Below are 87472 nucleotides of genomic sequence, written 5' to 3'. Positions count from 1 at the left end.
CCAGGAACGCCGCATGGGCTAATGCCCATGCAAGGGCCTGGGTGGCTCAATCGCCCGATTTCACCCCAACCCGGAGGGCAAGCGCCTTCTCGGGCGGTCTGCGGCGTTGCGGCGCTAACCCATAGCTGCACTATGGGCGTCGCACCGCGCCTTGCATCCCATCCCGAGAAGGGGCTTGCGCGGCCCCGTTTAGGCCGTGAACAGGTTCTGGGATGTTCAAAAACGCCACCGGGCTGTTCATGGTCCATATTCCCTACCGCGGCAGCGCGCCGGCCTTTACCGACCTGATGGCCGGCCAGGTGCAGTTCATGGGCGAATCCATTCCGCAGGCCGCCAACTACCACAAGCAGGGCAAGGTGCGCGCCCTGGCCGTGACCAGCAAGGAGCGCAACCCGGCCCTGCCGGACATCCCCACCGTCATCGAATCGGGCATCAAAGGTTTTGAAGTGGTCGGGTTTTACGGCTTCCTCGCACCGGCCGGCCTGCCCAGGGACGTGACCGCCAAGCTGAGCGACGCCTTCAAGCAGGTCATGAACAACCCGGACATCCGCAACCGCATGGTGACCCAGGGCGCCGACCCGGCCTTTATGGGCAGCGAGGAGTTCACGCAGTTCCTGGCCGCTGAAATGCCGCGCTGGGCCCAGGCCGTCAAGGCTTCCGGCGCCAAGATGGACTGAGGGGCTGCGGGACGGGTAATCCCCTTTCTGGTGCGGGCGGTTACCTCAAAAGCCGCATGCCGGTGCACAGGCACGCCAGACGAGTGCACATATCTTGTATACCAAATAGTGACAAATTCAACGAAACCATCCCCAAAAAGGGTAAATGCCGGGCCCAAAAAATAAGAAGAAGGTATAGGCTGACAAGGTCAACGGTTCAGGCCGGATACGCCCATCAGGAAACCGTGCAGGCCCGCCAGCCCTTGTTTTTGCGCCGGAAATTGGACTCCCGTTTTTCTGGCCAAAGATTGGCACAAGACTTGCACGCAAGATTCCGGATTCAGGTCGCATCGGCGCAAATCGGTATGACTTTTTCAACCCACGGAGCGTGCCATGACCTCAAGTAAATTCCTGCTTTCGCTGACCCTGACGGTTCTTTCACTCCTGTCGAGCTTTGGCGTCCACGCGCAAAGCGCCCTGGACACCATTCTCAAGAACAAAAAAATCACCATCGCGGTTCCACCCGACTTTCCGCCTTATGGCTCCATGGGGGCGGACTTCAAGATCCAGGGCCTGGACGTCGACATGGCCAACTACATTGGCGCCAAACTGGGCGTGGCTGTCGATGTGATTCCCGTCAGCAGCGCCAACCGCATTCCCTACCTGCAGACGAAAAAAGCATCGCTGGTGATCGCGACCCTGGGGAAAAATCCCGACCGCGAAAAGCAAATTGACTTTGCCGGCGCGTATTCGCCTTTCTTCCAGGCGGTCTTTGGTCCCAGATCACTCAATATCAAGAGCTTCACCGACCTGGCGGGAAAAACCATTGGGGTGACGCGCGGCTCGGTCGAGGACGAGGAACTCAACAAGCTGGCCCCCTCGGGCACCGATATCCGGCGCTTTGACGACAACTTCAAGACGGTGAACGCCTTCACCGCCGGCCAGGTGCAGCTCATCGCCACGGGCGCTTCCGTGGCGGGCAACATCATGAGCAAGAGCCCGCAGCTGCGCACCGAGTACAAACTGCTGCTCAAGGAAAGCCCCAACTTTATCGGCGTGCCCAAAGGGGAAGACACGCTTCGCCTGACCGTCAACGGCATCCTTGCGGAAGCCAAGAAAAACGGCGATCTGGACAAGATTTCGCTCAAATGGCTGGGACGCCCCGCAGGCGATTTGCCGCAATAAATGGATGCCGCCGGGAGGGCAGCCCTCCTCCCGAGAAAAACCCGATGTGACACAGCAATCTTGTATACAAATATTGAGTTAACTCCTCTACATTTGCACCATGGCCACCGCCCCCGACATCAGCAACCGCATCATCGAAGCCGTGATGGCGCAAAAGCTCGCCCCTGGCTCGCGCCTGGGCGAGCAGCAGCTGGCCTTGCTGTTTGACTGCAGCCGCACCATCGTCCGCGAAGCCCTGACCCGGCTGGCGGTGCGCGGCATCGTCACTGTCAGCAGCCGGCGCGGCTGGTATGTCATAGAACCCTCCCAGGAGGAAGCGCGCGAAGCCTTCGAGGCGCGCCGCGTGATCGAGATGGGCTTGATCCGTTGCACCACCGACGTCAGCAAGGCCGCCATCAAGCAGCTCAAGAGCCACTTGACCCGCGAAAAAGCCGCCATCAAGGGCGACGACGTGGGCCTGCGCAGTTTTTTGCTGGGAGACTTCCATGTCTGCCTGGCCGAATGCCTGGGCAACAACCTGCTGGCCGACACCCTGCGCGACTTCACCGCGCGCACCACGCTGATCGCCATGCTGTACCAGTCCTCGCACGACGCGGCGCAGTCCTGCGAGGAGCATGTGCTCATCGTGCAGGCGCTCGAAAAAGGCGACCTGGCCAAAGCCGAAAAACTCATGCAGGCGCATATCGGCAGCGTGCAGGCCGCGCTCAAGCTGCAGGCCGGCGCCGGCGATCCGCTGGCGCAATTGCGCAGCGCGCTGAGCCCGCTGGCCGCGCAAGACAGCAAACCGGCGTCTTCCGCGCCATCCCGTGTTCGCAAAACCGGCCGCACCGCGGCCAAACCCTCTGACGATTCCTCAACCTACCTTGGAGCCCTGCTATGAAGTCCAGCAAACGCGTTTTTTCTTTCGCCCTCGCCGCAGCCGCGGTGCTGGCCGTCACCGGCGCCCATGCGCAAACCGCGCTGGACGACATCATGAAGGCCAAGGAAATCAAGATTGCCATCCCGACCGACTTCCCGCCCTACGGCATGGTCGGCACCGACTTGAAGCCCCAGGGCCTGGATGTCGAGATGGCCGGCTACATCGCGCAAAAACTCGGCGTCAAGGTGGAACTCGTTCCCGTGACCAGCGCCAACCGCATCGCCTACCTGCAAACCAAGAAGGCCGACCTGGTGATCTCCACGCTGGGCAAAACCGCGGAGCGCGAAAAAGTCATCGACTTCACCGCCGCCTACACCCCCTTCTTCCAGGCCGTGTTCGGCCCCAAGAACGTGAACGTGAAGTCCTTCGCCGACCTCAGCGGAAAAACCATCAGCGTCACGCGCGCCGCCCTGGAAGACCAGGAACTGAGCAAGGTCGCCCCGGCCGGCACGGACATCAAGCGCTTTGAAGACAACAACACCACGGTCTCGGCCTACACCGCCGGCCAGGTGCAGCTGATCGCCACGGGCGCCTCGGTGGCCGGCAACATGATGGCCAAGAACCCGCAACTCAACACCGAGTACAAGCTGCTGCTCAAAGACTCCCCCAACTTCATCGGCGTGGCCAAAGGCGAAGACAAGCTGCGCGCCAAGGTCAATGAAGTGATTGCGGACGCCAAGAAAAACGGCGACCTCGACAAACTGGCCCTCAAGTGGCTGGGCCGTCCTGCCGGCGATTTGCCGCAGTAGATGCACACCCCCGTTGCGGTTCGCTTCGCGTAACCGCCTCCCCCCTTGCAGGGGGCGCCGCTTGTGGCCCGGCTAAGCCGGTTCCACTGCGGCTGCTGGTAGGGAATCGCAATCGTCTTTCAACAGGAAGTGAATCAGATGCGTGTCGAGCTTGATTTCATGGCCGTGCTGTCGCAGTGGCCGCTGCTGGCCACCGGCGTCGTCTGGACGCTGGGCCTGACGGCGATCTCGTCGGTGGCCGGCGTGTTTGTGGGCGTGGGCTTTGCCTGGGCGCGCGCCAGCGGCCCCAGCTGGCTGCGCTGGGTGGTGGGCACTTACGTCGAGCTGATACGCAACACGCCTTTTATCGTCCAGCTGTTTTTCATCTTTTTCGGCCTGCCGGCCCTGGGCTTCAAGCTCTCGCCCGAGATGGCCTCGGTACTGGCCATGGTGATCAACCTCGCGGCCTATGCCACCGAGATCATCCGTGCCGGCGTTGAAGCCACGCCGCGCGGGCAGATCGAAGCGGCCGAAAGCCTGGCGCTCAACCGCGTGCAGATCTACACCCGCGTGGTGCTGCCGCCCGCGCTCAAGAAAGTCTGGCCCGCCATGGTGAGCCAGATCATCATCGTCATGCTGGGCTCGGCCGTCTGCGGCCAGATCTCGACGCAGGAGCTGTCTTACGCCGCCAACCTGATCCAGGGCCGCAACTTCCGGGCCTTTGAGGCCTTCATCGTTGCCACGCTGATTTACCTGGTGCTGTCGGTGGCGGTGCGCAAGCTCCTCAATTGGGCGGGGCCGAAATTTCTCTTCGGCCGCTAACAGGAAAGGCCGGGCAACACCATGATTGAATTTTCCATCTGGGACATCTTCCGCAACCTGCTGCTCGCGGCGCGCTGGACCGTCGTGCTCTCGCTGGTCGCCTTCATAGGCGGCGGCCTGGTCGGCGCGCTGCTGCTGGTGGGCCGGCTGTCGGCTGCCCGCGCCACGCCGGGCGCGCAAAAAGCCGCCCGCATGGCGCGCCGGGCGCTGGACGGTTATGTGCTGCTGTTCCAGGGAACGCCGCTGCTGATGCAACTTTTCCTGGCCTACTTCGGCCTGGCGCTTTTCGGCATCAATGTGCCGGCCTGGGTGGCGGCCGGGGTGGCGCTCACGCTGTACACCAGCGCCTACCTGGCCGAGATCTGGCGCGGCTGCGTCGACGCGATCCCCAAGGGCCAGTGGGAGGCCGCTCAAAGCCTGGCGCTCAATTTCGGCGAACAGCTGCGCTACATCGTGCTGCCCCAGGCGGTGCGCATCGCCGTGCCGCCCACCGTGGGTTTCCTGGTGCAGGTCATCAAGGGCACGGCGCTGGCCTCGGTGATCGGCTTTATCGAGCTGACCAAGGCCGGCACCATGATCACCAACGCCACCTTCAAACCCTTTGTGGTCTACAGCTGTGTGGCGCTGATGTACTTCGCACTGTGTTTCCCCGTGTCCCTGTATGCCCGCAAGCTTGAGAGGAAAGCCCGCCATGGACGTTAACGTCACCCCATCCCCCGCCACGGCCGACAGGACTTTGGTCGAGATCAACCAGCTGCGCAAGAGCTTCGGGACCAACGAGGTGCTCAAAGGCATAGACCTCGAGGTCAAGGCCGGCGAAGTGATCGCCATCATCGGGAAAAGCGGTTCGGGCAAAAGCACGCTGCTGCGCTGCATCAACGGCCTGGAAGTGTTCCAGAGCGGCACGCTGCGCGTGGACGGCAAACACCTGCTGCACGACAACCCGCAGGTCATGCGCGAGCTGCGCCAGCGCGTAGGCATGATCTTCCAGAGCTTCAACCTGTTCCCGCACCTGACCGTCGGCAAGAACATCATGCTGGCGCCCACCCTGGTCAAGAAGACGGCCGGCGCGCCCGCGGCCGAGCATGCGCGCGCACTGCTGCAGCGCGTGGGCCTGGCCGAGAAATTCGATGCCTGGCCCGACCAGCTCTCGGGCGGGCAGCAGCAGCGCGTGGCGATCGCGCGCGCGCTGGCCATGCAGCCTTCGGTGCTGCTGTGCGATGAAATCACCTCGGCGCTGGACCCGGAACTGGTGGGCGAGGTGCTGCAGGTGGTGGAAAGCCTGGCCGCCGAAGGCATGACCTTGCTGATGGTCACGCACGAGATGAGCTTCGCCCGCAAGGTCTGCGACCGCGTGGTCTTTATGCACCAGGGCCGCGTGCACGAAATCGGCCCGCCCGACGAAGTGTTCTCGAATCCGCAGACCGCCGAGCTCAAGCAGTTCCTCGGCATGATCCAGTAAGCGCGGGCGGCAAGCGCGTTCCGGCCGGCCCGGGGATTGCGCAAAACGCACCAAAGCTGCGCATCCATAGGCTGTGGCTGGCCCGGGCCTGGCTTTTTTTGGCGCCGGCTTGCCCCCGGACCTGCAGGGGCGCACGGCTTCCCGCACAATGGCGGGGTTGAACCTGCCCCGCTCTTGATGGGACAGCCGCCGCCGCCCGCCCCCTGGGCGGCTTGCGCCGTCCCCGCTACCCGACGCCGCCTTCATGAACACCATGCCTCCCATCCTGTATTTCTTCGCCCTGTGCAACCTGGTCATTGGCAGCGGCGCCTTTGTGCTGGGCGGCATCCTGCAACCCATGAGCGCGTCGCTGGGCATCAGCGTGGCGGCGGCCGGCCAGGCCATGACGGCCTATGCGGTGGCCACCGCCGTGCTGGCGCCGCTGCTCATCATCCTCACGGCCCGCTGGCCGCGCAAGCGCGCCGTGCAGCTGGCGCTGGCGCTGTTCACCACGGGTTGCCTGGTGTGCGCCCTCGCGCCCAACCTGCCCCTGTTGCTGCTGGGCCGAGTGCTGATGGGCGCGGGCGCGATGTTCACCGCGGCGGCCTCGGCGCTGGCCGTCAGCATGGTGGCGCCCGCGCTGCGCGGCCGGGCGCTGTCCATCACCTTCCTGGGCATGAGCATCAGCTATGCCGTGGGCCTGCCCATAGGTGCCTGGCTGGGTTTTGAATTCGGCTGGCGCGTGCCGGTATGGCTGTCGGCGGCCGCCAGCGGCGCGGCGCTGGCCGCGGCCAGCTGGCTGATTCCCGCCAACATGGCCAGCGCCGGCACCAGCTTCGCGGGCTTTCAGGCGGCCGCGCGCCAGGGCGCGGTGCTGCGCGTATGGGGCCGCACCTTGCTGTATTTCATCGCCATCTTCAGCGTGTTTGCCTATGTCGGGCCGGTGCTGCACGCACTCAATCCCATGAACTCGGCGCAGCTTTCGGCCACGCTGGCCGTCTTCGGCCTGGCCGGCGTGGGCGGCACGCTGATGGGCGGCTGGGCCACTGACCGCTTCGGCGCCTTGCGCACCATGCGCGTGCAACTGGCCGTGCTGGTCGCCATGATGTGCTTGCTGCCGCTCACGCGCGGCAGTGTGCCGGCCACCATGGCCGTGCTGGTGCTGTGGGGCATCGCCGGCTTCGGCCTGATGGCGCCGCAGCAAAGCCGGCTGGCCAGCCTCTCGCCGGCACAGGCACCCTTGCTGCTGAGCCTCAATGGCTCCATGTTGTATGTGGGCACGGCACTGGGCGCGGTGATCAGCGGCGCGCTGCTGGACCAGGTGGGCTTCGCGCAACTGGGCTGGGTGGGTGTTCCCTTCGGACTGCTGGCCATGCTGACCCTGGTGTTTGACCGCAGGACCACGCGCATACCGGCTTCGGCCGCCGCATAAACTTGACACCACGCCATGACGACACAAGACCAGCTTGACAGCCTGCAAACCGCCTTGCAGCAATTGCGCAGCGGCGCGCTCGGCGTGGCGGCCTTTTCGCAAGCCGCGATGCAGCAGCAAAGCCTGGCGGCGGCCCTGCCCGAGCGATTTAACGAGGTGCTCTCGCAGCTGCTGAACCGGCTCGAATCCAGCGCGCTGTTCACCGAGGAAAGCTGCTCCTTCAGCCAACAGGATTTGCTGGACAGCCTGCAGCTGTGGCTGGACAAGGCGCGGCTGCAGCTTCAGAAAGCCTGACACCTGCCGCAAGCCCTCAACGGCCGTCGGTATGGCCATGGCGGTGGTGGGGCGTCCGGGCAGCGCGCATGGCTGTGGCGCCAGCAAGCCGACATCCATGGCAATCGCCGTTTGGCCCCCTGCCCGGCAGCAGCGCCCCCGCCATGCTAAGGTTGGCGTATGCCCAAAGCCATACGCTACACCCTGCTGTCGCTGCGCGACCTGGCCGCTTCGGCCGGGCCTTTTATCGTGCTGGCCCTTGCCTTGCTGGCGCTGGCCTACTGGTGGCTGGACCCGAACCCGCCCAAGCGCGTGACGCTGGCCACCGGCCCGGCGCAAAGCGCCTACGAGGAGTTCGGCAAACGCTACGCCAAGGCGCTGGCAGCCGAGGGCATAGAGGTGGTGCTGCAGCCCTCCGAAGGCTCGGCAGCCAACCTGCAGCTGCTGCGCGAAGGCAAGGTCGACGTGGGTTTTGTCCAGGGCGGCACCAGCGACTACACCGAACAGGACGAAGAGGACCTGGCTTCGCTCGGCAGCCTTTTTGTGGAGCCGCTCTGGCTGTTCTACCGTGAAGACGCCGCGCGCAAGGTGGCCGCGGCGGCACGGACCGCCAAAAAACCGGCCGGCAAGGCCGACCCTGCGCAAGACGCCAGCCTGGACTCGCTCACGCAGCTGCAGGGCCTGCGCGTCAACACCGGCACGCCCGGCAGCGGTGTTCCCAGCCTGATGGCAAAGCTGCTGGAAAGCAACCATGTTGACCCGGCGTCGCTGAAGATATCCCGGCTGGAGCAGACGCCCGCCACCGTGGCCTTCCTGGGCGGCGAGCTGGACGCCATCGTGTTCGCGTCCGCGCCCGAATCGCTGATGGTGCAGATGCTGCTGCAGACACCGGGCGTGAAGCTGATGAACTTCGCCCAGAGCGAGGCCTATTCCAGGCGTTTCGCCTTCCTGACGCCCACGCGCCTGCCGCGCGGCGTGGTGGACCTGGCCGCCAACGTCCCGCCCGACGACGTGCGGCTGGTGGCCTCCACCACCTCGCTGATCACACGCACCACCACCCACCCCGCCCTGCAGCAGTTGCTGGCCCAGGCCGGCAACGAGATCCACGGCGGGGCCGGCTGGTTCAAGAGCGCCCGCGAATACCCGAATCGCGACAACAGCGAGCTGCCCATCGCCAAGGAAGCCGAACGTGCCATCAAGAACGGCACGCCGGTGCTGCAGCGCTACCTGCGGTTCTGGGTGGCCAACCTGGTGGAGCGCATGTGGCTGGTGATGGGCATCATCATCGCCATCATGCTGCCGCTGTCGCGCATCATCCCGCCGCTGTACGCCTTTCGCGTGCGCTCGCGCATCTTCCGTTGGTATGGCCGGCTGCGCGACATCGAGAACCGCGTGGAAAGCAGCGGCGACGGCGACCGCGACAGCAGCAAAAACAAGGCCCTGCTGGAAGAGCTCAACGACCTGGAGAGCCGGGCCGAAAAAATCACGGTGCCGCTGTCCTATACCGACGAGCTGTACGCGCTGCGCGGCAATATTCACCTGGTCCGCAAGAAGCTGCAGCGGCTTTAGCCGCCGACCCTCCGTTTTGGGGCGGGCGGTCGGCACCTGAAAAGGGCGCGCCAGGGCCCTGTTTGGGGCGGAAACCGGGCCACGGAAAGCGTTTGCGGGCCCCGGGTTGTTTCTTTAACCCTAAAGTAAACCCCTGTGTCGGCATATCATTTGCTCTGCTAGTATCGCCCGATACTTTTTTCTTTGGCCGATGCTTGCTTTTATTCTGCGCCGCCTGATCCAGGCCGTGATCGTGATGGTCGTGGTCGCCCTGATCGCCTTCATGCTGTTCCAGTATGTCGGCGACCCGGTGGTGTTCCTGCTGGGGCAAGACGCCTCGCCCGCACAGATCACCCAGTTGCGCGCCGACCTGGGCCTGGACAAGCCCTTCATCGTGCAGTTCTGGCACTTCCTGGTGAATGCCGCGCAGGGTGAATTCGGCCTGAGCCTGCGCCAGGGCGCCAAGGTTTCGCGCCTGATCGCCGAGCGCTTTCCAGCCACGCTGGAGCTGGCCCTGGTGGCGGCTTTCATGGCGCTGCTGGTCGGCATCCCCATGGGCGTGTATTCGGCGCTGCGCCGCGGCACCTTCCTGAGCCAGGTGTTCATGACCCTCTCGTTGCTGGGCGTGTCGCTGCCGACCTTTTTGATCGGCATCCTGCTGATCCTGGTATTCGCCGTTGGCCTGGGCTGGTTCCCGAGCTTCGGCCGCGGCGAGACGGTGCAAATAGGCTGGTGGAGCACGGGCCTTTTCAAGGCCGACGGCTGGCACCATATCGTGCTGCCGGCCGTGACGCTGGCGGTGTTCCAGCTCACATTGATCATGCGGCTGGTGCGCGCCGAAATGCTGGAGGTGCTGCGCACCGACTACATCAAGTTCGCGCGCGCCCGCGGCCTGCCCGACCGCGCCATCCACTTCGGCCACGCGCTCAAGAACACGCTGGTGCCGGTGATGACCATCACCGGCCTGCAGCTGGGCGGGCTGATCGCCTTCGCCATCATCACCGAGACCGTGTTTCAGTGGCCCGGCATGGGCCTGCTGTTCATCCAGGCCGTGACCTTCGCCGACATCCCGGTCATGGCGGCCTACCTGTGCCTGATCGCGCTGATTTTTGTGGTGATCAACCTGGTCGTCGACCTGCTGTACTTCGCGGTGGATCCCAGGCTTCGCATAGGCAACCCCGCCGGCCACTGAGGCCGCGGGCCCGCGCAACCCCCAACGCCCCCTTCATTTTTCTTCCGTTTTTACCCGCAAGCCCTCATCCCTTCCACAAGGAGTCCCCGATGAATTTCAAGTCAACCCTGCTCTCGGCCAGTGTCCTGTGCGCCTTCGCGGCCACCTCTTTTGTCGCATCCGCGCAGACCCTGAGGGTCGCCAACCAGGGCGACTCGCTGTCCATGGACCCGCACTCGCTCAACGAATCGCTGCAGCTCAGCGTGACCGGCAACGCCTATGAGGGCCTGGTCATCCGCAACAAGGACCTGAGCCTGGCGCCCGGCCTGGCCACCTCGTGGAAACAGACTTCGCCGACCGTGTGGCGTTTCGAGCTGCGCAAGGGCGTGCAGTTCCATGACGGCACGCCGTTCACGGCCGACGATGTGGTCTTCAGCTTCAACCGCACGCAGGCCGAAGGCTCGGACATGAAGAGCTACACCAACGATTTCAAGGAAGTGCGCAAGATCAACGACCACGTGGTCGAGATCGAAACCAAGACGCCCTTCCCCATCCTGCCCGACGTGATCTCGCTGGTCTACATGATGAGCAAGAAGTGGTGCGAAACCAACCAGGCGACCCGGCCGGTGGACCGCCGCAAGGGCATAGAGAACGCGGCCTCCTTCCGCGCCAACGGCACCGGCCCCTACCGCGTGCGCGAGCGCCAGCCCAATGTGCGCACCACCTTCGTCCGCAACGGCAACTACTGGGGCAAGATCGAGGGCAACGTCCAGGAAGTGATTTACACGCCCATCGGCAACGACGCTACCCGTGTCGCGGCCTTGCTGTCGGGCGAGGTCGACGTGATGGAACCCGTGCCTGTGCAGGACATAGACCGCGTCAACGGCAACGCCGGCACCAAGGTGCTGGTCGGCGCCGAACTGCGCACCATCTTCCTGGGCATGGACCAGAAACGCGACGAGTTGCTGTACTCGAACGTCAAGGGCAAGAACCCCTTCAAGGACAAGCGCGTGCGCCAGGCCTTCTACCAGGCCATCGACATCGACGGCATCAAGAAAACCGTGATGCGCGGCGCTTCCAGCCCGACGGCGCTGCTGATAGGCCCCGGCATCAACGGCTTCCAGCAAGAGCAGAACAAGCGCCTGCCCTATGACCCGGAAGCCGCCAAAAAACTGATGGTCGAAGCCGGCTACCCGAACGGCTTTGAAGTGTCCATGAACTGCCCGAACGACCGCTACGTGAACGACAGCCGCATCTGCCAGGCCGTGGCCGCCAACCTGTCGCGCATCAACGTCAAGATCAACCTGCAGGCCGAAACCAAGGGAACCTACTTCCCCAAGGTGCTGCGCCGCGACACCAGCTTTTACATGCTGGGCTGGACGCCGGCCACCTATGACGCCCACAACGCGCTCAATGCACTGGTCGCCTGCGTGGACGACAAGGGCGCCGGCCAGTTCAATCTGGGCGCCTATTGCAACCCCAAAGTCGACGAGCTGACCAAAAAGATCCAGTCGGAAACCGACAAGACCAAGCGCAACGCGCTGATCAAGGAAGCCTTCGACATCCACGGCGCCGACATCGGCCACCTGCCGCTGCACCAGCAGTCGCTGGCCTGGGGCACGAGCAAGAAGGTCGAGCTGGTCCAGCTGGCCGACAACTTCATGTTCTTCAAGTGGATGACTATAAAAAAATAAGCACCCCCCTGTTGCCGTTCGCTTCGCGTAACGGCCTCTCCCCTACAGGGGACAACAGCTGCAGCCCGGCAAAGCCGGTTCTGCGCTGTTGCTGGCACAAGCTTTGCTGCGCTCGCTCTGGATAACACGGACTCCACTTTCTCCCGATGAAAAGAACTCTTGCGCGCTGGCTTGACAGTGATGTGGGCCACAGCTTTCGCACCTCACCGGTGGCGATGGTGGCGGCCGCGATTGCGCTGGTCTGCATTTTTTGCTCGGTGTTCGCCGGCTGGGTGGCGCCGCACGACCCCTTCAACCTGAGCACGCTGGAGCTAGGCGACGCGCGGCTGCCGCCGGCCTGGTATGCGCAGGGCAGTTCCAAATACCTGCTGGGTACCGACGACCAGGGGCGCGACATCCTGTCGGCGCTGATGTACGGCGCGCGCATCTCGCTGGTCGTCGGCCTGGCTTCGGTCATCCTGTCCATGCTGGCCGGTGTGTCGCTGGGCCTGATTGCGGGGTTCAGGGGCGGCTGGATAGACTCGGCCCTGATGCGGGTTTGCGACGTGATGTCCTCGTTTCCGCCCATCCTGGTCGCGCTGCTGATCGCGGGCGTGGGCCGCGCGGTGTTTCCCAATGCCAGCCAGCTGCTGGCCATGGGCGTGCTGATCCTGTCGATCTCCATGGGGCAGTCGGGCTGGGTGCAGTACGCGCGCACGGTGCGCGGCTCCACCATGGTGGAGCGCGGCAAGGAATATGTGCAGGCCGCCCGCGTCACCGGCGTGGCGCCGCTGCGCATCATGCGCCGCCATGTGCTGCCCAATGTGATGGGGCCGGTGCTGGTGCTGGCGACCATCCAGGTGGCCACCGCCATCATCACCGAAGCCACGCTGTCCTTCCTGGGCGTTGGCGCGCCGCCGACCTCGCCCTCGCTGGGCACGCTGATCCGCGTGGGCAACGACTACCTGTTTTCGGGCGAATGGTGGATCACCGTGTTCCCGGGCCTGATGCTGGTGCTGATCGCGCTGAGCGTGAACCTGCTCGGCGACTGGCTGCGTGATGCGCTCAATCCGCGCCTCAGGTAAGGACGAGTTAGAAAATGAGTCTTCTGCAAATCAAGAACCTGGTGGTCGAGTTCCCCGGCCGGCGCGGCACGCTGCGCGCACTGGACGACATTTCCTTTGACATCGCGCCCGGTGAAATTCTCGGCGTGGTGGGCGAATCAGGTGCGGGCAAGTCGCTGACCGGCGCCGCCATCATCGGCCTGCTGGAGCCGCCCGGGCGCGTGGCCGGCGGCCAGATCCTGCTCGAAGGCGAGCGCATCGACAACCTGCCCCATGAGCGCATGCGCCACATCCGCGGGCGCAGGATAGGCGCGATCTTCCAGGACCCRCTGACCTCGCTGAACCCGCTTTACACCATAGGCCGGCAGCTGGTGGAAACCATACAGGCCCACCTGCCGGTGACAGCGCAGGAAGCCCGCCTGCGCGCCATCGAGCTGCTCAACGACACCGGTATACCGGCGGCCGCGCAGCGCATAGACCACTACCCGCACCAGTTCTCGGGCGGCATGCGCCAGCGCGTGGTGATCGCCCTGGCGCTGGCGGCCGAGCCCAAGCTGATCGTGGCCGACGAGCCGACGACCGCGCTCGACGTGTCCATCCAGGCGCAGATCATCACCTTGCTCAAAAACATCTGCAAACAGCGCGGTGCCGCCGTGATGCTGATCACCCACGACATGGGCGTGATCGCCGAGACCTGCGACCGCGTGGCTGTGATGTATGCCGGACGCATCGCTGAAATCGGCCCGGTGCACCAGGTGATCAACCACCCCTCGCACCCCTATACCGCGGGCCTGATGGCGGCGATCCCCGACATCACGGTGGAACGCGAGCGCCTCTACCAGATCGACGGCGCCATGCCGCGCCTGAACGCCATCCCGCAGGGCTGCGCCTTCAACCCGCGCTGCCCCAAGGCTTTTGACCGCTGCCGCCAGGACAGGCCGGACCTGATGCCGGCCGGCGCCACACGGGCCGCCTGCTGGCTGCATGATGCGCATGCGGGGGTGGCGGCATGAGCGGCACCGCAAAAAACGTGGAGGCTCCGCTGGTCCAGGCGCATGACCTGGCCAAGACCTTTGACGTGTCGCCGCCCTGGCTCAACCGCGTGCTGGAGCGCAAGCCCCGGCTGCTGCTCAAAGCCGTCGACGGCGTGAGTTTCGAGATTGAAAAAGGCAAGACGCTGGCACTGGTCGGCGAATCGGGTTGCGGCAAAAGCACCGTGGCCCGCCTGCTGGTGGGCCTGTACGAGCCCACGCGCGGCGGCCTGAACTTCGACGGCCAGGACGCGCACGCGGTGTTCAAGACGCCGGCCGGCCGGCAGCTGCGCAGCCGCATCCAGATGATCTTCCAGGATCCTTATGCCAGCCTCAACCCGCGCTGGACGATTGAGGACATCATCGCCGAGCCGCTGCGTGAGCACGGCATCCTGGAGGGCGGCCCCGCGCTCAAGGAACGCGTGGGCGAACTGCTCAAGTCGGTGGGCCTGTCGCCGCTGGACATGCCCAAGTACCCGCACCAGTTCTCGGGCGGGCAGCGCCAGCGCATCTCCATCGCGCGCGCCCTGGCCACCGAGCCCGAATTCCTGGTCTGCGACGAACCCACCTCGGCGCTCGACGTGAGCGTGCAAGCACAGGTGCTCAACATCATGAAGGACCTGCAGCGCACGCGGGGCCTGACCTATCTCTTCATCTCGCACAACCTGGCGGTGGTGCGCCATGTCAGCGACCAGGTCGGCGTGATGTACCTGGGCCGCCTGGTGGAGCTGGCCGACAAGCACAGCCTGTTCGACAGGCCGCGCCACCCCTACACGCGCATGCTGCTGGACGCCATCCCCAAGATGCACGACACCGGCCGCGCCCGCACGCCGGTCTCGGGTGAGGTGCCCAATCCGCTGAATCCGCCCGGCGGCTGCACCTTCCACCCGCGCTGCCCGCACGCCAATGAGCGCTGCAGGACCGAGCGGCCCGAGTTCCTTCAGCTTCAAGGCGTTCGCGTGGCCTGCCATGCGGTCGAAGAAGGCCGGATCTAGGAACCTGTTTGCGGGATTGTGAATATTTCGGAATTTGAAGATCACGCGGCGCCTGCAAATCGGGGCGAGCTTGGTTACCATGAACCTTTAACGGAGAACGCCGTGAAAATCATTGAATCCATCCTGGCCGGGGCGGCCGACATCGCGGCCGTGCGCCGCGACATCCACGCCCACCCTGAACTGTGTTTCCAGGAAGTGCGCACCGCCGACGTGGTCGCGAAAAAACTCGAATCCTGGGGCATCCCCATCCACCGCGGCATGGGCACCACCGGCGTGGTGGGCATCGTGCATGGGCGCGACGGCGGCGCCTCGGGCCGCGCCGTGGGCCTGCGCGCCGACATGGACGCCCTGCCCATGCAGGAATTCAACACCTTCGCCCATGCCAGCACGCAGCCGGGCAAGATGCACGCCTGCGGCCATGACGGCCACACCGCCATGCTGCTGGCCGCGGCGCGCCACTTCTCGCAGAACCRGGACTTTGACGGCACGGTCTACCTGATCTTCCAGCCGGCCGAAGAAGGCGGCGGCGGCGCGCGCGAGATGATCAAGGACGGCCTCTTCGAAAAATTCCCCATGGAGGCCGTCTTCGGCATGCACAACTGGCCCGGCGCCCCAGTGGGTACCTTCGCGGTCAGCGCAGGGCCGGTGATGGCGTCGAGCAATGAATTCAAGATCACCATACGCGGCAAGGGCAGCCATGCCGCCATGCCGCACAACGGCATAGACCCGGTGCCGGTGGCCTGCCAGATGGTGCAGGGCTTCCAGAACATCATCAGCCGCAACAAAAAACCCGTGGACGCGGGCGTCATCTCAGTGACCATGATCCACGCCGGCGAAGCCACCAACGTGGTGCCCGACTCCTGCGAACTGCAGGGCACGGTGCGCACCTTCAGCATCGAAGTGCTGGACCTGATCGAGAAACGCATGAAGGAAGTCGCCGAACACACCTGCGCCGCCTTTGAGGCACGCTGCGAGTTCAAATTCCATCGCAACTATCCGCCCACCGTGAACAGCGCCGCCGAGGCCGATTTCGCGCGCCGGGTCATGAGCGACATCGTGGGGCCGGCCAACGTGCTGGCGCAGGAGCCCACCATGGGCGCCGAAGACTTCGCCTACATGCTGCAGGCCAAGCCCGGCGCCTACTGCTTTATCTCCAACGGCGACGGCGCGCACCGCGACATGGGCCACGGCGAGGGCCCCTGCACGCTGCACAACCCGAGCTACGACTTCAACGACGAGCTCATTCCCCTGGGCGGTACCTACTGGGTCCAGCTGGCCACACGCTGGCTGGGCACGGGCGCCGGGGCCTGAATCCTGACCACACCAACATCACCATGAATCCACACGCGGCTTTTTCGGCCAGCTACGCGGCTGCGCGCGCCAAATTCCTTGAGGCGGCCGGCGCCGCCGGCATGGCGCTCCGCGCCTACGAACACCCGCTCAAAGGCCGCGACGGCGAAACCCTGGCCATGGACGTGGCCCTGGACGGTTCGCCCGACGCCGAGCACCTCTTCATCGTCAGCAGCGCTTGCCACGGCGTCGAAGGCTATTGCGGCTCGGGCGTGCAGGTGTATGCCGCGCGCGACGCCGAGTGGCGCGCCAAGGCCCGCGCCGGCGGCGTGGCGGTGCTCTACATCCATGCGCTCAATCCCCACGGCTTCTCGCACGCACGGCGCACCACGCATGAAAACGTGGACCTGAACCGTAATTTTCACGACTTCGGCCAGCCACTGCCCGTCAACGAGGCCTACCGTGAGGTTCACGACCTGCTGCTGCCCGCGCAATGGCCGCCCACCGACGAGAACGAGGCATCCATCGCGGCCTACATCGACACCCACGGCGTTGCGCGCTACCAGGCGGCGGTGTCGCAGGGGCAGCATGAATACGCCGACGGTATGTTCTTCGGCGGCACCGCGCCGACCTGGAGCAACCAGACCCTGCGCGAGGTGCTGCGAACCTTCGGGCGGCAGGCCAGGCACATCGCCTGGATGGACCTGCACACGGGCCTGGGGCCCAGCGGCCTGGGCGAGCGCATTTTTGCCTGTGAGAACGACGCCAAGGTCCTGGCGCGCGCACGTGCCTGGTGGGGCGGCGGCGGCGAGACGCCCGTGACCTCTTTCTACGACGGCTCCTCCACCTCGGCAAAACTCACTGGACTGATGTGGACCGCCGTGTACGACGAATGCCCGCAGGCCGAATACACTGGCATGGCCATGGAGTACGGCACGCTGCCGATTCTCGACATCATCGCCGCGCTGCGCGCCGACCACTGGCTGCACAAACACCCCGGGACGCCACCCGAGGTGCAGGCGGCGATCAAGCGCCAGATGATGAACGCCTTTTATGTCGATACCGACGAATGGCGCACGCAGATCATCGCGCAGGCGCGCCAGGCGATGTTCCAGACGGTGGACGGGCTGGGCTCGGCCTGAAGGCCACATAATGAGGCGTGGCGGCCCCGGCCCGGGCGGCCGTCTTTCCACCCGAGCACGAAAGCCGCGCCATGCCGTCTGACGCCGACCTGCACCGCCAGCTCCAGCAGCTGCAACAGCAATACCAGGCGCTGCAGGCCGACTACCGGGACCTGCAGCTTGAAAAGCAGAAGCAGGAAACCTCGGCCACCCTGTGGCTGGAGCAGCGCACCCGCGAGCTGCAGGCCGAAGCGCGGGAGCAGAAAAAGGCCGAAACCCTGCAACGGGTGTTTTACCGCATCGCCGAACGGGCGGCGGCGGACCTCTCCTTCTACGATTTCCTGCAGTCGGTGCACGGCCTGCTGGGCGAGCTGCTGTACGCGAAGAACTGCTACGTGTGCCTTTACGACGCGCAAAAGCAGCGCAAGGATTTTCCCTATTACGTGGACGAACGCGACGGCGACACGCTGCAGCGCAGCAATGTGCCCTACCGGCGCGGGCTGACCGAGTTCGTGCTCAGCACCGGCCGGCCGCAGATCATTGACGCAGCGCGGCTCAAGCGGCTGGAAGCCGGCGGCCAGGTGACCGAAGGCAGCGGCGACATGACCTTCAGTTCCTGGCTGGGCGTGCCCATGCACATACGAGGCGCCATAGGCGGCGTGCTGGCGGTGCAGGGCTATGAGCCGGGCGTGGCTTACAGCGACACGGACGCCGACATCCTTTCCTTTGTCGCCAACCATGTGAGCAGCGCGATCGAGCGCTACCAGGCGCTGGACGAGCTGCGCAAATCCGAAGAGCGCTACCGCACGGTGATTGAAAACGTCGGTGTCGGCGTGGTGGTGGTGCAGGACGACCGCATGGTGTTCGTCAACCCCAGCCTGGAGCGCATCGTGGGCCACCCGCGCGAGTACCTGCTGTCCCAGCCCTACACGGCGACGGTCCACCCCGAGGACTTGCCGGTGATGCGCGAGCGCCATGAACGGCGCCTGCGCGGCGACGAGGTGGACTCGATGTACAGCTTTCGCGTCATCACCCAGTCCGGCGAGGTGCGCTCGCTGGAGCTTTCCGCCGTGAAGATCGAATGGGGCAAGCGCGAGGCGACGCTGATCTTCGTGGTGGACGCCACGGCCCGCCTGCAGGCTGAACTCACGCAGCGCCAGACCCTGCAGCGGCAGACCGAACTCAACGACATGAAATCGCGCTTCATTTCGGTGGCCTCGCATGAATTCCGCACGCCGCTGGCCTTCATCCTGTCGTCGGCGGAGCTGCTCAAACACTATGGCGACCGCCTGCCCGGGCCCGAAAAGGCCGATGTCATCGCCACCATAGAAACCGGCGTGCGGCGCATGACCCAGATGCTGGACCGCGTGCTGCTGCTGGGCAAAGTGGAGGCGCAGATGCTGGAGTTCCAGCCGGCGCAGGTCAACCTCCAGGCACTGTGCCAGGACCTGGTCGAGGACGCCCGCATCCAGCACTCGGAGGCGGGCTGCGAGCTGGCCCTGGAATTCGAGGCCCAGCCGGCGGTCGGGCTTTTTGATGAAAAGCTGCTGCGCCATATTTTCGGCAACCTGCTGTCCAACGCCATCAAATACTCGCCACAGGGCGGGAAGATCCTGTTTCGGGTCTCTTCGTCGCAGGGACGGGTGGCTTTCGAGGTGTCGGACCAGGGCATAGGCATTCCGGCCGAAGAGCTTCCCCACCTGTTCGAGTGGTTCCACCGGGCCAGCAATGTCGGGGAGATCCAGGGCACGGGCCTGGGGCTGGCCATCGTGAAAAACTCCGTCGACCTGCACGGTGGCCGCATCGAGGTCGCCAGCGTCGTGGGCCAGGGCACGCGCTTCACCGTCACGATTTAAGGCGGCAAAAACCGGCCCAAAACCGGGGCAAGGCTATAAGATGGGCATCAGGCCAGGCCAGCGGTGCAGCCCGCGGCCTGGCGGCTCAGGGAAATCCGCCCCCTAACAACGACAGCCGGGGCCTTCGCTACGAAAGAACCATGGCGCGCATTCTGGTGATTGAAGACGAGTCCCATATCCGGGATAACCTGCTGCGCTTCGTCCGGCTTGAGGGCCACGAAGGCCTGGGAGCGGCGGACGGCGGCGCCGGCCTGCAGCTGGCCCGCGAGCAGCCGCCGGACCTGATTTTCTGCGACGTGATGATGCCGCAGATGAGCGGCATTGAGGTGCTGGCCGCGCTGCAGGCGGAACCCGCGCTCAGCCGGGTGCCTCTGGTGTTCCTGTCGGCCAGTGCCGAGTCGGAGCGGCTCGAGGAAGCCCTGCGCCTGGGCGCCAGCGCCTATGTGACCAAGCCCTTTAATTTCGCCCAGCTGCAGGCGGTGCTCAAGCAGTACCTGCCCAAGTAGCCGGCTGTTCCCGCAAGGCTAAAGGCCCAGCGCCTTCCAGCCCTGGTGACCCAGTTTTTCGAGCACCGCGATGTTCTGCTCGAAAATCGCTTCGGCCTCGGGAAAGGCCTCCACGGCCCGTTCCACGCTCTCCTCGCGCAGCAAATGCAGGATGGCGAAAGGCGCGCGGTTGGTGTAGTTGCCGATATCGTCGGGCTCGGTGCCCTCAAACTGGAAGCGCGGGTGAAAGCTGGCCAGCTGGATCACGCCCTCCAGGCCATGCTCGTCCACCACGCCCTCGGCAATCTCCAAGAAGTCGTTGAAGTCCAGGAAGTCCTCGAACAGCGTGGGATGGATCAGCAGCGTAGTGTCGACCTCCTCGGCCGGCGTGGCGGCCAGCAGGTCCAGCTCGCGGTCCAGTTCTTCCAGCAGGTCATCCGCATGCCGGGCATGGCTGACCACCAGGCGCACCTGGTTCTTGACGTAGACCGCCTTGGCAAACGGGCACAGGTTGAGCCCGATCACGGCTTTTTCGAGCCACAAGCGGGTTTTTGTCAGGACTTCCTCGTCGGTCATAAGCATCTCCAAAGAGCCGCACGCAACGGCCGCGGCGGCTCTTCAATCAAGCAGGGGCCGCGGAACCGGCTTTGCCGGGCCGCAGGCGCAGCGCCCCCTCGGGGGGCAGCGCATTACACGAAGTGAAAAGCGTGGGGGCTCAATGCAATGCCTTGAAGCGCACGCGCTTGGGTTTTGCGCCCTCTTCACCCAAACGTTTCTTCTTGTCGGCTTCGTACTCCTGGTAGTTGCCGTTGAAGAAGGTCCACTGGCTGTCGCCTTCGGCGGCCAGGATGTGGGTCGCGATGCGGTCCAGGAACCAGCGGTCATGGCTGATCACCAGCACCGAGCCGGCGAATTCGAGCAAGGCGTCTTCGAGCGCGCGCAGGGTTTCCACGTCCAGGTCGTTCGAGGGTTCGTCCAGCATCAGCACGTTGCCGCCCGCGATCAGGGTTTTGGCCAGGTGCAAACGCCCGCGCTCGCCGCCCGACAGCATGCCGACACGTTTTTGCTGGTCGGCGCCGTTGAAGTTGAAGCGGCCGGCATAGGCGCGGCTGGGCATGGTGAACTTGCCGACGGTCAGCATGTCCAGGCCGCCGGAAATGTCTTCCCAGACGGTTTTGTCATTGGCCAGGTCGTCGCGGTGCTGGTCGACGAAAGCCATGCGCGCGGTCTTGCCGATGGCGACTTCGCCGCTGTCGGGCTGCTCCTTGCCGGCGATCAGCTTGAACAGCGTGGACTTGCCCGCGCCGTTGGGGCCGATGATGCCGACGATGGCGCCCGCGGGCACCTGAAAGCTCAGGTTGTCGATCAGCAGGCGGTCGCCGAAGGACTTGCTGACGTTCTTGAACTCGATGACTTCATTGCCCAGGCGCTCGGCCACGGGAATGAAGATTTCCTGGGTTTCGTTGCGCTGCTGGTATTCGTAGTCCGAGAGCTCCTCGAAACGGGCCAGGCGCGACTTGCTCTTGGCTTGGCGCGCCTTCGGGTTCTGGCGCGACCATTCGAGTTCCTTCTTCAGGGCCTTGGCGCGGGCTTCCTCGCCCTTTTGCTCCTGCGCCAGGCGCTCGCCCTTCTGGTCCAGCCAGCTGCTGTAGTTGCCCTTCCAGGGAATGCCGTGCCCGCGGTCCAGTTCCAGGATCCATTCGGCGGCGTTGTCCAGGAAGTAGCGGTCGTGGGTGATGGCCACCACGGTGCCCGAAAAGCGCTGCAGGAACTGCTCCAGCCAGTCCACCGATTCGGCGTCCAGGTGGTTGGTCGGCTCGTCGAGCAGCAGCATGTCGGGCTTGGACAGCAGCAGGCTGCACAGGGCCACACGGCGTTTTTCACCACCCGAGAGCACGCCGATCTTGGCGTCCCAGGGCGGCAGGCGCAGCGCGTCGGCGGCGATCTCGAGCTGGTGCTCGGAATCGGTGCCGGCGGTGGCGATGATGGCTTCCAGGCGGGCCTGCTCGGCTGCCAGCGCGTCGAAATCGGCATCGGGCTCACCGTAGGCCGTGTACACGGCTTCGAGCTGGGCCTTAGCGGCAAACACCGCGCCCATGCCGGCTTCCACGCTCTCGCGCACCGTGTGCTCGGGGTCCAGCTTGGGTTCCTGCGGCAGGTAGCCGATGTTCAGGCCCGGCATGGGGGTGGCTTCACCCTCGATTTCCTTGTCCAGGCCAGCCATGATCTTGAGCAGCGTGGACTTGCCGGAGCCGTTGGTGCCCAGCACGCCGATCTTGGCGCCCGGGAAGAAGCTGAGCGACACCTCCTTGAGGATATGGCGCTTGGGCGGCACGATTTTGCCGACCTTGTTCATGGTAAATACGTACTGAGCCATCGGGATTTACTTTGGTAAAAATGAAAAAAACATTGCGGGAAACGGCTGCCTGCGGCCTGTAAACGCTATTTTCACAGGCTACCGGCAGTTTCCTGCGAGCTGGAACGACACGCCGCGCCGGGGCGCCAACGCCTTTTGAAGGGGCGTGTTTTTCTGCGTGAATGCCCCATTATCGTTGCTGTGCGACAATACAGGGGTTGCTGGCTCCAGTTGCCTTCAACATTTGGGCACATCCGGGTACCGCCTCAAGCGGCTATTTCGATGTTTTCGGCCCGACTTTCTGACCCCATCTGCCTTTGACTGGCGGGTTGCCTTCCAACAGGGCGCCCAACAGGCCGATCCAAAGCGCCCTACGGCGCCACATCATGACATTTGAAGAATTGAACCTGGCCCCGGCCATTCTGAAGGCCGTGCTCGAGCAGGGCTACGACACACCCACCCCCATCCAGGCCCAGGCGATCCCCGCCGTGCTCAAGGGTGTCGACCTGCTGGGCGGCGCCCAGACCGGCACCGGCAAGACCGCAGCCTTCACGCTGCCCCTGCTGCAGCGCCTGTCCACCGAAGCGCGCCTGACCAACCGCCGCGGCGTCAACGCCGTGCGCGCCCTGATCATGACCCCCACCCGCGAACTCGCGGCCCAGGTCGAGGAAAGCGTGCGCACCTACGGCAAATACACCGACCTCACCTCCATGGTGATGTTCGGCGGCGTCGGCATGGGCGCCCAGATCGAAAAACTGCGCCGCGGCGTGGACATCCTGGTCGCCACCCCCGGCCGCCTGCTGGACCACGCGAGCCAAGGCACGCTGGACCTGAGCCAGGTGCAGATCCTGGTGCTGGACGAAGCCGACCGCATGCTCGACATGGGCTTCATCCACGACATCAAGAAGGTGCTGGCCCTGGTGCCCAAACAAAAGCAGTCGCTGCTGTTCAGCGCGACCTTCAGCGATGAAATCCGCGAACTGGCCAACGGCCTGCTCAAAAACCCCGAATCCATCCAGGTCACGCCGCGCAACACCACGGTGCAGCGCATCACGCAGACCATACACCCCGTGGGCCGCAGCAAGAAGAAAGCGCTGCTGACCCACATCATCAACGAACACAACTGGAGCCAGGTGCTGGTGTTCACGCGCACCAAGTTCGGCGCGAACAACGTGGCCGAGCACCTGACCAAGCACGGTATCCCCGCGATGGCGCTGCACGGCAACAAGAGCCAGACGGCCCGCACGCAGGCGCTGGCCGACTTCAAGAGCGGCACGATACGCGCCCTGGTGGCCACCGACATCGCCGCCCGCGGCATCGACATCGACGAGCTGCCGCACGTGGTCAACTACGAAATCCCCAACGTCAGCGAAGACTATGTGCACCGCATTGGCCGCACCGGCCGCGCGGGCAACAGCGGTGAAGCCGTCAGCCTGGTCTGCCTCGATGAGGAAGGCTTCATGCAGGACATCGAGCGCTTCACCAAGCAGAACATCGAAAAAATCATCGTTCCCGGTTTTGAAGCCGAGCCCGGCGAACGCGCCGAGCCGCTGGCCATGGGCCGCCAGACCATCTGGGGCGGCCTGGGCAAGCCGCCCAGCCGCGAAGTGATGCAGGCCGCCGCCAAGGCCGCCCGCACCGAGATGATGCAACGCATCCGCGACACCAAGGGCGCCCAGCCCGCGCGCGGCGGCAACGGCGGCGGCAACAACGGTGGCGGCCGTGGTCGCGGCCCCGCCGGCGGCGGTAACGGTGGTGGTGGCAACGGCAATGGCAGCGGCCGCGGCCCGCGCACTCCCAACCCCGGCCAGCCACGCCAGGCTTCGGGTTATTCCCAGAACGGCCAGCCGCCACGGCAGGCCCAGGCGCCACGCCAGCGCGACGAGCAGCAGCCGCGCGCACCCCGCAACGAGTCCAGGGAGCCACGCAATGACTTCGACGACCGCCAACCCGCCAGCCACGCCTCCTCAGGCTTCCCCTCCTCCGGCCAGCCAACGGGCGGCAACCGGGGCAACTACCGCGGCAACCGCTCCGGCGGCGGCGCGGGTGGCTCTGGTGGCCGGGGCAACGGGCCTCGTCGGCCGGGCGGTCCTGGACCTTTTACTGGCCGATAAGCGCTATTCGGCGGTCCACTGCGTGGGCCGCCGCGCACCGGCCCGGCATGACAGCCGGCTGGTTGTGCACCTGGTCGATTCTTTTGCCGGTTTCAAGGCCCCGCCGGTGGACGATGTTTTCATCGCGCTGGGAACCACCATCAAGACGGCAGGCAGCCGCGCGGCCTTCAGGGCGGTGGATTTCGACGCTGTGCTGGCCGTGGCCCGTGCCGGCCGCAATGCCGGCGCCACGCGCCTGGGCCTGGTCAGCGCCATGGGCGCCGACCCGCATTCCATGCTCTTCTACACCCGCGTCAAGGGCGAGGCTGAGCAAGCGCTTTCGCAGCTCGGTTTTGCCACGCTGGTGGTGGTGCGGCCGTCCTTTCTGGCGGGCGACCGGGAGGCGCTGGGCCAGCCTTTGCGCGGCGGTGAAAAACTGGCGATCAGTCTTTCAAAACGCCTCAGTCACGTGATACCGCTGAACTACCAGTCCGTTTCGGCGGACAGCGTCGCGCGCACGCTGGTCGAGGAAGTGGCGGTTCGACAGGGACATCACGTGGTCCTGTCCGGCGACATGCAGCGCCGCTAAGACGCCAAGACGCTAAGAAAAAGACGCTCAGGCCGCCGCTTTAAGCTGCTTGGCCGGATTACTCAATTTAGGCAGCCGCCGCCGCGAGCCGAGCACCAGCTCGATATCCTCGTGCGCGCCGTCGATCAATACCAGAATCGCCTTTTCGGCCTTGGCCGGGTTGCGGGCGATCACCGCGTCCAGCACCGCCCGGTGCAGCGGCAAGGAGCGTTTGGGGCCGTCCTTGCGGATGGTGGAAATTTCAAAACTGGTGCGCAGCAAGGCGCTCAGCGCCTTGCTCATCTGGATCAGCATGCGGTTGTGCGCGGAGCGCAGCAGGCCCTGGTGAAAACGCAGGTCGTAGGTGACGTAGTCGCCGCCGCCTTCCACGGCGCGCTTCATGCCGGCATAGGCATCCTCGATTTCAGCGATCTCTTGCGCGGTGGCGCGCTCCGCAGCCATGCGCACGGCAGCGGGCTCCACCAGGCGCCGCAGCTCCAGCAGGTCGCGCAAAAATTCGGGTGTGATGCCGGCCTTGGCTTTCCATGCAATCACGTCCGGATCGAACCAGTTCCAGTGCTCCTCGGTCAGCACGCGGGTACCCACCTTGGGGCCGGTGGTGACCAGGCCCTTGGCAATCAGCGACTTGACCGCTTCGCGCACCACCGTGCGGCTCACGCCCAGTTCCTCGCAGAGCACCGGCTCCGGCGGCATGGACATGCCGGCGGCATAACGGCCCGCGACGATGGCTTCACCGATATGGTCTACCGTGTTGCCGTGGACGTTTTTCATGGTGGCCATGGCGTGCTTTCAGCCCCGCACAAACAGCGTGACCAGCGGGTCCGGCCCTACCTGGCGGCTCCAGTGGCCGTGCAGGGCCGGGTCGAAGGTGGCGCCGGCCGGCAGCACGTCGGCCGAGTAGAAATGCTGGCCCGGCTTGAAGATGCGCGAGACCCCGCCCTGCAGGCCGATCTCCATCTCGCCGCCCAGGATGAACACCCACTGCGGATTCGGCGTGCAATGGAACTGGCTGCGAAAGCCCAAAGGGCTGTGGCGCAGCTGGTAGCCGCCCGAAGCGAACACTTCGGACAGCATGGCCTGCGGTGAGCCTTCGCCCAGCGGGACGGCTTCTTCCCGGAATCTGGCGCGGCCGTCGGTATCGGTGTAAAGAATGACTTTGGAAAAAACGGTCACGGAGAACTCCGGTGAATGGCTGTGAAAAGCAGGCGCTTCATGAAGCTTCGCCGCCAAAGGCGATCTGCACCTTCATGGATTGGCGCTTGTCGCCGGCGAGTGTAAAGGCATGCGTGGCCTGCTCGAAGGCGACGATGTCGGTGATGACGGGCCGGCCGTCTATCAGGCGCTGGTTCAGGAAAGCCACCGCCACAGCGAATTCGGGATGAAAGCGGAAGGTGCCGCGCAGTTCCAGCTCCTTGGCAACCAGGGTGTTGAGCGGCAGCGAGACATTGCCGCCCAGGCCCACCGTCACGATGACGCCGCGCGGCGCCACCACATCCAGGCCGGCGACCAGGGCTTTTTCATTGCCCGAGGCCTCCAACATCACGTCGAACTGCCCCTTGCCGGCGGCAAAGGCCGCCAGGCCGTCCGGCTCCTGGGCCAGGTTGATGGTCTGGTCGGCACCCATTTTTTTGGCGCAGGCCAGGGGAAGCTCGGCGATATCGGCCGCCACGATGCGGGCCGCGCCCGCGCGGCGCAGGCCGGCGATCAGCAAGGCGCCTATAGGGCCGCAGCCGGTGACCAGCACCTGTTTGCCGAACACCGAGCCGGCCCGCGAAATCGCGTGCAGGCCCACCGACAAAGGCTCGGCCAGCGCGGCCTCGGACAGCGGCAGGTCGTCGGCCACGGGATGCGCCTGAGCAGCCTCGATGACCAGGGTTTCGCGGAAAGCGCCCTGGATGTGCGGAAAACGCATCGCGCTGCCGTAAAACCGCATGTCCATGCAGTGGTTGTGCAAGCCCTGCTGGCAGAAGCGGCAAACGCCGCAAGGCCGCGAGGGCGAAATCGCGATGCGCTGGCCGGCGCGCAGGCCGCTGACCTCGCTGCCCACGGCCTCGACCACGCCCGACACCTCATGGCCCAGTACCATGGGCTCCTTGATGCGCACCGTGCCGAAGCCGCCATGCTGGAAGTAATGCAGGTCCGAGCCGCAAATGCCCCCGTAGGCCACCCGCACACGCAGCTGATGCGGGCCCAGGGTTTCGGTATCCAGCGCGTCAAGGCGCAGATCTAGGGGCGCATGACAGACAAGTCCACGCATGATGTTTCTCCCTGGTTGCGCGGGACGGCGGCGTCACAAAGTCGCCGTCACCCCGCCGTCGACATATAAAACATGGCCGTTGACAAAGCTGGAGGCATCGCTGGCCAGGAACACGGCCGCGCCGGCCAGCTCGGCCACGTCGCCCCAGCGCCTGCTGGGCGTGCGCCCCGTGAGCCAGGCGCTGAACTGTTCGTCGGCCACGAGTTTTTCCGTGAGTTCGGTCTTGAAGTAGCCGGGCCCTAGGCCGTTGACCTGGATGCCGTGAGGGCCCCAGTCGATCGCCATGCCCTTGGTCAGCATCTTGACCGCGCCCTTGCTGGCCATATAGGGTGCGATGTTGGGACGCCCCAACTCGCTCTGCACCGAGCAGATGTTGATGATCTTGCCCCTGCCGCGCGTGATCATTTTCCGGGCGACCGCCTGCCCGACAAAAAAGACGCTGTCGACATTGGTGCGCATCAGCTCATGCCAGTCCTGTTCGGGGAAATCCTGCAGGGCCATGCGCCTTTGCATGCCGGCGTTGTTGACGAGGATGTCTATGCCGCCCAGCGTGCTTTCGATGTCCTCCACCGCCGCCTGGACCGCGGCGGCATTGGTGACGTCAAAACCGCGTGTATGGACAGTAAAACCCTCCTCGCGCAGCACGCCGGCTGCGCGCTCCAGCTTGGCGCTGTCGCGGCCGTTGAGCACCAGGGTGGCTCCCGCCTGCCCCAGGCCGCGCGCCAACGCGAAACCGATGCCGCCCGAAGAGCCGGTCACCAGCGCAAGGCGCCCATCAAGCCTGAAGGAGTTCAAAACCATGGAGGGGCTCAATCCAGGCGGGCGCCGCTGGCGTCGTCAAACACATGGGTCTTGCCGGCCGCGATGTCCAGGTGCACGATCTCGTCGGGGCGCACCGCCGTGCGGCCATGCATCACCACGATGACCTTGGCGCCACCCACCTCGAGCAGCAACTCAGTCTCTGCACCGGTGGGCTCGACCACAATGACCTTGGCCGGAATGCCCTGGCCCGTGGCGGACAGCGACAGGTCGCCGGGCCGCACGCCGTAATGCACGGGCTGGCCGTCCTGCGCCTGGGCAATCTGGCCTATGGGCCACTGGTGGCCCTCGGCTTCGACCCAGGCCCGGCCGCCCTCCTTGCGCAAAACGCCCTTGAGGACGTTCATGGCGGGCGAGCCTATGAATTGCGCGACAAACAGGTTGCCGGGCCGGTCAAACAGCTCCAGGGGCGTACCTATTTGCTCGATGATGCCGTCGTGCATGACCACAATGCGGTCGGCCATGGTCATGGCCTCGATCTGGTCATGCGTGACGTAGACGGTGGTGGTTTTCAGGCGCTGGTGCAGGGCCTTGATTTCGGCACGCATGGCCACGCGCAGCTTGGCGTCCAGGTTGGACAGCGGCTCGTCGAACAGGAAGACCTTGGGGTCGCGCACGATGGCCCGCCCCATGGCCACGCGCTGGCGCTGCCCGCCCGAGAGTTCGCGCGGAAAGCGGTCCAGCAGCGGGTCCAGGTTCAGGATGCGGGCGGCGTCGCCCACGCGCTTGTTGGTGAGTTCGGCATCGGCCTTGCGCAGCTTCAGGCTGAAAGCCATGTTGTCGCGCACCGTCATGTGCGGATAAAGCGCGTAGCTCTGGAACACCATCGCGATGTCGCGGTCCTTGGAGTCGAGCTCGTTGATGACCTTGCCGTCGATCGACATCTCGCCGCCGCTGATTTCCTCCAGCCCGGCCAGCATGCGCAGCAGCGTGGACTTGCCGCAGCCCGAGGGCCCGACCAGCACGACAAATTCGCCGTCGGAGATGTCAAAGCTGATGCCGTGAATGATCTTGACCTTGCCGAAGGCCTTTTCAATATTGCGAAACGATACAGAAGCCATGTGGTATTTCCCGGGTCAACTTTTCACGGCACCGGCTGTGAGGCCCGACACCATATAGCGTTTGAAAGCGTAATAAATTGCCGCCGGAGGCAGCGCGTAAATCAGGCCGGTGGCCATCAGCAGTTCCCATGGCGAGTCGTCGGCGGCGAGGAAGTTGCCCAGGGCCACCGCCAGCGTCACGCTGGTGTCCCTGGACAGCAGCAGGAAGGCGTAGAGGTATTCGTTCCAGGCCAGCAGCAGCGCATAGGTGCCGACCGCCACCAGCGAGGGCACCATCAGCGGCAGGTAGACCAGCCGGAACAGCTGCATGGCCGTGGCGCCGTCCATACGGGCCGCTTCATCAAGCTCGTAAGGCAGCTTGTCGGAGGCCTGCTTGAGCACCCAGATGCAATAGGGCGACGCGATGGTCACCATGGCCAGGATCAGCGACCACTGGTGGTTCAGCATGCCGTAGTTGCCCATGGTCTTGTACATGGGAACGGCCAGGAAAGCGGCTGGGATGAAGTAGGTGAAAAGCGCCATGTTCATCACCGTACGGCCGCCGCGCACCTTGAGCCGGCTGATGGCAAAGGCCGCGGTGGTGGAGACCACCAGCGTGAGCACCCCCACCGACAGCGCGATCACCAGCGAGTTGCCCAGTTGCACCCAGAAGTGGTCGAGGTAGAAATGCTTTTGCCAGAACACCGTCTCGAAATTGTCCAGCGTGGGCTTTTTGGGCCAGAGCCGCCCTGTCGTGGCTTCGTTGCGCGGCGAGATCGCGAACAGCACCATGTGGTAGATGGGGATCAGCGTCCACAGCAGGACCGGGATGCCGACCAGTAGCAGCCTGGCCTCCCGGGTGACTGAACGCAGTGTGACGCGGCTCATTTGGACAACCTTTTCATCATGAAATACACCAGCGGCAGCACCAGGGGCAGGGCCACGACGATGGAGGCCAGGGACAGGTCGACCTGGTCCAGGCGCAGGTAACGGATGCCCAGCGTGGCCAGCACATGCGTGAGGTCGGCCGGCCCGCCGCCCGTGAGCAGGTAGACGCTGTTGAAGTCGCCTAATGTCCAGATCATGGACAGGATGGTCGAGGTCAGGTACAGCGAGCGCATGGACGGCCAGGTGATGAAGCGGAACTTCTGCCAGACCGTGGCGCCGTCCACCGAGGCCGCTTCATACTGCTCGGCCGGTATGGCCATGCGTCCTGCCAGCAGGATCAGCGTCCAGAAGGGCAAAGACTTCCAGATGTGCGCCAGCATAGAGAAAGACAGCGCCAGCGTCGGGTCATTGAGCCAGTTGGGGCCGTCTATGCCCGTGGCCTTGAAAATCAGGGTGTTGATGACGCCCCACTCGGGATTGAGCATGAAGCGCATCGACAGAATGGTCGGGATCGAGGGCACGGCCCAGGGCAGGATAAAAATCACCGACAGCGCCTTGATCCACCAGCGCGTGTTCAGGAAAAATCCCGACAGGAACAGCGCCACCACCATCTTGAGGTTCACCGCCACGACGATGAACACCACCGTGTTGACCAGCGAGCGGAAAAAGATCGGGTCGGCAAACAGCCTGACATAGCTGTCCGGATGGCGTGCCAGCCACAGGCCGTAGCCCACGGGATAGATCACGAAAACCAGAAAAATCAGCAGGTAGGGAACGACCAGCGCGAGTCCCCACTTCTCCCACGAAGTCATGGCGGCGCGCTCGGCGCGCACCGAAGGGGCGGCCTGTTGGATGGTTGCAGTGCTCATGCTTTGCTTTGTTGACGCGCGCCGCCACCCCGGAAATCGGGGCGGGCGGCGCGGCTTTCTTCAGTCGGTCAGCGCTCAGTTCGCCACGGTCTTGATGCGGGCGATCATTTCGTCAACGGCCTTGTCCACCGGCATCTTTTCATTGATCACGCGATTGGCCGCCTTGGCCCAGACGTTCTCGTTGTTCAGGATGGTGAACTTGTAGTTCTTGGTGAACTCGAAGTTGACGGTTCCGGCGGTGAACTGGTTGTAGACCGACAGCCTGTGCGCATCGGCTTTCCAGAACGGGCGTTGCTGCGCGGTTTTGGTCACCGGGAACCAGCGGCCCAGCGAGCCTTCCACATAAGGCGTGAGGTTCTCTTCCTGCATCAGGAAGGACACGAACTCCTTGGCGCGGGCCTTGTTCTTGGCCTGGTTGAACACCACACCCACCTTGACGGCGGCGCGGTACACCATCTTGCTGCCGTCGGGCTTGTTCGGGAAGCCCGCCGTGCGGATGCGCTCGGTGTAGTTCTTCTTCGCGGTCTCGCGGTCTTCCGGCTTGAGCGACGCGTTGTTCATGTCGTCCAGCCACTTCGCGGCGATGGAGATCGTCGCGTTATGGGTCAGGATGGTGGTCTTGTTGTGGAAGGCGACGTTGTTGTCCGGGTCCTTCCAGCTGGTGGACGAAGGCGGCGTGCAGCCCTTGGCGTAGGGCTGGGTGTAGTCCGTCAGCGCGCTGATCAGGCCCGCACGCACCTGCGGATCGTCGACCAGCAGCTTGCCGCTGTCGCTGACCAGCTTGACGTTGTAGGCGTCCATAAAGGTCAGGAAGGAATAGAAGGAGTCGCTGGAATCCACGCCCAGCGGCTGGCCTATGCCGAAAGTGCGGTTGCCGGTTTTCTGGCGGTGCGCGGGCTGCACCTTGTCGCACCAGAAGGACCAGTAGTCCTTCCAGGCCGTGGGAATGTCGGATTCCTTGAAGCCGGCCTCATTGAGCATGTCCACCCAGTACTCGATGTGCATGGTCTGCTGCTTCATCGGGAAGGCGTAATAGGCCCGGGTCTTGGTGGCGTCGTTGTAGAGGAAGGCGGTCTCCACCGTGTTGGGAGCGAAACGCGCGCGCATGGGGTTGATCACGCTGCTGATGTCTTCAAGCTTGCCGTCGAAGGCCCACTTGCCGGCGACCTGGAAGTCATAGACGTCGGCATAGGCCACGTCGGGCGGGCTGCCGGAGTCGAGTGCCGCCACGGTTTTCGGGATCATGTCCTGCACGGGGTACTGCGAAAGCTCGACCTTCACGCCCTTGTGCTTTTCCTCGTACTTCTTGATCGCGGCGAAGAGCGCATCGTCTTCGGCTTTGTAAAAGCCCTTGACCCACCAGACGGTGAGCTTTTCCTGGGCGGAGGCCTGCCCCGCCGATATGAGGCCGGCCGCGACCATCGCGGCGGCCAGGATTGTCTTGAGTCTCATTTGTCTTGTCTCCTCTGCGGGTGGGTTGTTGAACTGCAAAAACTCGTCGCCATGCGCTCTCGGACGCATTGTTATCATATGATGATTAACCCCCTGGTCTTTTATGGAAAACCCGGAGCATTCCTGCCCCGGAACCAAGCCCAGGATGGATTCAATGCCATTCCGGCACCGGGGTAAAGAGGGCTTGCCCGGCAAAATGCGCGCGCAGGTTGTCCACGGCCAGCTTGGCCATGGCGTGGCGCGTCTGCACCGTGCCGCTGGCCATGTGCGGCGTCAGCACCACGTTCTCCATGGACCAGAGCGCCTCGCTGGGGTGCGGCTCTTTTTCGAACACATCGAGCGCCGCGCCGGCGATCACGCCCCGTTGCAGCGCATCAACCAAAGCCGCCTCGTCGACCACCGAACCGCGCGCCACATTGATCAGGTAGCCCTCAGGCCCCAGGGCCTCGAGCACTTCGGCATTGATCAGGTGGTGCGTGCCGGCGCCGCCCGGCGTGATCACGATGAGGAAATCCACCTGCGCGGCCAGCGCCTGTGCCGTGGGGTAAAAGGTGTAAGCGAGTTCCGCCTTGGCGCTGCGGCCGGTGTACGCAATCGACATGCCGAAGGCCTCGGCCCGGCTCGCGATGGCCTGGCCTATGCGGCCCAGGCCGACGATGCCCAGGCGCGCGCCCGAGACCTTGCGCGCCAGCGGCATGGGACCTTCCTTGGCCCAGCGCCCTGCGCGCACATAACGGTCCGCCAGCGGGATGCGGCGCGCCACCGACAGCATCAGGCCTATGGCCAGGTCCGCCACTTCGTCGTTGAGCACACCGGGCGTGTGGGTAACCGGAACGCGCCGCTCCAGAGCGGCGGGGACGTCCACGCCGTCATAGCCCACCCCCATGATGGAAACGATTTCCAGCGCCGGCAACTGGTCCATCAGCGAGCGTGGCACCTTGGACTCTCCGCCCCCCGCGATGCCGCGCACCAGCGGCGCGACCTTGGCGAAGGCCGCGGGGTCGCTCTCGTGCAGCCTGTCATGGACTTCATAAGCCGCCTGCAGCGGCTCCATCAGGAAGGGCGGGAGCTTGGCGACGGTGAGGATGTGCGGGCGGCTGGACGGGACGGACACGGGGCGGGCTCCTGCGGTCATGGTTTTCACTAAGATAGCCAGGTCAATGGTATGACGATAATATGTTTGACGAATTAAGGACTTTCCCGCATGAGCACACCACCCAAGAAAAAACCCGCCCACGAACTCCGCAGCCAGCAATGGTTCGGCCGCCAGGACCGCGACGGCTTTGCCTACCGCAGCTGGGTCAAGGGCAAGGGCGTTCCGCATGACCAGTTCGACGGCCGGCCGGTCATCGGCATCTGCAACACCTTCAGCGAACTGACGCCCTGCAACTCGCATTTCCGCACGATTGCCGAGCAGGTCAAGATAGGCGTCTACGAGGCCGGCGGCTTCCCGCTCGAGTTCCCGGTGATGTCGCTGGGCGAAACCCTGCTGCGCCCCACCGCCATGCTGTACCGCAACCTGGCCAGCATGGACGTGGAAGAAAGCATACGCGGCAACCCCATTGACGGCGTGGTGCTGCTGATGGGCTGCGACAAGACCACCCCCGCCCTGGTCATGGGCGCTTCCAGCGTGGACCTGCCCACGGTGGGCGTCAGCGGCGGCCCCATGCTGAGCGGCAAATGGCGCGGCCAGGAGCTGGGCTCGGGCACCGGCGTCTGGAGCATGAGCGAGCAGGTGCGCGCCGGCACCCTGAAACTCCAGGAATTTTTCGAAGCCGAGAGCTGCATGCACCGCAGCCACGGCCACTGCATGACCATGGGCACGGCCTCGACCATGGCCAGCATGGTCGAAGCGCTGGGCATAGGCCTGCCGGGCAACGCCGCCTACCCTGCGGTGGACGGCAGGCGCAATGTGCTGGCCCGCATGGCCGGCCGCCGCGCCGTCGAGATGGTGCATGAAGACCTTACGCTGTCGAAAATCCTCACGCGCCAGGCGTTTGAAAACGCCATCAAGACACTGGCGGCGATTGGCGGCTCGACCAACGCGGTGATCCACCTGATCGCGATTGCCAGGCGCATAGGCGTGGAACTCACGGTGGACGACTTCGACCGTCTCGCCAGCGAGCTGCCTTGCCTGGTCAACCTGCAGCCTTCGGGCAAATACCTGATGGAAGACTTCTGCTACGCCGGCGGCCTGCCGGTGGTCATGAAAGAGATCGCGCAGCACCTGCACACCGGCGCCATCACCGCCAACGGCAAGACCATTGGTGAAAACATCGCCGACGCGGAGAACTTCAACACCGAGGTGATCAAGCCGCTGTCCGCGCCCTTCAAGGACAAGGCCGGCATCGCCGTGCTGCGTGGCAATCTTTCGCCGCGCGGCGCCGTCATCAAGCCCAGCGCCGCCACGCCGGCGCTCATGGTGCACAAGGGCCGGGCCGTGGTGTTTGAAACCATTGAAGACTTCCACGCGCGCATTGACGACGAAAACCTGGACATCGACGAAAACTGCGTGATGGTGCTCAAGAACTGCGGCCCCAAGGGCTATCCCGGCATGGCCGAAGTCGGCAACATGCCGCTGCCGCCCAAGGTGCTGCGCAAGGGCATCACCGACATGGTGCGCATCAGCGATGCGCGCATGAGTGGCACGGCCTACGGCACCGTGGTGCTGCACACCGCGCCTGAAGCCGCCGCCGGCGGCCCGCTGGCCCTGGTGCAGAACGGCGACATCATCGAGCTCGACGTGCCGAATCGCCGCCTGCACCTGCATGTGAGCGACGAGGAACTGGCAAAACGCATGGYCAGCTGGACGCCGCCCCAGCCGCCGTTGAATTCGGGCTACTGGAAGCTCTACATCGACCATGTGCTGCAAGCCGATGAAGGCGTGGACCTGGATTTCCTGGTCGGCAAGCGCGGGGCTTTTGTGCCGCGCGACAACCACTGAGCCGGGTACAAGGCGGGTACCGGGCCGCGCGCAGGCGGCGGGTACCATAGTGGTTTGAGGCGCGGCGTGCTTTTCCCGGTTCTTCTTCCCTGAAAAGGCCCGCGCCGGGATGCCCGAAGAAGGCAGAAGAAGGCGCAAGAAGCCAGGAAACCCAATGCAAGCCAGAAAATTCGATGTCGTCGCGCTCGGCGAAGCCATGGTGGAGTTCAACCAGACCACGGCCGGCCAGCCCAACTACCTGCAAGGCTTTGGCGGCGACACCAGCAATGCCGTGATCGCCGCCGCGCGCGCCGGCGCCAGCACCGCCTACCTGACCCGTCTGGGCGGCGACACCTTCGGCCAGTCGCTGATGGCCTTGTGGGCCGCCGAAAACGTCTCCACCGCCGCCGTCCAGCAGGACAGCGAAGCCAGCACCGGCCTTTACTTCGTCACACACGGCCCCAAGGGCCATGAATTCAGCTACCTGCGCGCGGGCTCCGCCGCCAGCCGCATGACGCCGGCCTGGCTGCAGCAGGCCGGCGCGCTTGACGCCGTGCGCCAGGCCAGGGTGCTGCATGTCTCGGGCATCTCGCTGGCGATTTCCGCGAGCGCCTGCGACACGGCCTTCGCCGCCATGAAGCTCGCCAAAGAGGCCGGCACGCTCGTCTCGTTTGACTCCAACCTGCGGCTCAAGCTCTGGCCGCTGGACCGCGCCCTGGCCTGCACCCGCCATGCCGTGTCGCTGTGCGACATCTTCCTGCCCAGCCTGGAAGACATCACCACCCTCAACGGCATGACGGACCCCGACCAAGTGGTGGACTGGGGCCATGGCCTGGGCGCCAAAACCGTGGTGCTCAAGCTGGGCGGCGAGGGCGCGCTGGTCAGCGACGGCACGCGGCGCGAACGCGTGCCCGTGCACCGCGTGAAGCTGGTGGATGCCACCGGCGCGGGCGACTGCTTTTGCGGCAACCTGCTGGCGCGCATCGCCCAGGGCGACACGGTGTTCGACGCCACACGCTACGCCAACGCGGCGGCCGCCCTCACGGTGCAAGGCTATGGCGCCGTGGCGCCGCTGCCGCGCCCCGAACAGGTCAGGGCCCTGCTGTGAGTCGCCTGCTGGCCGTCGACTGGGGCAGCTCGTCGCTGCGCGGCGCGCTGCTGGGCGCAGATGGCGCGGCGCTGCAAGAACGCGCTTTCCCGCGCGGCATCCTGACGGTGGAGGCCGGCGGCTTTCCTGAGGTTTTTCAAAGCTGCTTCGGCGACTGGATGACGCCCGGCACGCTGTGCCTGATCTCCGGCATGGCCGGCAGCAAGCAAGGCTGGCGCGAAGCGCCCTACTGCGCCTGTCCGGCCGGCTTTGATGCGATTGCCGCCGCGCTGGAGTGGGTGGAGCCGGGCCGCATCGCGATCGTGCCGGGCCTCTCCATTGACAAAACCGGCGCGCCCGATGTGATGCGCGGCGAGGAAACACAAATCTTCGGAGCGCTGCAATTGCTGGGCCTGGACCATGCCCGGCTGGTGCTGCCCGGCACGCACAGCAAATGGGTGAGCGTGACGGACCGCAAGGTGAGGGATTTCTCGACCTGGATGACCGGCGAGCTGTACGCCCTGCTGCGCCGCCATTCCATACTCGCGCGCATGCTGCCGGAGGACGAACCCGCGCTGGACAGCGCCGCCTTTGACCAGGGCGTGGCCCATGCGCTGGCCGGCCCCGGCCTGCTGAACACGGCTTTCAGCACGCGCACGCTGTCGCTGTTCAACCGCATGGATACCGCAGCCCTGCCCAGCTACCTCTCGGGCCTGGTCATAGGCGAAGAACTCAAGGCGCAAACGCTGCCGCGCGGCGAGCCCGTGGTGGTCATGGGCGCCGAAGCGCTCACGGCCCGCTACGAACAGGCGCTGGCCCAGCTCGGTGTGCCCGTCCAGCGCGTGGGCGCGGGCGCCACCTGGCGCGGCCTGCGCGCGATTGCCGACACGCTGGGCTGACCCCGCGAACCCATTGATAGAACACCATGAACACCGCATACCCCAAATTTTCCCAAGCCCTGGCCACCCTCCCCCTGGTCGCCATCTTGCGCGGGCTCACACCGGCCGAAGCCCTGCCCGTGGGCCAGGCGCTGGTCTCCACGGGCTGGACGCTGATCGAGATTCCGCTCAACTCGCCGCAGCCGCTGGACAGCATCGCCGCCATGGCAAGCGCCTATCCCGAGGCCTTGATAGGCGCGGGCACGGTGCTGACACCCGAAGACGTGCGCAATGTGCAGGCTGCGGGCGGCCAGCTCATCGTCTCGCCCAACTTCAACCCGGCCGTGGTGCGCGAAGCCGCGCGCCTGGGCATGGTCTGCCTGCCCGGCGTGATCACCCCCAGCGAGGCCTTTGGCGCGCTTGAAGCGGGTGCCACCGGCCTCAAGCTGTTCCCGGCCGAGATGATCACGCCTGCCGTGGTGAAGGCCCTGCGCGCCGTGCTGCCGGCGACGGTCCCTGTCATGCCGGTGGGCGGCGTCACACCGGCCAATATGGGCGCCTACCTCGCGGCCGGCGCCAGCGGCTTCGGCATAGGCTCGGCGCTGTACAAGCCCGGCATGACGGCCGCCCAGGTGGCCGACAGCGCGAAAAACTTCATCGCCGCCTACACGGGTAGCATGCGGGCATGAACACCCCCACTTCCGCGCCTGCATCCACGACCATCTCCTTCGGCCTGGCCGGCCGCGTCTGCATCGTCACCGGCGGTGCCCAAGGCATAGGCGAGGCCTGCGCGCGCCGCTTTGCGCGCGAGGCGGCCCATGTGGTGATTGCCGACATAGACAACGCGCGCGGCACGGCATTGGCCCGGGAGCTGGGCGGCCTGTATGTGCACTGCGACGTCGGCGACAAGGCCCAGGTCGACGCGCTGGTCGCGCAGGCCGTGGCCGCCCACGGCCGCATCGACGTGCTGGTCAACAACGCCGGCATCTTCAGGGCGGCCGAATTCCTCGAGGTGACGGAAGCCGACTTTGACGCCGTGCTGCGCATCAACCTCAAGGGCTCCTTCCTGGTGGGCCAGGCCGTGGCGCGCGTGATGGCCGCCGCCGGCAAGGGCAGCATCGTCAACATGAGTTCGGTCAACGGCGTGCTCGCGATTCCCACAATCGCCAGCTACAACGTCAGCAAGGGCGGTATCAACCAGCTCACGCGCGTGATGGCCCTGTCGCTGGCCGGCCAGGGCGTGCGCGTCAATGCCGTCGCGCCCGGCACCATCGCCACCGAGCTGGCCGCCAAAGCCGTGCTGACCAGCGACGAGGCCAAGGCCAAAATCATGAGCCGCACGCCCATGAAGCGCCTGGGCGAGCCCTCGGAGATCGCCGACACCGTGGCCTACCTGGCCAGCGATGCGGCCAGCTATATCACCGGCGAAATCGTGGTGGTGGACGGCGGGCGCATGACCTTGAACTACACCGTGCCCGCATAGCCCGGCAGGCACGCGCAGGCGTGCCGGTTTTTCACCTTCGGTTGATATGGATCAGGCCCTCCACCACGGCAGGCCTTGAAGATCCCTCTCGCCGCCCATGGCAAATACCCCTCACATCCATGAGGCTTGACCTTCCCACGGGGGGAAGGTCTACGCTTGTCCGTGGGCCTGGTCCAGGTCTGCAGAATGGAAAAGGAAACCCGCCATGAATCACACACACCACGCCGCGCCGGGAGGCGTACACGGCACAGGCCACATGCCGCCCGCTTCACCAGCCGGGCTGAAGGATCCCGTCTGCGGCATGAACGTCAGCACGGCGTCCGCACACCACCTTGAACACGAAGGAAGGCCTTACTACTTCTGCAGCGCCGGCTGCCTGGCCAAATTCTCCGCCGACCCGGCGGCCTATGTCGGTGCGCCCAAGGCGGCGCTCGAACCCACACCCCCAGCGGCACGCGAGCCTGATGCGAGCCAGGGCGGCGAAACCCTTTACACCTGCCCCATGCACCCGGAAATCCGGCAGGACCATCCAGGTAACTGCCCGATCTGCGGCATGACACTGGAGCCCGTCATGCCCAGCCTCGATGACGATGAGAATCCGGAGCTCAAATCCTTCACCCGCCGTTTCTGGTGGACCTTGCCGCTCAGCGTGGTGGTCACGGTACTGGCCATGTTCGGCCACCAGCTCGGCTGGTTCAACATGGCCGTGCAAAGCTGGATAGAGCTGGTGCTGAGCCTGCCGGTTGTACTGTGGGCTGGCTGGCCCTTCTTCGCGCGCGGCGCGCAATCGGTGGCCCACCGCAGCCCCAACATGTGGACCCTGATCAGCCTGGGCACGGGGGCGGCCTTTGCCTACAGCGTGGTCGCCGCTCTCGCGCCCGGGGTGTTCCCCGATTCGTTTGTTTCCATGGGCCGTGTGGCGGTCTACTTTGAAGCCGCGGACGTGATCATCTCGCTGACGCTGCTCGGCCAGATGCTGGAGCTGAAGGCGCGCTCGCAAACCTCCGCTGCGATCAAATCGCTTTTGGGCCTGGCGCCCAAAACCGCGCGGCGCATCAAGGCCGACGGCACCGAGGAAGACGTGCCGCTGACCCATGTGCACGTCGGCGACAGCCTGCGCGTGCGCCCCGGTGAGAAAGTGCCGGTCGACGGCATCGTCACCGAAGGCGGCAGCGCCGTCGATGAATCCATGCTGACCGGCGAGCCCCTGCCCGTGAGCAAACGCCCCGGCGACAAGCTGATAGGCGCCACGCTCAACACCAGCGGTGCCCTGGTGATGCGCTCAGAGCGCGTCGGCGCGCAAACCATGCTGTCGCAAATCGTGCAGATGGTGGCGCRGGCCCAACGCTCCAAAGCCCCGCTGCAGCGCATGGCCGACCAGGTGGCCGGCTGGTTTGTGCTGGCCGTGCTGGCCGTGGCGGTACTGACTTTCCTGGGATGGGGGTTTTTCGGCCCGCAGCCAAGCTGGGTCTACGGCCTGATCAACGCGGTGGCGGTACTCATCATCGCCTGCCCCTGCGCGCTGGGCCTGGCCACGCCGATGTCCATCATGGTCGCCACCGGCAAGGCGGCCGGCCAGGGTATTCTTTTTCGCGATGCGGCGGCCATTGAGCATTTGCGCACCGTCGACGTGCTGATCGTCGACAAGACCGGTACGTTGACGGCCGGCAAGCCGGCGTTCGACCGCGCGGTCCCCGCCACCGGATTCAGCGCCGACGAGGTGTTGCGGCTGGCCGCCAGCCTGGACCAGGGCAGTGAACACCCGCTGGCCGACGCCATTGTGGCGGCGGCGCGCGAACGCGGCCTGCCCCTGGATGCGCCCGAGAACTTCGAGTCGGCCAGCGGCATAGGCGTCAGCGGACGCGTGGCCGGCCGGCAGTTGGCACTCGGCAATACCGCGCTGATGGCGCAAGCCGGTGTGACGGTGGATGCCCTGCTGGCCCAGGCGGAAGCGCTGCGTACCGAAGGCGCCAGCGTGATGCACCTCGCGGTCGACGGGCGGCTTGCCGGCCTGCTCGCCGTGGCCGACCCGGTCAAAGCCAGTACGCCCGAGGCCTTGGCGGCGCTCAAAGCCGCCGGCCTGCGCGTGATCATGGCCACCGGCGACGGCCTGACCACCGCAAAGGCCATCGCCGGCCGCCTGGGCATTGACGAGGTGCACGGCGGCGTCCAGCCGGCCGACAAGCTGGCGCTGGTCAAGCGCCTGCAAGATGAAGGCCATACCGTTGCCATGGCCGGCGACGGCATCAATGACGCCCCGGCCCTGGCACAGGCCAATGTGGGCATCGCCATGGGCACGGGCACCGACGTGGCCATGAACAGCGCCCAGATCACGCTGGTCAAGGGTGATTTGCGCGGCATCGCGCAGGCCCGGAAAATCTCGGAAGCGACGATCGCCAACATGAAGCAGAACCTCGGCTTTGCCTTTGTCTACAACGCGCTCGGTATACCGCTGGCCGCGGGCCTGCTCTTTCCCTTCACCGGCTGGCTGCTGTCGCCCATGATCGCGGCCCTGGCGATGAGCCTGAGTTCGGTGTCGGTGATCAGCAATGCGTTGAGGCTGCGTGGAAAACGTTTGTAAACGCCGCCTAATCAGGGCTGTCTCCGCCCGGTTTGATGGCTATGCTCCGATAACAAGGCGCCCGCCCGGCGCCAGCCAGACTGGAGACACCATGGCCACGATCTACAAGGAATTCATCGTCGACGCCGGCATAGACAGTGTCTGGGATGCGCTGCGCGACTTCAACGCGGTGCACCGGCGCCTGGCGCCGGGCTTTGTGGTCGATTGCCAGCCCGGCGAAGGCAGCCGCACCGTGACCTTTGCCAACGGCATGGTCGCGCGTGAAGTACTGGTAGGCCTCCATGAGGCGGCGCATCGCCTCAGCTACACGGTGGTCGGCGGCAAGGCCAGCCACCACCATGCATCGGCGCAACTGTTTGCCGAGGGTGAAAACCGGACCCGTTTCGTCTGGATCACCGACGTGCTGCCCGATGCGCTGGGGAGCTACATCGACATGATGATGACCCAGGGCGGGGCAGTGATGCAGCGCACGCTCGGCACGCCGGCCGCCTGAAGCCGGGCGAACTCAGGCCGGCCGCTTGGCCAGCAGGGCCCAGACGCCAGCCATGGACAGCAGCGAGCCACCCGCGAAATTAAACCGCCGCTGCGCGCGCGGCGAGGCCAGCAGGGTACGCGCCGAAGCGGCAAACACCGCATACAGCGTGGCATTGAGGCCGGCCATCACCACAAAAGTGGTGGCCAGTATCCAGAGCTGGCGCGCCACGTCGGCGCCCGGGTTGATGAACTGGGGCAAAAAGGCCACAAAAAACACAATGCCCTTGGGATTGAGCGCTGTGACCAGGTAGGTATTGCCGAACAGCTTCCACAAGGAGCCCGGCGCCTCGGGCGCGGTGGCCTGCAGGGGCGAGATGCCGGCACGCAACAGCTTGATGCCCAGGTAGAGCAGGTAGAGGCCGCCCGCCAATTTGACCACCGTGAACCAGAAAGCCGAGGCCGCCAGCAAAGCGCCCAGGCCGAACAGCGAGACCACCAGTGCCGTGGAATCACCGAGCGCCACGGCGGCGACCAGCGGAATATTGGCCCGCTTGCCGTGCGCCATCGAGTAGCTGATGACGGTGAGGATGGTGGGGCCCGGGATGATGAGCAGGACGGCGGTTGCAGCGACGAATGCGAGCCAGAGCTGGAGGGACATGATGGGTGTTTCCGAAGTGGCGGGTCAATGAAGGGATTGGGTTTCATGATAGCGCCGGCCGCCCGCATCTGCCTAAAATCGCCCATGCCTTTAGCCGCCCCACCCAAGCCCCCCGCGGTTGCCGCATCGCCCGCCGCGGGCCTTTTCACCGACGATAGCCGCACCACGCGTTGCGCCTGGTGCCAGGCAACGCCCCTCTACCGCAACTACCACGACAGCGAATGGGGTTTCCCGGTGGACGACGAACGCCGGCTGTTTGAAAAAATCTGCCTCGAGGGCTTCCAGGCCGGCCTGAGCTGGCTGACGATTTTGAACAAGCGCGAAGCCTTTCGCAGCGCATTCGCCAACTTCGACGCCGAGCAGGTGGCGCGCTTCGGCGCGCGCGATATCAAGCGCCTGCTCAACGACGCGGGCATAGTCCGCCATGCGGGCAAGATCGCCTCGACCATCAACAATGCGCAGCGTGTGATCGAGCTGCGAAAAGAGTTCGGTTCGCTGGGCGCTTTTGTCTGGCGGCTGGAGCCCGAGGCCAAAAGCCGGCCCGCGCGCATCACGCATGAGGCCGTCAAGGCCATGCCGACCTCGCCGGCCTCCACCGCGCTGTCCAAGGACCTCAAAAAACGCGGCTGGACTTTTGTGGGGCCGACCACCATGTATGCCTTTATGCAGGCCATGGGACTGGTCAACGATCACCTTGAGGGTTGCGCCAGCCGCAAGGCCGCGCTGGCGGCGCGCAAGGCGTTCACGCCACCGCCCCTGCCCTAGGTTACAACCAGCGCGCGCGCTTGAAGCGCCAGTAGAGGAGAGAGCAAGCCACCACAATCATGCTGATGGCCATGGGGTAGCCGTAGCGCCATTTGAGTTCGGGCATGGCTTCGAAGTTCATGCCCCAAATGCCGGCAAAGGCGGTGCAGACCGCAAAAATACTGGCCCAGGCCGCGAGCTTCTTGGTCACTTCGCTTTCCTCGATGGTGACCATCGCCAGGTTGACCTGGATGGCGGTGCCTATCGTGTCGCGCATGTTTTCGATCAGCGCATTGATGCGCGACAAATGGTCGACCACATCGCGAAAATAATCCTGCACGCCGCTGCAGATCTGCGGCACCCGGCCGCCGTGGAGCTTGCTGGCGCCTTCGAGCAGCGGCGCGACCGCATGCTTGAGGATCATCACGCTGCCTTTGAGTTCGTAGAGCCGCTCGATGTTCTTGCGCGCGGCGCCGGGCGTGAAGATTTCCTTCTCGATCAGTTCCAGCTCGGTCTCGAGGTCGTCGAGGATGGGGAAGTAGCGGTCAACCACCGCATCCATCAGGGCATACAGCACAAAACCCGAACCGTGGCGCAGCAGCTCGGGCTCGCGCTCGCAGCGTTCGCGCACACCGAGGAAACCTTTGTTGCTGCGGTTGCGCACGGAGAGCACATAATTTTTACCGGTGAACACGTCGACCTCGCCAACGTGAAGCTCGCCCGGCTTGTCGGTAGAGGGCTCCACCAGGTGCAGCACCGAGAACAGCGAGGCGCCGTACTCTTCTATCTTGGGTCGCTGGTGGCCGTGCCTGGCGTCTTCAACCGCCAGCTCATGCAGGCCGAACTCGTGCTGCATTTCCTCGAGCTCTTCCGGCGTGGCGTCCTGCAGCGCCACCCAGACAAAGGCATCGGGCCGGCAGATGTAGTCGCTGATCTCGCTGACCGGGATATCGGCGAGCTTGGTGCCGTTCTGGTAAACCACACAATTGATAAGCATCTGATGTTTCCCGCAAGTTGGCTGCCTGCGTGAATTCTGGCACAGCGGCTCTGAAGCGCAACTGCGCCCTCGCCGCGGTATCCCTTGCCCCGTTAAGCAGGCCGGCGCGGAACCACCAGCTTGTAGACGGACTGCTGCAGCACCTCGCCGTGCTGGTTGATCGTCTGGCTGCGCACCACGACCCGGCCACGGTCCGGCCGTGAGGCGGAGGGCGTCACGCTCACCACTTCGGTCTCAACATGCAGCACATTGCCGGGACGCGTAGGCTTGGGCCAGCTGATTTCACCGCCCGCGCCAATGATGCCGCCGGCCAGCGGTAGACCACCGCCGACCAGCAGGCGCATGGTGACGGCCGCCGTGTGCCAGCCGCTGGCCGCCAGGCCGCCAAACAGCGTGGCCCTGGCGGCTTCATCGCTCAGGTGAAACGGCTGGGGATCAAACTGCGCGGCGAACGAGGTGATCTGCGCCTCATCAAGAGCATGCTCGCCACTGACGAAACGGTCACCAGCCTTCAGGTCGTCGAGATAACGGAGTTCCGGAACGCCTGTTTCAGAAATATTGCCCATGCATTCCTCTCTTTTTGAGGCGGTACTCAGGCCGCGGCCTTGGCCGCCATCTGCCGCGGCAGCAAGGCCTCGCGTATCGGCAGGTTCACCAGCGCAGCACCCGCAGCCAGCACGATGTCCATGTACCAGACCCAATCATAGCTACCGGTGACCTGGAAGACATAGCCGCCCAGGTAGGCTCCCAGGAAACCACCGACTTGGTGGGACAGCATGACCACGCCGAACAGCATGGCCATATTGGTGGTGCCGAACATCTTGGCGACCAGGCCCACCGTGGGCGGCACCGTCGAGAGAAAGGTCACGCCCATCACGGCCGCGAATATCAGCATCACGGCCGGCGTCTTGGGCGCCAGCAAAAATACCAGCACCGCGAGGCCGCGCGTTGCATACAGCAGGGCCAGCAGCGACTTCATGCGCCAGCGGCCCACGGCCCAGCCCATGCCCAGGCTGCCGACGATGTTGAAGAGGCCGATCATCGCGAGCGACCAGCCGCCGACTTCCGGCGGCAAGCCGCAGGCCGCCACCACGCCGGGCAGGTGCGTGGCCAGGAAGGCAACGTGAAAACCGCAGACCAGGAAACCCGCGGCCAGGTAGCGGTAGCTGGGTGTGGCCAGAGCCTCGCTGATGGCCTGGCGCGCGCTCAGCGCTTTCACGCCCGACGACGCCGCGGCTTGCGCTGCCAGCGCGTTCGAATTGCCTTTGAGAACCAGTACCGCCGGCACCGCCAGCAGCACCAGCGCGCCCAGCCACTGCATCGCACTCGCCCAGCCGACAGCGGCGGTGAGGCCGATGGCAATCGGCGCCATCGCGAACTGGCCGAAAGAGCCGCCTGCATTCACGATACCGGTCGCCAGGCCGCGCTTTTCCGGCGGCACCAGCCGCGTGCTGGCAGCCATCAGCACCGAGGGGCCGGCCATGCCGGCGCCTCCGGCCGCAAGCACGCCTATGGCAAAGATCAGCCCGGCCGTGCTGGTCATCAGCGGCGTGATGATGGTGCCAATCGCCACCAACACCACACCTAGAAAGATCACGCGGCCCGTGCCAATACGGTCAGCCACCGCACCGGCAAAGGGCTGCGTCAGCCCCCACCAGAGCTGGCCGAAGGCGAAGGCCAGGCTGATGCTGCCTATGCCCAGCGCGGTCGAGGTGTTGAGCGCCGAGAGGAACAGGCCCATGGTCTGGCGCACGCCCATGGTGAGGGCAAAGGTGCCGCCTGCAGCCAGCAGCACCAGCCATATGGCGATACGGCGGGCCGGCTGTGCGGTGGAAGGGGCGGCGGGATGGGAAGGCTCGGGATTACTCATCATCAGCTCCGGATTCAATGGGGGACAAAAGTTCCAGGGATTCATTGACCAGTGTGTGCAGGGCCAGCACGCGTTCGACGCCCAGCAGCGCATTGAGCTGCACCTGCGCGGCTTTCCAGTGCACGCGTGCCTCATCGCGCTTGGCGCGGCCCGCGGCGGTCAGCACCACGGTGCGGCTGCGCGCGTCGCTGCCCGCGGTGAGCTCAATCCATCCGGCGTCTATCAGCGGTTTGAGGTTGCGCGTCAGCGTGGAAGCACTCATCTTCATGTCGCGCGCCAGTTCACCGGGCCGCATGGGCCCTTTGAGCGCATAGCTCAGCAGGGAATACTGCGTGGTCTTCAGCCCCGCCTTGGCCATTTCAAGGTCATAGTGGTGCGCAACGCGGCGCATCAGCTGGCGCAGCTTGAGGTTGGTGCAGCCCTGCACCTTGAGCTCGGCCTGGGTTGACAGGCGGTTTTTCTCGTTCATAATTTGATTGTAGCTACAACTATTGCATATGCAATACTTATGAACAACATGACCCCACAAGACACATTGACTCAATGGATGGAACAAAGCGCCGCGGTGCGCGCCCGCATGGAAGGCGGCGGCGGCAGGCCGGGCCTGGCACGGCCCGAAGAGGTGGCCGGCAAAACCGGCATGGAAGTGATGACCGCCATGCTGGCCGGCAAGCTGCCCTACCCCCATATCGCCGACACGCTGGACTTCGCGCTGATCGAGATCGAGCCCGGCAAGGCCGTGTTCCAGGGCACGCCGCAGCTCAAGCACTACAACCCGCTGGGCACGGTGCACGGCGGCTGGTACGCCACGATGCTGGATTCCGCCGTGGGCTGCGCCGTGCACACCATGATGCCCGCGGGCCGGGCCTACACCACGGCCGAACTGAGCATCAACATCGTGCGCGCCGCCTCGCACAAGACCGGGCCGCTGCGCGCCATAGGCACGGTGATCCACTGCGGCCGCCAGCTGGCCACGGCCGAGGGCCGCATCGTGGGCCCGGACGGCAAGCTGTATGCGCATGCGACCACGACCTGCCTGGTGTTTGAAGTGCCACAGAAATAGCACCGGCCAAGCGCGCGCAATGCCGGGCCGGGCGGATTGAAAGAAGGGTGTGATATCCGATGCGTTTTCAGTCACGGCCCGGTCTTAAGCAGGCAATGGCCGCACATGACAGAAGAAAGGCGCAGACGCCGTAGATCCATTCAGGTGGCGCGACCGGTAACAGCAGGCCGGCAAGCACAGGACCCATGCCCGCGCCCATGTCCCGCCAGACCGAACGCGTGGCGAGGGCCTGTATGCGTCCGGGTCCCGGTGTACGAAGCGCCACCAGCGCCGGCAATAGCGGCAACAGCAAGGCACGCAAGATCACGATCACCAGCGAACACGTCCACAGCCAGCCGAAGCCAAAACCCACAAGGGCCGCGGAGGTCAGCACGGAAAGGCCCACCAGCAGAATCTCGATGCCGTATTTCTCGGCCATGCGGCCGCCGACGGAACCCAGGAGAATTTCCGCCAGGTAGCGGACCGACAGCAGCAGGCCTGCCACGATGACCGGATTGCCCGGCAACAGGTCACGGCCCAGATAAGACAAACCGATGATGAACAGGCCGTCCAGCACCAGGCCTTCAATGAACGACCAGGTATCGAGGCTGCCCGGGAACCTGGCCTTTTTTGTGGCCGGCGGCTCACCATGGGGGGCGGTCGGGAGCTGTAGCGTAACCAGCAGCCCGACCACCGCGACAGCCGCGAACACAAAAAAGATGACTCTGGGGCCCAGCCAGAGCGCACACGCACCGCCCAAGGGCAATGCAAGCATGGGCCCCAAGGCCGTAAACGCGCGGGATCGCCCCGCCCGGCGCGCGGCACCTTCCGGCTCGGCGGTGGCCAAGGCCTGCGTGGCCAGGTTGAGCGCGGCAAAAGCCAGGCCCCACAGAAGCCGCAAGAGCAGCAAAGCGACGAATCCCGTGAATGTGGCGTAACCCAGCGCGCATACCGCGGCCGCCATCACCGCCAGGGAGCAGGTGAGCCTCTCGCCGTTGCGGGCATAAAACTTCGCCACCATGCCGTAACCGGCGATGCGCACGAGGCGATTCGCGGCCAGGAGAACGCCCGCTTCGGGCAAGGTGACGCCAAACGCGGGCGCGAACATCGGCAACAGCAGGTAGAGCACCGTGTCTCCCGGAAGTGACAGCCCGAGCGCCATGGCGGCATGGCGTGAGTTGCGGTCCGGGTCAGGGGCAATGGGCTGTTTCATGGACCGCATGGTGCGCGTCGTCGCCACTCCCGACAAACGATATTCGTGCGCAGCACGTGTGAGAAAATGACACGCATGTCGCCCCGCTTACCTCCGTTGAATGCGGTCCGTGCTTTCGCGGCAGCGGCGCGGCATCTGAGCTTCACCCGTGCGGCCCTTGAATTGCACGTCACACACGGCGCCATCAGCCGCCAGATCAAGACGCTGGAAGCTTTTCTGGGCGTGGACCTGTTCGAACGAAAAACCCGGCAAGTCCACCTCACGGCGGCCGGCCATCAGTTCCATGCGCAGGCCGGGCCCGCGCTCGATCAAATCGGCGAAGCGGCCCAATCGCTCAGGGCGCGGGTACCATCGCGCGCAGTGAGGGTTAACGTCAGGCCTACTTTCGCCGTGCGCTGGCTGATTCCACGGCTACCCGGGTTCGTGGCAAAGCACCCGGACATCGAACTGCAGATGATGACCAGCACGCTGGCACCGGATCAAGCGCCTGAGGCATTCGACCTTGCCATCCGGCGGAGCACCAAGGGATGGCCGCAGGCGATGCAGATTCGCCCATTCCTGGAGGACGAGGTCCTGGTCGTTGGATCTCCCGCATTGTTCGCCCATCGCCCGGTCACCGATCCGCAATCCTTGGCCTCCCACGTTTTGCTGCTGTCGAAATCGCGCGGCAATGATTGGAGCAACTGGAAAAAGCATGTGAATGCGCCCGAGCTGGAACCCGCCAGCTGCCTGCAGTTCGAGCACCTGCATTTTGTCCTTCAGGCAGCCGTCGACGGGCTGGGTTTCGCGCTGGCACCGACAACCCTGATCGCCCACGACATCGCTTCGGGACGGTTGACCTGCCCTTTGCCTGAATTGCGGATGGCGCTGAGCCGCCACTACTTTGGCCTCGCACCGGGTGCAACACCCGAGACGGAATGCTTTGTGCAATGGCTCATGGAAGAAATGAAAACCGCACGATAGGCCCAGCAAGCCCGCCGCTTGTTCCCTGCGTCTTTGAACTCAGGCTGCGAGCCACGACATTCCCATGGCGCAGATCCGCGGGCTGCTGGAGATCGAACTGAGGCAAATGCCGGGGGAAACGGAGGTCCCAGCCTGCTCCAACCCAAGAACAACATCATTCTTCAGGTATGCCGCTTCCCAACCCACAACCCGGATCCCAACAACACCCCATGAATACACCTGCATTGAGCGCCGCCATTTACATTCGCCACCCCGCCCTTGCCGATGAGCGCGCATTTCTTTCCGCGGTACAGGCAAGCCGCAGGCTTCATCACCCATGGACAGCCCCGCCCGACACACCGGCCCTGTTTCGCGCCTACATCGAGCGCATGAGCCTGCCTGCCAACTGCGCTTTGCTCGTCTGCCGCCGCGACACCCACGCTTTGGTAGGTGTCATCAACGTCACAAATATCGTGATGGGTTTGTTTCGCAGCGGCTACCTTGGTTACTACGCCTTCGCGGGGCATGAACGGCAAGGCCTCATGCGCCAGGGACTGCAGGCCGCCATGGGCCATGCGTTCAGGTCACTCAAGCTTCACCGCCTGGAAGCGAATATCCAGCCGGCGAACGCAGCCTCAATCGCCTTGGTCGCTTCCTGCGGGTTCACGCAAGAAGGGTACTCACCGCGCTACCTGAAGATCGGCGGCCGCTGGCGAGACCACGAGCGCTGGGCCATCCTGGCCTCGTAGCACAATGCCCAGATGAGGCTCCCGTTCTCCGTCCAGGTGTTTCTTGTTGCCAGGCAGGGATCAGCCTGGTCAATTCTCCTGCTTCAACGCAACGCGCGGCCGGAACTCGGCTTGCCGGACTTCTGGCAGGGCATTTCCGGCGCACTGGAACCGGGGGAGTCCTACGAGGCAGCGGCGATTCGCGAAGTGCTTGAAGAAACCGCCATCAAACTCTCGTCCGCAAGCGACACCGGTTTCGAGCAGGTTTTCCCCATCAGGCCGGAATGGCGTGAAACCTACGGACCGGAGCCGGCGCAGGTGCGGGAAAAGGTTTTCTACGCGATAGTTCCGGAACAAATCCAGCCCAAGCTCTCGCACGAGCACAAGGCATCTTGTTGGTGCAGCGAGGCGCAAGCCTTCGCGTTGCTCACCTTTGCCAATAACGCGCAATGTGCCCAGGCTGCTTTTCGGGCGCTCAATGATGCGAAAGCGTAAGCCCTTCCTTCAATCACCCGGCGCCCACAATTACACCCTGACGATCACGGATCGTTGAACGGATTTTCCGCAGCCCCTTCTGTAGCTGAGAAAGCGTGGCTGCGCGTTTCCTCTTTCGTCCATCACCGTGCTGCAAATGGTGCACGCGTTGACATCCGAGAACGCGCCGAACCCACACGCCTGCAACTGCCACCCTATCAATGACGGAAGATTCAGTTTCCGATGGGTGGGTTCAATCATGTGCCTGGGCAAGGGAAATCTGGCGGCAAATCTTTCGACCAATTCCGCAGAGACTTCATAACAACAAGGGTGCGCGCCTGGCCCAAGTGCCGCGACCCAGTTTCCAGGGTGATCCCCGCTCCTGGATATCAGGTCCGCGGCCTCCTTCACGATGCCACCCAAGGTCCCTCGCCAGCCAACATGAATTGCCATGACGGCCGAGCCATCCGAGCGCGCCAGCAAGACCGGAAAGCAATCCGCGTTGGCAAGCGTCAGCAATAAATTGGCCGTTGCCGTAAAAAGCCCGTCGGCTTCCCCTGCTTCACTTCTCTTTTCGTGGACGGTGCAAATCCGCACACCGTGGACTTGCGTCTTGACAGGGCGGTCATTCCAGTACGGAGCCGCGAATTGCGGCAAGGGCTCTGCCATGTTGCCGAAGCCGTGATGGATATTTTGGATTTTTGACAGTAGAGGGCTGACAAGCAATTTGGCGCTCCAATCTGGAAGTACATAACATCCTGCAATCGCGGCATTCACGGTTTTCGATGACTGATGAATTGGATCCGAGCCACAAGCCAGTAGTTACCGGAGTTACTGTATCAATACGGGGCCAGCGAGGAAAAGCCAAGACCCCTGGCTATCCCCGCTAGGGGAGTTTGTCCTAACAAACCACAATGACGATGTGGGCCGGACGCTTCTGCGCGAACCGATGCGATCTCGCTCTGGTATCCGCCGAAGAACAAAAGGGTGCCAGCGCGTCGATGAGGTACTAGGCAACCCCCAACGCGTTGACCGGAATCTTGAGATAGCTGACACCGTTTCCTTCAGGCGGTGGCAAGTCGCCCGCGCGGATATTGACCTGGATGGAGGGAAGCATCAGCGTGGGCATGCCGAGCGTGGCATCCCTTGCCGCGCGCATGGCCGCAAAAGCATCCTCAGAAATACCGTCACGCACGTGGATGTTGGCCTTGCGCTGCTCGCCCACGGTGCTTTCCCATTGCGGCATGCGCTCGCCGGGCGGGTAATCGTGGCAGACGAAAATCCGGGTTTGCGCCGGCAACTGCAGCAGCTTGTGGATGGAGCGGTACAACTGGCGGGCATCGCCACCCGGGAAGTCCGCGCGCGCTGTTCCCACGTCAGGCATGAAGAGCGTGTCGCCCACAAACACCGCGTCACCCGCCCGGTAGGCCATGTCCGCCGGCGTGTGCCCGGGCACGTGCAGCGCGGTCATCTCCACCTCGCCTATCGCGAATGTCTCGCCGTCCTTGAACAGGTGGTCGAACTGGCTGCCGTCCGGTGCGAATAGAGGCTCCAGGTTGAAGATTTTCTTGAACGTGGACTGTACGGCGCGTATGTGTTCGCCAATGGCAATCTTGCCGCCGGTGCGCGCCTTCAGGTAATGGGCTGCCGACAGATGGTCGGCGTGCGCATGGGTTTCCAGAATCCACCCAACGTGAAGGCCTTGTTGCTCCACATAGGCCAACACGTGGTCAGCCAGCTCCGTGCTGGTGCGCCCCGACTTGAAGTCATAACCGAGCACCGGGTCGATGATGGCCGCCTGCCCCGTGCCGCGATCCGCCACGACATAGGTGACAGTCCCGGTCACGGGATCAAAAAAGGCCTGGGGATTGAGCGGGGTTTGCATGGACCGGGTTCTTTCATTCAAGGCGCGCACCCCTACATTATATGTTTTTATATAATATTGAACACATCCCTGCGCATGGCCATGAAATCATCCCCTCCAGTTTTAGACACCGGGCAACTTCGCAACGCTGCCGCGCAAGCCGTGGGCGCGCTGAAGGCGCTGGCCAATGAAGACCGGCTGTTGCTGCTTTGCCAGCTCTCGCAGGGCGAGCGCTGCGTGAGCGAGCTGGAGCAGGACCTGGGCATACGCCAACCCACGCTGTCCCAGCAACTCGGCGTACTGCGCAATGAAGGCATGATCACTCCGCGCCGTGAAGGCAAGAACATCTATTACAGCGTAGCCGAACCCGGGACGCTGGAAATCCTGACGCTGCTCTACCGGCTCTACTGCCCTCAAGGAGGTACACCATGACCCTGGACTGGAACACCTTCACACCCTGGCCCGCGCTGGCGGGCGGCCTGCTCATAGGCCTGGCCGCGGCAATGTTCGTGCTGCTCAATGGGCGCATCGCCGGCATCAGCGGAATTCTGGGCGGGCTGCTCAAACCGGTGCACGGCGACGTCGGCTGGCGCGTGGCTTTTGTCGCCGGGCTTATAGGCGCGCCATGGGCCTACGCCGCGTTCTCGGCCTTGCCGCGTGTGCAGGTGGATGCCGGCTATGGCGTGCTGGCCGCCGCCGGATTGCTGGTGGGTATAGGCACGCGCTACGGCGCGGGTTGCACCAGCGGCCATGGCGTGTGCGGGCTTTCAAGGCTGTCGCCGCGTTCGCTGGTGGCCACTGTGATCTTCATGAGCGCGGGTTTTGCGGTGGTGTTCCTGGCGCGCCACCTGTTCAGGTTTTAGGAGAAAGCCATGCTGATGCTGTCCTCCCTGCTGGCCGGCCTGGTGTTTGGCCTGGGCCTGATCGTCTCGGGCATGGCCAATCCGGCCAAGGTGCTGGGCTTCCTGGACCTTGCCGGCCCTTGGGACCCTTCGCTGGCCTTTGTCATGGCCGGCGCCATCGCCGTGGGTTTCTTCGCCTTCCTTCTGGCCAAAAAACGGCGGCTGTCGCTACTGGGCGCCGAGATGAAGTTGCCGGTTGCGGGCCGCATCGATCGCAGGCTGGTGGCCGGCAGCCTGCTTTTCGGCGTGGGCTGGGGGCTGGCCGGATTCTGCCCAGGCCCGGGCCTCGTGGCCCTGGGCATGGGAGAACCCAAAGCCGCGGTGTTTGTGCTGGCCATGCTGGCCGGCATGGCGATCTTCGAGTTGCTCGAAAGGCGACGACCGTAGCCCGCAGTGCGCAGCTACACCGCCTGGGCCAGGCACCCGATTGACTGTCCGCATGCGGACAATTTAGCGTCTTTTTTTTGGTTCGAACCCTTTTTCAAGCGAAATAAGCGGGGACCCCTGTCATATCTGGCAGGGTAAAGCTTGATTCAAGCTTGCACGGCGCATAGACTGCGCGAACATCAAAAAAAGAAGTGATGCAATGACGACCTCCATGAACCACCACGCACCGGCCGCCTTTCAAGCTCTGCGCCAGCCCCTGGATGCTCCGCAAGCCATTTTTCCTCACGGGGGATATCCCTTTGTTTCACCCCAGCAGGAAAATTTCATCGAGGAAATCACGCTGTCCCATCTGGACACTGCATCAAAACTGGAAAAAGTACAGGGGCTCCGCGACCACATCAAGCTGCCGTCCGGATGCCGTAACGAGCAGTTCTTTGAACAAGAAAAAAAAGAGACGAATTGGGTTTGGTGTTTGCGTTCGAGGTCCGTCGGGCCGTAATCGGCACCTTAAGACTGGTTCCCATGCACAAGGGGCTGACATCACTTGAAAAGCTGCTGGCGCAGAGACAATTGGTCGACCCGGAATCCTGCCAAAGCAGCTGGGAAATCGGGCGCCTTGTATTGAATCCCGACTACCGAGGTGGCCCCGATCTCGTGAAGAGATGCGTATTTCTAGGCGTTTCGTATTTCGCCCAGCATACCGATGGGCAATACCTCTTTGCCTCTTGCTCGCCCGTGCTGAGCCGCCTGTACAGGCGTTTCGGGCTCTCCACCATCGTCAACAATTTGCGGGTCGATGGAACGGACGGGTCGTATGTTCTGATGCGTGGACGGGTCTCGGATGTTCTGAAAGCATCGGCATGCTGATACTCAAGCTCCGGGGGCTGCTGTTATAAGGAACGGCGCTCTTTCGCACGGCACCGAAAAAACCGGCACCTGGCTCAAAGGGCTTTGTGCACCTGGGGAGTTGAAAAAAACATGGGTTGGTTCAAAAAGCTCTTTGGCTACTACGAGGCCTACCATGCGCACGGCAGGCCGCTGCTCAAATACATCGGCATCATCGGTGCGCTGACCTATGTGGTGTTTTACCTGATACGGTTCACGAAACCGAATCCCCGCCCCTACGACGATCTTGCAATCCGGCTGCCTGTTGTTGTTCTGTTTACCGTGCTGGCCATGAGGAGCCACTGGCCCGAAAAATTTAAAAAATACTACTTGCCCTACTCTTACTGGGCGCTGATTTTTTGCCTCCCGTTTGCCAATGTATTTCTGTCGCTGATGCGGCACGGAGGCATCCCGTCGATCTCCAATTGTTTCATCGCGCTGAGTTTCCTGGTCATGCTGACCGACTGGCGCAATACGATTGTCATGCTCTTGATCGGGGGAGGCGCGGCAACGCTGCTTTACACCTCCATCACGCCTCATCCGGCGGTGCCCATGGACATGGTGGCTCAACTTCCCGCGTACCTGTTGATTCTCATAGGCGGTGCAGCGTTCAAGCTCTCGGAAAGGCAGATCGATGCCGAAAAACTGCGTATTGCGAACTCTCTGGCCGGCTCGATTGCCCACGAAATGCGCAATCCATTGGGACAAGCCAGGATGAGCCTGGAAAGCATCGGGGAGATGCTGCCTGCCGCGGACACAGCCATCCCCGCCGAGCACGTTTCCCGTATGCGCCAGTACGTCAACATGGGTGAAATTGCGGTGCACAGGGGCCACCAGGTGATTGACCTGATTCTTGGATCGCTCAAGTCCAGCACGGTGGACCGCAGCAAGTTTGAATACCTATCCGCCGCGAAGGCGACGCAAAAGGCAGTGGATGAATACAGTTTTATCGAGCGAAACGTCCGCGATGATTTTGGCAATCTGCGCGACAGAGTCACGGTGCGTGTCGTCAAGGATTTCGTTTTTTATGGCGATGAAACCCCCTACGTTTTTGTGCTCTTCAACCTGATCAAAAACGCGCTTTATTACCTCGAGCAAAGGCCGGACGGGACCATCGTGCTGACGGTGGCCGATCACAAGGTCATCGTCAGGGACACGGGGCCCGGTATCTCCAAGGAGGTTCTGGCTCACCTGTTCGAGTCCTTCATGACTTCGGGAAAAGCCGGAGGGACGGGCCTTGGGCTCTCTTATTGCAAACGGACCATGCAAAGCTTTGGGGGTGACATCCATTGCGAGTCCGTGCAGGGTGAATTCACACAATTCACGCTCACCTTCCCGGTGGCGCCGCAGACCGGGATAAGCAAGGCTCCCGAGACCTTGCAAGCGCCAGTACTCCCCGCCGCCAAACCGGTCATCCCAAGCGATACCCTGGAAGGAAAAACCGTGATACTGGCCGAAGACGACGAACTGAACCGTTTGATGGTCGGCGACTGCCTGAAAGACTGGGGCTTGACAGTGCTGGAGGCCGAAGGAGGACGCCAGGTTCTGGCCCATTTGAACAATACGCCGGCTGTCGACTTGATTTTGATGGACATGAATATGCCAGGCCTGGATGGCGTGCAAACGACAAAAGCGATCCGTTCGCGGGACTGGGAGCATCAGGGCATTTTTATCCTTGCACTCAGCGGAAACTCCGATGAGCTTGATGTCAGAACCGCCCTCAGTGCGGGCATGAACGGCTACATCCTGAAAAATGGAGACATGAAGTCGCTGCGAGGAAAAATGCTGGAGGCGCTGGCGGCAACACAGTAGCTCGCGCAATATTTCAATACGGCAAAGCCCTTTTCAGCGGGAAGACGCCTGAGGTAGACCTCGCCGCAGCCCCTGCCCCCAGGAGCAGCCTGCAAGGGAAGCCAAGATTGGCGACAATGGGCAAACCACGAATCACCAGGCCATCGTCTTATGCGACTCCTACACACCATGCTGCGCGTTGGCAATCTCCAGCGCTCCATTGATTTTTACACCCAGGTTCTCGGCATGAAGCTGCTGCGCACCTCGGAAAACCCCGAGTACAAATACAGCCTGGCTTTTGTCGGCTACGGCAATAACCCCGAACATGCCGAAATCGAGCTGACCTACAACTGGGGCACCGACAGCTACGACATGGGCACGGCCTTCGGCCATATCGCGCTGGGCGTGCCGGATGTGTATGCGGCCTGCGAAAAAATCAAGGCTGCGGGCGGCAATGTGACGCGCGAAGCCGGCCCCGTGAAGGGCGGCACCACCGTGATTGCCTTTGTGACGGACCCGGACGGCTACAAGATCGAATTGATCCAGCGCGCCGAGAACGCTTCGGGCGCGGGCCTGCGTTAGGAAGCCGGCTGAGGGCGCTGTCGCAGCGCCCTCATGCCTGATCAGCGTCGCGCAGGCCCTTCCTTGACGACCCACTCCGCGTTCGGCGTCTCCGCGAAAATTTCGGGGGCATACATGGCCTCCAGCCGTGTTGCCGGAAACCTGAACTCGCCGGCGTTGTTGATGCGAACCGTGTACTCCGTGCTCCAGCTTCCGTGAGGAACCCACCGGTAGTAACCTTTGTAGCTGTCCGCAGCGCGCTCCACATAGGAGGGCCACACACCGCTGCCGGTGTTCTGGTGGTATTGGGCCAACGCGCTTTCGCGCCCCAGGCCCCGGCCCAGTATCGTGGCGCCCGAAGGCACGGGGTCATACACCACCACCCAGGTCAGGTCGGCCTGCGAATGCATGGTCAGGCGTATCCGCGCCACGTCGCCCACCGACCACTGCCCCTTGACCTTCTGCTCCACGGCCGTGATGGTTTTTTCGACCTGCATGCCGGCGTTCCGGGGTTTGTCGAGCCGCACCGCAGCTTTGATGCTCACCGTCGCCCAGGGCGCGCCGCTGCCCTGGTGGGTGATGAGCAGCCTGTCACCACCGCGCTGCGGCTCCAGCGGCAGCAGGGCCTCGGGCGGCTTGGGCCACGCCAATGTCCGGCCCGCTTTCGCCTCGCCCGCCAGGCTTACTTGCGTGCTTCCGTTGACGGGGCCCTTCTCAGTGCTTGCGGCAAAGCGCTGCAGGGCAATCGTGGCCCAGGCATTTGCCGCCGTGGTCGACCAGCGCCCCTGCCGCTGGCGGCCCGTCAGGCCCGTGATGACGAGCGGCACATCATCCTTCCAGCCCGGGTCTACAGCCTGCCATTGCTGCAGCACCAGCGCCGTGCGCGCGGCCGCCAGGTCGCCGCTCCACATAAACCACCACCAGTTCTCGCGCTCTTCATTGCGCCAGTTCAGGCGTGTTCCCTGCACGTCGTAACGGCTGCGCAAAAGCGCCGCGGCGTTATCCAGGTCGGCCCTGGAGCGCGATTCCGGCGCCTGCGCCAACAAGGCACGCACCCAGTCGGTGAGCGCGACCGTGGGAAGGCTGCCCGGGTCTTCCGGGCGCACCGGCAGCGCCGCCGTGTTGCTCAGCATGCGCTGCTCGATCAGCGTGGCCTGCAAGGACAGTTGCCTGGCAATCACGTTGTCGCCGCTGGGCATCCAGTCCTGGCCGGGCAGCCGGCCCAGAAGGATTTGCTGCAGGCCCGCCAGCATGCGCGTGCGTGAAGCGGACGGGATGGCCCAGCCCTTGGCGGCGGCCACGTCCAGCAAGTGCGCGGTCAGCGTCTCGCTGCCGGCCAGGCTGTTTTCGGGGAAATACCGGGCCAACCCGTTGGCGTCCAGGTAGCGCGGAAGATCGCTCATGAGCGCATCCCAGGCCTTCACATCGCCGGCCACCACGGCCTTGCTGCTGTCCTGCTCCAGGCAGGCATAGGGGTAGGCGGCCATCCATTGCCGCACTTCGGCCAGCGATGCGTCGACCAGGCTGTCCCGCAAGGCGACGCCGACCACGGCCGACTGCGGCTGCGCGTTGGACGGCGCCACCACCGGCAGGCTGGCCTGGCCCTTGACCTGCAGCAACGTGGCCTGCCGCACCGTCACGGGAAGCGCCGGCAGCACGGCCTGCTCAATATCCATGGAATCGGCCACGCGGCCGTCCGGGGTGGCGGCCGAGATGCTCCAGGCGAGCGCACTCGCGCCTTGCGGCACGGCCATGCTCCAGGAGACCGGCAACGACTGCCCCGGCGCCAGGCGGACCGTGCGATCCGCGGCAATGGTTTTTGCTTTCGCCGCCACGGTGCCGCTCTTCAGCGCGACCCGGGCCTTGAGTTGCAGAGACACCACCGCAGGCCCACCATTGCGAACAGTCACCTGCTGGACCAGACGGTCGCCGCTGCGCACCACTGGCGGCAGCCCCGAAAAAATCTGCACCGGCTGCGTGGTTTGCACGCCGGCTTCCCCGGTGCCGAACTGCTGCGCGCCCTGCTGCACCACGGCGACGATGCGCCAACGTGTCAGGCTGTCGTTAAAAGGCACGGTCACCAGCGCCTGGCCTTGCGCGTCCAGCACCAGCTCGGTGCTCCAGAACGCCAGCGTGCTGAACTGGCTGCGCGCCTTGACGCCTTCACCGCCCTCATCGGAGCCTCTCATCATGGCGGCGGGAGCGGGAACCGGCGCGGGAATCACAGAACGTCCCCGGTCGTCATTGGGCCAGAAGCCGGGCTGTGCACCAAAGCTCAGTGAGCGCGCCAGCTGGGTTTCAAGGCCCGAACCATGGACCTGAATGCCGCGCTGGTACATCATGGCGCCCAGCAGATTCCAGCTGGGGTTGGGGACCAGCGCCAGCAGGGCTTCGTCGACAGCCACCAGGGTGAGCTTCGCGCCCGCCGCCGGGCTTTGGTCCTTGCGTTGAACGGCGCTGACCTTCACGGTCACGGCCGTGCGCGGTGGCAGCACAGCCTTCCCGGGTTCGACCTTGACGTCCAGCGCGAACACCGTGGGTTGAATACGGATGTCCAATGCCGCGTTGTTTGCAAGCGGCTGCGCCTTGCCCTCCACCGGATCGGGCAGGCCACGCATGAAGCGCGCGTGGACCTGCACATTCGGGGCCTGCTCAGGTCGCAGGGAGATCGGCAGCGTAGTGACGGGCTGCGTCAGCGTGTACACGGCCGTGTCGAGCACGCTTTCGCGCTCGACGGTCAGCAGCAGCGTCGCCGGCAGAAAGGGCGCGCGCACCGATATCTGCGCGGGCTGCGCCGCATCCACCGGCTGCGCACCGGCCAGCGCCAGCAACTGCTCGTTGCGCGGATGCAATTCGTACTGGCTCACGAACACGCTGCTGGTGATCGCCTTGCCGGCGCTGTCGCTACCCTGGATGCGAAACAGCCAGCCTGAACTTGCGCGTTCGCGCGGCTCAGGCAAAGGCGGCATCGCGACAGCATCGCACTCGATCTGGCCCTTGATGTCCGTCTGCGCCGCGCAGACCGCCTGCTCGTTGCCGGCCAGCTCAATCCTGGAGCCGCCCTCATAGATCTGCCGGGCCTGCTGCACGGACACGGCGAGCTTGCGCCCGCCCAGCGGCTTGTCATCGGCGTCCAGAACCAGGCCGCGCACAAGCGGGACGGCCGTCCCTTTTTCCACATCGAGACGGGGCATGACGCGTACACCGAGCCGCGTGTCCGAATGCCAGAGAACAAAGCTTTGCGCGATGGTCTGGACCTCGCCGTTGGGGTCGGCGAACTTCATCTCGGCAAACAGCGTGGCGGGACGATCGAACACCGGCGGCTCGACAAGCAGCAGCCTTGCACCCTTGGCATCGAGCCGTGACGGGATGGACTTGAAAGGCGGTTCCCACGCCTTCGGCAACAGCACGTCGGCAAAACTATAGTCCGGCACCGGTGGCGGCGCATACAACATATAGCGGCCCTGAAGCTCGACCTTGTGCTGCGCCGCCGCGCCGCCGGCCATGAAGGCAAGATTCAGCTTCGCCGGCAGGCTTTGTTTTCCGGCGTGCCAGACGGCCCTCCCCTTGAGCCCGGCTTCGAACACCGGTGCGCGAAATTCTTCCACCGAAAAATGCGTGCTGTGGGTGGAGCCATCCGGGCCCGTCACAATGGCCCTGTAGATTCCCAGCCTGGCATTGGCCGGCACGGTCCATTGGCTGAGCGCCTGGCCCGCCGCATCCCAGGCCAGCGGCAGGGAAGCCACCAGGTCGCGCTCAAAATGCAGTTCGACCTTGCCCGTACCGGCCGGGAAGTTCTCGAAGCCGCCGGCAAGCCGCTTTCGCACCAGGTGCTGCATATGGACCGTATCGCCCGCCTTGAAGAGCATGCGGTCCAGGATGGTGTGGCCGACACTCGACAGGCTGCCATAGCTGTAGCGATAGCTGCCGCTGTCGTCGACCAGCAAGGCAAGGTCCTTGCCCTTGCGCGCGACCACCAGGACCCGGTCCCGGCCGTAGCCGTAGCGATCCGCGCAGGTATCGGCCGGTGGTAGCTCGGTAAGCGGCTCGCTGATCTTGAGCAGGCCGTTCGTATCGGTGTCTCCCTGGGCCAGCGCCCGGCCCTTGCAACTCATCACGTCGACCGACACGCCGGCCACCGGCAGGCCGCTGTCCAGCGCAGTGACCCAGACCAGGGACTGGCCGCCGTGGCCTATGCGCGTGCTGATGTTGAGGTTGGTCACCACGATCAGGGCCGCGCGCTGCTGGGGCCGGCGCTGCTCCACGCCGGGCGCGTCCGCCGCGCCGGCCATCTGATCGGCAAACGCGCTGCTGTGGGCCTCCGCCAGGTACAAGCCGGGTTCGGTCAGGGTGAGCGGCACGAATTCCATCGCTGCGCCCTGCGTGGGCACGTTCCGCAGGCTGGTGGCCGCCCAGTCCCTGTGCTGCTGCGCACTGACCGGATAGGGCCGCGGCGGTGTCCCATAGGTCTGCGGCCAGTCCTGCATGCTGCGCCACAAGGCCAGGGCACTTGCCGAGCTTGCCGCGCGCAGCGCCAGCGCATCACCCGCCGCTTTGCGGTCCAGGCTCTCGCCGCCAATGCGCATCAGCTTCACCGGCACGGCTTTCTCGGTGCGACGCACCGCCAGCGGCCATAGCGCGGGTTTGCCGGCCTCGAAGGGCAGCACGCCGCTGCCTTGCGCAAAACCCACATAAGGCGGCAGCGTGGACATCTTCACGCGCCGGGGAAACGCATCCCGGTTCGACAGGCTTCGGCCGTCGACATCGGTCAAACCCTCGGGCAGGGTCACCACAAGCACCGAGTTTTCCGCCGGCACCGGGATGGAGGGCGAGCGTTCGGTGGCCACCGAACGGCCCTGGTCCTGGCTGATCCAGCTGCGCTCCACCTTGACGGGGAGTGCCGCACCAGCGGCGTCCCGGACCACGACCTGGTTCAGTGAGGCCAGCGCCACATCCTCGGTGAACTCGACCCGGATGGGCTGCCGCGGGTCGCAACCTTCCGTCGCATCGAGCTGCACGCAGCGCAAATCCGCACGGAACAGCGGGCGCACGGTGTAGTTGCTCAGCGATTGATCGTCGCGGCTGCTCACACCCTGCTGCGAGGCAATCTCCTTGCCCCACAACAGCCTCACCGATGCGCCGTTTGGTAGCGGCTGCGCGCAGCTGACCGCAAAAGTGTCTGTTTCCGAAAAACGCGGGACCTGGTAGCGCCGCCGCTGGGCGGCCGACTGGTATTCCTCGCGTGCTCGTTCGACCGGAAGCACTTTGATGGGATGCTGCGCAGTACCGACGACGCAGCGCAGGCCCTGCGCCAAAGCATCGCGGCTTGTCGCGGCGCTGGCATGCAGCAGGAAAACCTGGTCCTCCTTGATGCGGGCGCCCTCGGCTGGTTCAGACCAGTCCACCTTGGGCCCGCCCGTGGTGAAGTTCCAGGCTTGCCGCGGCTCGCGGAGCGCGGTACCGGCAAGCGATTGCAGGCCTTCGCGCAATTGCGCCTGGCAGCGCACCCCGGCGGGCAGTGCCGTCTTGAACTCGGCCACCCAGCGACGTGTATCCACCCAGCGCGTGGTGAGGGCAGGCAGCGCCGTGCCTACACAGCTCAGGACGAGGGGCGGGCTCGCATCGGCCTCGCCCAGCTTCGCCATGTCATGGCTAAAGCGCACCGCTATCTGCTGCGGGGCGCGTATTTCGCCTTGCGGGCTGAAGCTCTCCACGGAAGGCGCGCCCTCCGGCTGGGCTGAAGCCGCCACGGCGGCAAGGGCCAGACACACAAACACGGCGCCATGGCGCACAGCGGAAGCAAACATGCGGAGGTCCTTGGTAGTCGACGGATACTAACCAATTCCTGCCGCATACCTCCTTTTCATCGGCAGCCAGCCGCCGACCGCCGCGAAGCCGCAGCCGCTCAGCCGGCGTGGCGCTGCAACTGCGAAGCCTGCTGCGCCAGCGCCGTCACCTGCGCCCAGTCGCCGCGCGCCAGCACGTCGGCCGGCGTGAGCCAGGAGCCGCCCACGCAGACCACATTGGGCAGGCTTAAAAATTCCGCGGCATTGGCCGTGGAGACGCCGCCCGTGGGGCAAAAGCGCACGTCGCCGAAGGGGCCGCTCCAGGCCTTGAGCATGGCCGGGCCGCCCGCCTGCATGGCCGGGAAAAACTTCAGTTCGGTCAGGCCGTCTTCCTGGGCCATCATGATTTCACTGCCGGTGGCCACGCCGGGCAGCAGGGGCAGGCCGGCATCCCGGCAGGCCTGGCCCACGGCGTGTGTGTAGCCCGGGCTCACGGCAAAACGCGCGCCGGCCATGGCGCAGGCCTGGGCGTCGGCGGCGCTGCGCACCGTGCCGGCGCCGGTGACGGCCTCGGGCACGTCGCGCGCGATGGCTTCGATGCAGGCCAGGGCCTGCGGCGTGCGCAGCGTGACTTCCAGCATGCGTATGCCGCCGGCCACCAGCGCGCGCGCCAGCAGCACCGCCTGCTTCACGTCGGTCAGCACGATGACGGGTATCACCGGTGCATCCTGCATCACCTGCAGGGCGGTCAGCTTGCCGCCGGGCTTGATGTTCACATCCACGATAAAGCTCCTTCTTCAGCCGTCAGCGCGTGGCGGCGCATGCCGGTAAACAATTCACGGCCCATGCCGACGGCATTGCCTGCGCGCAATTCGGCGGGCATGGTTTCCACGGGCCTGGCGGCCCATTCCGCCTCTGCCACCAAGACCTTGAGTTCGCCGGCGACGGCATCGACACGGACCAGGTCGCCGTCGCGCACCTTGGCCAGCGGGCCGCCGGCGGCCGCTTCGGGCGACACGTGGATGGCGGCCGGCACCTTGCCGGAGGCGCCGCTCATGCGGCCGTCAGTGACCAGCGCGACCTTGAAGCCCTTGCCCTGCAGCACAGCCAGCGGCGGCGTGAGCTTGTGCAGTTCGGGCATGCCGTTGGCCTGCGGGCCCTGCCAGCGCACCACGCAGACCACGTCGCGGTTGAGTTCTCCGGCGTTGAAGGCCAGGTGCAGGGCTTCCTGCGAATCAAACACCCGGGCGGGAGCCTCGATCACATGGCGGTCGTCGGGCACGGCCGAGACCTTGATCACGCTGCGGCCCAGGTTGCCCCGCAGCAGCTTGAGGCCGCCGGTGGCGCTAAAGGGTTTGGCGGGAGATCGCACGATGGCCTCGTCCTTGGAGGCCCCCACCTCATGCCAGGCCAGGGCCACGCCGGCCAGCGCCGGCTCGCGCGTGTATTCGCGGATACCGCCCGCGCGCACCGTAAGCACGTCTTCATGCATCAAGCCCGCGTCCAGCAACTCACGAATGATGAAACCGGGGCCGCCCGCGGCCTGGAACTGGTTCACGTCGGCGCTGCCGTTGGGATAGACATGGGCCAGCGTGGGCACCACGTCGGAGAGGTCGGAAAAATCATTCCAGTCGATCACGATGCCGGCCGAATGCGCCACCGCCACCCAATGGATCAGGTGGTTGGTGGAGCCGCCCGTGGCCAGCAGCGCGACCATGGCATTAACGATGGCTTTCTCATCGACGATGAGCCCTATGGGCGCGAAACGCTTGGCCTTGACGATGCCCAGCACGGTGCGCGCCGCCTCGCGCGTGAGTTCCTCGCGCAGGGCGTTGCCCGGATTCACAAAGGCGGTGCCGGGCACATGCAGGCCCATGGCTTCGAGCAGCAGCTGGTTGCTGTTGGCCGTGCCGTAGAAGGTGCAGGTGCCGGGGCTGTGGTAGGACTTGAACTCGGAATCCAGCAAGGCATCACGGCCAACCAGGCCTTGCGCGGCCTGCTCACGCACATGGGCTTTTTCCTTGTTGGGGATGCCGGAGGTCATGGGCCCGGCCGGCACAAAGACCGTGGGCAGGTGGCCGAACTGCAGCGCGCCTATCAGCAGGCCCGGCACGATCTTGTCGCACACGCCCAGCATCAGCGCCGCGTCGAACATGTCGTGCGAGAGCGCTATCGCCGTCCCCATGGCGATCACGTCGCGGCTGAACAGGCTGAGTTCCATGCCGCTGGTGCCCTGGGTCACGCCGTCGCACATGGCGGGCACGCCGCCGGCCACCTGGGCCGTGGCGCCCAGCTTGCGGGCTTCGTCCTTGATGAAAGCCGGATAGGCCTGCAAAGGCGTGTGCGCCGACAGCATGTCGTTGTAGGCAGTGACGATGCCGATGTTGGGCGCGCGCTGCGTCACCACCTTGAAGCGGTCGTCCAGTGGCATGCCTGCGAAGGCATGCGCCACGTTGGCACAACCCATGCGGTCCATGCCGGGGTCGCGCGTGGAAGCCGCATGCAATTGCGCGAGGTAGGCCTCGCGCGTGGGACGGCTGCGCGCGGCGATACGCGCGGTGATGTCTGAGACTTTGGAATGAAGGGCCATGGTGGGGCTTTATGAAGTTTGGGTGGCGGGGCACCGGGTCGCCGTAACTTTATTACTGACTCTATGGTAACGGGTTACCGGCCATTTCACGCCAGTGTGGTTACGGTACGGTTACCAAACACTCTGCCCGCGAGGCGGTGCGCCGGGCGTCAGCCCTGCGCCTTTGCGCTTGTCAGCGGTCCGCTACGCCGAACGGCACCCGGCAGCTTATTGCAGCGAGATCTCGACGCGGCGCGCCTCGGCGTCGTTGCCGCCGGCCAGCTGTTCGGGTTTCTTGAGCTCGATCTGCCGCTCGGGAACGCCCGCGGCCTTGAGCGCGTCACGCACGGCCATGGCACGCTGCCTGGCCAGGGCCGCGTTTTTGACGGCGTCGCCCGTGGCGTCATGAAAGCCCGAAATGACCAGCGTGCGGCCGCCCTTGGCCGCCTTGACCAGGTCGGTCATGGCATCCACCGCGCCGGCGGCCAGTTCGGCCTGGCCGGAAGCGAAATAAAAGCGCACCACGCCTTGCTCGACCTTCACGCTGGCGGCATCGGCCGCGGCTTGCGAAACCTGGGAGGCCTGTATCGCCTGGCTGACATCGGGAAGGATTGCGGCTGGCGGCGGTGCGGAAGCGACCGGTACCGGGGCTTGCGCGGCGGCCGCAAGGGCGGGAACTGCGGGCGGTCCGGCGGGCTCGCCGCGATGCAGCCGATACAGGCTGATGCCTATGACCAAGGTGGTGACAAAAACAATCAGGCCCAGAACGAGCGCCAACACCAGGCCCTGCTGGCCTTCATCGTCCTGAGAAAACATTGCCCACTCCCGTCACATAAGCCGTCACAAAAATTCGGCCCATTGTAAAGTGCGGCTGTGGAAAATTCAGCCAAGCAAGCGGCCCCAAGCGCCATTTCCGTTTCACGCAACCCGGATCACATGCTGGAGACCGTCATGCGCGAATGGGGCGGCAAGAGTGATCTGTGGATATTCGCTTACGCCTCCCTGATCTGGCGGCCGGAGTTTGAGCATGCGGAAGAGCGCTTCGCCACCATCCACGGCTACCACCGCGCGCTCAAGATGTGGAGCCGCGTGAACCGCGGCACGCCGGAATGCCCGGGCCTGGTCTTCGGCCTGCTGCACGGCGGCAGCTGCAAGGGCATGGCATTTCGCATCCCGCGGGCGCAGGTGGAAGGCGCCTTGCCCGCCCTGTGGAAGCGCGAGATGCCCAACGGCGTGTACGACCCCAAATGGTTGCAATGCCAGACCGCGCAAGGCGATGTGCGCGCCCTGGCCTTCACGCTGTCCAAACGCAGCCCCAGCCACACCGGCGTGCTCAGCGAAGACGTGTACCGGCGGATTTTTTCGGATTCCTGCGGACGCTACGGCACCACGCGCGAATACGCGCAACTGACGTATGACAAGCTGAAAACCCTGGGTATTCACGACCATGCGCTGGGCAAGCTGCTGGCGCTGGTTAACGGCTAGGAACGGTTTCGTCCTTGCCAGCGCGGGCCATGCGGCCTACAGTTGGCCTCTTTCATTACCGACCAACGCTTGAGGAGACCACACCATGAACTACCGTCTGGCACCGCTTGCCGCCGCCCTTGTGCTCAGCGCCTGCGCATCGACCATGAGCGGCCCGCGCGCCGTGGCCCAGCTGCAAAGCACCACCGGCAACAACGCCACCGGCACGGTCAACTTCACACAAAGCGGCGACAAGGTGCTGGTCTCGGGCGAGATCCGCGGCCTCAAGCCCAATGCCGAGCACGGCTTTCACGTGCATGAAAAAGGCGATTGCTCCAGCGGCGACGGCATGAGCGCTGGCGGCCATTTCAACCCAAGCGGCCAGCCGCACGGCAGCCACTCGGACATGGCCCACCATGCCGGCGACCTGCCCAGCCTCAAGGCCGATGCCAGTGGCGTCGCAAAGTTCAGTTTTGAATCGAAGACCATTGCCATCGGCAGCGGCATGAACAACATCGTGGGCAAGGGCCTGATCGTGCACCGCGACCCGGACGACTTCAAGACCCAGCCCACCGGCAACTCCGGCCCCAGGCTGGCCTGCGCCGTCATTGCGCTGAGCTAAAAGCGCTGAGCCAGCAAGGCTTCGGCGCGCTGCAAGTCCTGCAGCGTGTCGATGTCGATAACCGTCCCCTCATCGGCCACGTCGATAAAGCCGACGGCATTCAGTGCGGCCTGTGCCTGGACCACCGGGGACGCACCCCGGCTCCCCGTCAACGCCAGCAAGGCATCGCGGCAGGCGGCCGAAAACCCGACCGGATGGCCACGCGCGCCCTGGTACAGGGGCACCACCACCGCATGCCGCGCCAGCGCATCGGCAACCGCCAGCAGCGTGGCGGCCTGCACCAGCGGCAAATCACCCGGCAAGACCAGCCAGCCCGAGGCTTGGGGCGTGGCGCGCACAGCGGCCGCGATGCTGTCGCCCATGCCGGGGTGACCCGCGTCTTCAAGGTGCCAGGGCAGGCCGCTGGCGGCCACGGCCTCGAGCGTGCGCGCCAGCACCGGCTTGCCGGCCAGCAAGGCCTGCAGCTTGTGCGTGCTGCCGCCGGAGGCAGCAAAGCGCTCGCCCCGGCCCGAAGCCAGCACCAGCACCGTGGGCACGCCCTTTTCCATCACGCCAGCTTGAAGGGCAGCTCGCGCGGCGCCGGCTTGCCTGTGAGCTTGGCGATGGCATTGGCAAAAGCCGGTGCCAGCGGCGGCAGGCCGGGCTCGCCCAGGCCGGTGGGCGCATCGGCGCTGGGCACGATGAACACCGCCACCGTGGGCATGTCGGTGATGCGCGGCACCGGGAAGTCGCCGAAGTTGCTTTGCTCCACCACGCCGTCTTTCAGCGTGATGGCGGCGCCCGGCAGGCACATGGACAGGCCCATGAGCGCCGCGCCCTGGATCTGCGCTTCGACGCTGGTCGGGTTGATCGCCAGGTTGCAATGCACACCCGCGGTGATGGCATGCAGCACCGGCGTGTTGTCCTTGACCGAGGCTTCAACCACATAGGCCACCACGGTATTGAAGGATTCATGCACCGCCACGCCCCAGGCGCGGCCCGCAGGCAGCGTGCGTTTGCCGTAGCCGGACTTGTCGACCGCCAGCTGCAGCGCGGCCGCGTGGCGCGGGTGCTTGCCGCCGAACTGCTTGAGGCGGTAGGCCACAGGGTCCTGACCGCTGCCGCGCGCGACCTCGTCGACCAAGGTTTCCATCACGTAGGCGGTGTGCGTGGAGCCCACGCTGCGCCACCACAGCACCGGCACATTGAGCTTGGGGTGGTGCACCGACAGGCGCATCGGGATGTCGTAAGGCTCTTTCATGCCTTCGACCATGGTGCCGTCCACGCCGTCCTTGACCATGAAGGCTTCAAACGGCGAGCCGGCGAGAATGGACTGGCCGACGATGACGTGGTCCCAGCCCAGGATTTCGCCCTTCTCGTCAAAGCCGATCTCGGCGCGGTGCACATGCATGGGACGGTAGTAGCCGCCCTTGATGTCGTCCTCGCGGCTCCACAGCGTGCGCACCGCAGCCGTCAGGCCGGCGCTGCGCGCAGCTTTTGCGACGTTGCAGGCTTCGACCACGTAGTCGCTGGTCGGAATCGCGCGGCGGCCGAAACCGCCGCCGGCCATCTGCACATTCATCTTGACGTTTTGTGGCGCCACGCCGAGGGCCTTGGAAGCCGCCAAGGTGTCCAGGCCCGGCATCTGCGTGCCCAGCCAGAGCTCGGCCTTGGCGTCCGCGCCCTGGCCGCTCAGTTGCACCGTGCAATTGAGGGGTTCCATGGGCGCATGGGCCAGGTAGGGGAAGGCAAACTCGGCGCTGATCTTTTTGGGTGCCGTTGCCAGCTTGCTGATGTCGCCGTTGTACTTGAGGGCACCGGTTTTCTGCGCCAGCGCGCGGTAGCTCGCGAGCTGCTGGGCGCTGTCGACTTTCTCGACGCCGCTGCTGTCCCACTCGACCTTGAGCGCATCGCGGCCCTGCTTGGCGGCCCAGTAGCCCTCAGCCACCACCGCAACGCCTTCGCCGCCCCGGTCCAGTGGCACGCGCAGCACGGCCTTCACGCCGGGAACGGCCTTGGCCGCGGTGTCGTCCAATGTTTTGACCTTACCGGCAAACACCGGCGGATGGGCCACCACCGCCGTCAGCATGCCGGGCAGGCGCACGTCGATGCCGTAGCTCTGGCCGCCGCTGGATTTGGCGCGCGCATCGAGCCGGCCCGTGGGCTTGCCGATGATGCGGAACTGTTTCGGGTCTTTCAGCGTGACCGCCTCGGGCACCGGCTGCTTCATCGCGGCTTCGGCGAGTTCGCCATAGCCCAGGCGCTTGCCGCCGGGGCCTATCACCACGCCCTGCTGGGTGCGCAGGCTGCCGGCGTCCACGCCCCATTGCGCGGCGGCGGCCGACACCAGCATGGCACGGGTGCGCGCGCCGAGTTCGCGGTACTGCGTGTAGGAGTTCTTGATCGAGCCCGAACCGCCCGTGAGGTGCATGCCGAAAGCCGGGTCCACATAGGCCGGGTCGGCATTGCCGTGCTGGCTTTTGACCAGGGCCCAGTCGGCGTCCAACTCCTCGGCCAGGATCATGGGCAGGCCGGTCTGCACGCCCTGGCCGAAGTCGAGCCGGTTGATGGTGACGGTCACCGTGCCGTCCTTGTCGATGCGCACAAAGGCCGAGGGCTGCTGGGTTGGCTTGAGGCTGGACGCGGCGGGCGCGCCGGCCGTCGCCATGGTTTGCGCCTGCGAGAGCAGCGGGAAGGCCCCCAACGCAAAGCCGCCGGCGGTGGTGACCTTGAGGAAGCTGCGGCGCTGCAGGGCGGCATCGGCAATGCTTTGCGCGGCGTCCTGCGCCTTGTGCATCAGGGCCTGCAGGCCTTTGGGGAGCTGGCTGGCGAAGTTGAGGGGGTCTGTGGAATTCGAATACATGGTGTTCTCCTTCAAGCCAGGGTTTGGGCTGCGTCTTTGATGGCGGCGCGTATGCGCACATAGGTGCCGCAGCGGCAGATGTTGCCGGCCATGGCGCCGTCGATGTCGGCGTCGCTGGGTTTGGCGTTGGCCTTGAGCAAGGCGGTGGCGCTCATCACCTGGCCGCTCTGGCAATAGCCGCACTGCGCCACGTCGTGTTTGACCCAGGCGTCCTGCACCGCCTTGCCGACGCGGTCGCTGGCCACGGCTTCAATGGTGGTGATTTTCTGGCCGGCGGCGGCCGAAATCGGCGTGATGCACGAGCGTATGGGCGCGCCGTTGAGGTGCACGGTGCAGGCGCCGCACAGCGCCGCGCCGCAGCCGAACTTGGTGCCGGTCATGCCCAGCGTGTCGCGCAGGGCCCAGAGTATGGGCGTGGACTCGTCGGCGTTGACGGCGAGGTCCTTGCCGTTGATGTTGAGGGTGGGCATCGTGGAACTCCTTGAGGTTGTTGTTAGTGAGCAAAAAGCGGGGAAGAGAAGCAGGAAAGCAGTCAGCGGAGAAATGAGAAAACTACTTGTCGAATATATATTCGCTTAAAGAAGGGTTTTTATCAAAATAACTTGGCCTACTGATATCAGGGGGTATTGCCTTTTCGGGGGCGATTCAGGCGATCAGGCCTTGATGGCGTCCCAGCACAGGCTGAAGGCCGCCTGGTGCACGGCCTCATCGTCGGGCAGCACCTGGGTGCGTATCAGGTTGGCGGTTTCCCGCACCGAACCCACCACGCTGGCCGTCAGCAGCGGCAGCGGTACGGGTTTAAAAATTTCCTGCTGCTGGCCCTCTTCCATCAGCGCCAGAAAGCTCGCCGCCAGGCGGGTCGACAGTTCGCGGTTGCCCTGCGTGAACCAGGGGGAGTTGTAGTACTGCTCCTGGAACACCACCTCGGCATAGCGCTCCAGCCGGTGCCGCAGCAGGTTGCCCCAGATGCGGCGCACCCGGCTGCGCAAGGGGGTACCGGGGACCACGCCGTCCATCAGGCGGAGCATGGTCGCGGTCTTGGCCTCTTCATAGAGCTGGCTGATCAGCTCGTCCTTGGACGGGTAGTAGACGTACAGCGTGCTGGTGGCGATGCCCGCCGTGCGTGCGATGTCGGCCATGGTCAGGCCGCTCAAGCCGGTCTGGGCCACCAGGTTGAAGGTGGCCTCGGCGATCGCGCGCTGCTTTTCGTCGTCTTTGGGCTTCATGGGGAAGCTGGAAATATAAGCGAATATTAATTCGGCAGCAAGCGCGTCCATGGAAACACGCCCGGCAAGGGCCGGCGGCAGGCAGGGACATGGCGCCAGCGGGCACAATCAAGGGCATGAGCCAGCCCACCTCCTCCATCGCCGACCTGCGCAAAAGCTATGAACGCGCCGAACTCAACGAAGACGCCTCGCAGGCGGACCCGCTCAAACAGTTCGAGCAATGGCTGCAGGAAGCCATCGCCGCCGAGGTACCCGAGCCCAATGCCATGACGCTGGCCACCGTGGCCAGCAACCTGCGTCCCTCCACCCGCATCGTGCTGATCAAGGGCTATGACGAGCGCGGCATCACCTGGTTCACCAACTACGACAGCCGCAAGGGCCAGGAACTGGCCGGCAACCCTTACGCCGCGTTGCAGTTCCACTGGGTGGAGCTCGAGCGTGTGGTGCGCATCGAAGGCGTGGTCGAAAAAGTCTCCGCCGAGGAAAGCGACGCCTACTTCAACACCCGGCCGCTGGACTCGCGCATAGGCGCCTGGGCCAGCCCGCAAAGCGAAGTGATTGCCGGTCGCGGCGTGCTGGTGGCCAACGCAGCCAAGTACGGCGCGAAATTTTTGCTGCAGCCCCCGCGCCCGCCGCATTGGGGCGGCTACTGCCTCAAGCCCGACAACTGGCAGTTCTGGCAGGGGCGCAAAAGCCGCTTGCATGACCGGCTGCGGTATACCTTGCAAAGTGATGGGGGGTGGTTGCGGGAGCGGCTGGCGCCTTAGGGTTGAGAAGCCTCAGGAAGGCGTGACGTGATCGGGCGCATGACGGTGAGCTGACAAGGTGCTTCAAAGCGACACTCCTTTGGGAGGCTTGGCTACAACCTGCCATTCGTCTTCGTACACCACCACGCCCGGGTCTCGCGTTTGCAAGACATTCACATGGTATCCATGGCTCTCTAAAAGGAGCTTGAGCCCCCACATCTTTTGAATCGCTTGGCGTGCGGTTGGCCTAAACCAGGATATTGCTCTTCGGTGCTCGACATCTACCAGGACACTCGGAACAGGGAGATTCTCGGTGAACCAAGCCAGCGCCTGTCGCAGCTCCGCGTGCTCTTCTATCGAAATGTCGCCTTCATCTCTCAACGTGTGCGCAGCCACCAGGATGCCAGAGGTGTGGCCGGAGTCGATATCTCGAGCAAGCGTGGTGAACCGGATCAGCATTGAAAAGGCCATGATGGATGGGCCGACATATCGAAGGCTTTGCGCCCAGAATTTTCGCGACTGCAGGCTTTTTTAACCTTGTTCGGGCGCCACGCAATACGATCAAGCTTGTCCCTACAAGATGCCTCCTCTTCTTTCATGACCCCAAGGGCACCTCCGAGGTGCACGATAGATGATTTGCCGGGGCGTCATATTCTTGCCGCCTAACCTGAAGTTGAGCGGACATTGAAGGCGATCTGCTCTGCTCGAATGCCATGCTGGGCATCGTCACCTCGCTGTGAAATCAATTCCCACTCGAAGGGCCTCAGCCCTTTCGGGAGAGCACTTAGCGTCCTTCATCCGCGCGATTACATCCTGGTAAATCAGAATACTGTAGGCGAAGGCAAACTGAGTCCGCTTCTCATCCACATACTTCGGCCGGAATTGATTCTGGAGCCGGAACAGGTGAGCTCCTGCCGTGCTTACCTTGCAGCGTGCCGCATCCCCGGCATAGCTGGCACTCGCGGCAATGTACAAGAGGTCCCACTTCGGCAAGGGGATCGAATTCCTCTCTTGCTCTGACGATGGCTCAATAGGCTTGCCGTCAAAGCCAGGCACTCTTCCCCAAAATTTCTGACGCGTGACTTCGGCTACTTCGAGTGCGCGCACCTCCGACATGACTGTTTCATCCATAAAGACGATAGGCGGTGGTTGCGTTTGGGCGATACCTTGACTGCTCAACATGAGGGCGACAAACAACGACATAAGTGCGCGCATAAGTGAAGCCTAACGTAAAAATGGCTCTGAAAGCCTCTCGATCCGCTGATGTCCAACGGCCGATAGCCGCAAGCTACTGACCAGCCCCGGCGCAATCTCTGCCAACGGTAACAGCACAAAGGCGCGCTGCCACATACGTGGATGCGGCACGATCAAGCGGACAGAATCAATACGGCCGTTGCCGTAAAGCAGCAAATCCAGGTCCAGCGTACGCGGCGCATTGCGATATGGCCTTTCACGGCCGGCCTGCTGCTCGATCCCATGCAGGTGGTCCAGCAAAGCGGGAGCCGTGAGGCCGGTTTCGACTTCCACCACGGCATTGAGGTAGTCGTCGCCCGGCGCGGCCACGGCGCTGCCCGAATCGGTATCCAACGGCGCTGTTTTATAAAGACTGGACGATAGGCGAACCTGCGTGAGCGGCAACCGGCCTATCGCCTGAACAGCCTGCCGCAGGGCCGCCGCCGCATCCCCCAGATTGGCACCCAGCGCAATATAGGCGCTGACGGTCGCCATGGCTCAGGACTGTGCGTCGCCGCCGGGAGCGCCATCGGCGGCCGCTGCTCCGGCCCCGCCCGAGCGGGGCTTGCGGCGGCGGCGGCGCTTTTTGGCGGGAGGCATATCGCCCTGCACGTCTGTGCCCGTGCGCTCATCATCCGCGCCTTGGTCATCCGGATCGCGGTCTTCCGGGTTGCGGGGGGTGAGAGGGGCTGGAGCATCGGGGCGTTTCACGCGCACCCGCGGCGCCTGCGGCTTGCTCTGCAGCTCGCGGCGCGCTTCCTCGATCATGGCGTGGCGTTCGTCGTCATAGGCGGTGCTGAATTTTTCCCACCACTCGGCCAGCTCCATATCGATCTCGCCGGTCTGTGCGCGCAGGCGCAGGAAGTCGAAGCCGGCACGGAAACGCGGCTGGTCCAGCAGCGAATAGGGGGCGCTGCCCGTGCGCTTTTCAAAGCGAGGCTGCATGGTCCAGATTTCGCGCATGTCGGTGCCCAGCTTGCCGCGGCCCGAGACGTCGCCGATCTTGGCGTTGAAGGCGTCGTCGATGGCGTCCTGCAGCGCGGGCATGAGGTGCTCGCCGCGCTTTTTGCGCTGCTCCCAGCCCTCGCGCACGTCGGACCACAACACACAGGACAGCAAAAAGCTGGGCGCCACCGGCTTGCCTTCGCCGACGCGGCGGTCGGTGTCCTGCAGGGCCAGCTTGAGGAAGGGTTCATCGGCGTTCTGGACCACCACGTCGAGGAGCGGGTAGATGCCGGTGCCCAGGCCCAGGAACTTGAGCTGGGCAATGCTGGCCAGCGCATGGCCGGTCTGCAGCAGCTTGAGCATTTCGTCAAAAAGGCGTGATTGCGGCACGTCGGCCAGCAGACCCTTCATCTCACGCAGCGGGGCCACGGTCTTGTCTTCAAACTTGAAGCCCAGGGCGCTGAGTTTTGCCGCAAAACGCACGGCGCGGATGATGCGCACCGGATCTTCCCGGTAGCGCACGGCCGGGTTGCCTATCATGCGGATGATTTTTTTCTTCGCGTCCTTGATGCCGTTGTGGTAGTCGACCACCACCTGGGTTTCAGGGTCGTAGTACATCGCGTTGATGGTGAAGTCGCGGCGCGCGGCGTCCTGCTCGATAGGGCCCCAGACGTTGTCGCGCAGCACCCGGCCGGAGGCATCGACCGCATGCTTCATGCCGGCGAGCTCGCTCTTGCTGGTGCGCTCGTTGCCGCCGACCTGCTCGGCCAGGCTGCTGTCCAGGTGGGCTCGGAAGGTCGAGACCTCAATGACTTCATGCTCGCGCCCGCGGCCGTAGATGACGTGCACGATGCGAAAGCGCCGGCCTATGATGAAAGCGCGGCGAAACAGCGACTTGACCTGCTCGGGCGTGGCGTCGGTGGCGACGTCGAAGTCCTTGGGGCGCAGGCCCACCAGCAGGTCGCGCACCGCACCGCCGACGATGTAGGCCTCATAGCCGGCATCCTTGAGGGTGTGCACCACGTCCATGGCGCGGTCGTCCACCAGCTTGACGTCGATGCCGTGTTCCTTGACGCCTACATCCTGGCGCTGGCCGAAGGGGGATTTTTTGGCCCGCTTGGCACCGGGCTCCGCGCTGTCCGATTTGCCGAACAGCTTGTCGATAAATTTTTTGATCATGGATAACTAGGTAAACAGCTCAAGTATGCGCCATCCGCGCTCTACCGCCAGCGCCCGCAGGCGCGCGTCGGGGTTGGTGGCCACGGGGTGGGTCGCCTTCTCCATCAGGGCCAGGTCGTTCAGGGAATCGGTGTAAAACGTGGTTTCCACGTCGTCCCAGCCCAGCTTGCGGGCCGCCAGCCATTGTTCCACGCGGGTGACCTTGCCTTCACGGGCCGAGGGCGTGCCCAGGATCTCACCGGTCAGCCAGCCCTGGGCGTCGCGTTCCAGCTCCACAGCAATCAATTCCTTGACGCCGAAGGCCTCGGCAATCGGCCGCGTGACGAATTCATTGGTGGCGGTGACGATGACCAGCTCGTCGCCAGCCGCGCGGTGCCCGTCCACCAGCGCCAGCGCCTGGGGGGTGATGGCTTTTTGCACGACCTCACGCATGAAGCGGGCATGGGCGGCAGCCGAATTGGCGGCGCCCTGCTCGCGGATCGCCTGGGTGGCGAAGCGCACGTAGTCGTGGATGTCCAGCGTGCCGGCTCGGTAGTGCTCGAAGAATTCCGCATTGCGCCGCTTGAACTCGGTGCTGTCGCACCAGCCCAGCGCAATCGTGAATTCGCCCCACTCGTAGTCGGAATCGATAGGAATCAGCGTGTGATCCAGGTCAAACAGCGCAATCTTTTTCGGGCCCGTCATTCACTCTCCAGCATGGACTTGATCAGGGGGATGGTGATGGCGCGCTTGGTTTGCAGGGCGTAGCCGTCGAGCTGGTCCAGCAGCTGCATCAGGCTGCCGAGGTCGCGCGAAAAGCGGGTCAGCATGAAGTCCATGGCGTCGTCGCTCAGGAACACGCCGCGCGCGTCGGCCTCGCGCCGCAGCACGGCGCGCCGCTCGGGTTCGGTCAGGGCCTGCAGGGCGAACACATGGCCCCAGCCCAGGCGGGTGCGCAAATCCTCGCGCAGCGCCAGGTCGGCGGGCGGCACATTGCCGGCGGCCAGCACCCAGCGTGGCCGGCCGTCGGACGCGCTGAGCGCATTGACAAACCAGTTGAAGGCCGCCTGCTGCTGCACCGCGGTGTAGAGGTGGCATTCGTCAAGGATGACGGCGGACCAGGATTCGTTGAACTCGGGCGGTTCCAGCAGCGAAGCGTCCATCCAGCCGCTGGAGGCGCCCTGCTCGCGCAGCGCCTCGCGCACGGCCTTGAGCAAATGGGTCTTGCCGCTGGCGGCCTCACCCCAGAGGTAGGTGGGCACGGGCGAGCGCAGCGTGTTGCCGGCCCACAGTTCCAGGTGCTTGAGCGCGGCCTCGTTCGGCCCGCCGAAAAAATTGGCGAACGAGGGGGCCGAAGCCAGCCCGATGTCCAGCGCAATCTGTTTCATGCCCGCCATGTGTTTATCCCGGACCGGCCTTGTAAAGCCGGCTGGCCATGTAGCTGTTCTTGAGGCGGCGTATGCCCACCAGCAGCACGGCGCTGGCCGGCAGCGCCACCAGCACGCCGACAAAACCGAATACCTGGCCGAAAGCCAGCAGGGCAAAAATCACCGCCAGCGGGTGCAGGCCTATGCGCTCGCCCACCAGGCGCGGCGTGAAATACAGGCTTTCCACCAGTTGCCCCACGCCGTAGACCACGGCCACCATGACCAGCGCCTTGAGCGAGGCGAATTCCAGCAGGCCGGCCAGCACGGCCAGCAACAGGCCCAGGCCGAAGCCGAGATAGGGGATGAACATCGCCAGGCCGGTGAAGACGCCGATAGGCACGGCCAGGTCCAGGCCGAACAGGGCCAAGCCCACGGCATAAAACACCGCCATGATCAGCATGACCAGCAACTGGCCGCGCAGGTACTGGCCCAGCACCGCGTCGGCCTCTTCGGTGAAACTGTCGAAACCGCCGCGCAGGTGGGGCGGCACCAGTTCGAGCACACGGGCGACAAACTTGTCCCAGTCCATCAGCAGGTAAAACAGCGCCACCGGGATCAGCACGGCGTTGCCGACCACGGCCAGCGCCACGCTGCCGCCCAGCTTGAGCGAGGACATCAGCGAACCGAACAGGTCCTCGAAGTTGGCATTGAGGTACTTGAGCACAAAGGCCTTGATGCTGCCCACGTCCAACGCCACATGGATGCCGAACTGCGCCAGCCAGGGCGCCAGGCTGGTGTTGAGCCTGTCCGCCAGCAGCGGTACCTGCTCACGCAGCACCGGCAGCTCCTTGGCCATGATGGGCACGATCAGCAAAAACAGGCTCAGCAGCACCACGATGAAGAGGAATTCGACGATGACCACCGCCACCACGCGCGGCAGGCGGCCCTTGCCCATGTCGTCCAGCCGGTTGACCAGGGGCGTCAGCGCATAGGCCAGCACGGCGGCCACCACAAAGGGCGTGAGCACCGGCCCCAGCAGCCACAGCGCGAGGACGACCAGGGCAGCGATCAGGCACCAGGCGGCGGCGCGTTTTTGGGCGGTGGTGAATTGCATAAAGCCTTGGGTTGAGCTGGCCGGAAGAAGCCTGGGAGGGGCCTAAGAACCTGTTCTAAGCGGCCGGATGGGTAGCCTTTAGAATCTCAGGCTGAATTCTATCGGGCTTGCAGGCCCCTCCAGCGCCGCAAACCCGGCTTCCAGCCCCTCATTCGCCCCATACCGTCCCTACCGCCCCTACCCGTAGCAAAGCCGACACCATGACCACCTCCTCCCCTTCCCCCCTGAGCTACAAAGACGCGGGCGTTGACATCGACGCGGGCGACGCGCTGGTCGAGCGTATCAAGCCCCTGGCCAAAAAAACCATGCGCGAAGGCGTGCTGGCCGGCATAGGCGGCTTCGGCGCGCTGTTCGAAGTGCCCAAGCGCTACAAGGAGCCCGTGCTGGTCAGCGGCACCGACGGCGTGGGCACCAAGCTCAAGCTGGCTTTTGAATGGAATATGCACGACACCGTGGGTATAGACCTGGTGGCCATGAGCGTCAACGACGTGCTGGTGCAAGGCGCCGAGCCGCTGTTTTTCCTCGACTACTTCGCCTGCGGCAAGCTCGACGTTGACACGGCAGCCAGCGTGGTCGGCGGCATCGCCAAAGGCTGCGAACTCAGCGGCTGCGCATTGATAGGCGGCGAAACCGCCGAAATGCCCGGCATGTACCCGGCCGGCGAATACGACCTGGCCGGCTTTGCCGTGGGCGCGGTCGAAAAATCCAAAATCCTGACCGGCAAGGACGTCAAAGCCGGCGACGTGGTGCTGGGCCTGGCCAGCAGCGGCGTGCACTCCAACGGCTTCAGCCTGGTGCGCAAATGCATAGAACGCGCTGCCGGCAATACGCCCGCCACACTGGACGGCAAGCCCTTCAAGCAGGCCCTGATGGAGCCCACCCGCCTTTACGTCAAGAACGTGCTGGCCGCCCTGGCCGCCCACCCGATCAAGGCGCTGGCCCACATCACCGGCGGCGGCCTGCTGGAAAACATCCCCCGCGTGCTGCCCGAAGGCACGGCCGCCCACCTCAAAAAGGGCAGCTGGCCACAGACCGAGCTGTTCGCCTGGCTGCAAAAAACCGCCGGCATTGACGACTTCGAGATGAACCGCACCTTCAACAACGGCATCGGCATGGTGGTGGTGGTGGACGCCGCCAACGCGCAAGCCACGGCCAGGACCCTGCGCGAGGCGGGCGAGCAGGTGTATGAAATCGGCGTGATCGCCGCAAAGGGCGACGGCGCCGCCGTCACCGTCGGCTAAATACCTCGGCGCGGCAAGCCAGACACCCATGCCGCAACCTGCCCCGCCCCCCGCAAGCCCTCCCCGCCGCCTTCCGGCGGCCATCTGGGCATTGGGCTTTGTCAGCCTGCTGATGGACATCTCCTCCGAGATGATCCACAGCCTGCTGCCCGTCTTCATGGTCACGGTGCTGGGCACCAGCCTGTGGGCCGTCGGCCTCATCGAGGGCCTGGCCGAAGCGACGGCGCTCATCGTCAAGGTGTTCTCGGGCGTGCTCAGCGACTACTGGGGCAAACGCAAACCGCTGGCGCTGCTGGGTTACGGCCTGGGCGCGGCCTCCAAACCGCTGTTCGCGCTGGCCGCGACCACAGGGCTGGTGCTCAGCGCCCGCCTGGTGGACCGCGTKGGCAAGGGCATACGCGGCGCACCGCGCGACGCCATGGTGGCCGACCTGGCCCCGCCCGGCATGCGCGGCGCGGCCTTCGGGCTGCGCCAGTCGCTGGACACCGTGGGCGCCTTCGTCGGGCCGCTGCTGGCCATGGGCCTGATGCTGCTGTGGGCCAACGACTTCCGGGCGGTGTTCTGGGTCGCCGTCATCCCTGGCTTTCTGGCGGTGGCGCTGCTGCTGTTCGGCGTGCGGGAGCCCGAACGCCCCGCGGGCGCCCCGCGCCTGAACCCTATCAGCCGAGCCAACCTCAAGCGCCTGGGCGCGCCCTACTGGCGCGTGGCGGTGCTGGGCGCAGTCTTCATGCTGGCGCGGTTCAGTGAGGCCTTTTTGCTGCTGCGCGCCATGCAGGGCGGCCTGCCGGTGGCCTACACGCCGCTGGTGCTGGTGGCCATGAACGCGGTCTATTCCCTGGGCGCCTACCCTTTCGGCAAGCTGGCCGACCGCATGAGCCACAGCGCCTTGCTGGCCTGGGGCCTGGCGGTGCTGGTGGCGGCCGACCTGCTGCTGGCCGCCGGCAGCCACTGGGGCACCGCGGGCGTGGGCATCGCGCTGTGGGGCCTGCACATGGCCATGACCCAGGGCCTGCTCGCCACCATGGTGGCCGAAACGGCGCCGGCCGACCTGCGCGGCACGGCTTTCGGCTTCTTCAACCTCGCCAGCGGCCTGGCGCTGCTGCTGGCCAGCACCCTGGCCGGCGTACTCTGGGACCAGTTGGGCGCGCCGGCCACCTTTGCCGCGGGCGCCGTGTTCAGCCTGGCGGCGCTGGCGCTGCTGGGCATCTGGCGCAAGTCGCTGCGGTTACCGGCGGCCACCTGATCCCTGCCAGATCAAGCCAGCGCCAGCCCCGCCACCCCCAACAGCATCAGCGCCGCGCCCAGCACCTGCGAAGGCTTGAGGGCTTCCTTGAGCAGCCGGGCGCCCACCAGCGTGCCTATCAGCATGGACATCTCGCGCACCGGGGCCACGTAGCTGAGCGGCGCGGACTGCACGGCAAACAGCACCAGGCAATAGGCCAGCGGCGACAGCAGGCCGATCAGCACGATGGCCGTGCGGTGCTGCCGCCATTGCGCGGCCAGCAAGCCGCGCCGCGGCAACACCCAGGGCGCGAGCAGCACCGTGCGAAAACCAAGGCCCGCGGCATAAAACAGCACCGGCGCCATGCCCAGGGACTTCACCGCCCAGCCGTCGACCACGGTATAGCCGGCGATGCAAAGGCCGGTCAGCCCGCCCCAGAGCACCCCGCGCCGCCGCCGCGCATCCCCGCTGCCGGCGATGCCCGCCGCGCCACCGGAGGTCATGAAGACGCCCGCCAGCACCAGGGCCACGCCCAGCCAGCCCAGTGCGCTGGGCAGCTCGCCGAGCAAAGCCACGGCCCCCAGCACCGCGAGCAGCGGCCCGGTGCCCCTGGCCATGGGATAGACCACGGCGAAATCGGCCACGCGGTAGCCTTTTTGCAGCACCAGCGAATACACCAGGTGCAGCAGCGCGCTGGCCAGCGCCGCCAGCCACATCCAGCCGTCAAAGGCCTGGGGGTGTTGATGCCAGGCGAACAGGGCCACCGGCGCCGCAGCCACCATGCTGACGCAACCGAACAGCCAGATAAAAAGCAGGCCGCCGGCCGCGCGCTTGGCCACGATATTCCAGAGCGCGTGGCACACCGCCCCCGCGAGCACCAGCGCCAGCGTCTGGGCGCTCATGCCGGCGTGCCAATTCCGGGCAAGCGAAAACGGCTGTCCAGCAAGGTTTTGACGCGCGCCGCCACGGCCTCGCATTCCTGCGCGCTGAGCGGCGCGAACCCCGATGCCCAGGCCGCCATGTCCTCCCAGCGCGGGAATTTGGGTGACTCGCCCCAGCGCCAGTCGGGATGCGCCGCCTGCCGGTTGCGCCCCAGCACATGCAGGTGCACCCGGCGGTTCGCCTGCACGTTCTTGGGCCCGGCGGGCGGGGCCTGGTCGTTGAGCGCCCAGTTGCCCGCCTCCCAGTAATTGAGGCAGCCATCGTTCAGGGCGGGCAGCACGTCCAGCATGGCGCGGCCCGTGGCGGCCACCAGGCAGGACCAGTGGGCCAGCTCCAGCGGCGCCAGTTCGCTGCGCTCCCAGACCGGCCGCGGCGGATTGACGACCAGGTGGCCGCCGTCGCGGCGGTCGCACAAAAGGGCGTCGGGCAGAAGCAGGGTGCCGCCGGGGCAGCTGTGCAAAACAAGAGGCATGGAGGGGAAACCTTTGACAGCGAATAATGAGTAAATATGATCAAGCAATGAAGAAATCAGTCGCCATAATCTTTGAATTTCTTCTGTATTGCACTCAAAGCCATGAGAAAAGCGGCCTCCAATGATGAGTAAAACAGATGATTCGCCTCTCCAGGCACTCCCGCTCAACGCGGTGCGGGTGTTTGTGGAAGCCGCGCGCCAGCTCAATTTCAGCCGCGCCGGCCGCGTGCTGGGCATGAGCCAGGGCGGCGTCAGCCGCCATGTCGCCACGCTGGAGCGCTACTTCGGCCAGCCGCTGTTCGCGCGCAGCGGCACTTCGGTACGCCTGACCGATGCGGGGCGCCTGTACTTCGACACGGTGCAGGAAGCCCTGTCGACCATAGAGCTGGCCACCCGCCAGCTGGCGCAAAGCCAGGCCGGCGCCCGCCTCATCGTGCGCACCTCGCTGCCCACTTTTGCGATGACCACGCTGATTCCTGCCCTGCCCGGTTTCCAGCCCGCGGCGCCGGTGGCGGTGGACCTGGTGACCTCGCTCTCGCCGCCGGGCCCGGGGGACAGTTATGACGTGCTGGTCACGCGCGACCTGGCCGTCGCCGGCGCCGAGCACTGGCTGCTGGCCGCCGAAAACATCGTGTGCGTGGCTTCCCCGGCGCGTTGCCGCGAGTTCGCAGACCAGCCCGTCAGCCAGTGGCAGTTTCTCGCGGCGCAGTCGCGGCCCGATGTGCTGGCCGCCTGGTCCGCGCAACTGGGCGTTCAGGCGGCCGGCATCCATGTCAGCGCCAGCTTCGACCACTACTTCCTGGCGATCGCCGCGGCGACGGGCGGCATGGGCCACCTGGTGGTGCCCGAACTGCTGGTGGCCGAACCGCTGCGCCGCGGCCACCTGCTGCAGGCATCCCCCGTGGTGGTGCGCGGCGACGCGAGCTATTCGGCCTATATCAACCCGCTCAGCACGGCCCCCGAAACCGCCCGGGTGTTCTGCCGCTGGCTCAAGGGATGGTTCAGGCAGGCGCAGGACGGCCCGCCGGCCGCGCTACAAAAACACTAGCTGCGGGGACCGATGCCAATTGGCTTACGCTGGACTTTTTGTTATTTCTGTATCAAACTGTTCTACTGGTCTGTCTTTGGAGCGCTCATGCCGGTCATCGCAGTCGTCAACCGCAAGGGAGGCAGTGGCAAAAGCACACTGGCCGCGCACATCGCCGCCTGGTGCGCGCGCAATGGCAGCTCGGTCATGCTGGGCGACGTGGACCGCCAGCAGTCGGCGCGCAGCTGGCTCAAGCGCCGCGGCGCCGACCTCCCCGCCATCGCCCCCTGGGCCGTGGACCAGAAAAACATGCTGCGCGTGCCCACGGGCATCACGCATGTGGTGCTGGATACGCCGGGCGGCATGCACGGCTTTGAACTCGCGCGCGTCGTGATGTTCGCCGACGCCATCATCATGCCGGTGTGCAACTCCATGTTCGACCGCGAGTCGGCGGCGCAATGCCATGCCGACCTGATGGCCCTGCCGCGTGTGGCCAGCGGCCGCTGCCGCCTCGCCACCGTGGGCATGCGCATTGACGGGCGCACCAGCGCGGCAAAGGTCCTGGAGGAATGGTCGGAAGGCCTGGGCATGCCCTTTCTGGGCGCGCTGCGTGAAACCCAGCTCTATGTGCGCAGCCTGGAGCGCGGCATGACGATGTTCGACTTGCCGGCCAGCGCCGCCGCGCCGGACCTCGCGCAGTGGCAGCCCATACTGAACTGGCTCAGGCCCACGCTGTACCCGCCGCAGGCGGCCAACGACGCCCCCGAACAGGCGCAGGCCAGGACAGTGGCCAAGGCCCCGGCCCGGGTGATCGCGCCCCGGCCTTCGGTCGCCGCGACGCTGGGCGCCAGGCCGCTCAACCCGTCACCTGTACAAAAAGTGGCGACAGCTTCACGCCTGGGCAGTTCCCTGCCCGGCAGCCTGATGCCCGCGCAGGAATCGCTGGTGCACGGCGCCCGCATGTCCGCCCAGAGCACAGCCCGCGCCGTGGGCCGGCCCGTCCAGGTCAGCACTGCGCCGGCCATGTCGCGCAACATGAATTCGCCCGACGGCCTGCAGATCCCGCAGTTCCTCAAACGCGCCACCTGAGGCGCCGCACCGGCCCCGCCGTCAGGCTGCGGCGAGTTCTTCGCGGACTTCGCGCGCGGCCCGCACCATATTGCCCAGCGCCGCCTCGGTCTCGGGCCAGCCACGGGTTTTAAGGCCGCAGTCGGGGTTGATCCAGAGGTTTTTGGCTGGGATCACCGCAGCCGCCTTGCGCAGCAGCCGCACCATCTCGTCCACCGTGGGCACGCGCGGCGAATGGATGTCGTAGACGCCCGGGCCTATCTCGTTGGGGTACTTGAAGTCGCCGAAGCCGCGCAGCAGCTCCATGTCGGAGCGGCTGGTTTCAATCGTGATCACGTCGGCGTCCATGGCCGCGATTTCCGGCAGGATGTCGTTGAACTCCGAATAGCACATATGGGTGTGGATCTGGGTTCCATCGGCCACGCCGCTGGCGCTGATGCGGAAGGCGCGCGTGGCCCATTCCAGGTAGGGCTTCCAGCCGGCGCGGCGCAGCGGCAGGCCTTCGCGTATCGCCGGCTCGTCGATCTGGATGATGCCTATGCCCGCGCCCTCCAGGTCCGCCACCTCGTCGCGTATCGCCCAGGCGATCTGCCCGGCGGTCAGGCTGCGCGGCTGGTCGTCGCGCACAAAAGACCATTGCAGGATGGTGATGGGGCCGGTCAGCATGCCCTTCATGGGCCGCTTGGTGAGGCTTTGCGCATACACCGTCCAGGCCACCGTCATGGCCGCGCGGCGCGCCACGTCGCCGTAAATCACCGGCGGCTTCACGCAGCGCGAGCCGTAGGACTGTACCCAGCCGTTTGCCGTGAAGGCAAAACCGTCGAGCTGCTCGCCGAAATACTCGACCATGTCGTTGCGCTCGGCCTCGCCGTGCACCAGCACATCCAGGCCCAGTTCTTCCTGCTTGCGCACGGCGAGGCGGATCTCGGCCTGCATTTTTTCGGCGTACTGCGATTTGCCGATCTCGCCGCGCTTGAAGGCCGCGCGCGCGGCGCGTATCTCGGCGGTTTGCGGGAACGAGCCTATCGAGGTGGTCGGAAACAGCGGCAGCGCAAAACGTTGGCGCTGCACCTGCTGGCGCCGGCTGAAGGGCGAAAGCCGCTGGTCGGCGCCCGCCGCGGCCCGGGCCAGCCGCGCCGCCACGGTGGCGCGGTGCACGCGCGGGCTGTTGCGCCGCGCCTGGGCGGCCAGGCGGGCGGCGGCCAGCTCGGCTTCCACGGATTTTTCGCGGCCTTGCAGCGCGGCTTTGAGCATGCGCAGCTCAAACAGTTTTTCCACCGCGAAGGCCAGCCAGGACTTGAGTTCGGTATCCAGCGTGTCCTCGGCCTGCAGGCTGTAAGGCACGTGCAGCAGCGAGCACGAAGGCGCCAGCCAGAGCTCGCCCTGGTGCTTTTCGACCACCGGCCGCAGCCTTGCCAGGGCGGCATCGGGGTCGGTGCGCCAGATATTGCGGCCGTCGACGATGCCCACCGACAGCACCTTGTGGCTGGGCAGCCAGTCGGCGACGCCGACGAGCTCTTCGGGTGCACGCACCGCATCCACATGCAGGCCCGCCACCGGCAGTTGGCAGGCCATGCGCAGGTTCTCCTGCAAGGGTGAAAAATAAGTAGCGAGCAATAGCTTGGGGCCGCCGCGCGCCAGCCGCCAGTAACTGGATTCAAACGCCTGGCTCCAGGCGGGCGGCAAGTCCAGGCCCAGGATGGGCTCGTCCATCTGCACCCATTCCACGCCCTGGGCCTTGAGGCGGGCCAGGATTTTTTCGTACACCGGCAGCAGCTTGCCCAGCAGGCTGAAGCGGTCGAAACCCGGCGTCTTTTCCTTGCCCAGCCAGAGGAAACTCAGCGGCCCCAACAGCACCGCCTTGACGGTGTGGCCGGCCTCCCGGGCCTGCGCGACTTCGTCAAACAGGCGTTCGCAGGCCAGGCTGAACTCGGTGTTCGGACTGAACTCCGGCACCAGGTAGTGGTAATTGGTGTCAAACCACTTGGTCATCTCCAGCGCGAAGCTGCCGCCGCCGGCGCCGCCTTCAGCGCAGCCGCAGTCCGCGCTGTGGCTGTGGCCGGCTTCGGCATTCACACCGCGCGCCATCGCGAAGTAACGGCCGAGCGCGGACTCCTGCCCTGTGAACCCAAAGCGCGCCGGCTCGCAGCCCAGCATCTGGATGTGGTTGGCCACGTGGTCGTAAAAAGCGAAGTCGCCGACCGTCACAAAATCCAGGCCCGCTTCTTTTTGCACCGCCCAATGGCGCTCGCGCAGCTCGGCGCCGGCGGCTTGCAGCGCGGCCAGGTCTATCTCGCCGCGCCAGTGTTTTTCGAGCGCGAATTTCAGTTCCCGGTGCGCGCCCATGCGCGGAAAACCCAGGGTGTGTGTATGGACCATGCAGGCTATCTCCCGTTTGCGAATCAACAAAGAACGCCATGGTCGGCCAGATTCAACTATTATTCAAACGAAAGATATTGCCTTTTAACATGAAAATTATTGATTCACACAATTCAGTATGACGCCATCGATTCTTGAACTGCGCCACCTGCGCACACTGACGGCCCTGCGCGACAGTGGCAGCCTGGTACGTGCGGCGCAGCTGCTCAATCTGACGCAGTCGGCACTGTCGCACCAGGTCAAGCTGCTTGAAGACCGCTATGCCGCGCCGCTGTTCGAGCGCAAATCCGTGCCGCCGCAGTTCAGCACCACGGGCCTGCGCCTGCTGGCGCTGGCCGATGCGGTGCTGCCGCAGGTCGAGGAGGCCGAACGCGACGTGGCGCGCCTGGCGACGGGGCGCTCCGGCCAGTTGCGTATCGCGGTCGAATGCCACACCTGTTTTGACTGGCTGATGCCGGCCATGGACGCGTTTCGCACACGCTGGCCCGAGGTGGAGCTGGACATCGTCTCGGGTTTTCATCCCGACCCGATTGCGCTGGTGCTGCAGGACCGCGCCGACATCGCCATCGTGTCGGAGGCCGATGCCGATGAAACCGTGGACTTCCACCCGCTGTTCCGTTTTGAAATCGTGGCGCTGCTGGCCAACCACCATACGCTGGCGGCCAAGGCGCACCTCACCGCCAAAGATTTCGCGGGCGAAACCCTGATCACCTACCCGGTGCCCGACGAAATGCTGGACGTGGTGCGCCAGGTGCTGGAGCCGGCCGGCGTCAAGCCCGCGCGCCGCACCACCGAACTGACGATTGCCATGCTGCAGCTGGTGGCCAGCGGCCGCGGCGTCGCCGCGCTGCCCAAGTGGGCGGTGCAAAGCTACCTGGACCGCGGCTATGTGAGCGCCAGGCCCATAGGCAAGAAGGGCTTGACCGGGCGGCTTTATGTGGCGTGCACAGAAGCCACCTCAGGCCGGCCCTGGCTGGCCGACTTTGTGGCCATCACACGCGAGAGCTGTTTTCTCACGCTCAGCGAGATCGAGCTGCTTTAAGCAAAGCTCAATGCCGGCCCTGGCGCAGCTGGGCCAGGCGCTCGGCCATGGCGTCGATGTCGAGCGCGTCCTCGGCATTGGCCAGGTAGATTTCCAGGTCGGCCATCGCGCGGTCCGGCTCGCCATGGGCGGCCCAGGCCAGGCCGCGGTCGCGGTATTCGGTCCAGGCTTCGGGCTGCAGCACGATGAGCCGGTCCTGCACCGGGATGAGGCGCTGCCAGTCTTCCTGGGTCTTGTGGATTTCCTTGAGGTTGCGCAGCATGCGGCTGATGATCTCGCGCGGCGGCGCCGACTGCAGGTACAGGCCCATGGGCACCTCGAACTCGTCGCCCGGGCTGCCGCCGTGCTGGCGGAAGGGCTCAAGCCGCTCGGACAGCTCTTCGCGGCTCAGCGACTGGCCGCTGAACGGGTCTATCACCACTTGGCCCTTGGGCAGGTTGACCTTGACCATGAAGTGCCCCGGAAAGGCC

Annotated in this window: 85 protein-coding genes and 1 pseudogene (1 of these 86 cut by a window edge); 48 read left to right on the top strand and 38 right to left on the bottom strand. The window is 65.0% G+C overall.

Features of this window, described 5'->3' with window-relative positions:
• Window positions 1-212 precede the first annotated feature (212 nt).
• From AC1DUN_RS16655 to AC1DUN_RS16565, 19 genes and pseudogenes are all read left to right on the top strand, one after another.
• Window positions 213-677 (top strand): annotated as a pseudogene (locus AC1DUN_RS16655) (Bug family tripartite tricarboxylate transporter substrate binding protein); the annotation flags it as partial.
• Between the two features lie 372 nt (window positions 678-1049).
• Window positions 1050-1841, top strand: a complete 792-nt coding sequence (locus AC1DUN_RS16650; RefSeq protein WP_477714923.1) for a transporter substrate-binding domain-containing protein — start codon at window positions 1050-1052, stop codon at window positions 1839-1841.
• A 100-nt stretch (window positions 1842-1941) separates the two neighbouring features.
• Window positions 1942-2721 carry a GntR family transcriptional regulator gene (locus AC1DUN_RS16645; RefSeq protein ID WP_477661805.1) on the top strand — a complete coding sequence of 260 codons (780 nt, stop codon included), beginning with the start codon at window positions 1942-1944 and terminating at the stop codon, window positions 2719-2721.
• Window positions 2718-3509, top strand: a complete 792-nt coding sequence (locus AC1DUN_RS16640) for a transporter substrate-binding domain-containing protein (protein ID WP_477714922.1) — start codon at window positions 2718-2720, stop codon at window positions 3507-3509. The genes AC1DUN_RS16645 and AC1DUN_RS16640 overlap by 4 nt, the downstream gene beginning before the upstream one ends.
• A 138-nt stretch (window positions 3510-3647) precedes the next feature.
• Window positions 3648-4310: an amino acid ABC transporter permease gene (locus AC1DUN_RS16635; RefSeq protein WP_477714921.1), complete on the top strand. Its 663-nt coding sequence runs from the start codon at window positions 3648-3650 to the stop codon at window positions 4308-4310.
• Window positions 4311-4331: 21 nt separating this feature from the next.
• Window positions 4332-5012: an amino acid ABC transporter permease gene (locus tag AC1DUN_RS16630; RefSeq protein WP_477714920.1), complete on the top strand. Its 681-nt coding sequence runs from the start codon at window positions 4332-4334 to the stop codon at window positions 5010-5012.
• The gene (locus tag AC1DUN_RS16625) at window positions 5002-5772 is read left to right on the top strand and encodes an amino acid ABC transporter ATP-binding protein (protein WP_477714919.1); all 771 of its coding nucleotides are present in this window, start codon (window positions 5002-5004) and stop codon (window positions 5770-5772) included. The genes AC1DUN_RS16630 and AC1DUN_RS16625 overlap by 11 nt, the downstream gene beginning before the upstream one ends.
• Window positions 5773-6016: 244 nt before the next feature.
• Window positions 6017-7183 (top strand): MFS transporter, encoded by a 1167-nt coding sequence (locus tag AC1DUN_RS16620; RefSeq protein WP_477714918.1) that lies wholly within the window; start codon window positions 6017-6019, stop codon window positions 7181-7183.
• 15 nt (window positions 7184-7198) lie between these two features.
• Window positions 7199-7477, top strand: a complete 279-nt coding sequence (locus AC1DUN_RS16615) for a hypothetical protein (protein WP_477714917.1) — start codon at window positions 7199-7201, stop codon at window positions 7475-7477.
• A 159-nt stretch (window positions 7478-7636) separates the two neighbouring features.
• Entirely contained in the window at window positions 7637-9025 is a 1389-nt protein-coding gene (locus tag AC1DUN_RS16610) for a TAXI family TRAP transporter solute-binding subunit (RefSeq protein ID WP_477714916.1), read from the top strand.
• 190 nt (window positions 9026-9215) lie between these two features.
• The gene (locus tag AC1DUN_RS16605) at window positions 9216-10196 is read left to right on the top strand and encodes an ABC transporter permease (protein ID WP_477714915.1); all 981 of its coding nucleotides are present in this window, start codon (window positions 9216-9218) and stop codon (window positions 10194-10196) included.
• An 89-nt stretch (window positions 10197-10285) separates the two neighbouring features.
• Complete coding sequence (locus AC1DUN_RS16600) at window positions 10286-11869, top strand: ABC transporter substrate-binding protein (RefSeq protein ID WP_477714914.1); 1584 nt, start codon at window positions 10286-10288, stop codon at window positions 11867-11869.
• Window positions 11870-12015: 146 nt separating this feature from the next.
• Window positions 12016-12933 (top strand): ABC transporter permease, encoded by a 918-nt coding sequence (locus tag AC1DUN_RS16595; protein ID WP_477661822.1) that lies wholly within the window; start codon window positions 12016-12018, stop codon window positions 12931-12933.
• Between the two features lie 14 nt (window positions 12934-12947).
• Window positions 12948-13925, top strand: a complete 978-nt coding sequence (locus tag AC1DUN_RS16590; RefSeq protein ID WP_477714913.1) for an ABC transporter ATP-binding protein — start codon at window positions 12948-12950, stop codon at window positions 13923-13925.
• Window positions 13922-14938 (top strand): ABC transporter ATP-binding protein, encoded by a 1017-nt coding sequence (locus tag AC1DUN_RS16585; protein ID WP_477714912.1) that lies wholly within the window; start codon window positions 13922-13924, stop codon window positions 14936-14938. Before AC1DUN_RS16590 ends, AC1DUN_RS16585 begins: the two co-directional genes overlap by 4 nt.
• A 102-nt stretch (window positions 14939-15040) precedes the next feature.
• Entirely contained in the window at window positions 15041-16249 is a 1209-nt protein-coding gene (locus AC1DUN_RS16580; RefSeq protein ID WP_477714911.1) for a M20 aminoacylase family protein, read from the top strand.
• A gap of 23 nt (window positions 16250-16272) precedes the next feature.
• Window positions 16273-17370: a M14 family metallopeptidase gene (locus AC1DUN_RS16575; protein ID WP_477714910.1), complete on the top strand. Its 1098-nt coding sequence runs from the start codon at window positions 16273-16275 to the stop codon at window positions 17368-17370.
• A 71-nt stretch (window positions 17371-17441) separates the two neighbouring features.
• The gene (locus AC1DUN_RS16570; RefSeq protein WP_477714909.1) at window positions 17442-19205 is read left to right on the top strand and encodes a sensor histidine kinase; all 1764 of its coding nucleotides are present in this window, start codon (window positions 17442-17444) and stop codon (window positions 19203-19205) included.
• Between the two features lie 140 nt (window positions 19206-19345).
• Window positions 19346-19711, top strand: a complete 366-nt coding sequence (locus AC1DUN_RS16565) for a response regulator (protein ID WP_477714908.1) — start codon at window positions 19346-19348, stop codon at window positions 19709-19711.
• 18 nt (window positions 19712-19729) lie between these two features.
• On the opposite strand, the gene AC1DUN_RS16560 is transcribed toward AC1DUN_RS16565, so the two are convergent.
• Together AC1DUN_RS16560 and ettA are read right to left on the bottom strand one after the other, a co-directional pair.
• Entirely contained in the window at window positions 19730-20266 is a 537-nt protein-coding gene (locus AC1DUN_RS16560; RefSeq protein WP_477714907.1) for a DUF1415 domain-containing protein, read from the bottom strand.
• Window positions 20267-20405: 139 nt separating this feature from the next.
• A complete protein-coding gene (ettA, locus tag AC1DUN_RS16555; RefSeq protein WP_413326071.1) occupies window positions 20406-22067 on the bottom strand; it encodes an energy-dependent translational throttle protein EttA in 1662 nt (553 codons plus the stop codon).
• A 365-nt stretch (window positions 22068-22432) separates the two neighbouring features.
• Here ettA and AC1DUN_RS16550 point away from each other — a divergent pair, with 365 nt between their 5' ends.
• Complete coding sequence (locus AC1DUN_RS16550) at window positions 22433-24160, top strand: DEAD/DEAH box helicase (protein WP_477714906.1); 1728 nt, start codon at window positions 22433-22435, stop codon at window positions 24158-24160.
• Entirely contained in the window at window positions 24102-24728 is a 627-nt protein-coding gene (locus tag AC1DUN_RS16545) for a Rossmann-fold NAD(P)-binding domain-containing protein (protein ID WP_477714905.1), read from the top strand. Before AC1DUN_RS16550 ends, AC1DUN_RS16545 begins: the two co-directional genes overlap by 59 nt.
• A 27-nt stretch (window positions 24729-24755) precedes the next feature.
• On the opposite strand, the gene AC1DUN_RS16540 is transcribed toward AC1DUN_RS16545, so the two are convergent.
• From AC1DUN_RS16540 to AC1DUN_RS16500, 9 genes are all read right to left on the bottom strand, one after another.
• Complete coding sequence (locus AC1DUN_RS16540) at window positions 24756-25508, bottom strand: FadR/GntR family transcriptional regulator (RefSeq protein WP_477661832.1); 753 nt, start codon at window positions 25506-25508, stop codon at window positions 24756-24758.
• Between the two features lie 9 nt (window positions 25509-25517).
• Window positions 25518-25901, bottom strand: a complete 384-nt coding sequence (locus AC1DUN_RS16535) for a cupin domain-containing protein (RefSeq protein ID WP_413326065.1) — start codon at window positions 25899-25901, stop codon at window positions 25518-25520.
• 37 nt (window positions 25902-25938) lie between these two features.
• Window positions 25939-26985 (bottom strand): L-idonate 5-dehydrogenase, encoded by a 1047-nt coding sequence (locus tag AC1DUN_RS16530; RefSeq protein WP_477714904.1) that lies wholly within the window; start codon window positions 26983-26985, stop codon window positions 25939-25941.
• A 33-nt stretch (window positions 26986-27018) separates the two neighbouring features.
• Entirely contained in the window at window positions 27019-27786 is a 768-nt protein-coding gene (locus AC1DUN_RS16525; protein WP_477714903.1) for an SDR family oxidoreductase, read from the bottom strand.
• Window positions 27787-27794: 8 nt separating this feature from the next.
• Window positions 27795-28865 carry an ABC transporter ATP-binding protein gene (locus tag AC1DUN_RS16520; RefSeq protein ID WP_477714902.1) on the bottom strand — a complete coding sequence of 357 codons (1071 nt, stop codon included), beginning with the start codon at window positions 28863-28865 and terminating at the stop codon, window positions 27795-27797.
• 15 nt (window positions 28866-28880) lie between these two features.
• Complete coding sequence (locus AC1DUN_RS16515) at window positions 28881-29732, bottom strand: carbohydrate ABC transporter permease (RefSeq protein ID WP_074577461.1); 852 nt, start codon at window positions 29730-29732, stop codon at window positions 28881-28883.
• Entirely contained in the window at window positions 29729-30601 is an 873-nt protein-coding gene (locus tag AC1DUN_RS16510) for a carbohydrate ABC transporter permease (protein ID WP_477714901.1), read from the bottom strand. Before AC1DUN_RS16510 ends, AC1DUN_RS16515 begins: the two co-directional genes overlap by 4 nt.
• Before the next feature lie 75 nt (window positions 30602-30676).
• A complete protein-coding gene (locus tag AC1DUN_RS16505) occupies window positions 30677-32053 on the bottom strand; it encodes an ABC transporter substrate-binding protein (RefSeq protein ID WP_477661837.1) in 1377 nt (458 codons plus the stop codon).
• Window positions 32054-32204: 151 nt separating this feature from the next.
• A complete protein-coding gene (locus AC1DUN_RS16500) occupies window positions 32205-33188 on the bottom strand; it encodes a 2-hydroxyacid dehydrogenase (RefSeq protein ID WP_477714900.1) in 984 nt (327 codons plus the stop codon).
• Window positions 33189-33257: 69 nt separating this feature from the next.
• Here AC1DUN_RS16500 and AC1DUN_RS16495 point away from each other — a divergent pair, with 69 nt between their 5' ends.
• The 7 genes from AC1DUN_RS16495 to AC1DUN_RS16465 all read left to right on the top strand — a co-directional run bounded on the left by AC1DUN_RS16495 (window position 33258) and on the right by AC1DUN_RS16465 (window position 41498).
• On the top strand, window positions 33258-34997 hold the full coding sequence (locus AC1DUN_RS16495; protein WP_477714899.1) for an IlvD/Edd family dehydratase: 1740 nt from the start codon (window positions 33258-33260) through the stop codon (window positions 34995-34997).
• A 154-nt stretch (window positions 34998-35151) separates the two neighbouring features.
• The gene (locus AC1DUN_RS16490; RefSeq protein WP_477714898.1) at window positions 35152-36084 is read left to right on the top strand and encodes a sugar kinase; all 933 of its coding nucleotides are present in this window, start codon (window positions 35152-35154) and stop codon (window positions 36082-36084) included.
• Window positions 36081-36962, top strand: a complete 882-nt coding sequence (locus AC1DUN_RS16485; RefSeq protein WP_477714897.1) for a 2-dehydro-3-deoxygalactonokinase — start codon at window positions 36081-36083, stop codon at window positions 36960-36962. The genes AC1DUN_RS16490 and AC1DUN_RS16485 overlap by 4 nt, the downstream gene beginning before the upstream one ends.
• A 26-nt stretch (window positions 36963-36988) precedes the next feature.
• Window positions 36989-37630, top strand: a complete 642-nt coding sequence (locus AC1DUN_RS16480; RefSeq protein WP_477714896.1) for a 2-dehydro-3-deoxy-6-phosphogalactonate aldolase — start codon at window positions 36989-36991, stop codon at window positions 37628-37630.
• Window positions 37627-38424, top strand: a complete 798-nt coding sequence (locus AC1DUN_RS16475) for an SDR family NAD(P)-dependent oxidoreductase (RefSeq protein WP_477714895.1) — start codon at window positions 37627-37629, stop codon at window positions 38422-38424. Before AC1DUN_RS16480 ends, AC1DUN_RS16475 begins: the two co-directional genes overlap by 4 nt.
• Before the next feature lie 205 nt (window positions 38425-38629).
• Window positions 38630-41005: a heavy metal translocating P-type ATPase gene (locus tag AC1DUN_RS16470; protein ID WP_477714894.1), complete on the top strand. Its 2376-nt coding sequence runs from the start codon at window positions 38630-38632 to the stop codon at window positions 41003-41005.
• 91 nt (window positions 41006-41096) lie between these two features.
• A complete protein-coding gene (locus AC1DUN_RS16465; RefSeq protein WP_477714893.1) occupies window positions 41097-41498 on the top strand; it encodes an SRPBCC family protein in 402 nt (133 codons plus the stop codon).
• Between the two features lie 12 nt (window positions 41499-41510).
• Here the strand turns inward: AC1DUN_RS16465 and AC1DUN_RS16460 are convergent, their stop codons facing one another.
• Window positions 41511-42137 (bottom strand): LysE family translocator, encoded by a 627-nt coding sequence (locus tag AC1DUN_RS16460; protein WP_477714892.1) that lies wholly within the window; start codon window positions 42135-42137, stop codon window positions 41511-41513.
• An 84-nt stretch (window positions 42138-42221) separates the two neighbouring features.
• On the opposite strand from AC1DUN_RS16460, the gene AC1DUN_RS16455 reads away from it, so the two are divergent.
• On the top strand, window positions 42222-42902 hold the full coding sequence (locus AC1DUN_RS16455) for a DNA-3-methyladenine glycosylase I (protein ID WP_477714891.1): 681 nt from the start codon (window positions 42222-42224) through the stop codon (window positions 42900-42902).
• Window position 42903: 1 nt separating this feature from the next.
• Here the strand turns inward: AC1DUN_RS16455 and AC1DUN_RS16450 are convergent, their stop codons facing one another.
• The 4 genes from AC1DUN_RS16450 to AC1DUN_RS16435 all read right to left on the bottom strand — a co-directional run bounded on the left by AC1DUN_RS16450 (window position 42904) and on the right by AC1DUN_RS16435 (window position 46217).
• The gene (locus AC1DUN_RS16450; protein WP_477714890.1) at window positions 42904-43878 is read right to left on the bottom strand and encodes a magnesium and cobalt transport protein CorA; all 975 of its coding nucleotides are present in this window, start codon (window positions 43876-43878) and stop codon (window positions 42904-42906) included.
• A 92-nt stretch (window positions 43879-43970) separates the two neighbouring features.
• Complete coding sequence (locus AC1DUN_RS16445) at window positions 43971-44444, bottom strand: MaoC family dehydratase (RefSeq protein ID WP_477714889.1); 474 nt, start codon at window positions 44442-44444, stop codon at window positions 43971-43973.
• Between the two features lie 26 nt (window positions 44445-44470).
• Window positions 44471-45748 carry an MFS transporter gene (locus AC1DUN_RS16440; RefSeq protein WP_477714888.1) on the bottom strand — a complete coding sequence of 426 codons (1278 nt, stop codon included), beginning with the start codon at window positions 45746-45748 and terminating at the stop codon, window positions 44471-44473.
• A complete protein-coding gene (locus AC1DUN_RS16435) occupies window positions 45741-46217 on the bottom strand; it encodes a MarR family winged helix-turn-helix transcriptional regulator (RefSeq protein WP_477714887.1) in 477 nt (158 codons plus the stop codon). The genes AC1DUN_RS16440 and AC1DUN_RS16435 overlap by 8 nt, the downstream gene beginning before the upstream one ends.
• Window positions 46218-46265: 48 nt before the next feature.
• Here AC1DUN_RS16435 and AC1DUN_RS16430 point away from each other — a divergent pair, with 48 nt between their 5' ends.
• Window positions 46266-46811: a PaaI family thioesterase gene (locus AC1DUN_RS16430; protein WP_477714886.1), complete on the top strand. Its 546-nt coding sequence runs from the start codon at window positions 46266-46268 to the stop codon at window positions 46809-46811.
• 67 nt (window positions 46812-46878) lie between these two features.
• Here AC1DUN_RS16430 and AC1DUN_RS16425 read toward each other — a convergent pair whose 3' ends face one another.
• The gene (locus AC1DUN_RS16425; RefSeq protein WP_477714885.1) at window positions 46879-48012 is read right to left on the bottom strand and encodes an MFS transporter; all 1134 of its coding nucleotides are present in this window, start codon (window positions 48010-48012) and stop codon (window positions 46879-46881) included.
• 66 nt (window positions 48013-48078) lie between these two features.
• Between AC1DUN_RS16425 and gcvA the strand changes: the two genes are divergently transcribed.
• The 3 genes from gcvA to AC1DUN_RS16410 all read left to right on the top strand — a co-directional run bounded on the left by gcvA (window position 48079) and on the right by AC1DUN_RS16410 (window position 50168).
• Window positions 48079-48966 (top strand): transcriptional regulator GcvA, encoded by an 888-nt coding sequence (gene gcvA, locus AC1DUN_RS16420; protein WP_477714884.1) that lies wholly within the window; start codon window positions 48079-48081, stop codon window positions 48964-48966.
• Between the two features lie 209 nt (window positions 48967-49175).
• Window positions 49176-49694, top strand: a complete 519-nt coding sequence (locus AC1DUN_RS16415; RefSeq protein WP_477714883.1) for a GNAT family N-acetyltransferase — start codon at window positions 49176-49178, stop codon at window positions 49692-49694.
• A 12-nt stretch (window positions 49695-49706) separates the two neighbouring features.
• Window positions 49707-50168 (top strand): NUDIX hydrolase, encoded by a 462-nt coding sequence (locus AC1DUN_RS16410; protein ID WP_477714882.1) that lies wholly within the window; start codon window positions 49707-49709, stop codon window positions 50166-50168.
• A gap of 30 nt (window positions 50169-50198) precedes the next feature.
• On the opposite strand, the gene AC1DUN_RS16405 is transcribed toward AC1DUN_RS16410, so the two are convergent.
• Both AC1DUN_RS16405 and AC1DUN_RS16400 read right to left on the bottom strand, forming a co-directional pair.
• Window positions 50199-50924 (bottom strand): purine nucleoside phosphorylase YfiH/LACC1 family protein, encoded by a 726-nt coding sequence (locus AC1DUN_RS16405; protein ID WP_477714881.1) that lies wholly within the window; start codon window positions 50922-50924, stop codon window positions 50199-50201.
• A gap of 232 nt (window positions 50925-51156) precedes the next feature.
• Window positions 51157-52032, bottom strand: a complete 876-nt coding sequence (locus tag AC1DUN_RS16400) for an MBL fold metallo-hydrolase (RefSeq protein WP_477714880.1) — start codon at window positions 52030-52032, stop codon at window positions 51157-51159.
• Between the two features lie 81 nt (window positions 52033-52113).
• Between AC1DUN_RS16400 and AC1DUN_RS16395 the strand changes: the two genes are divergently transcribed.
• The 7 genes from AC1DUN_RS16395 to gloA all read left to right on the top strand — a co-directional run bounded on the left by AC1DUN_RS16395 (window position 52114) and on the right by gloA (window position 56558).
• Window positions 52114-52443: an ArsR/SmtB family transcription factor gene (locus AC1DUN_RS16395; RefSeq protein WP_477714879.1), complete on the top strand. Its 330-nt coding sequence runs from the start codon at window positions 52114-52116 to the stop codon at window positions 52441-52443.
• Window positions 52440-52874, top strand: coding sequence for a YeeE/YedE family protein (locus AC1DUN_RS16390; protein ID WP_477714878.1), 435 nt, complete (start codon window positions 52440-52442; stop codon window positions 52872-52874). Before AC1DUN_RS16395 ends, AC1DUN_RS16390 begins: the two co-directional genes overlap by 4 nt.
• A 9-nt stretch (window positions 52875-52883) precedes the next feature.
• Complete coding sequence (locus AC1DUN_RS16385; protein ID WP_477714877.1) at window positions 52884-53300, top strand: DUF6691 family protein; 417 nt, start codon at window positions 52884-52886, stop codon at window positions 53298-53300.
• Window positions 53301-53499: 199 nt separating this feature from the next.
• On the top strand, window positions 53500-53799 hold the full coding sequence (locus AC1DUN_RS16380) for a hypothetical protein (protein WP_477714876.1): 300 nt from the start codon (window positions 53500-53502) through the stop codon (window positions 53797-53799).
• Window positions 53800-53822: 23 nt separating this feature from the next.
• Window positions 53823-54167, top strand: a complete 345-nt coding sequence (locus tag AC1DUN_RS16375; protein ID WP_477714875.1) for an N-acetyltransferase — start codon at window positions 53823-53825, stop codon at window positions 54165-54167.
• A 111-nt stretch (window positions 54168-54278) separates the two neighbouring features.
• Window positions 54279-55997, top strand: coding sequence for a hybrid sensor histidine kinase/response regulator (locus AC1DUN_RS16370; RefSeq protein ID WP_477714874.1), 1719 nt, complete (start codon window positions 54279-54281; stop codon window positions 55995-55997).
• A gap of 150 nt (window positions 55998-56147) precedes the next feature.
• On the top strand, window positions 56148-56558 hold the full coding sequence (gene gloA / locus AC1DUN_RS16365; RefSeq protein WP_477714873.1) for a lactoylglutathione lyase: 411 nt from the start codon (window positions 56148-56150) through the stop codon (window positions 56556-56558).
• A gap of 41 nt (window positions 56559-56599) precedes the next feature.
• Here gloA and AC1DUN_RS16360 read toward each other — a convergent pair whose 3' ends face one another.
• The 4 genes from AC1DUN_RS16360 to AC1DUN_RS16345 form a co-directional block, all read right to left on the bottom strand.
• Window positions 56600-62344, bottom strand: coding sequence for an alpha-2-macroglobulin family protein (locus AC1DUN_RS16360; RefSeq protein ID WP_477714872.1), 5745 nt, complete (start codon window positions 62342-62344; stop codon window positions 56600-56602).
• A 98-nt stretch (window positions 62345-62442) separates the two neighbouring features.
• Window positions 62443-63105 (bottom strand): bifunctional 4-hydroxy-2-oxoglutarate aldolase/2-dehydro-3-deoxy-phosphogluconate aldolase, encoded by a 663-nt coding sequence (gene eda / locus AC1DUN_RS16355; RefSeq protein ID WP_477714871.1) that lies wholly within the window; start codon window positions 63103-63105, stop codon window positions 62443-62445.
• Window positions 63096-64913, bottom strand: coding sequence for a phosphogluconate dehydratase (gene edd / locus AC1DUN_RS16350; RefSeq protein ID WP_477714870.1), 1818 nt, complete (start codon window positions 64911-64913; stop codon window positions 63096-63098). The genes eda and edd overlap by 10 nt, the downstream gene beginning before the upstream one ends.
• Before the next feature lie 207 nt (window positions 64914-65120).
• Complete coding sequence (locus AC1DUN_RS16345; RefSeq protein WP_477714869.1) at window positions 65121-65708, bottom strand: OmpA family protein; 588 nt, start codon at window positions 65706-65708, stop codon at window positions 65121-65123.
• Window positions 65709-65828: 120 nt separating this feature from the next.
• Between AC1DUN_RS16345 and AC1DUN_RS16340 the strand changes: the two genes are divergently transcribed.
• The gene (locus tag AC1DUN_RS16340) at window positions 65829-66377 is read left to right on the top strand and encodes a gamma-glutamylcyclotransferase (protein WP_477714868.1); all 549 of its coding nucleotides are present in this window, start codon (window positions 65829-65831) and stop codon (window positions 66375-66377) included.
• Window positions 66378-66462: 85 nt separating this feature from the next.
• Window positions 66463-66978, top strand: a complete 516-nt coding sequence (locus tag AC1DUN_RS16335; RefSeq protein ID WP_477714867.1) for a superoxide dismutase family protein — start codon at window positions 66463-66465, stop codon at window positions 66976-66978.
• Here the strand turns inward: AC1DUN_RS16335 and AC1DUN_RS16330 are convergent.
• From AC1DUN_RS16330 to AC1DUN_RS16315, 4 genes are all read right to left on the bottom strand, one after another.
• On the bottom strand, window positions 66975-67526 hold the full coding sequence (locus AC1DUN_RS16330) for a nucleotidyltransferase family protein (protein WP_477714866.1): 552 nt from the start codon (window positions 67524-67526) through the stop codon (window positions 66975-66977). The two genes, AC1DUN_RS16335 and AC1DUN_RS16330, sit on opposite strands and share 4 nt — an antisense overlap.
• Window positions 67526-69820, bottom strand: a complete 2295-nt coding sequence (locus tag AC1DUN_RS16325) for a xanthine dehydrogenase family protein molybdopterin-binding subunit (RefSeq protein ID WP_477714865.1) — start codon at window positions 69818-69820, stop codon at window positions 67526-67528. The genes AC1DUN_RS16330 and AC1DUN_RS16325 overlap by 1 nt, the downstream gene beginning before the upstream one ends.
• Window positions 69821-69831: 11 nt before the next feature.
• A complete protein-coding gene (locus tag AC1DUN_RS16320) occupies window positions 69832-70290 on the bottom strand; it encodes a (2Fe-2S)-binding protein (protein ID WP_074577534.1) in 459 nt (152 codons plus the stop codon).
• Between the two features lie 183 nt (window positions 70291-70473).
• Window positions 70474-71046: a TetR/AcrR family transcriptional regulator gene (locus tag AC1DUN_RS16315; RefSeq protein WP_413325987.1), complete on the bottom strand. Its 573-nt coding sequence runs from the start codon at window positions 71044-71046 to the stop codon at window positions 70474-70476.
• A gap of 116 nt (window positions 71047-71162) precedes the next feature.
• Here AC1DUN_RS16315 and pdxH point away from each other — a divergent pair, with 116 nt between their 5' ends.
• The gene (gene pdxH, locus AC1DUN_RS16310; RefSeq protein ID WP_477714864.1) at window positions 71163-71813 is read left to right on the top strand and encodes a pyridoxamine 5'-phosphate oxidase; all 651 of its coding nucleotides are present in this window, start codon (window positions 71163-71165) and stop codon (window positions 71811-71813) included.
• 63 nt (window positions 71814-71876) lie between these two features.
• On the opposite strand, the gene AC1DUN_RS16305 is transcribed toward pdxH, so the two are convergent.
• The 7 genes from AC1DUN_RS16305 to AC1DUN_RS16275 all read right to left on the bottom strand — a co-directional run bounded on the left by AC1DUN_RS16305 (window position 71877) and on the right by AC1DUN_RS16275 (window position 77609).
• A complete protein-coding gene (locus AC1DUN_RS16305) occupies window positions 71877-72263 on the bottom strand; it encodes a hypothetical protein (RefSeq protein WP_477714863.1) in 387 nt (128 codons plus the stop codon).
• Window positions 72264-72518: 255 nt separating this feature from the next.
• Entirely contained in the window at window positions 72519-73007 is a 489-nt protein-coding gene (locus AC1DUN_RS16300) for a hypothetical protein (RefSeq protein ID WP_477714862.1), read from the bottom strand.
• A gap of 9 nt (window positions 73008-73016) precedes the next feature.
• Window positions 73017-73520 (bottom strand): 2-amino-4-hydroxy-6-hydroxymethyldihydropteridine diphosphokinase, encoded by a 504-nt coding sequence (gene folK, locus AC1DUN_RS16295; RefSeq protein WP_477714861.1) that lies wholly within the window; start codon window positions 73518-73520, stop codon window positions 73017-73019.
• Window positions 73521-73523: 3 nt separating this feature from the next.
• Window positions 73524-75149, bottom strand: a complete 1626-nt coding sequence (gene pcnB / locus AC1DUN_RS16290; RefSeq protein ID WP_477714860.1) for a polynucleotide adenylyltransferase PcnB — start codon at window positions 75147-75149, stop codon at window positions 73524-73526.
• Between the two features lie 6 nt (window positions 75150-75155).
• Complete coding sequence (locus AC1DUN_RS16285) at window positions 75156-75833, bottom strand: HAD family hydrolase (RefSeq protein ID WP_477714859.1); 678 nt, start codon at window positions 75831-75833, stop codon at window positions 75156-75158.
• Window positions 75830-76516, bottom strand: coding sequence for a DnaA regulatory inactivator Hda (gene hda, locus AC1DUN_RS16280; protein WP_074577768.1), 687 nt, complete (start codon window positions 76514-76516; stop codon window positions 75830-75832). The genes AC1DUN_RS16285 and hda overlap by 4 nt, the downstream gene beginning before the upstream one ends.
• Window positions 76517-76529: 13 nt before the next feature.
• The gene (locus AC1DUN_RS16275; RefSeq protein WP_477714858.1) at window positions 76530-77609 is read right to left on the bottom strand and encodes an AI-2E family transporter; all 1080 of its coding nucleotides are present in this window, start codon (window positions 77607-77609) and stop codon (window positions 76530-76532) included.
• A 200-nt stretch (window positions 77610-77809) separates the two neighbouring features.
• On the opposite strand from AC1DUN_RS16275, the gene purM reads away from it, so the two are divergent.
• Together purM and AC1DUN_RS16265 are read left to right on the top strand one after the other, a co-directional pair.
• On the top strand, window positions 77810-78850 hold the full coding sequence (gene purM / locus AC1DUN_RS16270) for a phosphoribosylformylglycinamidine cyclo-ligase (protein ID WP_477714857.1): 1041 nt from the start codon (window positions 77810-77812) through the stop codon (window positions 78848-78850).
• 28 nt (window positions 78851-78878) lie between these two features.
• The gene (locus AC1DUN_RS16265; protein ID WP_477714856.1) at window positions 78879-80093 is read left to right on the top strand and encodes an MFS transporter; all 1215 of its coding nucleotides are present in this window, start codon (window positions 78879-78881) and stop codon (window positions 80091-80093) included.
• 11 nt (window positions 80094-80104) lie between these two features.
• Here AC1DUN_RS16265 and AC1DUN_RS16260 read toward each other — a convergent pair whose 3' ends face one another.
• Window positions 80105-80974 (bottom strand): DMT family transporter, encoded by an 870-nt coding sequence (locus tag AC1DUN_RS16260; RefSeq protein WP_477714855.1) that lies wholly within the window; start codon window positions 80972-80974, stop codon window positions 80105-80107.
• Complete coding sequence (locus tag AC1DUN_RS16255) at window positions 80971-81486, bottom strand: hypothetical protein (protein ID WP_477714854.1); 516 nt, start codon at window positions 81484-81486, stop codon at window positions 80971-80973. Before AC1DUN_RS16255 ends, AC1DUN_RS16260 begins: the two co-directional genes overlap by 4 nt.
• Before the next feature lie 121 nt (window positions 81487-81607).
• On the opposite strand from AC1DUN_RS16255, the gene AC1DUN_RS16250 reads away from it, so the two are divergent.
• Window positions 81608-82534, top strand: a complete 927-nt coding sequence (locus AC1DUN_RS16250) for a LysR family transcriptional regulator (RefSeq protein ID WP_477714853.1) — start codon at window positions 81608-81610, stop codon at window positions 82532-82534.
• Window positions 82535-82621: 87 nt separating this feature from the next.
• Complete coding sequence (locus AC1DUN_RS16245) at window positions 82622-83602, top strand: ParA family protein (protein WP_477714852.1); 981 nt, start codon at window positions 82622-82624, stop codon at window positions 83600-83602.
• A gap of 21 nt (window positions 83603-83623) precedes the next feature.
• On the opposite strand, the gene metE is transcribed toward AC1DUN_RS16245, so the two are convergent.
• Complete coding sequence (gene metE / locus AC1DUN_RS16240) at window positions 83624-85960, bottom strand: 5-methyltetrahydropteroyltriglutamate--homocysteine S-methyltransferase (protein WP_477714851.1); 2337 nt, start codon at window positions 85958-85960, stop codon at window positions 83624-83626.
• 118 nt (window positions 85961-86078) lie between these two features.
• Here metE and AC1DUN_RS16235 point away from each other — a divergent pair, with 118 nt between their 5' ends.
• On the top strand, window positions 86079-87002 hold the full coding sequence (locus tag AC1DUN_RS16235; protein ID WP_477714850.1) for a LysR family transcriptional regulator: 924 nt from the start codon (window positions 86079-86081) through the stop codon (window positions 87000-87002).
• Window positions 87003-87009: 7 nt separating this feature from the next.
• Here the strand turns inward: AC1DUN_RS16235 and AC1DUN_RS16230 are convergent, their stop codons facing one another.
• Window positions 87010-87472, bottom strand: the 3' portion of a protein-coding gene (locus AC1DUN_RS16230) for a SirB1 family protein (protein ID WP_477661883.1). It continues 392 nt past the right edge of the window; the window shows 463 of its 855 coding nt (coding positions 393-855); the start codon falls outside the window, past its right edge — the gene reads right to left on this strand; the stop codon is at window positions 87010-87012.

The organism is Polaromonas sp. P4_F6 (assembly GCF_056401275.1).
Note: the sequence above shows the minus strand (reverse complement) of the source record. Positions and strands in the feature narration are given on the sequence as shown.

What these genes read in the sequence shown, in the direction of transcription:
- AC1DUN_RS16560 (WP_477714907.1), bottom strand. Translation starts at nt 20,266, where the DNA reads ATGACCGACGAGGAAGTCCTGACAAAAACCCGCTTGTGGCTCGAAAAA.
- AC1DUN_RS16235 (WP_477714850.1), top strand. Translation starts at nt 86,079, where the DNA reads ATGACGCCATCGATTCTTGAACTGCGCCACCTGCGCACACTGACGGCC.
- AC1DUN_RS16300 (WP_477714862.1), bottom strand. Translation starts at nt 73,007, where the DNA reads ATGCGCGCACTTATGTCGTTGTTTGTCGCCCTCATGTTGAGCAGTCAA.
- AC1DUN_RS16585 (WP_477714912.1), top strand. Translation starts at nt 13,922, where the DNA reads ATGAGCGGCACCGCAAAAAACGTGGAGGCTCCGCTGGTCCAGGCGCAT.
- AC1DUN_RS16390 (WP_477714878.1), top strand. Translation starts at nt 52,440, where the DNA reads ATGACCCTGGACTGGAACACCTTCACACCCTGGCCCGCGCTGGCGGGC.
- AC1DUN_RS16490 (WP_477714898.1), top strand. Translation starts at nt 35,152, where the DNA reads ATGCAAGCCAGAAAATTCGATGTCGTCGCGCTCGGCGAAGCCATGGTG.
- AC1DUN_RS16410 (WP_477714882.1), top strand. Translation starts at nt 49,707, where the DNA reads ATGAGGCTCCCGTTCTCCGTCCAGGTGTTTCTTGTTGCCAGGCAGGGA.
- AC1DUN_RS16500 (WP_477714900.1), bottom strand. Translation starts at nt 33,188, where the DNA reads ATGACCGCAGGAGCCCGCCCCGTGTCCGTCCCGTCCAGCCGCCCGCAC.
- AC1DUN_RS16320 (WP_074577534.1), bottom strand. Translation starts at nt 70,290, where the DNA reads ATGCCCACCCTCAACATCAACGGCAAGGACCTCGCCGTCAACGCCGAC.
- hda (WP_074577768.1), bottom strand. Translation starts at nt 76,516, where the DNA reads ATGAAACAGATTGCGCTGGACATCGGGCTGGCTTCGGCCCCCTCGTTC.
- AC1DUN_RS16325 (WP_477714865.1), bottom strand. Translation starts at nt 69,820, where the DNA reads ATGTATTCGAATTCCACAGACCCCCTCAACTTCGCCAGCCAGCTCCCC.
- AC1DUN_RS16460 (WP_477714892.1), bottom strand. Translation starts at nt 42,137, where the DNA reads ATGTCCCTCCAGCTCTGGCTCGCATTCGTCGCTGCAACCGCCGTCCTG.
- AC1DUN_RS16250 (WP_477714853.1), top strand. Translation starts at nt 81,608, where the DNA reads ATGATGAGTAAAACAGATGATTCGCCTCTCCAGGCACTCCCGCTCAAC.
- AC1DUN_RS16635 (WP_477714921.1), top strand. Translation starts at nt 3,648, where the DNA reads ATGCGTGTCGAGCTTGATTTCATGGCCGTGCTGTCGCAGTGGCCGCTG.
- purM (WP_477714857.1), top strand. Translation starts at nt 77,810, where the DNA reads ATGACCACCTCCTCCCCTTCCCCCCTGAGCTACAAAGACGCGGGCGTT.
- AC1DUN_RS16330 (WP_477714866.1), bottom strand. Translation starts at nt 67,526, where the DNA reads ATGGAAAAGGGCGTGCCCACGGTGCTGGTGCTGGCTTCGGGCCGGGGC.
- AC1DUN_RS16450 (WP_477714890.1), bottom strand. Translation starts at nt 43,878, where the DNA reads ATGCTTATCAATTGTGTGGTTTACCAGAACGGCACCAAGCTCGCCGAT.
- AC1DUN_RS16645 (WP_477661805.1), top strand. Translation starts at nt 1,942, where the DNA reads ATGGCCACCGCCCCCGACATCAGCAACCGCATCATCGAAGCCGTGATG.
- AC1DUN_RS16565 (WP_477714908.1), top strand. Translation starts at nt 19,346, where the DNA reads ATGGCGCGCATTCTGGTGATTGAAGACGAGTCCCATATCCGGGATAAC.
- AC1DUN_RS16375 (WP_477714875.1), top strand. Translation starts at nt 53,823, where the DNA reads ATGCACAAGGGGCTGACATCACTTGAAAAGCTGCTGGCGCAGAGACAA.
- AC1DUN_RS16380 (WP_477714876.1), top strand. Translation starts at nt 53,500, where the DNA reads ATGACGACCTCCATGAACCACCACGCACCGGCCGCCTTTCAAGCTCTG.
- AC1DUN_RS16540 (WP_477661832.1), bottom strand. Translation starts at nt 25,508, where the DNA reads ATGGCCACCATGAAAAACGTCCACGGCAACACGGTAGACCATATCGGT.
- AC1DUN_RS16520 (WP_477714902.1), bottom strand. Translation starts at nt 28,865, where the DNA reads ATGGCTTCTGTATCGTTTCGCAATATTGAAAAGGCCTTCGGCAAGGTC.
- AC1DUN_RS16415 (WP_477714883.1), top strand. Translation starts at nt 49,176, where the DNA reads ATGAATACACCTGCATTGAGCGCCGCCATTTACATTCGCCACCCCGCC.
- AC1DUN_RS16570 (WP_477714909.1), top strand. Translation starts at nt 17,442, where the DNA reads ATGCCGTCTGACGCCGACCTGCACCGCCAGCTCCAGCAGCTGCAACAG.
- AC1DUN_RS16360 (WP_477714872.1), bottom strand. Translation starts at nt 62,344, where the DNA reads ATGTTTGCTTCCGCTGTGCGCCATGGCGCCGTGTTTGTGTGTCTGGCC.
- gloA (WP_477714873.1), top strand. Translation starts at nt 56,148, where the DNA reads ATGCGACTCCTACACACCATGCTGCGCGTTGGCAATCTCCAGCGCTCC.
- pdxH (WP_477714864.1), top strand. Translation starts at nt 71,163, where the DNA reads ATGAGCCAGCCCACCTCCTCCATCGCCGACCTGCGCAAAAGCTATGAA.
- AC1DUN_RS16480 (WP_477714896.1), top strand. Translation starts at nt 36,989, where the DNA reads ATGAACACCGCATACCCCAAATTTTCCCAAGCCCTGGCCACCCTCCCC.
- edd (WP_477714870.1), bottom strand. Translation starts at nt 64,913, where the DNA reads ATGGCCCTTCATTCCAAAGTCTCAGACATCACCGCGCGTATCGCCGCG.
- AC1DUN_RS16595 (WP_477661822.1), top strand. Translation starts at nt 12,016, where the DNA reads ATGAAAAGAACTCTTGCGCGCTGGCTTGACAGTGATGTGGGCCACAGC.
- AC1DUN_RS16440 (WP_477714888.1), bottom strand. Translation starts at nt 45,748, where the DNA reads ATGAGTAATCCCGAGCCTTCCCATCCCGCCGCCCCTTCCACCGCACAG.
- ettA (WP_413326071.1), bottom strand. Translation starts at nt 22,067, where the DNA reads ATGGCTCAGTACGTATTTACCATGAACAAGGTCGGCAAAATCGTGCCG.
- AC1DUN_RS16515 (WP_074577461.1), bottom strand. Translation starts at nt 29,732, where the DNA reads ATGAGCCGCGTCACACTGCGTTCAGTCACCCGGGAGGCCAGGCTGCTA.
- AC1DUN_RS16275 (WP_477714858.1), bottom strand. Translation starts at nt 77,609, where the DNA reads ATGCAATTCACCACCGCCCAAAAACGCGCCGCCGCCTGGTGCCTGATC.
- AC1DUN_RS16345 (WP_477714869.1), bottom strand. Translation starts at nt 65,708, where the DNA reads ATGTTTTCTCAGGACGATGAAGGCCAGCAGGGCCTGGTGTTGGCGCTC.
- AC1DUN_RS16510 (WP_477714901.1), bottom strand. Translation starts at nt 30,601, where the DNA reads ATGAGCACTGCAACCATCCAACAGGCCGCCCCTTCGGTGCGCGCCGAG.
- AC1DUN_RS16425 (WP_477714885.1), bottom strand. Translation starts at nt 48,012, where the DNA reads ATGCGGTCCATGAAACAGCCCATTGCCCCTGACCCGGACCGCAACTCA.
- AC1DUN_RS16640 (WP_477714922.1), top strand. Translation starts at nt 2,718, where the DNA reads ATGAAGTCCAGCAAACGCGTTTTTTCTTTCGCCCTCGCCGCAGCCGCG.
- AC1DUN_RS16605 (WP_477714915.1), top strand. Translation starts at nt 9,216, where the DNA reads ATGCTTGCTTTTATTCTGCGCCGCCTGATCCAGGCCGTGATCGTGATG.
- AC1DUN_RS16335 (WP_477714867.1), top strand. Translation starts at nt 66,463, where the DNA reads ATGAACTACCGTCTGGCACCGCTTGCCGCCGCCCTTGTGCTCAGCGCC.
- AC1DUN_RS16600 (WP_477714914.1), top strand. Translation starts at nt 10,286, where the DNA reads ATGAATTTCAAGTCAACCCTGCTCTCGGCCAGTGTCCTGTGCGCCTTC.
- AC1DUN_RS16260 (WP_477714855.1), bottom strand. Translation starts at nt 80,974, where the DNA reads ATGAGCGCCCAGACGCTGGCGCTGGTGCTCGCGGGGGCGGTGTGCCAC.
- AC1DUN_RS16395 (WP_477714879.1), top strand. Translation starts at nt 52,114, where the DNA reads ATGAAATCATCCCCTCCAGTTTTAGACACCGGGCAACTTCGCAACGCT.
- gcvA (WP_477714884.1), top strand. Translation starts at nt 48,079, where the DNA reads ATGTCGCCCCGCTTACCTCCGTTGAATGCGGTCCGTGCTTTCGCGGCA.
- AC1DUN_RS16315 (WP_413325987.1), bottom strand. Translation starts at nt 71,046, where the DNA reads ATGAAGCCCAAAGACGACGAAAAGCAGCGCGCGATCGCCGAGGCCACC.
- metE (WP_477714851.1), bottom strand. Translation starts at nt 85,960, where the DNA reads ATGGTCCATACACACACCCTGGGTTTTCCGCGCATGGGCGCGCACCGG.
- AC1DUN_RS16435 (WP_477714887.1), bottom strand. Translation starts at nt 46,217, where the DNA reads ATGAACGAGAAAAACCGCCTGTCAACCCAGGCCGAGCTCAAGGTGCAG.
- AC1DUN_RS16340 (WP_477714868.1), top strand. Translation starts at nt 65,829, where the DNA reads ATGCTGGAGACCGTCATGCGCGAATGGGGCGGCAAGAGTGATCTGTGG.
- AC1DUN_RS16305 (WP_477714863.1), bottom strand. Translation starts at nt 72,263, where the DNA reads ATGGCCTTTTCAATGCTGATCCGGTTCACCACGCTTGCTCGAGATATC.
- AC1DUN_RS16430 (WP_477714886.1), top strand. Translation starts at nt 46,266, where the DNA reads ATGACCCCACAAGACACATTGACTCAATGGATGGAACAAAGCGCCGCG.
- pcnB (WP_477714860.1), bottom strand. Translation starts at nt 75,149, where the DNA reads ATGATCAAAAAATTTATCGACAAGCTGTTCGGCAAATCGGACAGCGCG.
- AC1DUN_RS16385 (WP_477714877.1), top strand. Translation starts at nt 52,884, where the DNA reads ATGCTGATGCTGTCCTCCCTGCTGGCCGGCCTGGTGTTTGGCCTGGGC.
- AC1DUN_RS16445 (WP_477714889.1), bottom strand. Translation starts at nt 44,444, where the DNA reads ATGGGCAATATTTCTGAAACAGGCGTTCCGGAACTCCGTTATCTCGAC.
- AC1DUN_RS16505 (WP_477661837.1), bottom strand. Translation starts at nt 32,053, where the DNA reads ATGAGACTCAAGACAATCCTGGCCGCCGCGATGGTCGCGGCCGGCCTC.
- AC1DUN_RS16575 (WP_477714910.1), top strand. Translation starts at nt 16,273, where the DNA reads ATGAATCCACACGCGGCTTTTTCGGCCAGCTACGCGGCTGCGCGCGCC.
- AC1DUN_RS16620 (WP_477714918.1), top strand. Translation starts at nt 6,017, where the DNA reads ATGAACACCATGCCTCCCATCCTGTATTTCTTCGCCCTGTGCAACCTG.
- AC1DUN_RS16370 (WP_477714874.1), top strand. Translation starts at nt 54,279, where the DNA reads ATGGGTTGGTTCAAAAAGCTCTTTGGCTACTACGAGGCCTACCATGCG.
- AC1DUN_RS16630 (WP_477714920.1), top strand. Translation starts at nt 4,332, where the DNA reads ATGATTGAATTTTCCATCTGGGACATCTTCCGCAACCTGCTGCTCGCG.
- AC1DUN_RS16285 (WP_477714859.1), bottom strand. Translation starts at nt 75,833, where the DNA reads ATGACGGGCCCGAAAAAGATTGCGCTGTTTGACCTGGATCACACGCTG.
- AC1DUN_RS16650 (WP_477714923.1), top strand. Translation starts at nt 1,050, where the DNA reads ATGACCTCAAGTAAATTCCTGCTTTCGCTGACCCTGACGGTTCTTTCA.
- folK (WP_477714861.1), bottom strand. Translation starts at nt 73,520, where the DNA reads ATGGCGACCGTCAGCGCCTATATTGCGCTGGGTGCCAATCTGGGGGAT.
- AC1DUN_RS16625 (WP_477714919.1), top strand. Translation starts at nt 5,002, where the DNA reads ATGGACGTTAACGTCACCCCATCCCCCGCCACGGCCGACAGGACTTTG.
- AC1DUN_RS16550 (WP_477714906.1), top strand. Translation starts at nt 22,433, where the DNA reads ATGACATTTGAAGAATTGAACCTGGCCCCGGCCATTCTGAAGGCCGTG.
- AC1DUN_RS16255 (WP_477714854.1), bottom strand. Translation starts at nt 81,486, where the DNA reads ATGCCTCTTGTTTTGCACAGCTGCCCCGGCGGCACCCTGCTTCTGCCC.
- AC1DUN_RS16465 (WP_477714893.1), top strand. Translation starts at nt 41,097, where the DNA reads ATGGCCACGATCTACAAGGAATTCATCGTCGACGCCGGCATAGACAGT.
- AC1DUN_RS16400 (WP_477714880.1), bottom strand. Translation starts at nt 52,032, where the DNA reads ATGCAAACCCCGCTCAATCCCCAGGCCTTTTTTGATCCCGTGACCGGG.
- AC1DUN_RS16245 (WP_477714852.1), top strand. Translation starts at nt 82,622, where the DNA reads ATGCCGGTCATCGCAGTCGTCAACCGCAAGGGAGGCAGTGGCAAAAGC.
- AC1DUN_RS16610 (WP_477714916.1), top strand. Translation starts at nt 7,637, where the DNA reads ATGCCCAAAGCCATACGCTACACCCTGCTGTCGCTGCGCGACCTGGCC.
- AC1DUN_RS16530 (WP_477714904.1), bottom strand. Translation starts at nt 26,985, where the DNA reads ATGCGTGGACTTGTCTGTCATGCGCCCCTAGATCTGCGCCTTGACGCG.
- AC1DUN_RS16615 (WP_477714917.1), top strand. Translation starts at nt 7,199, where the DNA reads ATGACGACACAAGACCAGCTTGACAGCCTGCAAACCGCCTTGCAGCAA.
- AC1DUN_RS16525 (WP_477714903.1), bottom strand. Translation starts at nt 27,786, where the DNA reads ATGGTTTTGAACTCCTTCAGGCTTGATGGGCGCCTTGCGCTGGTGACC.
- AC1DUN_RS16475 (WP_477714895.1), top strand. Translation starts at nt 37,627, where the DNA reads ATGAACACCCCCACTTCCGCGCCTGCATCCACGACCATCTCCTTCGGC.
- AC1DUN_RS16455 (WP_477714891.1), top strand. Translation starts at nt 42,222, where the DNA reads ATGCCTTTAGCCGCCCCACCCAAGCCCCCCGCGGTTGCCGCATCGCCC.